Source organism: Chitinophaga sp. CC14, from assembly GCF_048957795.1.
Classification (GTDB): domain Bacteria; phylum Bacteroidota; class Bacteroidia; order Chitinophagales; family Chitinophagaceae; genus Chitinophaga; species Chitinophaga ginsengisegetis.
In genome coordinates, this window is record NZ_JARBFY010000001.1 from 1,211,101 (window position 1) to 1,326,443 (window position 115,343).

General features: G+C 46.1%; 104 protein-coding genes and 1 tRNA gene (1 of these 105 running past the window's edge). 49 read left to right on the top strand and 56 right to left on the bottom strand.

All coding sequences use genetic code 11. The annotated features are described in order from the left end of the window. Window positions 1–35: 35 nt before the first annotated feature. The 4 genes from PV783_RS05115 to prs form a co-directional block, all read right to left on the bottom strand. Complete coding sequence (locus tag PV783_RS05115) at window positions 36–1,526, bottom strand: SusD/RagB family nutrient-binding outer membrane lipoprotein (RefSeq protein WP_079469793.1); 1,491 nt, start codon at window positions 1,524–1,526, stop codon at window positions 36–38. Between the two features lie 11 nt (window positions 1,527–1,537). Then, the gene (locus tag PV783_RS05120) at window positions 1,538–5,059 is read right to left on the bottom strand and encodes a SusC/RagA family TonB-linked outer membrane protein (RefSeq protein ID WP_420987311.1); all 3,522 of its coding nucleotides are present in this window, start codon (window positions 5,057–5,059) and stop codon (window positions 1,538–1,540) included. Between the two features lie 133 nt (window positions 5,060–5,192). Then, window positions 5,193–5,591 (bottom strand): GNAT family N-acetyltransferase, encoded by a 399-nt coding sequence (locus PV783_RS05125; protein ID WP_235015920.1) that lies wholly within the window; start codon window positions 5,589–5,591, stop codon window positions 5,193–5,195. A gap of 157 nt (window positions 5,592–5,748) precedes the next feature. Beyond that, on the bottom strand, window positions 5,749–6,681 hold the full coding sequence (gene prs, locus PV783_RS05130) for a ribose-phosphate diphosphokinase (protein WP_079469790.1): 933 nt from the start codon (window positions 6,679–6,681) through the stop codon (window positions 5,749–5,751). A 252-nt stretch (window positions 6,682–6,933) separates the two neighbouring features. On the opposite strand from prs, the gene PV783_RS05135 reads away from it, so the two are divergent. After that, window positions 6,934–7,575, top strand: a complete 642-nt coding sequence (locus PV783_RS05135) for a carboxypeptidase-like regulatory domain-containing protein (protein ID WP_420987808.1) — start codon at window positions 6,934–6,936, stop codon at window positions 7,573–7,575. A gap of 104 nt (window positions 7,576–7,679) precedes the next feature. On the opposite strand, the gene PV783_RS05140 is transcribed toward PV783_RS05135, so the two are convergent. The 4 genes from PV783_RS05140 to PV783_RS05155 all read right to left on the bottom strand — a co-directional run bounded on the left by PV783_RS05140 (window position 7,680) and on the right by PV783_RS05155 (window position 14,544). Next, window positions 7,680–8,747 carry a hypothetical protein gene (locus PV783_RS05140; RefSeq protein WP_420987312.1) on the bottom strand — a complete coding sequence of 356 codons (1,068 nt, stop codon included), beginning with the start codon at window positions 8,745–8,747 and terminating at the stop codon, window positions 7,680–7,682. Window positions 8,748–8,818: 71 nt separating this feature from the next. Beyond that, entirely contained in the window at window positions 8,819–12,679 is a 3,861-nt protein-coding gene (locus tag PV783_RS05145; protein ID WP_420987313.1) for a PAAR-like protein, read from the bottom strand. 15 nt (window positions 12,680–12,694) lie between these two features. Next, window positions 12,695–12,880 carry a hypothetical protein gene (locus tag PV783_RS05150; RefSeq protein ID WP_420987314.1) on the bottom strand — a complete coding sequence of 62 codons (186 nt, stop codon included), beginning with the start codon at window positions 12,878–12,880 and terminating at the stop codon, window positions 12,695–12,697. A gap of 11 nt (window positions 12,881–12,891) precedes the next feature. Next, complete coding sequence (locus tag PV783_RS05155) at window positions 12,892–14,544, bottom strand: type VI secretion system Vgr family protein (protein WP_420987809.1); 1,653 nt, start codon at window positions 14,542–14,544, stop codon at window positions 12,892–12,894. Window positions 14,545–15,179: 635 nt separating this feature from the next. Here PV783_RS05155 and PV783_RS05160 point away from each other — a divergent pair. After that, entirely contained in the window at window positions 15,180–15,824 is a 645-nt protein-coding gene (locus tag PV783_RS05160) for a hypothetical protein (RefSeq protein WP_420987315.1), read from the top strand. 16 nt (window positions 15,825–15,840) lie between these two features. Next, on the top strand, window positions 15,841–16,065 hold the full coding sequence (locus tag PV783_RS05165; protein ID WP_079469784.1) for a hypothetical protein: 225 nt from the start codon (window positions 15,841–15,843) through the stop codon (window positions 16,063–16,065). A gap of 78 nt (window positions 16,066–16,143) precedes the next feature. Here PV783_RS05165 and PV783_RS05170 read toward each other — a convergent pair whose 3' ends face one another. From PV783_RS05170 to PV783_RS05185, 4 genes are all read right to left on the bottom strand, one after another. Next, window positions 16,144–16,734, bottom strand: a complete 591-nt coding sequence (locus tag PV783_RS05170; protein WP_420987316.1) for a family 16 glycoside hydrolase — start codon at window positions 16,732–16,734, stop codon at window positions 16,144–16,146. Between the two features lie 220 nt (window positions 16,735–16,954). Continuing rightward, window positions 16,955–18,307 carry a TolC family protein gene (locus PV783_RS05175; protein ID WP_420987317.1) on the bottom strand — a complete coding sequence of 451 codons (1,353 nt, stop codon included), beginning with the start codon at window positions 18,305–18,307 and terminating at the stop codon, window positions 16,955–16,957. Window positions 18,308–18,322: 15 nt separating this feature from the next. After that, window positions 18,323–21,454: an efflux RND transporter permease subunit gene (locus PV783_RS05180; protein ID WP_420987318.1), complete on the bottom strand. Its 3,132-nt coding sequence runs from the start codon at window positions 21,452–21,454 to the stop codon at window positions 18,323–18,325. 78 nt (window positions 21,455–21,532) lie between these two features. Further along, a complete protein-coding gene (locus PV783_RS05185; protein ID WP_111577008.1) occupies window positions 21,533–22,621 on the bottom strand; it encodes an efflux RND transporter periplasmic adaptor subunit in 1,089 nt (362 codons plus the stop codon). Window positions 22,622–23,072: 451 nt separating this feature from the next. Between PV783_RS05185 and PV783_RS05190 the strand changes: the two genes are divergently transcribed. The 3 genes from PV783_RS05190 to rnc are packed head-to-tail and all read left to right on the top strand — an operon-like array spanning window position 23,073 to window position 25,316. Then, window positions 23,073–23,309 carry an acyl carrier protein gene (locus PV783_RS05190; protein ID WP_012788038.1) on the top strand — a complete coding sequence of 79 codons (237 nt, stop codon included), beginning with the start codon at window positions 23,073–23,075 and terminating at the stop codon, window positions 23,307–23,309. 23 nt (window positions 23,310–23,332) lie between these two features. After that, complete coding sequence (fabF, locus tag PV783_RS05195) at window positions 23,333–24,586, top strand: beta-ketoacyl-ACP synthase II (protein ID WP_079469779.1); 1,254 nt, start codon at window positions 23,333–23,335, stop codon at window positions 24,584–24,586. Window positions 24,587–24,596: 10 nt separating this feature from the next. Beyond that, window positions 24,597–25,316 carry a ribonuclease III gene (gene rnc / locus PV783_RS05200; RefSeq protein ID WP_079469778.1) on the top strand — a complete coding sequence of 240 codons (720 nt, stop codon included), beginning with the start codon at window positions 24,597–24,599 and terminating at the stop codon, window positions 25,314–25,316. A 35-nt stretch (window positions 25,317–25,351) separates the two neighbouring features. Here the strand turns inward: rnc and PV783_RS05205 are convergent, their stop codons facing one another. The 6 genes from PV783_RS05205 to PV783_RS05230 form a co-directional block, all read right to left on the bottom strand. Then, window positions 25,352–26,032: a GyrI-like domain-containing protein gene (locus tag PV783_RS05205; protein WP_420987319.1), complete on the bottom strand. Its 681-nt coding sequence runs from the start codon at window positions 26,030–26,032 to the stop codon at window positions 25,352–25,354. 49 nt (window positions 26,033–26,081) lie between these two features. Continuing rightward, window positions 26,082–27,113 carry a DJ-1/PfpI family protein gene (locus tag PV783_RS05210; protein ID WP_420987320.1) on the bottom strand — a complete coding sequence of 344 codons (1,032 nt, stop codon included), beginning with the start codon at window positions 27,111–27,113 and terminating at the stop codon, window positions 26,082–26,084. Between the two features lie 75 nt (window positions 27,114–27,188). Beyond that, window positions 27,189–28,151, bottom strand: coding sequence for a helix-turn-helix transcriptional regulator (locus tag PV783_RS05215; RefSeq protein WP_420987321.1), 963 nt, complete (start codon window positions 28,149–28,151; stop codon window positions 27,189–27,191). Between the two features lie 268 nt (window positions 28,152–28,419). Further along, window positions 28,420–29,454 (bottom strand): cytochrome d ubiquinol oxidase subunit II, encoded by a 1,035-nt coding sequence (gene cydB / locus PV783_RS05220; RefSeq protein ID WP_420987322.1) that lies wholly within the window; start codon window positions 29,452–29,454, stop codon window positions 28,420–28,422. Window positions 29,455–29,457: 3 nt separating this feature from the next. Further along, entirely contained in the window at window positions 29,458–30,849 is a 1,392-nt protein-coding gene (locus tag PV783_RS05225; protein ID WP_079469774.1) for a cytochrome ubiquinol oxidase subunit I, read from the bottom strand. Between the two features lie 214 nt (window positions 30,850–31,063). Further along, complete coding sequence (locus PV783_RS05230; protein ID WP_420987323.1) at window positions 31,064–32,074, bottom strand: zinc-dependent alcohol dehydrogenase family protein; 1,011 nt, start codon at window positions 32,072–32,074, stop codon at window positions 31,064–31,066. 117 nt (window positions 32,075–32,191) lie between these two features. Between PV783_RS05230 and PV783_RS05235 the strand changes: the two genes are divergently transcribed. Next, window positions 32,192–32,572 carry a winged helix-turn-helix transcriptional regulator gene (locus PV783_RS05235; protein ID WP_420987324.1) on the top strand — a complete coding sequence of 127 codons (381 nt, stop codon included), beginning with the start codon at window positions 32,192–32,194 and terminating at the stop codon, window positions 32,570–32,572. Window positions 32,573–32,650: 78 nt separating this feature from the next. Here PV783_RS05235 and PV783_RS05240 read toward each other — a convergent pair whose 3' ends face one another. From PV783_RS05240 to PV783_RS05255, 4 genes are read right to left on the bottom strand one after another with little or no spacing between them, the layout of a single operon-like run. Then, window positions 32,651–36,040, bottom strand: a complete 3,390-nt coding sequence (locus tag PV783_RS05240) for an ATP-binding protein (protein WP_420987325.1) — start codon at window positions 36,038–36,040, stop codon at window positions 32,651–32,653. Next, window positions 36,021–36,611 (bottom strand): DUF4194 domain-containing protein, encoded by a 591-nt coding sequence (locus PV783_RS05245; RefSeq protein WP_079469770.1) that lies wholly within the window; start codon window positions 36,609–36,611, stop codon window positions 36,021–36,023. Before PV783_RS05245 ends, PV783_RS05240 begins: the two co-directional genes overlap by 20 nt. A 4-nt stretch (window positions 36,612–36,615) precedes the next feature. Continuing rightward, window positions 36,616–38,079: a DUF3375 domain-containing protein gene (locus PV783_RS05250; protein WP_111577003.1), complete on the bottom strand. Its 1,464-nt coding sequence runs from the start codon at window positions 38,077–38,079 to the stop codon at window positions 36,616–36,618. A gap of 54 nt (window positions 38,080–38,133) precedes the next feature. After that, window positions 38,134–39,042 carry a bestrophin family protein gene (locus tag PV783_RS05255; RefSeq protein WP_079469768.1) on the bottom strand — a complete coding sequence of 303 codons (909 nt, stop codon included), beginning with the start codon at window positions 39,040–39,042 and terminating at the stop codon, window positions 38,134–38,136. A gap of 363 nt (window positions 39,043–39,405) precedes the next feature. On the opposite strand from PV783_RS05255, the gene PV783_RS05260 reads away from it, so the two are divergent. Next, window positions 39,406–40,023, top strand: a complete 618-nt coding sequence (locus PV783_RS05260; RefSeq protein ID WP_079469767.1) for a redoxin domain-containing protein — start codon at window positions 39,406–39,408, stop codon at window positions 40,021–40,023. Here PV783_RS05260 and PV783_RS05265 read toward each other — a convergent pair whose 3' ends face one another. From PV783_RS05265 to PV783_RS05285, 5 genes are all read right to left on the bottom strand, one after another. Then, a complete protein-coding gene (locus PV783_RS05265; RefSeq protein ID WP_079469766.1) occupies window positions 40,024–40,272 on the bottom strand; it encodes a hypothetical protein in 249 nt (82 codons plus the stop codon). A 26-nt stretch (window positions 40,273–40,298) separates the two neighbouring features. Beyond that, the gene (locus PV783_RS05270) at window positions 40,299–40,928 is read right to left on the bottom strand and encodes a class I SAM-dependent methyltransferase (RefSeq protein WP_227024424.1); all 630 of its coding nucleotides are present in this window, start codon (window positions 40,926–40,928) and stop codon (window positions 40,299–40,301) included. Between the two features lie 113 nt (window positions 40,929–41,041). Then, a complete protein-coding gene (locus tag PV783_RS05275; protein WP_079469765.1) occupies window positions 41,042–41,926 on the bottom strand; it encodes an AraC family transcriptional regulator in 885 nt (294 codons plus the stop codon). Window positions 41,927–42,560: 634 nt separating this feature from the next. Next, on the bottom strand, window positions 42,561–42,971 hold the full coding sequence (locus PV783_RS05280) for an ester cyclase (protein ID WP_420987326.1): 411 nt from the start codon (window positions 42,969–42,971) through the stop codon (window positions 42,561–42,563). A gap of 71 nt (window positions 42,972–43,042) precedes the next feature. Further along, window positions 43,043–43,657 (bottom strand): Crp/Fnr family transcriptional regulator, encoded by a 615-nt coding sequence (locus PV783_RS05285; protein ID WP_420987327.1) that lies wholly within the window; start codon window positions 43,655–43,657, stop codon window positions 43,043–43,045. A 246-nt stretch (window positions 43,658–43,903) separates the two neighbouring features. Between PV783_RS05285 and PV783_RS05290 the strand changes: the two genes are divergently transcribed. The 6 genes from PV783_RS05290 to PV783_RS05315 all read left to right on the top strand — a co-directional run bounded on the left by PV783_RS05290 (window position 43,904) and on the right by PV783_RS05315 (window position 47,621). Then, the gene (locus tag PV783_RS05290; protein ID WP_420987328.1) at window positions 43,904–44,596 is read left to right on the top strand and encodes a response regulator transcription factor; all 693 of its coding nucleotides are present in this window, start codon (window positions 43,904–43,906) and stop codon (window positions 44,594–44,596) included. Window positions 44,597–44,776: 180 nt separating this feature from the next. Then, the gene (tssD, locus tag PV783_RS05295; protein ID WP_079469761.1) at window positions 44,777–45,166 is read left to right on the top strand and encodes a type VI secretion system tube protein TssD; all 390 of its coding nucleotides are present in this window, start codon (window positions 44,777–44,779) and stop codon (window positions 45,164–45,166) included. A gap of 206 nt (window positions 45,167–45,372) precedes the next feature. Then, window positions 45,373–45,924, top strand: a complete 552-nt coding sequence (locus tag PV783_RS05300; RefSeq protein WP_420987329.1) for a GNAT family N-acetyltransferase — start codon at window positions 45,373–45,375, stop codon at window positions 45,922–45,924. A gap of 105 nt (window positions 45,925–46,029) precedes the next feature. Further along, window positions 46,030–46,791 carry a helix-turn-helix domain-containing protein gene (locus PV783_RS05305; protein WP_420987330.1) on the top strand — a complete coding sequence of 254 codons (762 nt, stop codon included), beginning with the start codon at window positions 46,030–46,032 and terminating at the stop codon, window positions 46,789–46,791. A 54-nt stretch (window positions 46,792–46,845) separates the two neighbouring features. Further along, a complete protein-coding gene (locus PV783_RS05310) occupies window positions 46,846–47,310 on the top strand; it encodes a hypothetical protein (RefSeq protein WP_420987331.1) in 465 nt (154 codons plus the stop codon). Between the two features lie 2 nt (window positions 47,311–47,312). Next, window positions 47,313–47,621, top strand: a complete 309-nt coding sequence (locus PV783_RS05315; protein WP_420987332.1) for a DUF3817 domain-containing protein — start codon at window positions 47,313–47,315, stop codon at window positions 47,619–47,621. Between the two features lie 45 nt (window positions 47,622–47,666). Here the strand turns inward: PV783_RS05315 and PV783_RS05320 are convergent, their stop codons facing one another. The 5 genes from PV783_RS05320 to PV783_RS05340 form a co-directional block, all read right to left on the bottom strand. Then, the gene (locus PV783_RS05320; protein WP_420987333.1) at window positions 47,667–48,416 is read right to left on the bottom strand and encodes a hypothetical protein; all 750 of its coding nucleotides are present in this window, start codon (window positions 48,414–48,416) and stop codon (window positions 47,667–47,669) included. A gap of 244 nt (window positions 48,417–48,660) precedes the next feature. Beyond that, a tRNA-Ser gene (locus PV783_RS05325) sits at window positions 48,661–48,747 on the bottom strand. A gap of 90 nt (window positions 48,748–48,837) precedes the next feature. Beyond that, on the bottom strand, window positions 48,838–49,530 hold the full coding sequence (aqpZ, locus tag PV783_RS05330) for an aquaporin Z (protein WP_079469755.1): 693 nt from the start codon (window positions 49,528–49,530) through the stop codon (window positions 48,838–48,840). A gap of 143 nt (window positions 49,531–49,673) precedes the next feature. Next, a complete protein-coding gene (locus tag PV783_RS05335; RefSeq protein WP_079470075.1) occupies window positions 49,674–50,711 on the bottom strand; it encodes an asparaginase in 1,038 nt (345 codons plus the stop codon). 41 nt (window positions 50,712–50,752) lie between these two features. Further along, a complete protein-coding gene (locus tag PV783_RS05340) occupies window positions 50,753–51,523 on the bottom strand; it encodes a TatD family hydrolase (protein ID WP_420987334.1) in 771 nt (256 codons plus the stop codon). Between the two features lie 104 nt (window positions 51,524–51,627). On the opposite strand from PV783_RS05340, the gene PV783_RS05345 reads away from it, so the two are divergent. Beyond that, entirely contained in the window at window positions 51,628–52,542 is a 915-nt protein-coding gene (locus tag PV783_RS05345) for a hypothetical protein (RefSeq protein ID WP_420987335.1), read from the top strand. Window positions 52,543–52,595: 53 nt separating this feature from the next. Here PV783_RS05345 and PV783_RS05350 read toward each other — a convergent pair whose 3' ends face one another. Further along, a complete protein-coding gene (locus tag PV783_RS05350; RefSeq protein ID WP_079469752.1) occupies window positions 52,596–53,219 on the bottom strand; it encodes a polysaccharide deacetylase family protein in 624 nt (207 codons plus the stop codon). A gap of 147 nt (window positions 53,220–53,366) precedes the next feature. On the opposite strand from PV783_RS05350, the gene gltX reads away from it, so the two are divergent. Then, window positions 53,367–54,896, top strand: a complete 1,530-nt coding sequence (gene gltX / locus PV783_RS05355) for a glutamate--tRNA ligase (RefSeq protein ID WP_420987336.1) — start codon at window positions 53,367–53,369, stop codon at window positions 54,894–54,896. 62 nt (window positions 54,897–54,958) lie between these two features. On the opposite strand, the gene PV783_RS05360 is transcribed toward gltX, so the two are convergent. The 3 genes from PV783_RS05360 to PV783_RS05370 form a co-directional block, all read right to left on the bottom strand. Next, window positions 54,959–55,369 carry a type II toxin-antitoxin system VapC family toxin gene (locus PV783_RS05360; RefSeq protein ID WP_336387848.1) on the bottom strand — a complete coding sequence of 137 codons (411 nt, stop codon included), beginning with the start codon at window positions 55,367–55,369 and terminating at the stop codon, window positions 54,959–54,961. Further along, window positions 55,366–55,560, bottom strand: coding sequence for a type II toxin-antitoxin system VapB family antitoxin (locus PV783_RS05365; protein WP_111576993.1), 195 nt, complete (start codon window positions 55,558–55,560; stop codon window positions 55,366–55,368). The genes PV783_RS05360 and PV783_RS05365 overlap by 4 nt, the downstream gene beginning before the upstream one ends. Before the next feature lie 95 nt (window positions 55,561–55,655). After that, window positions 55,656–57,326, bottom strand: coding sequence for a glutamine--tRNA ligase/YqeY domain fusion protein (locus PV783_RS05370; RefSeq protein ID WP_111576992.1), 1,671 nt, complete (start codon window positions 57,324–57,326; stop codon window positions 55,656–55,658). A 93-nt stretch (window positions 57,327–57,419) separates the two neighbouring features. Between PV783_RS05370 and PV783_RS05375 the strand changes: the two genes are divergently transcribed. The 7 genes from PV783_RS05375 to PV783_RS05405 all read left to right on the top strand — a co-directional run bounded on the left by PV783_RS05375 (window position 57,420) and on the right by PV783_RS05405 (window position 64,158). Beyond that, a complete protein-coding gene (locus PV783_RS05375) occupies window positions 57,420–57,839 on the top strand; it encodes a cobalamin B12-binding domain-containing protein (RefSeq protein ID WP_079469748.1) in 420 nt (139 codons plus the stop codon). 93 nt (window positions 57,840–57,932) lie between these two features. Further along, window positions 57,933–58,763, top strand: a complete 831-nt coding sequence (locus tag PV783_RS05380) for a hypothetical protein (RefSeq protein ID WP_420987337.1) — start codon at window positions 57,933–57,935, stop codon at window positions 58,761–58,763. A gap of 96 nt (window positions 58,764–58,859) precedes the next feature. After that, window positions 58,860–59,606: a porin family protein gene (locus PV783_RS05385; RefSeq protein WP_420987338.1), complete on the top strand. Its 747-nt coding sequence runs from the start codon at window positions 58,860–58,862 to the stop codon at window positions 59,604–59,606. 26 nt (window positions 59,607–59,632) lie between these two features. Further along, window positions 59,633–60,808, top strand: coding sequence for a S41 family peptidase (locus tag PV783_RS05390; protein ID WP_420987339.1), 1,176 nt, complete (start codon window positions 59,633–59,635; stop codon window positions 60,806–60,808). Window positions 60,809–60,851: 43 nt separating this feature from the next. After that, window positions 60,852–61,628 carry an enoyl-CoA hydratase/isomerase family protein gene (locus PV783_RS05395; RefSeq protein ID WP_420987340.1) on the top strand — a complete coding sequence of 259 codons (777 nt, stop codon included), beginning with the start codon at window positions 60,852–60,854 and terminating at the stop codon, window positions 61,626–61,628. Between the two features lie 52 nt (window positions 61,629–61,680). Continuing rightward, entirely contained in the window at window positions 61,681–63,081 is a 1,401-nt protein-coding gene (gene fumC, locus PV783_RS05400; protein ID WP_111576988.1) for a class II fumarate hydratase, read from the top strand. An 87-nt stretch (window positions 63,082–63,168) separates the two neighbouring features. Then, window positions 63,169–64,158 (top strand): 2-hydroxyacid dehydrogenase, encoded by a 990-nt coding sequence (locus PV783_RS05405; RefSeq protein ID WP_420987341.1) that lies wholly within the window; start codon window positions 63,169–63,171, stop codon window positions 64,156–64,158. Here PV783_RS05405 and PV783_RS05410 read toward each other — a convergent pair. The 8 genes from PV783_RS05410 to PV783_RS05445 form a co-directional block, all read right to left on the bottom strand. Beyond that, complete coding sequence (locus PV783_RS05410) at window positions 64,141–65,070, bottom strand: sulfite exporter TauE/SafE family protein (RefSeq protein ID WP_336387851.1); 930 nt, start codon at window positions 65,068–65,070, stop codon at window positions 64,141–64,143. The genes PV783_RS05405 and PV783_RS05410 overlap by 18 nt on opposite strands. Window positions 65,071–65,143: 73 nt before the next feature. Then, window positions 65,144–68,002 carry a TonB-dependent receptor gene (locus PV783_RS05415; protein ID WP_079469740.1) on the bottom strand — a complete coding sequence of 953 codons (2,859 nt, stop codon included), beginning with the start codon at window positions 68,000–68,002 and terminating at the stop codon, window positions 65,144–65,146. Between the two features lie 674 nt (window positions 68,003–68,676). After that, window positions 68,677–69,330: a lipoprotein signal peptidase gene (locus tag PV783_RS05420; protein WP_079469739.1), complete on the bottom strand. Its 654-nt coding sequence runs from the start codon at window positions 69,328–69,330 to the stop codon at window positions 68,677–68,679. A gap of 60 nt (window positions 69,331–69,390) precedes the next feature. Beyond that, window positions 69,391–71,895 carry a bifunctional UDP-N-acetylmuramoyl-tripeptide:D-alanyl-D-alanine ligase/alanine racemase gene (locus tag PV783_RS05425; protein ID WP_079470073.1) on the bottom strand — a complete coding sequence of 835 codons (2,505 nt, stop codon included), beginning with the start codon at window positions 71,893–71,895 and terminating at the stop codon, window positions 69,391–69,393. A 57-nt stretch (window positions 71,896–71,952) separates the two neighbouring features. Continuing rightward, window positions 71,953–72,906 carry a TerC/Alx family metal homeostasis membrane protein gene (locus PV783_RS05430; RefSeq protein WP_079469738.1) on the bottom strand — a complete coding sequence of 318 codons (954 nt, stop codon included), beginning with the start codon at window positions 72,904–72,906 and terminating at the stop codon, window positions 71,953–71,955. Between the two features lie 125 nt (window positions 72,907–73,031). Further along, window positions 73,032–74,735, bottom strand: a complete 1,704-nt coding sequence (gene gldG / locus PV783_RS05435; protein ID WP_363431634.1) for a gliding motility-associated ABC transporter substrate-binding protein GldG — start codon at window positions 74,733–74,735, stop codon at window positions 73,032–73,034. 21 nt (window positions 74,736–74,756) lie between these two features. Beyond that, on the bottom strand, window positions 74,757–75,497 hold the full coding sequence (gldF, locus tag PV783_RS05440) for a gliding motility-associated ABC transporter permease subunit GldF (protein WP_079469736.1): 741 nt from the start codon (window positions 75,495–75,497) through the stop codon (window positions 74,757–74,759). Window positions 75,498–75,670: 173 nt separating this feature from the next. Next, window positions 75,671–76,861 (bottom strand): IscS subfamily cysteine desulfurase, encoded by a 1,191-nt coding sequence (locus PV783_RS05445; protein WP_420987810.1) that lies wholly within the window; start codon window positions 76,859–76,861, stop codon window positions 75,671–75,673. Window positions 76,862–76,996: 135 nt separating this feature from the next. Between PV783_RS05445 and mce the strand changes: the two genes are divergently transcribed. Further along, entirely contained in the window at window positions 76,997–77,398 is a 402-nt protein-coding gene (mce, locus tag PV783_RS05450; RefSeq protein ID WP_079469734.1) for a methylmalonyl-CoA epimerase, read from the top strand. A 693-nt stretch (window positions 77,399–78,091) separates the two neighbouring features. On the opposite strand, the gene PV783_RS05455 is transcribed toward mce, so the two are convergent. Next, window positions 78,092–81,436, bottom strand: a complete 3,345-nt coding sequence (locus PV783_RS05455; RefSeq protein ID WP_420987342.1) for a TonB-dependent receptor — start codon at window positions 81,434–81,436, stop codon at window positions 78,092–78,094. Between the two features lie 120 nt (window positions 81,437–81,556). Continuing rightward, window positions 81,557–82,837, bottom strand: a complete 1,281-nt coding sequence (locus PV783_RS05460; protein WP_420987343.1) for a UDP-N-acetylmuramoyl-tripeptide--D-alanyl-D-alanine ligase — start codon at window positions 82,835–82,837, stop codon at window positions 81,557–81,559. Window positions 82,838–82,966: 129 nt separating this feature from the next. Between PV783_RS05460 and PV783_RS05465 the strand changes: the two genes are divergently transcribed. The 5 genes from PV783_RS05465 to apaG all read left to right on the top strand — a co-directional run bounded on the left by PV783_RS05465 (window position 82,967) and on the right by apaG (window position 85,634). After that, window positions 82,967–83,338 carry a hypothetical protein gene (locus PV783_RS05465; protein WP_079469731.1) on the top strand — a complete coding sequence of 124 codons (372 nt, stop codon included), beginning with the start codon at window positions 82,967–82,969 and terminating at the stop codon, window positions 83,336–83,338. Between the two features lie 17 nt (window positions 83,339–83,355). Then, window positions 83,356–83,904: a YceI family protein gene (locus PV783_RS05470; RefSeq protein WP_111576979.1), complete on the top strand. Its 549-nt coding sequence runs from the start codon at window positions 83,356–83,358 to the stop codon at window positions 83,902–83,904. A 12-nt stretch (window positions 83,905–83,916) separates the two neighbouring features. Further along, a complete protein-coding gene (locus PV783_RS05475) occupies window positions 83,917–84,861 on the top strand; it encodes a DUF5777 family beta-barrel protein (protein WP_420987344.1) in 945 nt (314 codons plus the stop codon). Next, window positions 84,849–85,175, top strand: coding sequence for a DUF4157 domain-containing protein (locus PV783_RS05480; RefSeq protein ID WP_079469728.1), 327 nt, complete (start codon window positions 84,849–84,851; stop codon window positions 85,173–85,175). Before PV783_RS05475 ends, PV783_RS05480 begins: the two co-directional genes overlap by 13 nt. A gap of 72 nt (window positions 85,176–85,247) precedes the next feature. Further along, window positions 85,248–85,634, top strand: coding sequence for a Co2+/Mg2+ efflux protein ApaG (apaG, locus tag PV783_RS05485; protein ID WP_079469727.1), 387 nt, complete (start codon window positions 85,248–85,250; stop codon window positions 85,632–85,634). Between the two features lie 31 nt (window positions 85,635–85,665). Here apaG and PV783_RS05490 read toward each other — a convergent pair whose 3' ends face one another. Next, window positions 85,666–86,700, bottom strand: a complete 1,035-nt coding sequence (locus tag PV783_RS05490) for a hypothetical protein (protein ID WP_420987345.1) — start codon at window positions 86,698–86,700, stop codon at window positions 85,666–85,668. Window positions 86,701–86,773: 73 nt separating this feature from the next. On the opposite strand from PV783_RS05490, the gene PV783_RS05495 reads away from it, so the two are divergent. The 6 genes from PV783_RS05495 to PV783_RS05520 all read left to right on the top strand — a co-directional run bounded on the left by PV783_RS05495 (window position 86,774) and on the right by PV783_RS05520 (window position 93,099). Then, entirely contained in the window at window positions 86,774–87,460 is a 687-nt protein-coding gene (locus PV783_RS05495) for a porin family protein (RefSeq protein ID WP_420987346.1), read from the top strand. Window positions 87,461–87,494: 34 nt separating this feature from the next. After that, window positions 87,495–89,162 (top strand): NAD+ synthase, encoded by a 1,668-nt coding sequence (locus tag PV783_RS05500; protein ID WP_420987347.1) that lies wholly within the window; start codon window positions 87,495–87,497, stop codon window positions 89,160–89,162. Between the two features lie 38 nt (window positions 89,163–89,200). After that, window positions 89,201–90,469 carry a serine--tRNA ligase gene (serS, locus tag PV783_RS05505; protein WP_111576975.1) on the top strand — a complete coding sequence of 423 codons (1,269 nt, stop codon included), beginning with the start codon at window positions 89,201–89,203 and terminating at the stop codon, window positions 90,467–90,469. A 132-nt stretch (window positions 90,470–90,601) separates the two neighbouring features. Next, entirely contained in the window at window positions 90,602–91,144 is a 543-nt protein-coding gene (locus tag PV783_RS05510; protein ID WP_143313563.1) for a GNAT family N-acetyltransferase, read from the top strand. Between the two features lie 117 nt (window positions 91,145–91,261). Beyond that, window positions 91,262–92,347: a ThiF family adenylyltransferase gene (locus PV783_RS05515; protein WP_420987348.1), complete on the top strand. Its 1,086-nt coding sequence runs from the start codon at window positions 91,262–91,264 to the stop codon at window positions 92,345–92,347. Window positions 92,348–92,349: 2 nt separating this feature from the next. Continuing rightward, window positions 92,350–93,099 carry a sulfite exporter TauE/SafE family protein gene (locus PV783_RS05520; protein WP_420987349.1) on the top strand — a complete coding sequence of 250 codons (750 nt, stop codon included), beginning with the start codon at window positions 92,350–92,352 and terminating at the stop codon, window positions 93,097–93,099. Window positions 93,100–93,103: 4 nt separating this feature from the next. Here PV783_RS05520 and moaA read toward each other — a convergent pair whose 3' ends face one another. Then, window positions 93,104–94,081, bottom strand: a complete 978-nt coding sequence (gene moaA / locus PV783_RS05525) for a GTP 3',8-cyclase MoaA (RefSeq protein ID WP_079469720.1) — start codon at window positions 94,079–94,081, stop codon at window positions 93,104–93,106. A 4-nt stretch (window positions 94,082–94,085) separates the two neighbouring features. After that, window positions 94,086–94,457 carry a DUF7009 family protein gene (locus PV783_RS05530; protein WP_079469719.1) on the bottom strand — a complete coding sequence of 124 codons (372 nt, stop codon included), beginning with the start codon at window positions 94,455–94,457 and terminating at the stop codon, window positions 94,086–94,088. Between the two features lie 77 nt (window positions 94,458–94,534). Between PV783_RS05530 and moaD the strand changes: the two genes are divergently transcribed. Next, window positions 94,535–94,768 carry a molybdopterin converting factor subunit 1 gene (gene moaD, locus PV783_RS05535; RefSeq protein WP_420987350.1) on the top strand — a complete coding sequence of 78 codons (234 nt, stop codon included), beginning with the start codon at window positions 94,535–94,537 and terminating at the stop codon, window positions 94,766–94,768. A 29-nt stretch (window positions 94,769–94,797) separates the two neighbouring features. Next, window positions 94,798–95,199, top strand: coding sequence for a molybdenum cofactor biosynthesis protein MoaE (locus PV783_RS05540; RefSeq protein WP_336387863.1), 402 nt, complete (start codon window positions 94,798–94,800; stop codon window positions 95,197–95,199). 31 nt (window positions 95,200–95,230) lie between these two features. Here the strand turns inward: PV783_RS05540 and PV783_RS05545 are convergent, their stop codons facing one another. Together PV783_RS05545 and moaC are read right to left on the bottom strand one after the other, a co-directional pair. Continuing rightward, window positions 95,231–95,830, bottom strand: coding sequence for an NTP transferase domain-containing protein (locus PV783_RS05545; RefSeq protein WP_420987351.1), 600 nt, complete (start codon window positions 95,828–95,830; stop codon window positions 95,231–95,233). Beyond that, complete coding sequence (gene moaC / locus PV783_RS05550; RefSeq protein ID WP_420987352.1) at window positions 95,811–96,299, bottom strand: cyclic pyranopterin monophosphate synthase MoaC; 489 nt, start codon at window positions 96,297–96,299, stop codon at window positions 95,811–95,813. The genes PV783_RS05545 and moaC overlap by 20 nt, the downstream gene beginning before the upstream one ends. 47 nt (window positions 96,300–96,346) lie before the next feature. On the opposite strand from moaC, the gene PV783_RS05555 reads away from it, so the two are divergent. The 3 genes from PV783_RS05555 to PV783_RS05565 all read left to right on the top strand — a co-directional run bounded on the left by PV783_RS05555 (window position 96,347) and on the right by PV783_RS05565 (window position 100,322). Continuing rightward, on the top strand, window positions 96,347–97,555 hold the full coding sequence (locus PV783_RS05555) for a molybdopterin molybdotransferase MoeA (RefSeq protein ID WP_420987353.1): 1,209 nt from the start codon (window positions 96,347–96,349) through the stop codon (window positions 97,553–97,555). An 88-nt stretch (window positions 97,556–97,643) separates the two neighbouring features. Beyond that, window positions 97,644–99,092 carry a DUF1800 domain-containing protein gene (locus PV783_RS05560; RefSeq protein WP_420987354.1) on the top strand — a complete coding sequence of 483 codons (1,449 nt, stop codon included), beginning with the start codon at window positions 97,644–97,646 and terminating at the stop codon, window positions 99,090–99,092. A 24-nt stretch (window positions 99,093–99,116) separates the two neighbouring features. Next, on the top strand, window positions 99,117–100,322 hold the full coding sequence (locus PV783_RS05565) for a DUF1501 domain-containing protein (RefSeq protein ID WP_420987355.1): 1,206 nt from the start codon (window positions 99,117–99,119) through the stop codon (window positions 100,320–100,322). A gap of 36 nt (window positions 100,323–100,358) precedes the next feature. On the opposite strand, the gene PV783_RS05570 is transcribed toward PV783_RS05565, so the two are convergent. The 3 genes from PV783_RS05570 to PV783_RS05580 all read right to left on the bottom strand — a co-directional run bounded on the left by PV783_RS05570 (window position 100,359) and on the right by PV783_RS05580 (window position 104,866). Continuing rightward, complete coding sequence (locus tag PV783_RS05570; protein ID WP_079469712.1) at window positions 100,359–100,871, bottom strand: hypothetical protein; 513 nt, start codon at window positions 100,869–100,871, stop codon at window positions 100,359–100,361. 126 nt (window positions 100,872–100,997) lie between these two features. Then, entirely contained in the window at window positions 100,998–103,046 is a 2,049-nt protein-coding gene (locus PV783_RS05575; RefSeq protein ID WP_420987356.1) for an OPT family oligopeptide transporter, read from the bottom strand. A 113-nt stretch (window positions 103,047–103,159) separates the two neighbouring features. Further along, window positions 103,160–104,866 carry a peptide MFS transporter gene (locus PV783_RS05580; protein ID WP_420987357.1) on the bottom strand — a complete coding sequence of 569 codons (1,707 nt, stop codon included), beginning with the start codon at window positions 104,864–104,866 and terminating at the stop codon, window positions 103,160–103,162. Window positions 104,867–105,036: 170 nt separating this feature from the next. On the opposite strand from PV783_RS05580, the gene purD reads away from it, so the two are divergent. The 9 genes from purD (at window position 105,037) to PV783_RS05625 (ending at window position 114,421) form a co-directional block, all read left to right on the top strand. Next, a complete protein-coding gene (gene purD / locus PV783_RS05585) occupies window positions 105,037–106,314 on the top strand; it encodes a phosphoribosylamine--glycine ligase (RefSeq protein WP_420987358.1) in 1,278 nt (425 codons plus the stop codon). Window positions 106,315–106,588: 274 nt separating this feature from the next. Beyond that, complete coding sequence (locus tag PV783_RS05590) at window positions 106,589–107,611, top strand: rod shape-determining protein (protein WP_079469708.1); 1,023 nt, start codon at window positions 106,589–106,591, stop codon at window positions 107,609–107,611. Window positions 107,612–107,703: 92 nt separating this feature from the next. After that, window positions 107,704–108,591: a rod shape-determining protein MreC gene (gene mreC / locus PV783_RS05595; protein ID WP_079469707.1), complete on the top strand. Its 888-nt coding sequence runs from the start codon at window positions 107,704–107,706 to the stop codon at window positions 108,589–108,591. Further along, complete coding sequence (locus PV783_RS05600) at window positions 108,588–109,097, top strand: rod shape-determining protein MreD (protein WP_111576969.1); 510 nt, start codon at window positions 108,588–108,590, stop codon at window positions 109,095–109,097. Before mreC ends, PV783_RS05600 begins: the two co-directional genes overlap by 4 nt. Before the next feature lie 52 nt (window positions 109,098–109,149). Beyond that, window positions 109,150–111,087 carry a penicillin-binding protein 2 gene (gene mrdA, locus PV783_RS05605; RefSeq protein WP_079469705.1) on the top strand — a complete coding sequence of 646 codons (1,938 nt, stop codon included), beginning with the start codon at window positions 109,150–109,152 and terminating at the stop codon, window positions 111,085–111,087. Between the two features lie 30 nt (window positions 111,088–111,117). Continuing rightward, window positions 111,118–112,404, top strand: coding sequence for a rod shape-determining protein RodA (rodA, locus tag PV783_RS05610; protein ID WP_336387870.1), 1,287 nt, complete (start codon window positions 111,118–111,120; stop codon window positions 112,402–112,404). 12 nt (window positions 112,405–112,416) lie between these two features. Continuing rightward, on the top strand, window positions 112,417–113,163 hold the full coding sequence (locus PV783_RS05615) for an MBL fold metallo-hydrolase (protein WP_227024420.1): 747 nt from the start codon (window positions 112,417–112,419) through the stop codon (window positions 113,161–113,163). 13 nt (window positions 113,164–113,176) lie between these two features. Continuing rightward, window positions 113,177–114,034: a helix-turn-helix domain-containing protein gene (locus PV783_RS05620; RefSeq protein ID WP_420987359.1), complete on the top strand. Its 858-nt coding sequence runs from the start codon at window positions 113,177–113,179 to the stop codon at window positions 114,032–114,034. A gap of 39 nt (window positions 114,035–114,073) precedes the next feature. Then, entirely contained in the window at window positions 114,074–114,421 is a 348-nt protein-coding gene (locus tag PV783_RS05625; RefSeq protein WP_420987360.1) for a nuclear transport factor 2 family protein, read from the top strand. A gap of 31 nt (window positions 114,422–114,452) precedes the next feature. Here the strand turns inward: PV783_RS05625 and PV783_RS05630 are convergent, their stop codons facing one another. Both PV783_RS05630 and PV783_RS05635 read right to left on the bottom strand, forming a co-directional pair. Beyond that, entirely contained in the window at window positions 114,453–114,908 is a 456-nt protein-coding gene (locus PV783_RS05630; RefSeq protein ID WP_133256113.1) for a hypothetical protein, read from the bottom strand. Between the two features lie 29 nt (window positions 114,909–114,937). After that, window positions 114,938–115,343, bottom strand: the 3' portion of a protein-coding gene (locus tag PV783_RS05635) for a hypothetical protein (protein WP_420987361.1). It continues 290 nt past the right edge of the window; the window shows 406 of its 696 coding nt (coding positions 291–696); its start codon lies beyond the right edge, outside the window; its stop codon occupies window positions 114,938–114,940.

Consider the following 115,343-nt stretch of genomic DNA (forward strand, 5'->3'; position numbering starts at 1 on the left):
GGTAGATTGTTGTTTAGCTATAGTTGATTGTTGTATCAGAATTTGTTATACCACAGTTTGGTGCCTTTCTTATCGCCACCGATGTCGGAAGCTGCTTTTTCATAGCTGGCTTTATTCTGTGTTTGTTCGGATTGCAGATAAGTTAACCGGTAAGGCACCATTGTTACGCTTGGGTCCAGAGAACCTGATACCGGAGCAATGAATAATGGTTGTCCGCCGGGTTTGCTGAAATGCAACCTGGTTCTTTCAAACCATGCCTGGAAGCCTTGTGGATAAAGTGCCAGCCATTTTTGTGTACCAATCACATTTCTCCAGTCGGCTGCCACGTAAGGTACCTTTGCTATATATGCCTGAATGGTGGCGTCGGTAATATCTGAATTGTTGGTAAGCGTGCGCCAGTAGTTAATGGAAGCGGTGATGCCTTTTGCGTAATGTGTAGCAGCATCGTCGCCTACACTCATCCCCCTGGCCGCGGCTTCAGCGAGGATAAACTCCACTTCGGCGTAGCCCATCAGGATACCTGGCATTGTTGCGCTATAGATCTGTGTGCCCGGAAACGAGTAGTTGTCTATAGGAAGCCTGTCCGGATTTGAAGCGGATGAGCCATATGGCATACCTAAAATAGTATCGCTAATAGTGGATGGACGGGCATAGATGCTGAGACGTGGATCATTTACACTTTTCATGTAGTCTACCAGGGTAGCGCTTACGGAGAAATCGATGATAGCGCGCTCAGACTCGTTATATGGAAACTTATTGGGTGCCGTACTGAGATATTCGAACTCTGCATTTTCCCCGTTGTCGCTAATGGCATCCTTGTAATGCGCCTCAATGATTTGTTTGGCTTTTTGCGGGTTGGCATCTACCATACGAATGGCCAATCTGAGCATCAGTGAATTTGCCAGTTTTTTCCATTTTTCCACATCTCCGTTATAAATAATATCCCCGGTTTCAAAGCTTACCTGTGCTGTATCCAGCACATTTATTTGTGCCTGCAGTGTATCGAGCAGGGAGTTATAAATGGTTTGGGCATCATCATACTGGGGGGTAATATTACTACTACCCTGGAAGGTTTTTGTGTATGGAATATTTCCATAGGTATCTGCCAGAATCTGGTAGATCCATGCGCTGGTAATTTTGGCGATGGCACTCTGGTTAGTTGCACCAGGCAGTCCCGGGTTAGCAGTGTTTTGTTTAACCAGGTCGTCGAGATTATGCAATGAGATACGATATAATGTATTCCAGAAAGCGGCATTATTACCTTCATCAAGATTGAACTGGCTATCATTTGTTCTGGAGTTTCCAGTCCAGAACTGTGCATAGTTCATAGCGATGAAGCCGTTTTGTAATCCGCTGTAAAGCATGTCCATCGTGCTTTTCTGGGCGCCTGTAAGCAGGTTTGCCGGTGAAGCGGTAGTTGGTCTGGTTGGATCAGTGTTCATATCATCCAACTTTTTACAGCTGGTAACTGCCAGTGAAGCCAACAAGAACAGGATGCTGCTATATTTAAAAATCTTTTTAGTCATCTTCACAAAATTTAGAATGATACATTCAGGTTTAATCCATAAGACCGGAGTGATGGCAGCGCACCACCTTCAATTCCCTGCACATTGGAAGCGGAATTGAGGATATTGGATGGATCTACATTCGGCGCGTTGGATTTGATCAGCCACAGATTACGGCCATAGAGAGACAGGCGGGCCGCCTGGGCTCCTATCTTCTTATACCATGATTCCGGCAGGTTATAACCAATTTTGGCTTCTCTCAGGTAGACGTAGCTGGCATCATACAGGTTAGCTTTACTGATCACATTTCCACCGTTGTAGTTGAAGTGATCCTGTGCGCTGATTTTTGTGGTATTGGCATGACCATCTGCAGTAACACCAGGAACGATGATACCATTTTCACGAATGCCATTTTCTACGGTAGTTTCCAGCAGACCGGATTTGTTTCCGTACAGGTTAGTGTAGGAGAAGAAATCGCCGCCGTGTTGAAAGTCAACCAGTGCCGACAGATAAATACCTTTATAAGAGAAGGTGTTGGTAACACCGCCTACATAGTCGGGATAGGCGTTACCGATAGGTTTGATTTCGCTGGGTACATAACGTCCGAGCGCATCTACAACTTTCTGGCCGTTAAGATAAGTATAGTCAGTACCACGAATGGTTCCCAGTGGTTCTCCTACCTGACCTACTACGGATACCTTCTGCGTACGGCGGTCGGTGCCGATAGTCAGGAAGTCCAGCGAGGTGTTATACTGTGCAATATCCAGGTTCAGTACCTTGTTCCGGTTGCGGGCAATGTTGGCACTGATATCCCAGCGGAAGCCATTTTTCAGACGGATGGGGTTCAGGTTCAGACCTATTTCAATACCTTTATTTTCCACACTACCACCGTTTACGTAGGCACCGGTAAAGCCGGTTGCTGTGGGCAATGCCAGCGTAATGATCTGATCCTTGGTAACGCGTCTGTAGTAGGTGAAATCAACACCGATACGATTGTCCAGGAATTTTAATTCCACGCCTGTTTCCACTTCTGTAGTACGTTCCGGCTTCAGGTCTTCATTGTATAATGTTGGAGAGAACTGAATAACCGGGTTGCTGCCGAAAGGAGGAATGAAGTCGTATGTGTTATAGATCCGGTATGGATCTGCATCATTACCTACTGCGGCGAGGCTACCTCTTAATTTACCAAATGACAGCCATTTCCATTCTTTCAGCAGGTCTGAGAAAACAAAAGAAAGGGAAGCAGATGGATAGAAGTATTGGTTATTGCCTTTTACCAGTGTAGAGGACCAGTCGCTGCGACCAGTGAGGTCGAGGAACAGCAGGTTTTTGTAGCCCAGGTTGGCAGTAGCAAAAACGGAGTTGATCTGTTTTTCGTAGTACTGATCTATGGCCTGTGCCGGTTGTGCGGAGTTGAGCAGGTTGTATACATCTTTAGTAATCAATCCGCCTACGGTGCTTCCACCGGTAACGGTCCATTTACGATGCATCACGTTTCCACCCACTGTTGCATTCAGCTGGAAATCTGTACCGAAATCTTTTTTGATATCTGCTGTTAACTGGTAGTTCATTTCGCGGTTGCTTCTCACGCGTTTGATATATCCGCCTATCGCATAATCTTTTGCTGTTCTTTCTTCTTCAAGTGTGCTATAATCATCCATAAACACGCGGCCGGAGAAGGAGAGCCATTTGGTGGCGTCTATATCCAGTCCTGCAGATCCAAAGAGCCTGTTGCGGCTATCTGTTTCATAATCCATATAACGGTTCCAGTATGGTCCGTTGCTGGAGGAGATATTTGGATTGTCCCATGCCCGGCGGTTCCAGGTAATTTGGGAGCCATCATCGTATTTATACCTTTTCTCCTTTTCTATATCCAGCTGACGCTGACCATACATGGTAAACTGCAATGTAGGATTGGGGCCGGTAAAGCCGGTACCCGGACGGCCTTTTACCTTTAAGGAGGTGTAGTTCATGGAAGCTACAGCCCTTACTCCCTTTGTTAATTCATAGCTACCGTTGAAAGAGAGATTATTTCTTTTGTTGGTGGCATTGGGGAGCACAAAGGTTTGATCCATGTTTCCATATGACAAGCGGAAGCTTCCTTTATCGTCGCTGCCTGCCATTGAAATATTGTTGGTGAGTGTAAAACCTGTTTTATAAAAGTCTTTTACGTTATTTGGATGTGGTGACCAGGTATCGGTTTGACCGAAGTATGGATTGTTTTTTTCTTTATCCCATGACCAGTAAGGGCGAACGATCTGGCCGTTCAGTTTTGGGCCCCATGATTCATCCACTGCGTATTGCGGCATGAGGTCGTAGCGTCCTTTGCCATTGTTATCATCGTAAGTAGCTGCCTGTTCATTCAGGAAGCCTTCCGGATGCTCGTTGTAATACAGGGTATCAAATTTTCCTGCACTACCGCCGCCGTATGTGTTCTGGTAATTGGGTAGTACAGCTACCTGGTCTATCTGGGCATTAAGACTATAAGTAACGCCGATTCCTCTTTCTGTATCCGGGCGTTTTTTGGTAGTTATCTGAAGAACGCCGTTAGCACCGCGGCTTCCGTAGAGGGCAGTTGCGGCTGCACCTTTCAGGACGGAAATATTTTCGATGTCTTCCGGGTTGATATCCTGCATGGGGCTACCGTAGTCGTAACCACCACCGCCGTTTTGCTGACCGGGATCGTTTGTTACGTTGTTTATCATGGGTACACCATCCAGCACAAAGAAGGCATTGTTATCACCCAGGATTGATTTTACACCACGGATGGTGATTTTGCTGGCGCCGCCCATGGATCCTGTGTTTGAGCTGATTTGCACACCGGGAACTTTTCCTGTGAGGGCGTTTACAAAGTTTACTTCTTTTGCTTCCTGTACAGCATTGCCGCTTACTTCCTGTATGGCGTAGCCTACAGAGCGGGGATTCTTTTTAATGCCGAGCGCTGTAACAACTACTTCTCCCAATACTTTTTTAGTAGCACTGGAGGGAACCAGTGTAACATTGAGTTCACCTCTTTTTTCTACCGGGATAGACTGTTCACCGAAGGTAGGAGCTGTGACGAGTATGGTATCACGTATGGCTGCTTTGATGGTGTATTCACCAGTTGGGTCTGCCTGTGCATTTAGTTTAGATGTTTTGTTCCGGATGATGGCGCCGGGGATAGGAGTTCCTTTATCATCTTTCACTGATCCTGTAAGCTGGAATTTTCCTACTTCACTTTTTGCAGTAGCAGAATCCGGAGGAAGGATGAGTGCGGTATCCTCTTTAGGTTTAGCTACAGCGGTTTTGGTAGTATCAGTTACCGGTTTGGAAGTATCCTGTTTGGGTTTAACAGTGGAATCGGTGGCGGGCTTGATAACTACAGGAACCGTGGTATCCTGTTTAGGTTTAACACTGGTATCAGCAGCAGCGGGTTTAATCACTACCGGAACAGTGGTATCAGCTTGCAGCTGTTTTGCTGTGAGATACCCTTCGGGTTTTGCGTATGCGCTGCTGGAGGTATAGCAGAAAAAGGCATAGCACAGCCCCGACCAGGCTAGTACATGGCTTCTCATCGTATTATGAAAGATTTGGTTACAAAATTTTTTGACAGGATTCCTATGCTGTCTATTGTTATATTGGTTATCCATCAATATAACAATACAATCAAAACGCCTTCTACAATGGGTTGCAGAAGCAAAAAAATAATTAATTCAGGTTTTTCCTCATTTCGTAGTGCGGAATGCCCACCTCTGTAAATTCTTCTCCACAGATTTTATATCCCAGTTTCTGATAGAATCCAGTGGCTTCTTTCCGGGCGTGCATGGTTAATTCATCAAAGCCGTTGCTACGTGCGTATTGTTCTGCGAATATTACAATTTCTCTGCCGATACCTTTTCCCTGCAAATTGGGTGATACCGCCATTTGTCTTAACTGTACCGTGTTTTCACTGACAGGAGTAAGAATACAACAACCGGCGAGTATTTCGCGATCATCCTTTTGTGTAAAGCCAGCAATGAAGATATCATTGATTTCTTTCTGTAATTGTTCGGCTGAAAATGTGAGCCCCAGCGGCTTTCGAAGCACCTCGTTACGAAGGTCTGTCATAGTGTGGTAGTCACAACTACCGTATTCGATTATACGAAAATCAAGCATAATTATTTATCAGATTTGCAGATGGCCTGTTCTGCCATTTCGATTTGCAGGAATTACCGCTACATGGTTCACAAGTGTCTGGGTGACAAATAGCCTGCCAACAGGATGATCAGGAGTGTTGCGACTGGAAATAATTGACGATCAGCTGATCGACTGATTTTACGAGCAACATATCGTCGTTGATGGTGATGGCATTGGGATGGGTATCGGTGCAGACTACCTTTTTAATGAGCCCGGATTGTTTGATTTTTTCGAAACCATTTCCCGCAAAGATGCCGTGGGTGGTGATAACGAAGATATTTGCGGCACCTGCATCACGATAAGATTGTGCAGCGTGGATAAGAGATCCACCGGTGCGGATCATATCATCATAGATGATCACTGTTTTGTCTTTTACGTCAGCACTGATAGCGGTAATGGCGGTTTCATCGCCGGAGAGGCGGCGTTTGAAGGCGAAAGCCGCCGGTACATGCAGGTCGTTGGCGAGGGATTCTACCCACTTAGCCCTGCCGGCATCTGTGCTGGCCAGTACAAAAGGCTTTCCGGCCGCGAGTTCCATCGCGGTATTCATAACAAATTCCTTGGCATATAAGTGTACCGGGCGAACGTCGTTTTCAAAATACCAGGTAATGCCATCCACATGCAGGTCAATCATCACGATCCTGTTGCCACGGGAGGTATTGGGTAAAGATGAAAACAATACAGCCCGTGTTTTAGCCTTTACAATTTCGCCATATTTCACGGCGCGTTCCATCGTAGAATATCCGAAGAAAGGGATGATGATAGTCAGGGAGTAAGCTCCGAGCTGGATACAGCCACTGGCCAGATCATATAATTCCAGTGTTTCTTTATCGTCGATGGTGCCGCCGAGCAAAATCACTTCTTTGTTGCTGACATTACTCAAAATGCGGTGATAATGTTCCCCATCGGGAAAATCACGTATGTCTAATTCCCCATTTTCCCAGGTGGAGCCTGTAATTGCCAGGATCCGGTCTTTTAGATACTGATAATGTTGGGTAGCAAAGATGATTTTCTGTGGCATGACTTTTACAAGATAAATGACTGATAACCGTAAAAATAAGTAATTAGGGGGATATTTATAATGTTGATAATTAATAATTTTGCCGTTGAGCACTTACATTTCCCCTGTTTTTTAACTTTTCATTTGCGGGTGGAACATTAAATTTGAAGGATTAGTATATTCATGATTCGTATTACAGCATATATCGGAGCACTGTTTTTTTTCTTTTTCATTGGCATACAAGGAACCTTCGCACAGGTGCGTTTGTCCGGTATGGTGGCGGATCAGGATTCCAAAACGGGATTACCTTTTGTTTCTATTGTTAACAAGAGGACCATGACGGGCACATTAAGTAATGAAAGTGGCCGTTTTTATATTGAAGCCATGCCGGGGGATACCCTTGAATTTTCCATGTTGAGCTATACGCCGAAAATGATGCTTGTTCCGGGAATGTCATCTTCCCAGGACGTGTATATGCAGAAGCGGTTATTTGAACTGCAGGGTGTAAATATACGTGGTAAGAACTACCGCAACGACTCTATGGCGCTGCGGGATGAGTATGGGCGCTACTTTGACTACCGTAAGCCGGGTGCTATGGATGTACTTAAAACCTTACCGGCAAACCCTATTACGGCTTTAAGTTATCTAGTGCCGAGTAAAGTGCGTAAAAGAAAAGAACAGTTTCATGAACAGCTGCTTTACTGGGAGAAAGAAAAATTCATTGATTATCGCTACTCTCCTGAGCTTGTAGGAAGAATGACTAAGCTACAGAGTCCGGAACTGGATTCGTTTATGTATAAATACAGACCGGGATACCAGTTTTTAAATTCAGCTTCCGATTATGATCTGTTACTTTATATAAAACAATCGTTTGAAGAGTATCAGAAACAGAAGATAGAAAAGAAAGAACCTTAAATGATAGCTACGCCGGGGATAATTCCCCGGCGTAGTAGTTATATCCCCGGTTATTATCTCTCATAAACCATTATGTTATACCGGACGGAGTGGAAGTAATGTATTTAATCAGCCGGTTCCAGTTCCTGCTTTAACGCAGGCAATGAAAAATAGAGATGCTGTTTGAGAAAATCAGCCAGCCCCTTATCCTCGTTAAGTATATTTTCCAGCACCGTTGAAACCGGCCACATCCCGGGATTTTGAGGAGCAAGCCTGTGATGAAGCGGTTCATAGATATTGGCGATATAAGCCGCAATTTTTCTTTTTTCATCCAGCGAAAATATTTCGAAGGGATTATTGGCGAAGATGTTGTTGCTGCTATTGTCGTATAAAGAATAGGCGTATTGCGCCAGCGCCTGAAGCAATGTATTATCATTTGCGTGGGTATGATCCGAAACCCATTGTAGTAGTTCCTGCTTTATTTCTAATACGCCTTCTGCGTTTTTTACAAAGATGATCTCTCCCACTGTTGGCATATGATTGTTATCAAGATCGAGGTAGTCGTTCATTGCCAGCGTGTTTATTTTTTCTTCTTTGGTATAGCCAAATGATTTGACCAGCGTTTTGAGGAAGAGTGTATCTTCAGCGAGAAGGTAAGCGAGATCTGATTGGCTATTGTTGAAGAGGTATTTGTTGCGCGCGATTAGAGGAGGATTGATTTCTATTTTATAATGATTGCTATCCGTGAATTCAACAAAATCTCCAATTAAGGGTACATAGGTAATAAACTTATATTCTTTGGAAACGAAAACATTCTCTATTGTATAGTCAAACTCATTCTCATTTGTGGATGTTGAGTCAACGAAAATGGTATTGAACTTCGTTCTCAGTTTTACTTTATGATTATTTCCGTGAAATATATTTCCGAATATTGTTTTTATCTTCTCCTCAAATACAGGTTGTTCCAGTTGAATGAACCCTTTTTCTTTTAATCCCTCAGCGATAATAGGTAAAGCTACCTCTACATCGTGTATTGTGTAATTGTAGATAGGGTAGCTATTATCCTCTGATGCTTCTATACGGGATTGCAAATGCATCTGTTTTTTTATTTCCCCTATATTCATATCATATACTTTTCCTGTGGGAAGAATACTGTCTTTTATCGGCGGAGTTGATGCAGCTTTGTTTTGCATTTGACAGCTTGTTAAGTATGCCATAATAGTTATTGACAGTATGAATGTGTTTCTCATATAAATTGTGTTGATTATCGGAGACCTATGTGAAAATGATTTTTGTGAATATCTGTAGACATGCCTGTGGTATTTTTAATTCCTGTCTTATACGCGTAATTCTTTTTAAACCCCCATCTCCCGGCTATTTTAAGTATGTTCTCCAACACTTTCAAAAACTCTCTTTCACTACCATATGCCTGCTTTGCCTCCGTCCACAATACCGCTCCTTTCCTGTTTGAACTCCCGGGATACCTGATGTCAATATCATTACCATTTATATGCCCCATATGGCCTATATTCCTTTTATCCCCGGCTGAGATATCATTAAAATAAAGCTTGTCCTTATAGCCATTTCCCGGTAATGAATAGAAAAAACCAAATAAAGCTGCGGCGATATCAGGCGCTATATAATTATCATCACCCCCGTCCCTGGCGCCGTATCTTCCCCAGTTGGGGCCAGTTTCAGGGAATGGCAGCAGGCCACTTCGATTTTTGTGCAACAGGAATGTTTTAATAAGTGTACCGGCGTTGTACAGGTCGTACTTATATTGATGGGAACTGACATTTTGTTCTACCAGTGTGTAACTGAAAGTATCTATTTTAACAATGTACCTGTTCAACGCACCTCCGGATATTTTCCTATGCCGGCAGTTGTTTACCCCGAATAAAACAGATGAATTTGTGTCAAAGAAATGCTTCTTTTCTGCATGAGAGCTTTTACCACTTGAAACTGCATCCAGTCCTACCACCTTACTTATTTTGGTGGTTACTTCTGTATTACCGTTAGCAGCGAGATGGAGTCCTTTCCACTTCCAGAAAGCCATTGAAGAGAGTACGGCTATTTTTATATCCGTAGCCACCAGGTCCGGATGGAGAAGGATATCAGCCTTTTCTTTCTGCGTAAAATTGTTTGCATAAGCATAAGCTGCCCGGCCGGTAAGCTGGATAAGTCCCCGTCCGCGGAACTTCCATCCATCTCCTTTTTGTATATTGCCTAACGTCTTCCCCTTTACGGAATCGGGGCCGTATACATAATCAGCAATATGTTGTTGGTTTTCCTTCGTTACACCGGGATGAGCCGGTTTTCTTACTTCTCTGCCCCATGCTTTCGCCTTTATTTTACCTGCTGCTGTTCTAAATGGTGGAAAGTTTTTACTTAGGTCTTCCCAATACCAGTTGAAGCTTTCTCCTTCTTTGATGTTCAGAGATCCGCCGCTTTCAATGGCTACCTGTGCAAAAAAGTGTGCCTTATTCCAACAGGTGTTCATCCCGGTTTGTTCCATAAAACTGTTGTAGGTGGCAGCTGCCGTCTGTAATGCGGGCATGGTTGCGTGGGTGAATATTTTAGCCAGTTGTTCAGTAGTAACCGTCTCATTACATGCCGGGCATTGGATATCAGGCTCATTTGTTGCCAGTTGCTCGCCCAGCACTACCGGGGCATTTTTCCTGGAGTGCCTGTTGAGCAGTTTGTCAAACCAGTTTGATAGTTTTATATGCTGATAGTAACTGATATTGTCCGGGTTCAGGATATTTTTATCTGCTATTTCATGTGGATAGAAGTACTTATCTGAAGGAGACTTTATCACTACATAGAAGCAGCGGAGAAAGCTATCTTCCAAGATGCTTCCAGCTTTCAGCCGGTTTGAATCTATTTCTGCGTTTGCTGTTCCATATTCATTTATATAAAGTTTACCGCTGAGGCAGTATTTATCTTTTGCCTGATACTTATTTTCCCATATCTCAAAAATTAGTTCTTCTCCTGTAAGATTGGTAGTTTGTACGCGCATGCTGAACTGTTGGCCGTACTTATAAACTTTATAAGCAGGATGATGCTGCTGGTCGTAAAAGTGTACAGCTACTACACGCCGTTTTATATTGAGTTCCAGGTACGTTCCTTTTTCCTGCATACGCTTATTGCTTTGCATTTGCGGTACCCAATATTGAGTTCCGTCGCAGGTAATCGTTTTCATATCAGCAAACCGGATGCAGTTGGTTGATATAGGTATTGCAAACAACAGGCGAAATGTATCCCATTCAAAACTGGTGTTAGTTAACAGTGGCTTCAGGCTTTTTGTGCTGATATCGAGTTGTACCTGCCCTTCGGCATTGAAAGTTACTATTCCAAGATCCTTTACATGATGAATACAATTCGCCGGATTTATCTGTAACAGATGAAGGGGTATGTTTTCGTTTGCCGCTTCCCGACTGCTGATAACTGCCCGCACTACCTCCCGCCAACCTGCGTACGATTTATAAATTAATTGTTCATCCGTAAAACACCAGCGGATAATCTTTGCTTTTACTGCATTTACCGGGAGCGTTTTTTGAGAATTACCCAAGCGCGCACTGATAATGAATCCGCCCTCCTGTGAAGCAAAGGCATCTGATACTGTATTGGAATGAGCTCCATAAGGATTCCAGAGAACAGGCCCATCCAATGTTTCATCATACTCCATTAGTGTTTGCGCAGAAAGGGTATAATACTTTCCGATAATCCAGTTCGTACTCCCATCCTGGACGAGTATCTTTAATATTTCATTATTTTTCACTTCAAAGTGCCAGGCGGCATGTTGATTACTAATACCCTCTTTTTCCGCAGTGCTCACAGATACTTCTATCGTATACTTTCCGGGAACAATAAGATGAATGTCGCCATTGACTGTGATGGCTGGCCCTGTGCCTATGGGACTGCCGTTTAGCAGCCATCGGATAGCCGTTACAGGTACAGGCGGTGGTATGGTACGCATCATTTCTGATACCTGAAAATGCATGTTTGTACGGGGCCTCACTACATGTACTGAGGCCCGGTTGATCACCGATATGGCACCGCTGTTTTGGGTTTGGATTTCTTTGCTGACTACCTGTGAATGTATCTCACCGTACATGGTGGCGGAAACAATATAAGTGGCAGAGGAATTGGTGGGTGTGAACCAGATTTTGTCACTATCAGATATGGCAATTGTGTTTTTACTATTATCGGTTACCCGCATAGACACCTGCGCTCTTTCTGCTTCAGTTGGAGGAGTTATCTTGTATACTGCTTCTGCACAAACCGGAACCCCACTCTGCAGACGGCCGGACTTATGAGACGTTCCATTAATAATGAATTCCTCTTTAAGTGTATTGTTATCCACATGTATATCTATGTAAGCGCTGCTATCTGTTTGCTCCTTTCCACAGGCCAGTACCCGGTAATTGCCGCTGGCACTAAATGAGAATGGCAACCGGGAACCGGATGATTCGAATGATGAAATGCTGCTGCTATAATCGTGATGATTGAATATTTTCCATTGTACCGCTGATTCGTCCGGAGAGCTACAATTATAGTAGCTTTCAACCTCAAATAATAAAGGCTCATTGATCCTGACGGGAACGTTACTCTCCTGCTCACTATTAAAATCCGCCGGAGGGTTGCGCGTCTCAATATGTAAAGTAATTGCACGTACGGCAGGAAATTCCCTGCGCTTCGGCCGGGTGGCAGCTAACGGATTTAGTGCCGGTATAGCATTAGATTGACTTTCAGAAGTACTGTGATGAGTAACGAAAGCTGTTTGTCCGTGATGGATAATGCAAACAGAGGAACTTCCTGATACAGCACAGACAGCGGTACTGTTTTCCGTTAGTATTTTTCCACCATTGGAAAGTGTAATGCCGGGCAATACGTTCCGCCATTGGGTAATATTCGGAATGCAGGGCTTGCGCGTTAGTGTGCATGCACCAAATGTACCGGGTATAAACGGGTTTCCTGTTTCGTTGGAGCCGGCAACTGGTTTGGAATTCCCGCTTGCATCATTCATGTATTCAGCGCCTGTGGAAACCTGTATTTTAGCGGGAGTACTTCCAAAACTACATTTGCATAAAGCTCCTTGTACTACAAAGTGTTGGTCTGCCATCTTTTTAATACAGTTTTATTTTTCAGGATTATGAATGACGGCGGCTTTATGAAATTTTATACCTTTCTGTTTGCCATTGATGACTACAGATTTACCGGAATGAAGAAACAGATCTCCGGAACTATGCCAGCGGATACTTTTCCCGGTTTCTATGTATTTTTTGCAGGTGATCAGCATGCATCCTGCGGAGTTATTACGCATGTGTTGGTGTTTTAGAATAATTTTGACTTCTCTGTACTTTTTATATTGACAGATTTTCCTGAACTGATCTGCATATTTTCTTTTGAGCTGTCGATGTTTATTTCTTCTGCATGCTTATCTATTTCCCGTGCTTGCACATTTATATTTTCCAGGGCTATTTTGGTGATATTGGTTGCTGTCAGGTGATAATCGTTCACCGTATATTGATAGAAACAGTTGCCGGCTTGTTGAAGTATGTCCATGCCGGCAGAGTGGTTGATGTTATTTCCGGCATTGATACTGACATTTTCAATAGCATTAATGCGGATATTTTTGGCGGTTATATTTATTTTTTCCGGTGCTGAAAGCGAAATGTTCTGGCTCCTGGTATCCATCATGATGGTATTGCCGCCTTTATCGGTGATGATAATATTTTCACCGCCATCTGTATCGTCGAGGCGAATCATGTGACCACTACGGGTTTTAATCGCTTTGATATTATTCATCGGATCTCCGAATCCGGGAGCTGCTTTCCCATTATAGGCGCAACCGGTAACGTAAGGTGCTTCTGGATTGCCGCCTTCGAAATCCACCCATACCTCTTCATTTATTTCAGGAATAAAATAGAATCCTTTGTTGGCTCCACCATGCGGCTGATGAAGCCTGATCCAGGGTGAGCTTCCTTGCTGCCAGCCAAATTTTACCCGGACACGCCCAAGTCCTTTGGGATCATGGTTATCGGTTACAATGGCGCTTTGGGCTTCGCAACGGGGAATGTTCTCCAGGTTCATAACCGGTGCCGTTATATCAGCAGGAATGCCTTCGAACGTATTGTAATAGTCGCCGTTTCCGTTGCAGTGGTGTTCCAGCATCGTGAGCACAAATTCACCATAATCTTCCCGGTTAGATAGATCCTCCTGTATACTAACTATATCTCCTATACGCAAACCGGTATTCCGGCTACTGCCTTTTATGGAAACCAGACCGGCTATTCGTCCTTTGTAAAAATGGCGTGTAAGTGCAGAAAGTTCTGCAGCAGCATTGCTGCCAAATACATATGGAACTTTATAACTGTTTTTATACGGATACAGTTTTTCGCTTAATGATTGTACTTGATGCGAGTGGTGGTTGATGTTGCTGAAAGCTATCTCACGACTGTCTTCTTCCAGGATCCTATGTAACCTGTACTCATACGCTTGAAACGTTTGATGGATGGGTATAATTTTGTATTCCAGCTGAAAATCGATCAGATCTTTCTGATGCACCAGATTCTCTCTTTGTGGACTATACTGACCAAAGAAAATTTGCTGCCCGTTATAAAAGAAGTGTTCTCCATAGCGTTGGGAAAGCCGGTGGAGAAAATCAAATCCTGTTTCTTTGTATTGTACAATATATTTCAGCGGTTGTGTAAAAGCGGGGTTCACCTGTGGAGGCAGGGCAAAGGGGTAACAATTTTTTATAACGGTGTTTACAATGGATGATAAGGCCAGCTGCTCATAAGATTGTATATGTGGACTACCGGAAAGTAGTATTGTGGGACTGTTGCCATGAAGTATACAACTACCTGCATTACCATTATTTTCTTTTCCTGCATTGATGCCGGTAATGATCCCGTTAAATAACAACGGGCTAAACATTTCATCCACTTCAACGGGCCGGATGCATATGCTGATTTCCTTTCCCAGTAATGATCTGCCCGCTGCAACAGCATTTGATCAATACTGAGATAGCCACTCGTATCCTATGCCTATCTCAAATTCATGATGTTGCCTCATGTATTGTTTCAGGTGTAAAAACTGAAACTGACTGAATTGTTGTTCGCCTATTGATATGGTTGTTGTGGTATACAGTGCCATGACTAAGTGAATTGAAAGAGTTGAGGATATGTTTTGGTGAGGAGTTAACTTGAAGTTATTAGCTGATAACAAACGTGAAAACTAAATTATGTAATTAATTTTAATTGATGAAAAAATAATTAAGATTCCTACCTAAAAATTATTTTTAGCATATCGTTTTTAATAGTTAAAATTTTATGTCATTGTGATATAACGCTTATCAATATTGTGTTTCATTGTATTTTTATTTTTGAGAGAAAATGAAAATATTTTTTTGACAGCGTTTTTTTACCTGAAAAAGAAATAAATTGTGGACTGATGTTTTCTTTTATGTTGTTAGCTGGTTTGTTATCCGGCGATACTTTCACAACAACAGGTGTTCCATCCGTAGTAAATGTATGTTGCAGGGAGCAGGATTAAGCTGATCTAATCATTCAGTGTAATCTTGTTCTATGATTTATTGTTCATGTTAATCTATCATGGAAATGATTCACGCAACACGACCCGGATTGGTGCTTGGTTTTCACGGTTGTGAAGAAAAAGTAAGAGACGCATTGGTAACAGGAAGTATTAGAATGAGTCCCAGCAGTAAACCATACGATTGGCTGGGAAGTGGATGCTATTTCTGGGAGAATAATTATGAACGCGCATACGACTACGCATGCAATCCTCCGGGAAATAAAGTGATCCGGTCGCCGGCGGTATTGGGAGCCGTGATTGATTTGAAATTCTGTCTTGATCTGCTGGATACAACTTGTTTGAGACTTTTGTATGATTCTTATAAAACACTATCTGAAGCAGCAGCGCAGAGTGGCAGAATGCTGCCGGTAAATAAATATGCAACGGGATCAAGGGATTTATTGCTAAGAAACCTGGATTGTGCAGTAATTGAAAATTTGCACGCTGATAGAGAAATGAAAAGCTTGCTGCCGTATGATTCTGTCAGAAGTGTTTTTGTAGAAGGGGATGAATTGTATCCTAACGCCGGGTTTAGGGATAAGAATCATATTCAGATTTGTATTCGTAATCCAAATTGCATCAAGGGATATTTTAATCCTGTAAGAGAAGTACAATGGCCGCATGCGTTTTTATTAAAAGATAATAATGCTGATTATATACAACAAATTTGAATTTTAAATTTGCTATATGACTGAGAAAGATTATTTAGAAATGAAACAGATCTTAAAGGAGCAGCGGGAGTTGGTAAGCCGGGACGCTGAAGCTGCCCGTGAACTGCTGATAAGACTTAATATCTTTCATCTTTGTATCCCCCGGGATGCTTATACAGAGATGGAAGTAGTATATCCCGTAGACACTTTTTCAGAAGGAATTTATGTGGAAACCAAGCTGCGCACTTTTCTATGTAACTGAGATGTAAGCCCTCAAATAAAAAGGCTTTAAGAACCCGCGTTCTCAAAGCCCTGACTTCTAACTTATCAATCAACAGTCTTAGTTTATTGTTAGATTCTTCCAGTCGCCGCCGGAGTTATTGCCAACCCAGTACCCTATCATCCCGGTTTTTTGCTTGCTGAGTAATGTAACTGTTAAGCATCTGTCGCCATTCAGATAGGCAGTTGCCTCCGTATCCGTTACTACTATTTTTACATGAAACCATTTGTTGGGATCTGTAGAGGGGTTTACCTCATGCTCATATTTTCCGGGATATTGTTCTCTTAGAAACGGCCAGTCGTTTGCAGGAAGTGAAATGTATTGCACAGCATGACTTCTCCTGCCGGCTTCCGGAACCTGGAAGTTAAAGGGCCTGAAATAAATGGCGTCATAAGTAGAATCGTTTACGCCGTGGAAAGCAATGCCTACAAAACTTTGCTGTAAAACATTTTTTCCTTTCACATCAAACTCAATAGTGCCATTGGCAAATTGTTTATTTTTAATCCAGGCTATTCCTGCGCCCGGCGCTTCATTCAAATGAATAACAGCGTCACCGCTTGCAGTGCGGTTTACCGCCTGTAATTCCTGTGCTGCGCATATGTGGGCGAAGCCGATAATACCACTTAAAGTGAGCATAACATAACGTAACATGTGTATCCTGTTTTATAATCCGCAAGAGATCTTTGCAAAACCATGCCGGATAGATTGACTTTGAGTGGTAGTATTTTTTATATTTTCTATTATTAAATATGTTCGTTAATGATACAAATGGTTGTTCATGCCCGTACAGTTGGTGATAGGATTAAAAAAAGAAGCGGATAAGCGGGATACATCTCCCTGACTTATCCGCTTCAGATATAAAAAAAGTAGATTATTGCAACAATGCGCCATTCAAACGGCCCAGTTCCGTTTCAGCGAGTTTGGTATTATAACGCGCTTGTATAAGCCGGTAATAGGAATCTTCCAGGCTTTGTTGCGCTATTTTTACTTCAAGGATAGTGGATACGCCCTGTTTGAAACGTTCTAACGCTACCATCGCATTTTCCCTCGCAAGATCGTTTGTTTCTTCTTCCAGCGATACCTGTTTTTTATAGTATTCGTAATCTTTGAATGCGTTGTTCAATGAGAGGTCTACCTGGGATTTTACGTTATCCAGTGTGATATTCTGGAAATCAAAGTCTATCCGCGCATTTTGCACCTGTCTTTTTACATTAAATCCATTGAAGATAGGAATAGCAGCAGTAAAGCCGTAGTTAAAAACCGCATTCCGGCTGAACCGCGGACTGAAAGCATTGGACGCTGCATTGGAGGTATTCCGGTTATAATTATATCCTGAATTGAAGGATATTACCGGGAAATAATCTGCTTTACGTTCCTTCACCGTGAGTGCAGAAACATTTACGTTCTGTTGCTGTACTTTAATAGCGGTATTGTTGTTGGCAATATTTTGTTGCAGCACCGCAAAAGAAAGACCACTGTTTAACGGAATAGAATCTACCACGTCGTAACCGGTAGCGCCGGCGGGAACTGCCATTAACTGATTAAGTAACGACTTGCTTTGCTCTATCAGCGTTTGCTGGCGGATATATAATGCCTTCTGCGCATTCAGGTCAACTTTTGATTGCAGGAGATCTGTTTTAGGCGCAAGCCCTGTACTGAATTTGGCGTCAGATAATTTTACCCGTTCTTCGGAGATGGACATCTGCTCTGCGAGGGCTTTCAACTGTTGCTTTTGTTGTACAATGTTATAGTATCCGCCGATGATAGTGGAGATAGAATTCTGCACCTGGTCTTTTATAGCCAGCTCGCCGAGGTCGCGGATAGATGCTATTTTATTGCGGGTGGCGAACATTTTTAAACCGTCAAACAATGTCCAGCTGAGGGTTACGTTGCCAGTGAGATTGTTGCCCTTAATGCCGCTGGTATCGCGTTTGGTGCCGTTCACAAACTCCTGTTTTGTGGCAGTACTATTCCAGGTAGTTCCTGCTGTGGCATTCAGACGGGGTACAAATGCAAAATTCGCATAGGCGTAGTCGTTAGCAGATAACTCTGCTGTATTTCTGGCTAAACGGATATCGAAGTTGTTTTTCAGCGCCACGTCTATCGCCTGTTCAAGGGTAAGTACCTGTTGCTGCGCTTTTAACGCACCTGCGCTTACCATTAAAAGGAGTAAGAAAAAACACTTCTTTATATTTTTCATCATAAATAGCATAATCGTGATCATTCAAATCTATTATAATCAGGCGTGTGCTGCTGCTACCTGTGCTTCCTCATCATTTTCCATTTCATCTTCCTCGTCGGTACTATTGTTTTTGCCTCTGCGCGACAGGAAAGTATACATCGCCGGAATTACAAATAAAGTTAACACCAGGGAGAAGATGATTCCACCCACAATAACGATCCCCAGCGGAATACGGCTGGTGGCGGCTGCTCCGAGCGACATCGCAATAGGTAACGCGCCCAGCGCCATGGCAAGACTCGTCATCAGGATAGGACGCAAACGCATCGACGACGCATGGATTACAGCGTCAGCTTTTGCCATCCCGGTATCACGCTGATGGTTGGCAAATTCCACGATCAGGATGCCATTCTTTGTTACCAATCCTATCAGCATAATTACACCGATCTGCGAAAAGATATTCCAGGTTTGATTAAATAACCATAACGACAATAATGCTCCTGCAAATGCCAGCGGCACCGTTAACATGATGATCAGCGGATCTACCCAGCTTTCAAATTGTGCGGCCAGTACCAGGTAAATGAGTACCAGTGCCAGTCCCAGCGCAAACATAGTATTGGAGCCACTTTCTGCATAGTCGCGGGAAGAGCCGGACAAAGCAGTGTTAAACGATTCATTCAGCACGGTTTCCTTTTGCAGTTTATTATAGATCCGGTACATTTCGTTGATGCCATCGCCGATAGTCCTGCCCGGCGCCAGTCCGGCAGATACGGTGGCGGATTTGTAACGGTTAAAGTGATAAATGATCGGCGGACTGGTTTCTTCTTCAATACTTACCACGTTATCAAGCTGGATGGCTTCACCGCGTGAGTTGCGTACATAAAGGTTTTGCAGATCCATCGGGTCGTCACGGTCGGCGCGGAACACCTGTCCCATTACCTGGTATTGTTTACCATTCCTGATAAAGTAACCATAACGAAGGTTACTCAATGCCAGCTGTAAGGTGGAGGAGATATCCTGTACCGAAACGCCGAGTTGTGTTGCTTTATCACGGTTGATATGTATGCGCAGTTCCGGTTTATTGAATTTCAGATCCACATCTGTTCCCTGGAATACGGGGCTGTTGCCTACTTCTTCCATAAACTTAGGCAATACCTTAGTAAGACTGTCGAAGTTGATATGCTCCAGCACAAAAGATACGGGTAACCCGGCGCGGCGGCCCACCTGGATCGTTTGGGATTCAATGGCAAATACTTTACCCTCCGGAAATTTGTTCATACTCCGGTTTACCATATTCACAATATCCTTCTGCGAGCGGGTACGATCGTGCGGATCTGTGAGCATTACATTGGCAAAGGCGGTGTTTACCGCACCGGAGCCACTGAAGCCGGGGGAGGTTACACTGAGGATGATCTTCTTTTCAGGAATGGAATCCATCATGAACTTGGTAAGCTTATCCACGTAATTGTCCATGTAGTCGAACGCGGTTCCTTCCGGTGTGGTAATAGACAGGCGGAAAGTGCTGCGGTCTTCCAGTGGCGCCAGTTCGGACTGAAGCGTTTTAAAGAGGAAGTAAATCATTACCAGGCAGCCGGTAATGATTAGCCCGGCTACCCAACGGAAACGCATAAACGATTCCAGTGAGCGTTTATAACCATCTTCCATCCACCGGAAGAAAGGTTCTGTTTTGGTATAGAACCAGGAGTGGGTATGTGTTTTACGTCCGAGTTTAACGTTTAGTACAGGCGTTAACGTGAGTGATACAAAGGCAGAGATGATTACTGCGCCGGCCACCACAATACCAAACTCACGGAACAGTTGTCCCACGAATCCCTGGAGGAAGATGATCGGTAGGAATACAAAGGCCAGTGTGATCGACGTAGCGATTACAGCGAAGAATATTTCTTCAGATCCTTCGCGGGCCGCCCTCATACGGGGTATCCCCTGTTCTATCTTCTTATAAATATTTTCCGTTACCACAATACCATCATCCACCACGAGGCCGGTGGCCAGTACAATAGCCAGCAGGGTGAGGATATTAATGGTAAAGCCGCAGGCGTACATAATAAAGAAGGCGCCGATTAAAGATACCGGGATGTCTATCAGCGGACGGAGTGCCATGAGCCAGTCGCGGAAGAACAGGTATACAATAATAATTACGAGTACCAGTGCTACTATCAGGGTTTCCTCTACTTCATCGATGGATTGTGTGATGAAGCGGGTATTATCCATTGCAATATTCACGGAGTAATCTTCCGGGATATCTTTTTTCAGTTGTTCAAATCTTTTATAGAACTCTTCTGCAATGGCTACGTAGTTGGAGCCGGGCTGCGGGATGAGGGCGAGTGCAATCATCGGGCTGCCTGATTCTTTCAGTACGGTTTCTTCATTTTCGGGACCCAGCACTGCCTGGCCGATGTCGCGGATACGTATTTCGCTGCCGTTTACATTTTTGATGATCAGGCCGTTGAAATCGTCTTCAGATACCAGCCGTCCGAAGGTACGCACGGTAAAGTCGGTGGCGTTACCGGCAATTTTACCGGAAGGAAGTTCCACGTTTTCGCGTAACAGGGCGGCCTGTACATCGCCGGGGGTAAGACTGTAAGACGATAACCTGGCGGGGTCCATCCAGATACGCATGGCGTATTTTTTTTCTCCCCATATCTGTATGGCGCTAACGCCGGGAATGGTTTGCAGTTTTTCCAGGAGTACGTTGGAGGCGTATTCCGTTACTTCCAGCTGGTTGCGGGTGTTGCTCTGCACCGTCATGGAAATGATGGGGTCGGAGTTGGCGTCCTGCTTGGATACAACGGGAGGGGCATCAATATCGGGTGGCAGCTGGCGCAATGCCTGTGATACTTTATCACGCACGTCGTTGGTAGCGCCTTCCAGGTCTTGCCCCAGTTCAAATTCCACGGTGATGTTGCTGCTTCCCTGGCTGCTGCTGGAGGAAATATTTTTGATCCCTGCAATACCATTGATTTGTTTTTCCAATGGTTCGGTGATCTGTGTTTCGATGATATCGGAGTTGGCGCCTGCGTAGGAGGTGCGCACGTTCACGATAGGCGGATCGATCGCCGGGAAATCCCTTACCCCCAGAAAAGTAAAGCCCACCAGGCCGAATATCACGATAATGATATTCATCACGATAGCAAATACCGGGCGTTTGAGAGATAATGAAGGTAAACTCATGATAATTATTTTCAGATTTTCCTGCCGGGTTTCCTGTTGGCAGTGGTGCTGCCGGGAACGGTGCCGTTGGGAAAACTATTATTGTATCTTATTATACTTCAACTGCATGCCTGGTTTCAGCTGGAGAATACCAGTGATAATAACCGTATCACCAGGTTGAAGGCCACTGGTGATTTGTACGCTGCTTTCGGTTCTGATGCCTGTTTCTACTGTTACAAACTTGGCCTGGCCTTTATCGGCGATAATTACTTTTTTATCACGGGTACCGGGAATAACGGCCTGGGACGGTATCAGCATGGCATCCGGGAGGTCTTTCAGCAGAATTTTTACTTTGGCGAAAGAACCGGGGAAGAGGATACCGTTATTATTAGGAACGATAGCCCGGAGCTTTACAGTACGGGTGGTAAGATCTATTTTAGGGTCGATGGCATAAATGCTGCCTTTATATTCTTTATTATCACCGGATACCAAAAAGTTCACCTGGTCACCGTTTTTAATGGCATTGCGGTATTTCTCGGCCACGGAGAAGTCCATTTTCAGCGGATCTATCTGCTGGAGGGTAGTAATAATGGTAAGGGAAGACACGATGGCGCCTTCACTTACGTTACGTAAACCGAGTTTACCGCTGAAGGGGGCGCGTAGTTCTGTTTTCTGCAGCTGGGTTTGGGTATATTCCATATCAGCGCCGTAGGCACTCACCTGGTTGCGGGTTACATCCACATCCTGCTGGCTGATACCATTTATTTTAAGGAGGTTTTCCTGGCGTTCCAGGGTTGTTTTGGCCAGTTGTTGCTGTAATTTAAGCTTTTGAAGCTGTGCTCTGAGGTCTTCATCATATAGTTTAACCAGGAGGTCTCCTTTTCTTACGGTGGTTCCCTCTTTAAAATAAAGGTGTATGATGCGGCCATTAATTTCCGGTTTCACCTCTACTTCTTCATTGCTTTGCAAGGTGCCGCTTGCTTCAATAGATTGATCGAGCCGGGAGGTTTTAACGATCCAGGCGTCTGTAAGCAGTAGCCGGGAAGCGCCTCCCTTTGCACCGGATGCGGCAGCAGCCGGCTCTCCGGCTGATTTGTTGCCGGCTATTTTCTTATAAACGAGGAAAATGACGATACCGGCTGCGGCCAATATAACTATTGTGCGAACGGTCTTTTTGGTGATGGCCATATCTTTTTATATGTGTTTTTCTAACTTTTTGCTACTGATTCATAACAGAGAAACAGGCTCCTAAAGGGATACTATCTCACAAGCCGGACAAATTTACGCATTGAGGAGGCTGAATGCTCCGGGCAACTGTTAAATAGCGTTAATGCTTTAGATAAGTGGCTAAATAGCCGGTTGAATGGAGATATTTTAAGATTTATATGTTTTGGATTTCAGAGAATGGCGTAATTGTCCCGAAAAAGGCGACTTTTGTGGTAAAATATGCAAATCTGTAATCCAACCAGTATCAAAAATATATAAATTCTTTTATTAACAAAGCTATGAATATGTTTACTGTATTGGGTTTGGTAGGATTGACCCGGTTAGAGCGTCCTTAAAATTCGGGCTATCTGTTGGCAATTCAATAAAAATTATATTTTTGCAGTCAAGTTTTAAACCAAAAACACTTAAAATTATGTCAGACATTGCATCAAGAGTTAAAAAGATCATCATTGACAAATTGGGCGTTGACGAAGCCGAGGTAACTCCTGAAGCCAGCTTCACCAATGACTTAGGCGCTGACTCTTTGGATACGGTAGAACTGATTATGGAATTCGAAAAAGAATTCAACATCTCCATTCCTGACGAACAAGCTGAAACTATTACTACTGTTGGCCAGGCAGTTGCTTACCTGGAAGAACATGTAAAATAATCCTACTAATCAGAATTGTTTTAATGCAACCAAGACGAGTTGTCGTTACAGGTTTAGGCGCTCTTACACCGCTCGGCAATACTGTAGCCGATTTTTGGCACGGATTGACGAACGGTGTATCCGGCGCGGATTATATCAAGCAATTTGATGCTTCCAAGTTCAAAACCCGTTTTGCTTGCGAACTGAAAAATTTTGATCCTGCTAACTACCTGGACAAAAAAGAGGCCCGTAAAATGGACCCCTTTACACAGACGGCTGTAATTGCCGCAGATCAGGCGATACTGGACGCCAATATCAATAAAGACAAGATCAATGCTGATCGTGTTGGGGTGATATGGGGCACTGGTGTTGGAGGTATGATCAATTTCAGTCACGAGCTGAGAGATTTCCATACAGGGGATGGTACGCCCCGCTTCAGTCCTTTTCTAATTCCGAGGCTTATTCTTGATATCGCGGCCGGGTATATTTCTATCCGTCACGGTTTCAGGGGGCCTAATTTTTCCGTTGTATCAGCTTGCGCATCTGCTACCAATGCCATTATTGAGGCAATGTACAGTATCCGTTACGGCAAAACCGATATGGTGATTACCGGCGGATCGGAAAATGTGATCAATGAGCCTTGTGTTGGCGGCTTCAACGCCATGAAGGCCCTGTCAGAAAGGAATGAAGACCCAAAAACTGCTTCCAGACCCTTTGATCTTGACCGCGATGGTTTTGTAATGGGTGAAGGAGCTGGCGCACTGGTACTGGAGTCGTTAGAACACGCACAGGAAAGAGGCGCCAGGATATACGCAGAGTTAGCCGGCGGCGGCGCTACTGCAGACGCATATCACATCACCGCTCCACATCCGGAAGGACTGGGCGCTTTAAATGTAATGCGGAACGCTTTGGCAGATGCCGAAATGCAGGCCAACGAAATCGATTACATCAACGTTCACGGTACTTCCACTCCGTTGGGAGATATTGCCGAAGTAAAAGCCATTCAGCGCGTTTTTGAAGAGCATGCTTATAAAATGAACATCAGCTCTACAAAATCCATGACAGGGCACTTACTCGGGGCTGCCGGCGCCGTTGAATCCATAGCCGTAATTATGTCTATCCTCGATGGCATAGTTCCTCCTACGATCAACCACTTTACTGACGACCCGCAGTTAGACCCGAAACTGAATTTTACTTTTAATATCGCACAAAGGAGAGAAGTAAACGCTGCATTGTCCAACACCTTTGGGTTTGGCGGACATAATGCTTCCGTGATTTTCAAAAAATTTGTTCCTTGATCTTGATTGTGTGAGTTTACTGCCAGGTTTTTTATATCGACTAGTTTCCAAAAAAAGGCACTTATATAAAGAGCTGCACAACCTGCTGGGCTTCCCGCCTGGTAACTTTGCCCTTTATGAAGTGGCCCTGAGCCATCGTTCCAGTAAAGAAAAATTCCTGGAAAGCAACGAAAGGCTGGAATACCTCGGTGACGCTATTCTCGGCGCCATTGTGGGTGACTACCTCTTTAAAAAATATCCCTATAAAACAGAAGGATATTTAACAGAGATGCGCTCCAAGATCGTTAACCGGCAACAACTAAACGATATCGCTATCAAGATGGGCTTACGCAAGCTCACTATCTACGACAAATACAACAGCTTTCTCAAAATAAGCCAGATATTCGGCAATACCCTCGAAGCCCTCGTAGGCGCTGTATACCTCGACCGCGGCTATAATAAAACCCAACAGTTTGTACATAAACGCATTATCATGCCTTATATAGACATGGAACTGCTGGAAACCGTGGAAATGAACCACAAAAACAAGTTATACGGCTGGGCCAATAAAAACGGCAAAACACTGGAATTCGAACTCCTCGAAGAACAGATGGACAACGGCCGGCGCATCTTCACTGTAGGCGCTGTGGTAGACGGGGAACTCATCTGCAGCGGCAAAGCCTTCAATAAAAAAGATGCCAGCCAGATCGCCGCACAACAAGCCATTATACAGCTGGGGTTAACCGACTAACTGTTTTTGGTAAGATGCGCTCCGCCCCTCATCAACTACTTACTCACCGGGTGTCTTAATATCGTTTTCAGCTTTTCCGGCGCAGTTTTCCGGAAGTCAGACAAATAAATTTCATGATGCCGCCCATTCATGCGCAATCCCTGCTGCTGCATGAAGTCATCCATCTTTTTCAACGATGCCGGCTCCTCACTATAGGGACCAATATGCATTAGCTGTACGCTCAGGCCCTCTTCTATATGTTTTAAATCCACCTGCCTGATAAAAACAGACTTCTTCTTTTTCTCCGCAGCAAGCACGGCTTCCGAAAATTGCTGACGGGTAATGTAGTCCGGCATTCTGATGGCCAGTTCGTAATTCCATTGATCACGCGGCGCCTGCCGCGGATCTGCATAATCGCCATTTACCCACCAGAAGCCTTCCAGCTTGCTCACGGTAAAGTCGCGGCCCTTTTGCTTGCTGCTGAACTTAATGCCATATGCTACCGCATACAACGCAGCAGTTACTTCAGCGAACAGGGGACCATTGGGATCACCTTTACCCATAACAGTTACAAACAATCCCTTTTCTATGGTAACCACTTCAGGCACTAAAGCAGCGGTATAATACTGTTTAAATTCCTTTGTTAAATCCAGTTTACTCATATTTTTCAGTGTTAATTGTATATCAAAAGCAAAGGTGATGAGCAACAGCCATCCCATGATGATATAGGCTTTCATTGTTTAAGAGTTAAAATCCCCCGGGAGTACCGGGGGATGTTTATACCGGTTAAAGCACACCAATCTGTATGTTGGTGATATTTTGCGCCGGTTGTTCAAAATTATAGCGCAGGTATTGTTCCCGCGTGTAGCCGGTTACGGGTAGGCCCAGCATACCGATACCTGTAAACAGCTGTTCGTACGTAGTGATGAGCTGCTCCCACGGGCCTTTGTGCTGCATGCTTACACATTTGAAGGCCGGTAGTGTTTCGCAATGCCACGGCGCTGAAACAGGTTTCACCGCTGTTACGGGAAGGCCAATATCCAGGGTGAACACTGTATCCGGCTTTCCGTCGAAGTTGCGGTAATGCCATTCAGGCGCGCCGCATATTTCCAGCCCGGCATTAATAGCTTCCTGGTATACGTCTTTAATAGCGGTGCGTACGAGGGACAGCATACCGGCATAGTTCGTTTCGTAGCGCTGATAGAAGAAATGGAAAGGCACTGCGGATAACATCTCCGGAAGAACAGCTGTATGATCAAAGAAGCCAAACCAGAACTTCAGGGGTTCTATCTCCAGTAAATTAAAATGCTGATAGATGGCTTTGGCAAATGGGATCATTGCGGTGCCGCTGGCAGTGATAATCTGTTTATCAGCTACCGCCGGTTCATCCCTGTACTTATCAGCACCTTTATAAGTGGGCGCCTGTTGCTTCAATACTTCGGGGTGATTGCTGGTATGGGCAATATTGTCCAGGAAGCCGTGTTGCCCCAACAGCACAGTGGCGCCACAGATAGCTGCAATTGTTTTTTGCTGTGCCAGCAGTTGTTTAACAAGTGGAATGATCGCTGCATTGGAGCCATTTTCCATTGCCTCTCCACCGGGAAGAATCAGCAGGTCGATATCCGCTTTCAATGCCTCATCGAGACTTGTATGAGGCTGTATCTTCAGCTGTCCGCCGGAAGTAACGGTTTCGCCGGTAAAGGAAAAGGTAACGATATTGGTATCTGTAAAGCTTCCTATGCCATACATGGTCAGTGCGGGTTCCCAATCGGAGTAGCCGTCGAAGAGGAATACATAGCAATTGCTGAGCTTATTCATATTTGTATTGTTTTTGATCACAGTACAAAAGAACAGCCAGGGAGTGACAACCTTATGTCAGCAGCATTCCAAAATTTATAAATAATGTCCGTGGAGTTCTGTTACAAGCTCTCCGATAGCGGTTTTGAGCTCTTCAGGCTGATGTACTTCCACCCGGCTTCCAAACATAATGAGCCACCTGGCAAAATAGCCCAGGGAGGATTGCAGAAAGGTAAGCTCTGTTTTATCGCCCACTACCTTTTCTTCCATAAGGCCATAGTAGTACTTCTGTTCCCTTACATACCGCATCAGATCATTGTCCACCGCTATTTTTATGAGATAGGTATTTTCGCTGTGGCTGCTGCGCTGTTGCTCCAGGTAGTCCTGCAAAGAGAGGTGTTTGTTTTTCTTATAAGTGGCCGGCAGCACGGCTAATTTGCGGATACGGTCTACCCGGAAATCCCGGTAACCCTGCCGGAGCCGGCAGAAAGCGATCAGGTGCCAGTTGGCGCTGCTATGGAAAATGCCTATTGGCTCTACTTCCCTGCGGGTGGCCACTTCTTCCTGGAAAGAAAAGTATTCCATACTGATCACCTGGTTCATGCCCAGGGCTTGTTGAATATCAGTGAGGAAGCGGTTGGGGAACTCGGCCGCGTCCGTGACCATAGGGCGGTACCGCAGTACGGCGATGTTTTCATCCAGTGATTCGAGGTAGTCCTTTTCTGTTCCACGGAGTACGGAACGGATCTTTTCCATTGCCAGGCTGAACTGTTTCCGGTTACTGTGGTCACTGAACTGTTCCATCAGTTTTTCCCCGGTAAGGAGTGCCGCCGCCTCTTCTTTGGAAAACATTACAGGGGGCAGGTGATATCCTTCCACGATGTAATAGCCGGTACCCGCCTCCGCACCAATAGGCACGCCGGCTTCCTGCAGGGCTTTTACATCCCGGTATACCGTTCTTAAACTGATGTTAAAGCGGTCGGCAATTTCGGAGGCCCTTACTATTTTTTTACCCTGTAATTGTATGAGAATGGCGGTAAGCCGGTCGATACGGTTCATGGAATGAATCAATTCTGGGTACTAATTTCGGCTTCCCGGAATTATTTTCAGAAATTTTTTTAAACCGGTTAAACTTTTATCAAAGCAGGCGGTCTTAAATATACAAATCTCCTGATAAAAGATAGGATACCGGGAAAACGACAACTGGCGACTTTCGGGAGATCATCAACACAATGCTACAGTACAGAATATAGGTTAAATGGTAAGTCCCTGCAATTTCTTGCGGGGACCTGTTTTTTTAGCCAATGGCTGTTAACCTTTCTGATATCTAATAACTCATTTCGTTCAGCTTCACTTTACCCCGGAATGTCCAGAATAAGAAAGTAGTATATCCAATTACCATCGGGGTACCTATGGCTGCAATGAGCAGCATAATTTTCAACGACTTAACAGAAGACGCCGCTGCATAAATGCTGATGCTATAAGCCGGATCAGTGGTAGATATCACAATATTGGGATATAACCCTACGGCAAACAGGATGAGCAGGCAGGCCGTGATAATGGAAGAATAGAGGAAAGCAGTATAATACCTGCGGGCATCTACATTTCTTTTGATATTCAACAGGATCAGCACAGCCAGCATTGGCAACAGGAACAGCTGGGGATGTGACTTAAACTGCAAGGTCATGTGCGGCACATAAATAAGGGTAGCCATTGACGTTAGAATAAAGCAGAGAATGAAGAACTTGCTGCAGTTGTTCACAATCACTGTGAGCCTGGTGTACAGCCTGTTTTCCGTTTTCATTACCAGGTAAATAGAGCCATGCAGCATGAACAGCGACAAGGTGGTAAAAGCAATCAGTATCGCATAAGGATTAAAAAACGTGAGCAGTGTACCGGTAAATTCATGTTCCTTATTAATCGGAAGGCCGTGAATAAGGTTGCCCAGTACCAGTCCCAGCAACAGCGTGATGCCGGTGCTGGACACAGTATAACTGATGTCCCACATTTTGCGCCACCACAGCCAGGTTTCCTTACTCCTGAATTCTATTGAAATAGCCCTGAAGATGAGGGCTACGAGGAATAACATAAAGGGAACATAGAAGGTAGATAATACTACGCCGTATACCAGCGGGAACCCGGCAAACAATGCACCACCGGCAATTACCAGCCATACTTCGTTCCCATCCCATACCGGTCCTATCGCATTCAGCACCAGGCGCCGGCTTTCTTCTTTTTTAAAAAACAGGTGCAAAGCACCGGCACCCAGGTCGAAGCCATCCAGCACACCATAACCGGTGATCAATCCGCCAATCACTAAAAACCACCAGGTGGGAAGGTCCAGTCCGAGAATTGTTTCCATGAGTTATAATTTAGTAGGATGGTAAGTTATATTATCGTGATAATAGCCGTCGTATTCAATTTCCGCATTCTCTGAAACATCCGGCCCGTGCTGTATTTTCCGGGTTAGCAAATAGATGAACAACGTAAACAGCAGCATATACACCAGCGTAAATAATATCAGTGAAAACATTACCTGGTCGGCCGTTACCTTACGCGACAGCGCATCGGATGTACGCAACAGCTTGTACACCACCCAGGGCTGGCGGCCCACTTCGGCGGCATACCATCCAACCTGGTTGGCTATTTGCGGCAGCAGCACTGCCCATGCGAATATGATCATCAGCCAGCGCTGGTTAAACAGTTTCTTTCTCCATAAAAGGAAAACGGCCAGGAGGGTAAGCGCTATGAGTATCATGCCGATAGAGATCATAATGTGATACATCTGGAACACAAAGTTCACTGCGCCGGGCCTGTCTGCTTTGGGTGTGGCCCTGAGCCCTTCTACCGGGGCGGAAAAGCTGCCATGCGTAAGGAAAGAAAGTCCTCCCGGAATTTTTATACCGGTTGTCTTTTCATTTTTGTTGTCTACCCAACCCACAATGTACATCGGTGCTACCGCAGAACTATCGTAATGGCCTTCCATAGCGGCCAGTTTGGCGGGTTGATATTTGCTCACATAGTGAGCGGAACGGTGACCGGTGAAAAGCTGCATCAGCGCTGCTATTACGGCTACGCCCAAGCCTACTTTAAACATGGCTTGCGCATGTTTGGCAGAGCGGTTTTTCAGGATGTACCAGGCGGCAACGCTCATCACCAGGAAAGAGCCTGCGAGAAAGGAGCCGATGATCACATGTGAAAACCGGTCTACTGAAGAAGGGTTAAACACCATTTCCCAGAAATCCGTAACTACTGCGCGCGCCTGCAGATCATGTCCTTCTATACGGTAACCTGTTGGCGTTTGCTGCCAGGAATTGGCAATAACGATCCACAATGCAGAAAAGATAGAACCCAGCGCCACCATGCAGGTAGAAAAGAAGTGAACCCCTTTATGAACACGGTTCCAGCCAAATAATAATACCCCCAGGAAGGCAGATTCCATGGCAAAGGCGAAGATGCCTTCTGCCGCCAGGGCGCTTCCGAAAATGTCGCCTACGTAATGCGAATAGGTGGCCCAGTTGGTGCCAAATTCAAATTCCATTACAATGCCGGTGGCTACACCGATCCCGAAGATCAACGCAAATATCTTAATCCAAAATCGCGTAATGTCTTTATAAAGCGACAAACCTGTTTTAAGATACAGGCCCTCCATGATCACAAGACAGAGGCCCAGTCCTATGCTCAGCGGAGGATAGATGTAGTGAAAGGCAATGGTAAACGCAAACTGTATTCTGGATAGTATTTCTACTGAAGGCATAATGTTCGATTATTGATGCAAAGGTAGCAGGTGAAGATATCCATGAAACTGATGTTTGTCATGTATTGATAAAAATATAATGTTATCATCACCTTAACAAGTAAATAACCCTGTTTTCAACTTGTTTTTACTATCTTGAAACAATAATTTTAGTGTAATGGTTTACTTGGTATAACGTCCTGCCGATGCGCAGGACGTTTATATGTCAGCTACTTTACTTCATTTCTATTACTACTTTCCCGAAATAATTACCACTACCCATATATCTAAATGCCTCCTGCGCTTCGCTTACAGGGAATACGCTGTCTATTACCGGATGGATATTATTTACTTCCACCGCAGCAGCCAACTCCTGGAAACTTTTCAGGCTGCCTACAGAATAACCCTGCAACCTGATATAGCTGCCTACTACAGTAAACAAGTCTATTGGCAGCTGCGCGCCCTCAATAAAGCCTACCAGGCCCACAAAGCCATTGAAGCCTACCGACTTAACAGAATTAACAATGGTGGCGGCGCCGGCAATATCCAGTGTGGCATGCACACCTTCTCCACCAGTGATACGTTTTACTTCTTCGTACCAGTTTGGATATTTTTTATAATCGATCACTTCGTGGGCGCCCAGCTCCTGTAATTTCTTCAGCTTATCCGGATGGCTGCTGGTGGCAATTACCTTCGCACCTGCTGCCAATGCGATTTGCATGGCAAAAAGAGATACGCCGCCGGTGCCCTGCGTGAGCACTGTTTGTCCTGCTTTGATGCCGGCGTAGCCCATCAGGCCCGTCCACGCGGTAACGCCGGCAACGGGCAATGTAGCGGCTTCCACGCTGGTTAAATTGGCAGGAGTGCGCACCAGTGCATATTCAGGGATCACGGCATATTCTGCCAGCAGGCCGGGGGTGCTTACGCCTGTTCTGATATGATTGGTAGCGGCGGTGGCATGGCCATGCTGCCAGAGCTGGTTGTAATGAATGGCTACGCGGTCGCCCGGCTGCCATTTGGTTACCTGATCGCCGATAGCTTCTACCACACCGGCGCCATCGGAAGTGGGAATGCGTGGTAGCGGCAACTCCTTGCTATAGGTGCCGGTAGCGAGGGCTACGTCGAGGTAATTGAGTGCCGCGGCTTCTATTTTTACCAGTACTTCACCGGGGCCGGGTGTGGGTGTAGGTATTTCTTTGAGCTGTAAACTTTCCAGTCCGAATGCCACTTGTTGTATTGCTTTCATAAGAACTATTTTTTTTCTTTCACAAAATTGCCCCCTAACTTCATATAAGACAAGTATGCACCATTTGGGAATGTAGGTACCAGATAGATACTATTGCTGATAATCAATACCAGAAAAATGAAGAAATCCGGAAAAAATATTCATACTGATACGATTTGTGCGGTTGATTACGCTTTTCAACGGATTGGTGGAAAGCACAAAGGACGTGTTATTTATCACCTGAGAAATGGGGTAAGGAGATATGGAGAACTACGTAAAATCATGACCGGTATAACCCCTAAAATGCTCACACAGGTATTGCGTGAACTGGAAGACGATGAGCTGGTAACCCGGCACGTGTACCTGGAAGTGCCGCCACGCGTGGAATATCAACTAACAGATACGGGCCGGGAACTGCTGCCGTTTATTATATTGCTGAGTGAATGGGGCGCCAGGCAAATGGGACGGGAGCCGCAATGCCAGCCGGTGTTGGCAGGACAATCAGGCATGCCGGCGTAACGCCAATTTAAAATACATAAAAAAGGCTGATACACCTGTTGATGATGTATCAGCCTTTTTATTGCGCGGTGTTGCCGCTTACGACATCACTGCCATTGATTCAAACTCCTTCTTCCTGTCGCGGTACTCTTCCATCGTAAAGTTATACACCACCGAATCACGTTTGTTTTTATTCGCCACAAAGTGACAGGCATGTATATAAGGTTCTGCGATATTCAGTTTATCCAGCGGCGTTACTACCAGTAACTGCAGGTTCAGCTGTCCGCAGTATTCCATGAGGTAGTGACTCTTTTCAGGATCCAGTTTGCTGAAGGCTTCATCCACTGTGATGAAGCGTAAGCTGCGGTGCTGGCGGTTAGCTTCATTGATACCAAACTGGTAAGCAATGGCTGCTCCCAGGATGGTGTAAGTGAACTGTGCTTTTTCACCACCGGAAAGACTGGCCGTATCCTCATAATATTTGAACGCCTTATTATCGGCCACATAAAATTCTTTTGCACCGAAGTCGAGCCAGTTGCGTACATCCGTTACTTTACGGCGCCATGCTTCGTTTTGCTGCAACTCGGTGATGAGCAGTTTGATATTTTCAAACAGCTGGTCGCCGTAGGCTTCATCTTTTTCGAGCTGGTATTTATAAGAGTCCGGTACTGCGTTACTGAGTTTCTCTTTGAAGTTACGGATCTCCACATCACGTACATGGCGGCATTCCAGCTGGAGGTAGGTATCCGGGTTTTTATTGAAGGTGATGTTGCGTAATGGTTCGTTGAGATCTTCCATTACTTCGCGGATCACGTCTTCCTGTCCGTATATCCATGCCCGGTAGTTGGTGATGGCATTGAGCATGCTGGTGTCCATGTATTTGCGGAAGCGTTCTTTATGCTCAATGAGCCGCTGGAATTTAATCCGCTCATAGAGGGAAGTAAATTCGTCGAGGTATTTCACATGTGGCTGCAGATCCGTTACATCACCGAGCCAGTCAGGGAAAGTATCGTGGATGGATTTTGGCGGCATTACAAATGCAGCCAGCTGCCGGGTGATCTCTGCTTCTTTTTCCGCGGTGAGGCGCATGGCATCGTGCAGGGTTGCCTTCATGTTATCATCTGCCCGTTTGCGGTAGGATGCCAGCTCAAGGGTTGTTTCCGCCGGTTCGGTCAGCGACAGGTCAGTAAGGTATTCCAGTATGTATTGGAGAGAAACATCGTCCAGTTTATTAACCTTCAGTTGATTGAAGTGGCGTAGTTTCTCTGCGGCTTTATCGTCCAGCCGGCCTTTTTCCTGGAGCGTTCCTTCTTTCTCTTTTTCCTTGCTTTGTATCTGCAAGGTAATTTCGTCCAGCTGATCACAGATCGCCTGGTATTTGTCGCTGGTTTTTAGCAGCGTTGCTTTTTCACGCGCGAACGATTCAATGACGCCGGCATGAGTTTGCCAGTTGATTTCACTGTAGTTGCGCAACGACAGCAATGCGTTCAGCAGTGCATTGATATTGGCGATGGCTTTCCTGCTGTCTTCCAGCTGGGAAATGCTATGCTGTAGTGTTTCGATATTGTTATTGCATTCATCCTGTTCTTCTTTTAACAGGCGTAATTTGTTTTTATTGTTCCATCCCAGTACATAATTGTTTTTCTGGGAGCGGTTAGGACGGTCATCTTTTTCATGGCGTGTAGCCTGCCGCGTTAGTCCGTTGGAAGTAACTGCTTTCCGGCAACGGTTAAACACGGTCATGTCGTCGGTACAGGTATAATCAAACTGATCGAGCAGCTGGTTTTGCAGCCATTCTTTGAAGATGGTGCCGGGTTTGATATCTATCTTTTGTAACAGGCTTTCTTTTTCAGAAGGCATCCGCAACATGGTATAACTCTCCTCTTCTACTTTGTGGTATACAAGGCGGGTTTGCAGGTTGTTGGAATTGATGTACCGGTTGATGTCCAGGATATATTCTTCCGGCACGAGGAGGCGCAGGCCAAAGTTGTGCAATACTTTTTCAATAGCACTTTCCCAATGGATCTCTGCATCTTTTACTTTGATCAATTCACCGGCAAACGGCAGGTCATCTTCCTGGATATCCAGCATATTTGCCAGCTGTTGACGGATACGGATCAGCTCATAGGGAATATTATTTTTCCGGTGGAGGAAGGAATCTATTTCTTCTTCCAGTTTTGATACCTGTGATCTTTCAGCGGCAAGGCTGCTTTTGTGATGAAAAATTTCTTCCTGTAATGTTTCCAGCTGTTTATCGTGCGCTGTTTTCATCTGTTCAGCGCCGGTAATATTTTCGTGGAACTGTTGCTCATCCGGATTGGGAGCGAGTTCCAGCCGGTCTGTGAGCATGTTGTATTCTTCCATCTTATTACGCTTGGCCTCTAAGGCTTTTTGTTCGTAATGGATGGATTTTTCAATAGAGCGCAGTTGTTCATCCACGCTGTTATTGGCTTTCTGGGCTATCAGTTCATCTTTACGCAGGTGAAGCAACTGAAGTTGTTCATTGATAGCGGTGAGACTGCGGGTAGTTGTTTGTTGTTCTTTCTGTAAAGATTCCAGTTCTCTTTCCAGGATATCTTTTTCCTGTTTATTAAACCACGAGGGCAGGATGTCCTGGAGCATTTGCAATTCCCGGTTCCTGTCCTGTAGTTGTTGCCAGGAAGCGCGGTTTTCGATGATAGGTTCCAGTAGTTTCAGCTGGGTTTCATCTTTCTGAATAGCGCGGTGACTGGTGAGCAAACTATCATAGTTTTCGCGCAGTTTCAGGAATTCATTTTCGCTGTCTGTTTCTTCCAGCATCTGTCCGCGGATAAACGTGTTCAGATCGCCGAGTACTTTGATACCAACGGTTTGGTTAAAGAGAGACAGGGCTTTTTCACTTCGCAGTCCGAAGATGTTGCTGAACAGGGCTGCGTATTCTTTAAAGCTATCAGTGATTTCTGTTTTCGGAAATTCGAGGCGCAGTCTTTTTTTCCAGTCGCCTTTCACATCAAATTTTCCGTTACCGAAATGGTCGTTGATATTTAGTTTATGTGGAGAAACGATGTATTGCCGTTTCATTTCCCCGGAGTACCATCTTACCTGTGCCAGCGTGATCTGGTGCATGGTAGCGGCATTGTAGAAATAGGCCAGCAGTACGGAGTAAGGGTTGTTTTCCTTATGACGCAGCTGGTCTGTCTTTGACTGCTGGGATTCTTCGGAGAAAGTTTTACCGTAGTAGCCCCAGAAATAGGATTCTTCTCCTCTGTCGCGGCGTTGTTCTGTACCGGACGACTGGTTATAGAATCTTTTGCCGGCGGGTACCAGCAGTGTTAAGAGTGCATCGATGAGGGTGGTTTTACCGCTACCGTTTGCGCCGGTGAGCAGGGAAGTATTACCGTTGGTATTGACGCGATATATTTTATTGTGAAAGGTTCCCCAGTTGTATATTTCAAAATATTGCAACCGGAATCCACTTTCTTTTGAATCACTATTGAACAGGGTGGACATGCAGTTTTAATTTTGATTTTATTTCTTCCAGTTTCTCGTTATTCACCAGTGCTTTGATAATCCTTTTTACCTCGTATTGATGCAGTTCCTTATTGGCAGCGTCCTCCCGGGTAGTTTTCAGCACGCCTACATTTAAGAGGCTGTTGATGGGTTTGTTGAGATCTTTCAGTAGTTTGGATTTGTTGTGTCGTTCTTTGAAGAAGAGTGCGAGTCTTTCTTTGATTTCTTTTTGTGTCATAAAAAGACGGGTGCCATTGCCCTGGATATCAAATTCATCGAGGGCCTCGCGGAGTACTATGCACAGCAGCGTGGCTTCGTAGGTAAGCCGCGTTTTGCGCATGAGGCGTGGCAGTGGTTTCTCGTTGGTTTCATCTGCTTCCGGTTGTACGATACGTGCAAATCCGTCGGCTTCATTTACCACCAGTTGCAGACCTGTTTGCTGCAGGTATTTGCTGAGTTCTGTTTGCCATCCCAGCAGGTCTTTCCAGTAAGATTTATCTTCTTCGTATACAGGTCCCTGCATGAGTTTTAGAAACACGTGTGCAAAGGGAGATATATTTTTCTCGGCCATGATATTAGTTTTGTGAATTTGTGAACAGCACCATCGGCATATTGATGGTGCGGCTGCCCAGCATCACCGGGTCCGGGGTTTCCAGGATGATATGGTGTGCCGACTGGCTGGCGATAGAGAAATAGGTAATGAGTTCCGTGAGCCCCTTTTCGGCGCCGTAAATTTCTACCATTTCTTTCAGGCTTACCTGCTTTTTATTTTGTAGTTGTGTGGAAATGCGGTCTTCCAGCAGGGCGCGGTCTATATTAAAATGGTTAAATAATGCATTAAGGTCATTGTCGTCAAACTCAGTGCCACCCATCCCTTCGGGGAATTCCACCTCTACGTTGGGTTTTTTCTCGTCTGCCATATCCCAGCGGTCGAGGAGGTCTAATTCAGGATCGCTTTCTATCTCTATAAAAAATTCCTCACCGGGTGGCTGCTCCAGCGATTGAAAGGCCAGTTGCCGGATATCATTGATGAGTTCCACGGCTTTCCTGCGATCGGTGAGATTATTTTCACTGAGTACGCGGCTGAGTTTATCGCTCAGTTTTTTATTGGCATCAATTACTTTTTTACCGGAGGCATGAAGGAATTGTTTGAGTTTTTTTAAGAAGCGGTCATTTTTGTATTCGATGTTCCGGTCTTCCAGCAGGAGGTACAATTTTTCGATCAGCTCCCGCATCTCCTCCTGTTTGTTTTCATCCATGAGGAACTGCCAGAAGGAGTAGAAGCTTTTCCCCTGGTCTTTCTGGCGGAGTGCTTCGAAGGAATCGAGGGTATAAGCCAGCAGGGCGCCTTTGGCGATATTTTTTTCGCTTTGTTTGCGGTAAATTTCCTGTGTGATTTGTTCAAAGTTTTGTTCCACTTCTTTAAAATCGCTCAGGAGTTCGCGCGACATGCGGTTGACGTCGTAAAATCTTTCCTTTATCTGGGTATCATCAAACACCTGTACTTTACCGGTGATGGTGATGGCTTTTATTTCCTGTTCTATTTCATATTTCTTTTTCTCCAGTTCCTGGATCCTTTGTTCCGGGTCTTTATTGCTCTGGTCAATCAATTCTTTTAGTTTGGAGAAGATGTCTTTGAAGCGGCTTTCTGTGCCCACAAATTCTCTTTTCTGGAGGGTGGATACCCAGTGCATTACTTTTTCCATGTCGCTGCTCAGCTCATGGATATCCAGTCCGTCGTCGTCGGGATATTTGCGGAGGAAGCCTTTATTACTCCATTGATCGATATATTTCCTGGCTTTCACATCATCATGTTCCAGCAGGCTGGTAGCGTCTATTTCATCATCTGTGGCCTGGTAGCCGGTTACGCCGAGGTAATCGGACAAACGGGTTACCAGTTCCACATTGGAAATGGTAGTATGGTTCTTTTCCTTGAATGTGTAATGAAAAAATGACAGCATCATTGGCGCGCTACGTGCCCGTAGTATCTTGAGGGTAACTGACTGGGCATATAGATTACATAATTGGTCATACGTCATAGGTGTAAAAATAAGGAATTACGTATTACAAAGTAAATACGTTTCCCTGTGGGCTTACATTACGTAAAGACCTTCCTGCCGCGGCAGTACCGGTGCGGGTACCGGTTCATCTCCCAGCAGCTGGATCACGTTGATTTCGATAGTCCGCGCGATGCTGTCGAGCGGAATGGCGAGGGGCTGGAAATCAAAGGGATCCATGAGGGTGATGCCGTTCAGGTGGGTTACATGGAATACGAAGCCGAACATCCATCCGAAGGGAATGGCCCATGCACCAATGGATTCCGTCATCATCAATGTATTCATGATCACATAAAACCAGATAAACATCTGCGTAAAATATACATAGCTGGGAGGGAATACGGTATTCCTGATCCTTTCAGACTGGCCCATGGAATCGCAGTGTTTTACCAGGATCTGGTTCAGTTCTATAAAAGTGAAGCCATCAATACTGCCGGAGTTCCTGAGTTGCTGGAGGTCGCGGGTCTGGAGGTTGAGAATGGCATTGGGGATATTGCTTTGTTTTTGTACTTCTTCAATTTCTTCGGTAGTGAGGTAGCGGGTGTAGTAGTCGTCGGGCCGTTTGCGGAGAACGGTTTTGAGTGCATAGATAAAGGCGAGGTGCCGGTAAATCATGTGGCGGACGAGGGCTTTGGTTTCAGGGGTAGCATCCGGGGAGGGGTAATTGAGCATCGACCGGCTCCAGGTGCGGGAGTCGTTTACCAGTGCGCCCCATATTTTGCGGGCTTCCCACCAGCGGTCGTATGCCTGGTTGTTATTGAAGCCGATAAAGAAGGCAATGGCGGTACCCAGTACGGTAGATACGGCTATGGGGATGTTGATATGTGCTGCCAGCCAGCGCGAGTCGAGGAAATATACCAGGGTACAACATCCCAGCAGCATGAGGTCTACCTTCCAGGTAAAGGAGAAGATCTGGCCGAGTGATAGTCTGTGTTTCAGCAGCATATGTCGTTATTTATTCTTTTATGGCTTCCCTGTAAATTATGTCATCCGGGTTTATCCTGGCAAATTTTTATTCATTTTTTTAAAGACAGGTTGCCCCGGTTTTCCATGACTTTATAACAATAACGGGTACACGCTTTGAATGTTTAGCACTGGTCTAAATATCCCCTTATTTTCATCTCCCCGGAAAAATATTTTTCAATCAAAGTTATTAGGAACCAATTATTTAGATTTTATATCCCTAATAGTCTATAGGAATAGTAGGGTAATTAAAATATTCTCCCTATATTTGTTCTACGAAAGCAAAAGATATTCACCAAACCTATAACAGCGGCCATTTTATCAGCCATTATAAAAGCCTTTAATATGTCATCATTATACAGATACGCCGATTACTTACCGCAGCCTACACCGGAAAACTTCCCCAGCCCTGTGAGGAACAGGGAAAAGATTAACCCATTAAAAGCAGGTAGCTTTTTCCCCGAATTTTTTATTGAAGAAGCGCGTGTGATCAACGCGGGTCCGTTGCTGAATAATGCTCATTCCGGCGCGTCATTGCACAGTCTTACTTTGCAGCCGCTGGTAGTGGTTTTTTATTCCTGGCATTGGAACAATTACGCGGATCAGTTGATAGAGCGGCTGAAGGAAAGCCATGCGGCTATTACTGCGGCCGGAGCCCGTTTGCTGGTATTATCCAGTGAAGATAAGAAGCAGTTCACCTCAGTATATCCGGAGGCGTTGCCCTTTGATGTAGTGCACGACGCGCAATACCGCATAGCCAGGAAAGCAGGCATTTACAGGGAATCAGACCCGATCTGGGGTTTTGTTTCCGGTGTCAATGCAGATGTACCTGTGCCGGCAGCATATCTTATTACGCCTTCACTGGAAATCAGTTACGATTTTGTTGATCTGTATTTACAGGAAGAATTTTCGCCGGAAGCCGTAGTGGCTGCCATTGGCAAAAAGCTGGCCATCAGCGCCTGATCAGCAGGCTGGTTCCATTGTTGTGCATTTACGTACATGCATTAGTGCATAACGGTAAATGCTCCATTGTAAACTGTTACATTCCAATGGCGACAAGCTTTCTATTTTTTCCTGGAGGGAGGTGAAGATTTCTTTATATAAAGCGGCATGTTCCTTTTTTACGGTGGCCAGTAACTGGTCTGCCTGCTGGTAATCCGTTATGGTGCCTAATTGTGCTATGATCTCTAAAGCATGTCCGTCTGTAGTCATTGTATTAATTTTTGTATTACTTAGTCCTATCTTCTGATCCACATTTTTAGCATTAAATCCGTAGAAGCATCCACCATCTGGTAACAGGGAGGTACTTCATCTTCAAGACTGTGGTATGTTACGAGTCTTGTGCCGCTTGCACTGCTTTCCAGTTTTTTAAATAAAAAGCGGCTGTAATAATTATATAAACTAGTTGAATATTCTACCTTGTTATCTATCTGATCCTGATCTACCAGGTTTTCAAAGAAAGAATTATAGAAGTAAAAGCCATCGTACGCAGAAAGATCTTCCTGCGTAAAATTGCCGTGAATAAAGCTCACGTTCCTGGTTTGTGTGGCAGCCTTTGCTTCGAGGGCATATTGATAGAGTTCTTCCCGTTGTTCGATACCGTAAAAGTTGGTTTCCGGGTAAAAACGGGCGCCTACCAGGCAAAATTTCCCGACACCGCTGCCGATGTCCAAAATTTTCTTCCCGGGTTCATTTGCGAGAAAACGGGCTGCTGCTTTAGCAATACTGAGTGGCGTCCAGTGCCGTCTTGATAGTTGCTGTATTTTTTCAGGATACAACCAGTCAAACCCGGCATCATTTACGTAGCAATTCGGCTTTAATAAAGTAGAAGTCTGCATGAAGGCGCAAAGGTACGCATTTACCGGCATTTTTGGAGATTTTAACCCTTATATATATGCAAAACAGGGCATATAAATAGCTGCTGTAGCCGGTAACACCATATTCCTGATGTGTTAATGTTACATTTTACCTGCTAACAGCGCTACACGAAAGTTCTTGTTCCGGAGGAAGTATAGGCCAGCCTGAATTCCTTGGGTGTACAATCTTTTTTCTTTTTGAAGATGCGGTTAAAGTTGGAGATATTATTAAAACCACACTTATAAGCGATCTCATTCACGGTGTGCGTGGTTTCTATCAGCAGCCGGGAGGCGTGTCCCAGCCTGATTTCTATGAGGGTATCCACAAAGGTTTTGCCGATTTTGGCCTTAAAGAAGCGGCTGAAAGCCACTTCTGTCATGGCCGCGAGCCTGGCCGCTTCTCCCAGTGAAATACTTTTATCGAAGTTGGCATTCAGGTAGGTCATGATTTTTTCTACGCGGCGACTGTTGTAGGAGAAGGTTTCCGTGTTGCCAAAAGTAGAATCCGACAGGATGCGCATATTCCGGCTGATAGACAGGTCGTGCAAAATAGACATCAGTTCCAGCACGGAATCGAAGCCCTGTTGCTGTGGCAGCCGGATGAGGCGGGGCATGATCTGCTGGGTGGTTTCGGTAGAGAAGAGGATGCCCCGCAGGGAGCGTTCAAACATGTTTTTGATAAAGTTCATCTGGTTGCGCTGCAGGAACTTATCGTCAAACAGGTCCCGGTGAAACTGGATGGTTATTTCTTTAACGTTGCCGCCTTCATGGTTGTTGGCAAACCAGCCGTGTTGCAGGTTGGGGCCAACCAGTACCAGTTCAAGGTCGCCGATCTCTTCAATATGATCCCCGATGATCCGTTTAGCACCACTGGCGTATTGGATAAAGTTCAACTCAAATTCGTCGTGGTAATGCAACGGGAAATCGAATACTTTTTTCTCCCGGGCAAACAACGTAAAGCAGTCGCTTTGCGTAAGAGGAGTGATTTCCCTTAATAATTTACTCTTCATAATGAGCATAGTTTTTATAACATACCGGAAGCCCTGAAGTGGAATATAACGTATTAACTGTTGATTTATATGACCTGGTTGCTAAAAAAGCATTATAAAAGTAAGCTTATCAGTCGTAAAATACAATTTTTACTTTTTTACCAATAGTATTAACTACCGGGCGATCTGGTTATATAGGTGTTATTATTACACTTATTTTATCATAAATTTGACTATCAAAGTATAATTAAAAGATAAAAAAGTATTAAGTATATGTTTGAATAAGAGGCATATTTGTATAACACAAGCCTTTTTGTGATGAAAAGTATCTGTAAGGGATACTGTTTAAAATTATTTCCAGGGGTTATAGCCGGTGTGATATTGTAATGGGGAGATGAATATTACCGGAAGGCGTGACTGTTGGAATCAACGATCCGGATGCGCGGATAGTTGATTTTACAGTGGCTCCGGAAGGGAACATAGCCGGCTGTAACAACTGGATTTTTCATTGCATGTCTTTTCACAGACGGACCGCTTACATTTTTATTCCACTTCACGTTTTATTACCGGGTTACCAATGGTGATTTGTTGCCTGCCGCAGGGGAGCAACAAATCATCATTGGATGTTTATAACGGGTATGGGCCTACGGTGTATTTAAAGTTGGGAGGTAAGTTTTTTTTCGAGTGTATTTCCGTCTATTAAAGCCCAATGTTCAATGATCCGGTTATCCTGCAATCGAAAGCAACGATAGCCGGGAATACTGACTGTTAGGCCGGTAGCGCTTATTCCCCGCCATAGTCCGATGTGTTTCATGCGCATGGTTACTTTTATCATACACTTACCAGGTTCGGCTACCTGGTCTTCTATAATTGTTTCGGGTTGAAAGGATTCATGCGTTAATGCAATCCATTGTTTTAGCCCGGTGGCGTTGGCGGGTAGTGCCGGCGGCAATGAATGATCCACATAGTCCGGATGCAGGAATTGCTCCAAACGGCTGGTATCACCGAGGTTCCAGGTGATAGCAATGTAGTGTGCTATGAAATCTTTTTGTTCTTGTATAGTCATGACCGTTAGTTTTACCGGGTAAAGGTAGCCGCCATGCTATAAAGCGATTGTGTCAAACGTCACATAATAGTTCAGGGTAAGCGGCGGCGGATGCGGCTGAGGGTTTCGCGGGAGATGCCCAGGTAAGAGCTGAGTTGTGTAAGAGATACACGTTGCAGAAGTTCGGGTTGGGTGTTTAGTATTGACTGGTACCTTTCTTCCGGGCTGTTTCTTTTAAGCCAGTGATTGTGTTTTTCCTGTTCAATGAACAGGTGTTCCAGCCACTGGCGGCCAAAGGCGGTGATTTCGGGGGATTGTTGATAGAGTGAAAACAGATCGTCTTTATGCCATTGCCATAAGGTACCGGCTTCTATAGTTTGTATATTGTAATCGGCCGGAACGTTGTTTCGCAGGCTGTTCAGGTTAGTGAGGAATGTATTTTCAAAGTAGAAACCGGTGTTGATTTCCTTTTCGTTATGATGCTGAAAGGCTCTGCAGGAGCCGGTTTCAATGAACCATATGTATTGGCAGCGCTGTCCTTCGCGCAACAGGTAGTCACCCTTTTTTACTATTTGTAAAGTGGTATGTGCGGCAAATAATTCCATTGCTTCATGGCTAAGGGGAGCAATGTGCGAGAGGCTTTGAAGGAAATGTTCCGGGCTGGATTTCATGAAAGGAAGGTCATTTATTTTTTCAAAAATACTCACATGTAGGTATTTGTTTCCCTTTAGCTTTAACATATCTTTGTGAAAATAATCTGATTTCACCTTATTATATATAAAGTCATCCACCTGATTTAGTCAATCACCGTATTTTCTATCCCCAAAAAAGGGTCTCTTCTTTGTGACGGGACCCTTTCTTATTTTTACTACATTTGCTACCAGAAAGAGCACTAAAGTAAGTAGTCAACCAACATCACAGAGGATTCCTATACACGATTTTATATCACGTACATGATTGAGCACGCTGCATTTAATAATGACGGATCAGGGCTGGAAGAGAAGCTGAACGCTTTAAAGGCCATTGATCAGGAGCTTCCCGTAGTGGTAATAGTAATGAATGTGGTAAAGAGCTACGTGGAGTATATGTCGCCGCGGGGCTGCCGGGAACTGGATATTACGCTGGAGGCCTTGCAGGAAATGGGAGCAAGGTATTACGACACCTTCTTTAACCCACACGATGTAGCAGATTATCTTCCAAAGATCATCAATATGCTGGATGCGCCGGCAGCAGCCAACATAACGGTTACCTTTTTCCAGCAGGTACGCACTACTGCCTCGCGGGACTGGACCTGGCATCTGGGCTCTACACGGGTATTTATGCGGGATGCCGAAGGGGTTCCTACGCATGTAATTACCTGCGCTATTCCCATTGATCCGCTGCACCACGTTACCAGTAAGGTAAACCGCCTGCTGGAAGAGAATAACTTCCTGCGCCGTAACCAGCATATTTTTGCTTCCCTCACCAAAAGGGAAAAAGAAATCCTGCGGTTACTGGCCCTGGGCCTCAGTGCTATTGAAATTGCCGAGGAGGCAGGGATCTCGGAAAAGACTGCCGTTACGCACCGGCGGAATATCAAAGCAAAGATCGGGGCACAGTCCAGCTACGACCTGACCAGTTTTGCCCAGGCATTTGATCTTATATAGATATTAAACAGTATATCAAAGGTTGGCTGAAAGGCCCGTCCCTGGAAGATCCGGCGGCTTTCCTCAAAAATAACCCTCAATTTTTCGGCATGTAAACAGAAATGTGTATTTTCATTCTGTATACCATATTTTTGTGCCTGTCTGTTGTGCCTTGCAACGGACCTGTTAACCAGATTAATTATGTCTTTTAAAGCTGTTCTCAACATCGACGGGGAAGAAATGAACATCCTGGAATGCAGGTTTTCATTTACCCAAAATACAGATCATAACGGGAAACCTGCCGCCCGCCCCAAAGGAGGCACTATTAACCTGCTGATTGAGTCTGCCGGTGAAACCAGTTTGTTTGACTGGATGATTTCCAATACCCAGACGAAAAACGGCAGTATTACCTTTTTCCGGCGGGATTCCATGTCGAGGCTCAAAGAGCTGAAGTTTACAGACGCCTATTGTGTAGAATACGAAGAGACGTTTAATTCCGCCAATGAGCAACCCCTGCAAATACAGCTGACCTTGTCATCGAGGGAGGTGAAATTAAATAATTCCACTTACCAGAATCCGTGGCCTGCATAGCACTACCCCGTTATACATCTTTTAAAAAAAAAAAGTAACAACCTGCATGAACACCCGTTACATGCGGGTTGTACCTGTTCGCCGGATGGCCCTTTCATCACCTGTTTCTTTCACCGGTTTATTATTTTTATCCACGGAGCGCCACCGCTCCTTTGGTGTTTTTCCCGCATGAGATCTGACAACTGAATAATGATTAATTTACGCGTATGCCAGTACTTAATTTTAACCCTTTTCCGACGCTTGTTTCCGAGCGGTTTATCCTGAGGGCTCCTGCATTGTATGATGACGAAGCTCTTTCCATTCTGCGGTCGGATCCGCGCGTGAACCAGTTCCTGAACCGGTCTCCTACCACTACAGTTGCTGAGGCCCGGCAGTTTATTGAAAAGGTCCAGGCCAACATTGCCGCCAACCAATCGCTGTATTGGATAATTACTACCAAAGAAAGTGATCACCTCGTTGGCACTATCTGCTACTGGAATATGGAACCTGAGCTGGAGCAGGCTGAAATAGGTTATGAACTGCAGTCGGCCTTCTTTGGAAAAGGCATTATGCAGGAAGTGATTCCGGTAGTAATAAAGTTTGGATTTGAACAATTACATCTTCAGAAAATTACGGCCTTCCTCGCTGCCGGGAATGAAAAATCCATCAAACTCCTGGAACGCAATCACTTTAAAATAGATCAGGCATTGAGAGAAAAACTGGAAAAGGAAGAAGACCTGACGGGGCTTTTGTGTTACTCACTCACCCGGCCGGCATAATGTCTTCTGCTCAGGAAGCACTATCTTTCAAGGTAAAAGAAAATTGATCATGCCGGTGAAAAAAGGAATAAAGTATATGGTCCGGATTCATTTACTGCCAGGTTTATGCAACCCAGGAAGGAGCTTGACAGCATATTAAGACCTGATTTTGATAAATTTTTTATTGTGAAAGTGGAAGATATGTACCGGCTGGTAACGCAGTCTGTACCCGCTTCCCGGTCAACCAATCATAGTTGTTTGTTTATTACCAGTGGAGAAGCCAGTATGAAAATTGGCAGTGAATTATATACGATCCACAAAAATGAAATGTTGTTTGTGCCGGCGGGTCAGGTTTTTTCTTTTAAAAGCGGCGAAGTGAACAATGGATATCTGTGTAATTTTCATACCGATATCCTTACCGGGAAATACAATACACAAAAGCCACTGAAAGCATTTGAATTTTTAAGGGTATGGGGTAACCCGATGGTGAGTCTCGATAAGCAAACTGCCGGATTTGTGGTGCATCTTTTCAAGCGCCTGTTGTTTGATTACAGCCGGAACGCCATCAATATCACCAACCGTTTAAAGGAACTGGTATTTACCAATATCCGGACGCGGCACCTGGTAACGGACTATGCTGCCCTGCTGAATATTTCACCGAATCATTTAAATAAATCGGTGAAAGCCGTTACCGCTAAATCACCTGCGCGGTGGATCGATGAGGCTATCGTGCTGGAAGCAAAAGTCCTGCTGAGCCAAAGTGATCTCACCATCAGTGAAGTGGCGCAGGAGGTGGGTTTTGAGGATCAGTCGTACTTCACCCGGCTCTTTAAAAAGTATGAAGGCATTACACCTACCGACTTCCGCAGGAAGATTGAATTATCCTAAAACTCCCCTTATTTGTCCTAACAGCCCATTGCTTTTAATCAGAGCTTTGCGGGCATGTATTTCTTTTTGGTATTCGCACATTCACTATTCCGCTGGGCGGTGGTGATAAGTCTCTTATACGCTGTTTACCGTGGTATACGCGGATGGCGCCACAAGAATATATTTACACGGCGGGATGATTTGGTAAGGCATAGCACCGCCACTATTGCACATATTCAGCTGGCAATTGGTTATGTGCTATACTTTAAAAGCCCGGTGGTGGCTTATTTCAGATCTCATTTTCATGAAGCCATCCGGCAGTTTGATTTCCTGTTTTTCGGATTGATACATATTGTATTGATGACGATCGCCATTGTGTTTATAACTATCGGTTCATCCGTGGCCAAACGGCAGGATACTGCTACGGGAAAGTTCCGTACTATGACCATCTGGTTTTCCCCCGCGCTCATTATTATTTTCATTGCAATACCGTGGCCGTTCTCTCCACTGGCGAACCGGCCATACATAAGATCATTTTAACTATGCTGAAGTTCTTTAATACAAAAATCGGAAGATTGCGGCTGATCGCCTTTTTAGAAGGAATTTCCCTGCTGATACTAACAGGTGTCGCAGTACCGCTGAAGTATGTATATCATGATCCTTCCCTGGTGAAGGCAATAGACCCGGTACATGGGATATTGTTTCTGTTCTTTATATTGAATACACTGAGTGTGGGAATTGCTTATAAGTGGAAATTCAGCACTACTACCTGGAAGGTTTTACTGGCGTGCATTATTCCTTTCGGAACGTTTTATGTGGACAGGGTTATTTTGTCGCGGATGATGGCGTGAAGTTTAGATAAGATGTCCCGTTGTTGTTACGATGGATTGGTAAAATCAATAATTATAAGTAGCATACTGAAAAGACTGTGCCTGCCTCAGGTAAAATTTATCCGTAATTAGCCGGTCAATTTGAGTTACCAAAGCCAGCAGTTCCTTTTTACGGCCCATGGCACAATCTACAGCATCGTTGTCTACCTCCATCTCATCAGCAATCACTTGCCGCAACATGGCGATATAAAGTTTTTTCTGCGCTGCAATATTACCTTGTATTGTATTATTGCTTTCATGCAAAGTGTATAGGTATACGCTATATTCTACATAGCCCGATATTCGTTCTTCCCTATGGCCATAGTAAGTACCAAAGGGGCAGTGCAACCGCCCATAAAGCGTATTAAGGAATCGAAACAGGTTATCTAGTTTTTTTCTTGTAACGGCATATTTAGCGGCGCCATTTTGCCGCTTTAAAAAGAAGCCATACACCTGGTAATACCAATCCTTACCTGCTTCACTGTCAAAATAAATCGACTGTCTGCTATGAGCCGCATATAACAGACCAGGACTTTCCGGAAAATCCTGGTGTAGGAGTTCGGGATAGTATTTAGTAATGTTATCCCAATCTTCTTTACTCATTACCAGCGAATCGCCATCATTGGCTAGCAGCAAGGTATCTCCAGTTGGCTGGGAAGTATCGCCAATAAAAATTTTATCATGGTAACCCCTTGAAAAATCATCAACAGCACAAATGCTTTGGGCAAATATGCGCTGCGTTATCATAAGCAATAGTAAAATGAGCAGGTACTTCATATATCTGTCTTTTGAAAAGAGGGTTTTTAATTTAAGCTTCGTTAATTGATTCTCTCAATAGAATGGAAATATTGTATATAGACTTTAAAAATTCTTTATCTGTCATAATTGAAGGGCAATAAAGTATTATACAAAAGTAGTAGTAATCTAAAACGGGATTATCCCTGAAAGCAGGTATTTATTTACCGTAGGACATAAAACAAAAAAGCCCTGATAACTTGCGTTACCAGAGCTTTAAAGCTTGCGGAGAAGAAGGGATTCGAACCCTTGATAGGCTTTCACCTATACACACTTTCCAGGCGTGCCAGTTCAACCACTCCTGCACTTCTCCGTGATTATCTTTTCCTGAACAAACGGAAGGGTTGATTTTCCAATTCAGGGTTGCAAAGATAATCCTTTAGTTTATATTTCAAAAAAAAGTTTAATTCTTATCGTACAGCTTCCATATTCCTCCGCCCAGAAGCCCGCCTACAATGGGGCCTACAATAAACACCCACAAATGGGAAATGGCGCCGCCGCCAACAAACAGAGCCGGTCCGATGCTTCTTGCAGGGTTTACGGATACGCCTGTAACCGGGATGCCTACAATATGGATCATGGTCAGGCAGAGACCAATCGCCAATCCGGCAAATGCACTGTTGCCATTATTTTTACTGGTGCTGCCGTGAACTACCACGAGGAAAATGGCGGTAAGGACGATTTCTGCAATCAACCCACTAATTAGTGAATAATGGTCTGGTGAGCCATCTTCCACACCATTGGCGCCGAGGCCATTGGCAGCAAGACTGTAATCCGCTTTTCCCTGAGCGATGAAATACAGGAGCGCAGCAGCTACAATGCCTCCTATGATCTGTGCAACAATATACCCGCCTGCATCTTTACCGGATATTTTGCCTGTAGACCACAGGGAAATAGTAATAGCCGGATTTAAATGACATCCGGAAATGTGACCTACTGCGTAAGCCATCGTCACAACTGATAATCCAAATGCAAAAGCGATACCCAGAAACCCCACGTGCGTGCCGGCTAACACGGCGCTGCCGCAACCCATAAATACCAGGACAAAAGTGCCAAAGAATTCAGCAATGCATTTCTGTGATAAGGAAACTCCCATAGAATAATGAATTTTGTGGTGAATAGAAAATGGGGAAAGAGAATTTGGTGATATTTAAATTTACCTTAAATATTCAAGATAAAAAAAAGCGGAAGTACAACTGATTGTATCTCCCGCCTGTATAAGCTTCCGTAAAAAGATATTTAGTATACTTCGATTGGCGTTAATTCACCCCGCAGCGACGTTTCCAGCATCACCTTTGCATCGGCCACAGACAAGCCCTGACCCAATACAAACATCAATTTGGTGACTGCTGCTTCAAAGGTCATATCATGCCCGCTCACTACACCAATTTCCATTAAGTGCTGACTGGTTTCATATTTGCCCAATTCCACAGATCCGCCGTCACATTGGGTGATATCTACTACGATGGCGCCGTGATCGATCACCTTCTTAATGCTTTCAATAAACCAGGGCTGTGTATTGGTGTTACCACTACCAAAGGTTTCCATGATCACACCTTTCAAACCGGATACGCCAAGCGTGGCTTCTACCGCTCTCCTGGTAATGCCCGGAAATAATTTCAGTACGGTGATATTTGTTTCCAGTTCCTTATGCACCTTCAGTGGTAGTGTAGGTGGCGGTAAAATAAACTGGTGTTTGAATTTAATATCGATACCGGCTTCCGCGAGCTGAGGATAGTTCATGGTATAGAATGCCTCAAACTTTTCCGCATTATATTTTTTGGAACGGTTGCCTCTGAACAGGGAGAAATCAAAGTAAATACATACTTCCGGCACCATAGAGATAGTAGTGCCATTATGCCGGCTGCAGGCTATTTCCATCGCCGTAATAATATTCTCTTTGGCATCTGTGCGTATTTTGCCGATGGGAAGCTGGGAACCGGTTAAGATAACAGGCTTCGACAGGTTTTCCAGCATAAAGCTCAGGGCAGATGCCGTGAAGGCCATTGTATCCGAGCCGTGCAGGATTACAAAGCCATCGTACCGGTCGTACCGGTCTTCAATAATACTGGCCAGTTCCACCCATATCTCCGGCTGCATGTCTGATGAATCTATAGGCGGATTAAATGCGTACACATAAAAATCGATGCCCATCCGGTATAGTTCCGGTAAATTATTCCTTATTTCATTGAAGCCGATCGGGCGCAGAGCTTTGGTTTTATCATCGTAGATCATACCTACAGTACCGCCCGTGTAAATAATCAGAATTTTACTCATTGTGCTATTAGCCATTGCCTGCAAAGGTATTCACTAAACAGTTAGAGCATTTTGAATAATTTCCGGGCATTGCTGCTTGTTATATCTGCAACGTCTGCAATTTTTAGATTTTTTATATCTGCCACCTTTTCACCTGCCAGCGGGAGGTACGCACTTTCGTTGCGTTTACCACGATAAGGAACCGGCGCCAGATAGGGAGCGTCTGTTTCCATTACGATGTGCGCCAGGTCTATTTCCTCCAGCAATTTATCCAAACCGGATTTCTTGAAAGTAACTACCCCGCCTATGCCCAGGTAAAAGCCCAGGTCAATGATTTCCTTTGCTTCCTCCAGGGTACCCGAAAAACAGTGGAAAACCCCGCTTAAACGGCCATCTTGTAGAGCTTTTACTTCGTTGATACATTCCCGTGTAGCTTCCCGGCTATGGATGGATACCGGCAGCCCATACTCCCGCGCCAGCATCAGCTGCTCCTGGAAAGCCTTGTATTGCTGGATAAGCAGGGATTTATCCCAGTAAAAATCCAGTCCTATTTCCCCGATGGCCTTGAAAGAACGCTGCTGTAACCAGGCCTTTACCAGGTCCAGCTGCTCATCTACCTCCTCTTTTACATAACAGGGATGTATCCCCATCATCGCATAAATATGATCCGGGTGCTTCGCTTCCAGCGCCAGCATCCCTTCGATAGAACTCTCATCTATATTCGGCAAAAACAGTTTATCTACCCCCGCTGCTAAGGCACGCGCTACCATCTCTTCCCGGTCTGCCTCAAATTCTTCAGAATAAAGGTGCGTGTGGGTATCTATCCAAAGCATAATAATTATTTTATTAAATTTGTAATTTCTTTAATATTTAAGCAGTATCTTTATTACTACAAAGGTAAAGACCGAAAAACCTAATTGCTAATAAAACCTAAACTATGAAAAGCTATTTCAGTACAAATCGTGTGCTGGCGTGGACCTTCACCAGCGTGGCGGTAGTCACCATTTTCTTTGCCTGTAAGAAAGAAGTAACCACAGATACGGCGCCGAATAACCAATCAGATAATAATACTATTGCTGCTGCACAACACGAAGCGGCTGCCAGCGCCATGTACAGCGGACTTTTTGAAACCGTGGCAGAAGTAGCCATTACACAAGGGTTGTTTACTGCCCGCAAGGCGGATAATATAAACAATGCGCTGGCCGTTACCACCTCGCCCTCCTGCCCGGTAGCTGAGCTACTGGATGCCACCAATCCTGACCAATGGCCTAAAAAAGTAAAGATCGATTTTGGTGGGTCGTGCCTCGACAATTATGGTGTGAGCCGTAGCGGCGTGTTGAATGTTACTTTCAGCGGTCCGTTATTTAGCCCTGCTTCTGTCATCCGGGTGGAGCCCGATGGTTATAAAATCAACGGCAAATCCATAGAAGGACTGTTTACCATCAGTGGCGTTAGCTACAGCAAAACAACCGGTATCCAGTATACCACTGAATTAACCGGTGGGAAAGTAACGCTTAGCGATACTGTTGTGATCAACTACGCCAGTAAGAAAACCATTAAGCAAACGGCAGGATTTGACCCGGTAACACCCTTGTTAAATCCGTCTGATGACGTGTTTACTGTAGAAGGAAATGCCAGCATTTCTTATGAGAAAGGTCCTGTAACCGGTGTTACAGCCACTTTTACAACACAGGAAGCACTGGTAAAAATATTTGATTGCCAGCATTTCGTTAAAGGGAAACTGAAGGTTGAATTTGATAAAGTAACCGGGGTAATTGATTATGGGAATGGTAAATGTACCGATCCTGTTACGATTACAGTGGGAGATAAAACCAAAGAGATCAAGTTATAAAAACCTGCTCAACTGTTGCTGATAAACTCACTTATCAGCAACAGTTATTATAATTATAAGATTGCTGCTACTTCAAATTTTTGCTTCCTGCAATACTCCAGTACCCGCGGCAGCGCATACTCCAGCCGGTCCCAGGCTTTGGTGCTGTCGTGAAATACTACAATAGATCCCGGCTGCAATTTGAATACTACGTTCTGCACACAGGCTTCCCCGTTGATCTGCGTATCGAAATCACCACTGAGGATATCCCACATAATAATTTTAGCGCCCGGAATTTTATTCCTGATCTGACGGATCTGGAAGGGAGTAATCCTGCCATAGGGTGGTCTGAACAACGGGGAGGCAATATATTTTGCTGCTTCCAGCACGTTTTCAAGATATTTTTCGGTGTTGGTTTTCCACCCGTTCAGATGGTTATGGGTATGATTGCCGGTGGTATGCCCTGCTTCCAGGATCTGCTGATAGATAGCGGGATACTCCACCACATTTTTCCCGATACAGAAAAAAGTAGCTTTGGCGTTGAACTTTGCCAGTTGCTCCAGCACAAAGGGCGTTGCCTGTGGATGCGGGCCATCATCAAAAGTAAGATATACCTTATTACCTGCCGGAGACAGATTCCAGACACAGCTTTTATATAAGGCTTTCAGGATGCCGGGAGTTTTAGTAAGATAGAACATATAGCCTTTGGCTTTTTAGCGATGAGCTTTAGTACCGCAATATACTTAATGTCTGTTAGCAGGACTTCGTATTAAAAAATTTTAATCTCCCAATATCTCCGGTACAATAACTCCCACCTAAAAGCTAAATCCTTATCTTTGCGGCCTATGGATCACAAAAAAGTAAGAGTGCGTTTTGCGCCCAGTCCTACTGGTGGCCTACATCTTGGAGGTGTACGCACTGTATTGTTCAACTATTTATTTGCGAAGCAGCATAAAGGCGATTTTGTGCTGCGTATAGAAGATACAGACCAAACCCGTTACGTTCCCGGAGCGGAAGAGTATATCAATGAATGCTTGCGTTGGTGCGGCCTTACTCCTGACGAAAGTCCGGAAGCAGGCGGACCGTTTGCGCCTTACCGTCAGAGTGAGCGTAAGCATTTATACCGTCAATATGCAGAACAGCTGGTAAAAGCCGGTCATGCTTACTACGCTTTCGATACCCCGGAAGAACTGGAAAGTATGCGTGAGCGCCTGAAAACGCCGGAGAATCCTTCTCCCCAGTACAACCATATTGTACGGGCAAAAATGCGTAATTCCCTTACACTTTCCGATGCAGAAGTACAGGAACTGCTGGTGAAGAATACGCCGCATGTGATCCGCATAAATATGCCTGCCAATGAAGAAATTACTTTTACCGACCTGGTTCGTGGAGAAGTAACCTTTCATACCTCGCAGGTAGATGATAAAGTTTTGCTGAAAGCAGATGGTATGCCTACCTATCACCTTGCTGTGGTAGTAGACGACTATCTCATGAAAATCACCCATGCTTTCCGCGGAGAAGAGTGGCTGCCATCGGCGCCGGTACATCTCCTGCTGTGGAAATTCCTGGGCTGGGAAGCAGATATGCCGCAATGGGCGCATCTTCCACTGATCCTGAAACCGGATGGCAATGGTAAACTGAGCAAACGCGACGGCGATCGTTTAGGCTTCCCCGTATACGCCATGAACTGGACAGATCCTGTGAGCAAAGAAGTAACGAAAGGTTTCCGTGAACGTGGTTTCCTGCCGGAAGCATTTATTAATATGCTGGCTATGCTGGGCTGGAACGATGGTACCGAACAGGAAATTTTTTCCCTGGATGAACTGATCCGGAAGTTCTCCCTGGAACGTGTACATAAGGCCGGCGCTAAATTCGATTTTGAAAAAGCCAAATGGTTTAACCATCAGTATATTCATCACAAAGACAATGAAAGCCTGGCCGCCTTGTTCCAGCCCGTGCTGGACGAAAAGGGCGTTATTGCCGATCCGGCTTATGTAGCTACCGTAGCAGGGTTAGTAAAAGAACGCTGCTATTTTGTAAATGAAATATGGGATCATGGATTTTTCTTCTTCCAAAGCCCGGACAGCTATGATGAAGCGGCAGTGAAACCAAAATGGAATGCCGATAAAGAAGCATTTTTCCATGCATGGTCTGAACAGCTGGAGTCATTGTCTGCCGCTCCCGCAGCCGATCTGGAAGCTGCCTTCAAAGCGTTGGCTGCTGAAAAGAATCTTAAAATGGGAGATGTGCAACTGCCGTTCCGTATTATGCTGACCGGTGGTAAATTCGGCCCTCCTGTATTTGATATTGTGGCTACGCTCGGTATAGCGGAAACCCGTAACAGGATTGCAAAGGGACTGGAGGCGTTTAAGTAGAATTGTTATTAGTTTCAAATAGATTAAGGCTAAGCGATGAAGAGTCGCTTAGCCTTAATTATTTAGTTATTTTTCCAGGTTTTTAATTCCGAGTGCGTGCTGATCAGCTCAAAGTCGCTGTCGTTGTGCACCACTTCCAGATCAAAGCTCAATGCATAAAAAGCGATTACACAATCGTTGCTTTTGCGAATGGTAACACCTTTTTTGCGGAGTGAGCGGAATAATGCAGAGGCGCCCATAGCGACAGCCATAGGCGCTATTTCCAGTCTTGTAAAACGGCGGAATGTTTCTTTTACTTTATGGTGCTGGGCATCATCTCTTATTCCCTGTAAACACTCCTGCACAACAATGGGAATAAGCGGAATTTCATAATCATTATCGAGATAATGAGTTAACAGATTGGTTTGTGGCGTTTCTTTCCGCCGTAAAGCATCAATCCATACGGATGTGTCGAAGAGTAGTGGTTGCATCATTTACCTCGCATTTCGTTTAAATCTCCGTCCCATTCAATCTTTCCCTTCAGGTCTAAAAATTTGCGCTGGTTGATTCCCAGAATATATTTCCTCAGCGCTTCGTTTACCACTTCCTCTTTGGTTTTACCCTTGTTAAGCTTCATCGCTTCTTTGATCAGCTTATCATCTAAATCTATATTGGTTTTAGCCATATAAAGTGATTTACTATAAATAAAAATACATATAATAATACACATAAAAAGGCCGGACAGTAACTGCCCGGCCTTCACTATTTTTAAAAAAATATTTATTTTCCTTTGGCGCTTTCCTTAGCCCATGCGTCTTTCAGCGTTACAGTTCTGTTGAACACTACTTTTTCAGAAGTGCTGTCTTTATCCACTACAAAGTAACCTTTGCGCAGGAACTGGAAACGTTCACCGGGAGTAGCCTTCAGCAAACCTGGTTCTACATACGCCTGTTTGATGACGTGCAGCGAATCCGGGTTGATGAGCGTTTTAAAGTCGGCTTCTTCTGCCTGTGGATTTTCCACGGTAAAGAGGCGGTCGTAGATCCGGACTTCGGCGGTGGCAGCATGTGCGGCGCTTACCCAGTGAATGGTGCCTTTAACGGTTAAGCCGCTCTGGTCGCCGCCACTTTTGCTTTCGGGCAGGTAGGTGGCGTAAATGGTAGTGATGTTGCCGTCGGCATCTTTTTCAAAGCTTTCGCCTTTGATGATATAGGCATTTTTCAAACGTACCATCAGGCCGGGGCCGAGGCGGAAGAACTTTTTAGGAGGCGCCTCCATGAAGTCTTCCCGCTCAATGTACAGGGTATTGCTGAAAGGCAGGGTACGGGAGCCTGCGTTTTCATCTTCCGGGTTATTGTCGGCGGCCATTTCTTCTACCTGTCCTTCGGGGTAGTTGGTGATCACCAGTTTTACCGGGTCCAGTACTGCCATTACGCGGTTGGCGGTTCTGTTCAGCTCTTCGCGGATACAGAATTCCAGCAGGCCGAGTTCAATCATGTTATCACGTTTCTGTACGCCTACACGTTCGCAGAGCTGGCGGATGCTGGCGGGCGTGTAACCTCGGCGGCGCAGGCCACTGATGGTAGGCATGCGGGGATCGTCCCATCCGTTTACATGACCTTCTTCCACCAGTTGTTTCAGTTTTCGTTTACTCATCACCGTATAAGTGAGGTTTAAACGGGCAAACTCGTACTGGCGGCTGGGGAATATGTCCAGTTCTTTGATGAACCAGTCGTACAGCGGGCGATGCGGGATGAACTCCAGTGTACAAATGGAATGGGTAATATGTTCGATGCTATCGCTTTGTCCGTGCGCAAAATCATACATCGGGTAGATGCACCATTTGTCGCCGGTACGGTGGTGATGGGCATGTTTAATGCGATACATGAGCGGGTCGCGCATGTGCATGTTAGGCGAAGCCAGGTCTGCTTTGGCGCGGAGTGTTTTTTCCCCGTCTTTGAATTCGCCTTTGCGCATCCGCTCAAACAGGTCCAGGTTTTCCGCTACGGAGCGGCTTCTGGCCGGAGTGGGGGTGCCGGGTACGGTGGGGGTACCTTTGGCAGCGGCAATTTCATCGGCGCTGGCATCTTCTACATAGGCCAGTCCTTTTTCTATCATTTTTACGGCAAATGCGTAGAGTTGTTCAAAATAGTCGGAGGCATACAATTCCTTCTCCCACTCAAATCCCAGCCAGCGGATATCCTCTTTGATAGAATCCACGTATTCAGTATCCTCTGTTACCGGGTTGGTATCATCGAAGCGGAGATTGGTTTTTCCATTGTATTTCTGGGCCAGTCCAAAGTTCAGCACAATGGATTTGGCATGACCTATATGCAGGTAGCCATTGGGTTCCGGCGGAAAACGGGTCAGTACCCTTCCGTCATTAACGCCGTTCGCTATGTCTTCTTCAACAATTTGTTCTATAAAGTTGAGGGATCTTTCTTCGCTCATAATGATTTTATCTTGGACGGCAAATGTACAAAAAAGCCGAGAGCTTAAGCTTTCTGCTTTTTCGTACATTTACTTCCTTAATATGATAATGGTATGGTCAACCCGTTAAATCGTCCTGTTCGTGTATTGGTAGCTAAAGTGGGCCTGGATGGCCACGACAGGGGCGCAAAAGTAATTGCGGCAGCACTGCGGGATGCCGGAATGGAGGTAATATATACCGGCTTACGCCAAACCCCGGAAATGGTGGTGAATGCTGCCCTGCAGGAAGATGTGGACGCTATTGGCATCAGCATCCTCTCCGGCGCCCATATGACCGTATTCCCCAAGATCATTGCCCAAATGAAGGAAAAGGGTATGAACGACGTACTGCTTACCGGTGGCGGTATTATCCCCGATGCCGATATGGAAACGCTGCAGGAAATGGGGGTTGGAAAACTGTTCCCTCCCGGCACCAATACCAAAGATATTTCCGAGTATATCACCGGCTGGGTGGCCAGTCACAGGAATTTTTAAAAATATTTCCCTATTGCCGTAACATTTTCTGAACCGGGTCGTCTTTAGTGGAAATAGTCCACCAAATATCTAAAAAACCATAACACCCGTATTATGAAATGTAAGTTATGCCCGTTATTCCTGCTACTGTTGACGTTGTGTTGTAGTGCATTTGCCCAGGATAAAAAAGATTCAGCCAATGCTGCTGCCCCCGCCGATACCACCGGCGCAAAAACCGTTTTTTCCATCATTTTCGGAAAATATCCCAAACACCGGGAAGGGGTATACGTAACCCACGGCGGCGACGGTCCCCTGCTGTCCTTTGCTTCTATGAAAGAAAACGGGGAGCACATGCGCAATATCCCGCGGTTTACCCTCTTTTTTAATGTGGGCTCTAACTTTAATAAAGACTTCTCCAAAAACTTTGGTGTGTTTACAGGCATCAACATCAAGAATATTGGTTTGATCTCAAAACCTGCCGACTCCCTGAAACTGAAGCAGCGCGTATATACTATCGGTATTCCGGTGGGGATAAAGATCGGCGATGTTACTTCCGGCAGCTTCTTCTTTTTTGCCGGTGGAGAAATAGATATGGCTGTTAATTATAAAGAGAAACAATTTGTAGATGGCGATAAGGTCCATAAATTCAATGAATGGTTCAGCGACCGTACGCCGCTGCTGATGCCATCCCTGTTTGCCGGGTTCCGCATTAACCCCGGCTTCGGACTGAAAGTGCAATACTACCCGCAGAATTTCTTTAACCAGGACTTTAAAACAAAAGATAAAGCCGGTAACTCCGTTTATCCTTATAAGAACCTGGAGGCAAATATGATGTTCGTTACCCTCGGATATAACTTCAGCGGTATCGATTACTTTAAAGTAAAGAGAAAAAGACACTATATGAAGATGAAAAACGGCAAAGCAGAGTTTGAAGTAAATTATTAAGAAATATATCCGCTATTTTTGGCAAACCGGAACTAATTGTAAAATTAGTTCCGGTTTTTTTTTGTCGACAGCAGTTATCACCAAAATAAGAACCATATGAAACGGAAACTATGCTTATTCGTCGCGCTATTCCTGTGCGCGTATGGCGCCCATGCGCAATTTGAAGTCGGGATTTCAGGAGGCTACAACCGGAACTACCTGCATACCAGCACCGGGTACAGGGCCTTTACAAAGTATGAGGACCTGGGTGGGTTTGTAGTAGGGATTCCTATTCAATACCATTTCAACGGTTGGTTCGCTATTGAAGCCGATCCTTCTTACATTCAGAAAAATTATGAGCAAAGCAGGGATCATTTCTTTGAAGGTATTTATCAAAAAAATACCAACAGTTATATCCAGCTGCCATTGATGGCGCATTTCTCTTTCGGAGGCAGTAAACTGAGAGGTTTTTTTAATGCCGGTGGTTATGCCGCCTATTGGATGAGCGGCCGCATTAAAGGCGCAATGGCCAACGTTTTTGACGATGGGCCGGAGATCCCGGACAATGAACAGGTGTACGATTATTTGCAGTTTAACCAGGCTTACAAATATGATGAGAAGTATTCCTTCGACAGCCGCCGTGATCGTCGTATTGAACTCGGGCTGCTGGCAGGCGCCGGTATAGAATACCGGCTGCAGCAGAAATACCGTTTCTTTGTAGAAGCCCGCTATTATTACGGGTTATCGGATCAGCAGAAAAATTACATGATCAACCAGATCCCCCGCTACAACGATACTTACGTGCTCCAGGCCGGATGCATGTTTAACATCCGGAACATCTTCCACGGTTCTTCCGCAGAATAAATTTGTTAACAGTTAATCTTACTGAGATGAAACATCTTAATGTATATATTATTGCCCTGATCGCAGTATGCGTATCCGCTTCCTGCCGCAAAGACTTACCCGAAATAAACGATCCTGCCAACACCATCTCCGGAAATTTCAGCGAAGTATTTGATTCTTACTGGAACGGCATGAATAATAACTATGTGTTCTGGGACATAGATACCACCGATTGGGACCGGGTGTATAAACAGTATAAACCGCTGTTTGCAAAATTAAATCTCAATGATTCAACAGATGTCAGAAAAGGATATACTTATTTTAAGGAGATGACCGCCGGCCTGGTGGACTCCCACTACGATCTTACATTCAAAGATTCCTGGTTAGCGGATTCTTTCAGTATTAATCCGGCATACCAGCGTAAAGTGGCCAGCCCGGATTATCATGATCCTATCAGTATCTTCCATTTTTACAACGATGTGCCACGTGGGTATCTTGATGCCGGCGCTGTGAGAGGCTTTACCAATGTAGGTACAACCGCACAGTATGTAGCGGTTTCCGGTACTATCAACCAGGACATCCTGTATTTCTTTTTCAGCGGATTTAACCTGAAAACACTGTATAACACAGATACCGCCAATGGTGTGAAAACAGTAGAGCAATATTTCTTTGATAAGCTGAAAAATACTGCCAACATTAAAGGAGTGATCATCGATGTACGCGGTAATGGCGGCGGAGATCTGGCAGATCTTAATTTTTTATTGGGAAGAATGATCGACAAGCAGCTGGATTTTGGTTATACCCGCTCCAAGCAGGGCAATGGCCGGCTGGATTATTCGCCGTGGGCGCCGGCTTTTGTAACGCCACAGGCAGGTGCACGGAATATTACGGCGCCTATTGTGATGCTGGCTGATGCCTGGTCCGTAAGCATGGCGGAAATGACCACCATGGCCGTGAAATCGCTGCCCAACGGACATTTTGTAGGGGAACGTACCTGGGGCGCCAATGGCCCGCTGACCAGCAACATATATTACAATGGCGGGCAGTTCTCCACTGATTATATCAACCTGGTGTATACTTCGTCGCTGATGCTGAAATACCGCGATGGGAAGATTTATGAAGGGGTCGGATTTCCACCGGATGTAGAAGTGAAATATGATGCTGTCTCCCTGGAAACCGGGCGGGATAAGCAATTGGAGGCGGCTATCGGGCTGATTCGTTAGGTTATTGAATATTGCTTAATATTGATAAACTAAAATACGGCACATGTATCAGACGTTAAGCACACAATTGGAAAACAATATCCTCACCATCACCATCAACCGCCCGGAAAAGCTGAATGCCCTCAACCAGCAGGTGCTGGCTGATCTGGCGCTGGCTGTGGATGAAATATACAGCGACCGGCAAATCAAGGGCGCCATTATTACCGGCGCAGGTGATAAAGCTTTTGTGGCAGGTGCAGATATCAGCGAGTTCCTTACTTTATCAGATAAACAGGGAGAAGAGCTGGCCAAGAAAGGCCATGTAATTTTCCAGCGTATAGAAAACAGCCCTAAGCCCATCATAGCTGCCGTAAACGGCTTTGCACTGGGCGGGGGCTGCGAACTGGCGATGGCCTGCCACTTCCGGATTGCCAGCGACAATGCAAAATTTGGCCAGCCGGAAGTAAACCTCGGGCTCATTCCCGGCTATGGCGGCACCCAGCGCCTTACGCAGCTGATAGGAAAAGGGAAAGCCCTGGAACTGATGCTCACCGGGGATATGATCAATGCCACTGAGGCACAGGCATGGGGACTGGTAAACCATGTTTTAAAGCCCGAAGAATTGCTGCCCAAAGCCGCTTCCATCTTACAAAAAATACAAACAAAAGCGCCATTGGCAGTAGCCCGTGTAATTAAATGCGCTAATGCCGCACTGGATAAGGACCAGGATGGCTTTGAGATGGAGCTGAAAGAATTCGGGGCCTGCTTCGCTACAAAGGATCTGCAGGAAGGCGCCGCCGCCTTTATCCAGAAAAGACAGGCGAATTTTACCGGGGAATAGCTTGCTGCCCAACCCGTAAAGCCGTACTTTTGTAGCCTTAAAAGTTTAAGTCATGGAATTCAGAATAGAGAAAGACACAATGGGCGAGGTTAAAGTGCCTGTAAATGCCTATTATGGCGCTCAAACACAGCGCTCCATTGAAAATTTCAAGATCGCACAGGATATCAACAAAATGCCGAAAGAAATTATCAAGGCATTCGCTTACCTGAAGAAAGCGGCAGCTATCACCAATCTCGAAGCAGGTGTACTGCCTAAGGAAAAAAGTGATCTGATTGGTCAGGTTTGCGATGAAATCCTGGAAGGTAAACTGGACGACCAGTTTCCGCTGGTAGTATGGCAAACAGGCTCCGGTACACAGTCTAACATGAACGTAAACGAAGTGGTGGCTTACCGCGCTCACGTAATTCATGGCGGTCAGCTTACTGATAAGGACAAATTTGTTCACCCGAATGATGATGTGAACAAATCGCAGTCCTCCAACGATACCTTCCCTACCGCTATGCACATCGCTGCTTATAAAATGCTGCAGGAAGTAACCATTCCCGGTATTACAAAGCTCCGCGATACGCTGGCGAAAAAGGCAGAAGCGTTTAAAAACGTAGTAAAAATTGGCCGTACCCACTTCATGGATGCTACGCCGCTTACACTGGGACAGGAAATCAGCGGCTACGTAGCCCAGCTGAATCATGGCCTGAAAGCGATCAACAATTCACTGGCTCACCTGAGCGAGCTGGCATTGGGTGGTACTGCGGTAGGCACCGGCATCAATACGCCTAAAGGTTATTCTGAGAACGTGGCAAAGAATATTGCCCTGTTAACCGGGTTGCCTTTTATTACTGCTGAGAATAAATTTGAAGCCCTGGCAGCACACGATGCCATTGTGGAAGCACATGGCGCGCTGAAAACAGTTGCTGTAAGTTTAATGAAGATAGCCAACGACATACGCATGCTCAGCTCCGGCCCACGCGCAGGTATCGGCGAAATTCATATTCCCGACAATGAACCGGGATCGTCTATCATGCCGGGTAAAGTAAATCCAACCCAGTGTGAAGCCCTCACCATGATTGCGGCCCAGGTAATGGGTAATGATGTTACCATCAGTATCGGCGGTTCCAACGGTCACTTTGAACTGAACGTATTTAAGCCGGTAATGATCTTCAACTTCCTGCACTCTGCACGACTGATCGGCGATGGCTGCGTAAGCTTCAACGATAAATGCGCGGAAGGCATCGAACCTATTGAAGCCAATATCAAAAAACATGTGGAAAATTCCCTGATGCTGGTAACTGCACTGAATACCAAAATTGGCTACTACAAAGCAGCTGAAATTGCGCAGAAAGCCCACAAGGAAGGAACTACCCTCAAGGAAATGGCCGTGAAACTGGGTTATGTAACCCCGGCTGAATTTGATGAGTGGGTAGTGCCTGCACACATGGTAGGAGAAATCAAGTAATAACAGATCATATTTATGGAAGAAGAGAGTCCCGCTAATAACGGGGCTCTTTTTTTGTTACCTTCAATGCAAACAAGCCCAACGATCATGGATATACTCTTTTTCAGCGCGCAGCCATACGATATTCATTACTTCAACCAGGGCAACCAGCAGGGAGCGCACCGTTTCCGTTTCCTCGAGGCGCAGTTAAATGAAGATAATGCTGCCCTGATAAAAGATGAAGCGGTGATCTGTGTATTTGTGAATGATAAAGTGAATGCGACCGTCATCAACGAGCTTCAGCAAAAAGGGGTACGTCTTATTGCATTACGTTGCGCCGGCTTCAATAATGTAGATCTGAAAGCCGCCGCAGCAGCAGGTATTAAAGTAGTGCGGGTGCCTGCCTATTCGCCCCATGCGGTGGCAGAACATGCGGTAGCCTTACTCCTGGCACTGAACCGGAAAATATATAAATCGTATAATCGTGTACGTGATGGCAACTTTACATTGAGCGGACTGGAAGGTTTTGATCTCTTTGGTAAAACGATCGGCGTAGTGGGTACGGGTAACATAGGCGCAGTATTTTGCAGGATCATGCTGGGATTCGGCTGTAAGGTGTATGCACATGATATTTATGAAAACGAAGAGCTGGTAGAGTTAGGTGTAAAGTATGTATCGCTGGATACTATTTTTGCGCAGTCGGATGTGATATCGCTGCATTGCCCGCTGATGGAGAGTACACGGCATATGATTAACGCAAACTCCATTGCATCCATGAAAATGGGCGTAGTGCTGATCAATACCAGTCGTGGCGGATTAATAGATACTGCTTCAGTAGTAGCAGCGCTTAAAAACAGCCATATAGGCGCGCTTGGAATAGATGTGTATGAGCAGGAAGAACACCTGTTTTTTCAGAACTTCTCCGGAAGTATTATCCAGGACGATGTATTATCAAGATTAACCACTTTCCCTAATGTACTGGTAACCGCCCACCAGGGCTTTTTTACAAAAGAAGCGCTCAAGCAGATAGCAGAGGTAACGTTGAGCAATATACGTAGTTTTGAAAAAGAAGGCGTATTGCTAAACGAGGTGAAGTAGGGTAGCGATAATTGTACGCAGGCTCAGTATTATAATGAGGACGCCTACCATAATCATTAATGGTTTGCGCTTTATTCTCCGTACCAGGATGGCTGCAAACGGAGAGGCGATCACCCCGCCGATTACCAGGCCCACAATTACCTGCCAGCTGGAGATACCCGTGAAGATCAGGAAGGTGGCCGCGCTGGAAAGTGAAATAAAGAACTCTGCTGCATTTACAGAACCAATGGTATAATGTACGGTACGGCCTTTACTCAGCAAAGTGGAAGTAACAATGGGGCCCCATCCTCCACCGCCAATGGCGTCCATAAATCCGCCTGCAAAAGCCAGTGGTCCGAGTCTTTTTGTTTTGGTTTTTCTTTTATTTTTCTGGATGCCTTTCCGGATCACGATAATGCCGAGTACCAGCAGGTATGCGCTGATAAAGGGTTTTATTACATCTCCGTCTATTTTATCTGACAGCAGGTATGCGCCGGAGATGGCTCCGATCATTCCGGGGATCAGCAGGCACAAAAACAGTTTCTTATTAACGTTGCCCAGTTTAAAATGGGCGAACCCCGATGCGCCGGTGGTAAATACTTCTGCCACATGCACGCTGGCGCTGCTTACTGAAGGAGATACGCCCAGTCCCAGCAATAAAGAAGAGGAGGTAGCGCCGTAAGCCATACCCAACGCGCCATCTACCAGTTGCGCGCATAACCCCACCACAATATAAAACAGCAGCTCTGTTGTAAAAAGAGAGTGAAAGAACCGGCGTACATCTCCCTGTACGGCATCTGGTACTTCGTAGTAATAGAGGGCAATGAGTACGGTAGCCAGTAACAACGATACAACAGCGATCTGCCACCATTTGAAGGAGGACTGCGGCTTTTCGGTGACGGTGCCTGCAACGGCTGTTGTTCGTGTAGTCATACCAGTTATTTTATGTAGTTTTTAAAAACAGGGGATGCAGTTATATTACTGCACCCCTGTATCTCAGCAACTATTATTTCCTCTGAAAAACGTTGTCGTATGTTAACGCCAGGTAGTATAATCCACCGATGGTTGGACCGCCCACATACTGGAAGTATTTAGAGTTGAGGATATTGGAAGCACCCAGTTTAAAGGATGTTTTGATTTTTGGTACGCGATAGGTAATCTGCGCATCTACTGTGTTGTAGGAAGGCACGTCGCCGTTACCAAAGAGGTTCTGCCAGTAGAAAGTATTCTGCCAGTGCCAAACCACGTTGAAGCCGATGTTTTTGTACACATTGCGGTTACCCAAGCTTACGTTGGTGAACCAGTCTGGTGTATTAAAGCCGGGGATCAACGCATCATCTTTTGTTTTGTCCTGCGCCAGTTTGTTGTAGTTGGCGTTACCACTGATGGTGTAGTTTTTATACAGATCGTAGGTAACAGCCACCGCGAATCCGTAGTTGTTTACGGTAGATTTACTGTTGGTCCATACGCGGTAGCGATTCTGTAAAGACTTATCCAGCATCTGGTTCAGCACTGTTTGATCGGGATTGTTAACGTTACCTGTTTTAGGTACTACCGCTTCAATCTGACCGATGAAGTGTTTGTAGGAGCTATAGTAGCCATCTACATCGACAAAGAGTTTGTTATCGAGCAGTACTGCTTTATAGCCGGCTTCAAACGAAGTGATCTGTTCCGGAACGATAGGATCGAGGTTCGCTACTTTTAATATGCCTGCATTTTTTGCAGCGGCGGCATCTTTGGAGATGTGCTCGGCATTGATGGTTTTATTTACTGCTACGCCAAATGCATCTACTGAGCTGGTGAGGAAAGAGTTTTTAAAGTAACCGAGTCCTTCTTCAATGAAAGCGAGTCCGCCTACACGTCTTACCTGGCCGTTGTTTACGAAGGAGTAAGCTTCAAACAGTGATGGGAAGCGGAATCCGTTTTGCCAGGAGAGGCGGAAGTTATGTTTGTCTTTGATGCTGTAAACTGCCGCGATACGTGGGTTTACTTTACCATCAAACTGTTCGTTTTTATCGTAGCGCAGGGAGCCGGTGAGCTTTAATGCGTCGTTGAAAAACGTTTTGCTGATTTGTGCGAAGCCGCCGTATTTGCCGTACCAGATGTGTTTACCACCTGGCTCATTGCGTTTGTCGGCAGGGCGGGAGAAATCCACGAAGTTGTTGCCATCGGGGATAATTTCGTAGGTGCGGTAATCAGCGCCTACCAGTACATCCGCGAAGTGGATGTATTTACGCAGGTTCCAGGTACCTTCCGTGTGGTAGAAGCGGCTCTTCTGGAGGAGAGCGGCGCCGCCACTGGTGTTTTCAGGGTTTTTGGAAGTAGGGTAAATATCCCAGTCGTTGATACTTTTTATTTTGGCTACCTGTGCATCAAATGCGGGGGTGCCGGGTGTCCATCTGCCGGCGTCTGCAAAGGCGCGGGCAGCGGCGTGTGCGGCCACCAGGTCGGAACCTGCGGTGAGCGCGTTGTTCAGGCCGGAAGTATAATCAGACAGCCATTTTTTATCTGTTTTGAATGACTTCTCCAGGTTGTCGGCCAGGGGATTCATGTTATAGGAATCGCCGGTATTTTCAATGGAGATGTAGGACCTCACGGTAAAGTCGGGGTGTACGAGTTCCAGTTTACCGTTTTGTACGGTTACGCCTCTGAGGCCGATACGGTTACCACGTTGGAAGAAGCCGTCCATTTCGCCGTAGCGGTAGGAAGCAGACAGTTCCAGTTTGTGCGGTAAGCGGAAATTGAAAGAAACGTCGGCTTTTTTATTCTTAACGGTAAAGTCGCCCACGATATCTTTTTCCCAGTAGCCGGTGCGGTGCACGTTGTAAGCGCGTCCGTCTTTATCAATTACCTGGAGGTTGGAGTTATCGCCATATTTGTTCCAGGCGTCGTTGGCGATGTTGTTGGCGCCGCTGAGTTGTGGAAAGTCGGGGTTGGCTTTGGATTGCGGGGAAAAGTCGTTGTGGCTGTCAGCGTACCAGTCGGTACCCTGCATGTAGCTCAGGTTAATTTTCCATGCAAACCAGGAAGAGTATTGCTGTGCATAGCGTACAGCCGTTTCCGTGAGTAACTTGGCACCACCGTCGTCACCAACGTGGTTTACGGCTACTTTCTGGTATACGCTTACGCCCTGGTATTGGAAGGGGTTTTTAGTGATGAGGTTGGACATTCCGTTGATGGCGTTCATGCCATACAGGGCGGAAGATGCGCCGGGGGTAACTTCCACGCTGGAAATATCAAGCTCCGTGGGGCCGATGGCGTTACCCAGCGGTACGCCGAGGGTAGCGGCCTGGTTATCCACACCATCTACCAGCTGCATAAAGCGGAAGTTGTTGGGAACGTTGAAGCCACGGGTGTTGAATACTTTGAAGGTAAGACCCGCAGTGGTCATTTGTACGCCTTTCAGGTTACCGAGGGCGTCGTAGAAAGTAGACGAAGGGGTTTCTTTCAGCGCCCTGATGTCCAATTTTTCGATGGCTACCGGCGACCGGAGCAGTTTTTCCTGCTGACGGGAAGCGGATACTACTACTTCATTTACCAGCAGTGATTGTGTATATAACTGGATGGCCAGTTTGCTGCTGCTGCTTTTTACTTCAAACTCCTGGGGCTGATAGCCTATGAGCCTGATTACCAGCTTCAGCGGAAATTTGGAGTTGGTGGTAACTTCAAAGCGGCCGGTGGTATCTGTTTGAGCGCCGAATGAAGTGCCTTTGATTTGTACGGAGGCACCGGGAAGCGCTACCCCGTGATCGTCTGTAATTTTACCCTGAATTACATAAGACCCGTTAAGTTGAGCGTGTACCAGTACCGGACTGAATACCAAAATTAAAAACAGGTATTTTGCCAGCATTAAAAACTTTTGCATGTGCTGTAAACATTATTGATTCTGGAATGATAAAAAATGATAAGGGGACCTTTTACGATGCCGTGCCGCAACATCGTGCTGAAAATGAATGATTTGTAAAAACGATTATCATATAGTCTATAGAATTAGTAGACAAATATAATCCGGGTATTTTTCATTTCAAAGCAAATGGGGGGATTATTTGGAAAAAGCAGGGCCGGGAACTGCGGCCAGGAGCGCAGTTGAGCTTATAACCTCTTCAGGGTGAAGGGTTTGCGGGCTGTGTTTTTTTTTGAAGAAGAATTGTTGCAGCATTGAATGAATATGCCCCTGTTACTTATCGCATACTTCTCCGATACTTCTTGGATACTTAGGAGTCGTCTATGTGTCGTATTCCCTATACAGTCCCCATACAGTTCCTATACACTCACAATACACTTCCCATACACTCCCCATACACTCCCCATACACTCACAATACACTTCCCATACACTCCCCATACACTTAGGGGTATTTGCAGGTGCCTGGCAAATTCGCTTTTTGAGCATTTTACGGAAAAAATCGAATAATCGACAAAATGAAAGACGGATATTTTGTTTGTCATCTCCCTAAGCCCATAAAAATACCAGCAGGGCCCGGCATAAAAAAAGCGTTCACCACCGGCGAACGCTTTTACATATAAGTAAGATAGTAATTTAAACTACGTGATCTTTTGCCACGGGATGTTCAACGGCTTTAGGCTGCATATGTTTTCCGAAAAACCGTTTCTGGAACAGCAGGATAGTGATTACGCCGATAGAAATAGCTGCATCAGCTACGTTAAATACCGGGCGGAAAAACACGAAGTAGTCGCCGCCTTTAAACGGCACCCATTTAGGCAGGTAACCTTCATAAATGGGGAAGTACAACATATCCACCACGCGGCCGTGTAAAAAGCTACCGTAACCGCCGCCGGCAGGCATAAACTTCGATACTTCATACCCTATGCTATCGTTGAAAATAAGGCCATAGAACATACTATCTATCAGGTTGCCGGCTGCTCCTGCCAGGATCAGGGATCCACAAATCAGGAGGCCCGTGCTGTATTTTTCTTTGATAAGCTTTTTCATGTACACAAAACCTACCACTACAGCCACCAGGCGGAACAGGGTAAGAAGGATCTTCCCGAAGTCGCCTCCGAATTTAAGACCATAAGCCATTCCTTCATTTTCAATAAAATGGATCCGGAACCAATTGGGGAAAATCACAAACTCCTGTTGCATAAACATATGCGTTTTGATCCAGAATTTCAGTGTCTGGTCAATAACCAGGATCAGGATAACGATAAATACTACGTGACGATATTTCAACTGATATTAGAATTTTATCAAAAATAATAGTTTATTTCAAAGTCGAAGCCTGCAATATCATTATTCCTGGAAATATACCCTTTTTACGCGCTGTGAAATTCCTGTTAATATTTCATAGGGAATGGTTTCAGCCCAGGCGGATAGGTCCTGTACGGACAAGTCCTGGCCAAAAACAATGACTTCATCCCCTTCTTCTATATCCGGGATATGTGTTACATCGAGCATGAGCATATCCATAGCCACTACACCGGCCACGGGCGCCAGTTTGCCCCGTACCAGCATTTTGCCAACGCCCATACCCAGCCTGCGGGGATAGCCATCGGCATAGCCAATGCGTACGGTAGCGGTTACTGCGGGGCCTTTGGCTTCCCATTTGGCGCCATAACCCACGGTATCACCGGCTACCAGGTGTTTCAGCTGGGCCACGGTTGTTTTCAGGGTGCTTACATTGCGAAGCTGGTCCTGGATCCCGTTGCTGCTGTCGATTCCATACATGCCGATGCCGAGGCGTACCATATCCAGCTGCAGATCAGGATGGCGGCTGATAGCGGCGCTGTTGGCAATATGGCGGATCACGGTATAGCCCAGTGCCTTTTGCAGTTCATGGCTCATATCATAAAACAACCGGCCCTGCTGCTGCGTGAAGGCATCCTTGGCGGGATCTTCACTGGCGGCCAGGTGGCTGAAAATGGATTGTACTTTCATCAGCGGGGTGGCGGTGAGTATTTGTGCCAGCTCGGCAATTTCACTTTTCACAAAGCCCAGGCGGTGCATACCGGTGTCGAGCTTTATGTGAACAGGAAATTCCGTTTTACCTGCTGTGGTGATTTCTTCCATAAACTGCAGGAGGATCTGCATGGAATAGATTTCCGGCTCCAGGTTCCAGTGGAGGATGGCATCAAAGCTGGCGGGTTCAGGGTTCATGACCATAATAGGCATGGTAATACCGGCTCTTCTCAGCTCTACTCCTTCATCTGCATAGGCTACTGCGAGGTAGTCTACTCCGTGAAACTGGAGGAGGTTGGCTATTTCAAAACTGCCGCTGCCATAGGAAAACGCTTTTACCATTGCCATTAATTTGGTGTTGGGCTTTAGCAGCGACTGGTACAGCTTTACGTTATGGGAAATAGCGGTAAGATTGATTTCCAGGATGGTTTGATGCGCTTTTTGTTCCAGCAGTTTGCCGATGCGTTCAAACTGGAAGATGCGGGAGCCTTTTACCAGGATGGTTTCATTCTGGAAGTCATCCGCATTGAATTGTTGTATGTATTCGTCGGTAGTGGTGAGGAACTGTGTTTTCAGTCCTTCTATCTGCTGGAAGCTTTTTTTCTCCCTGCCTATATTTTTACCGATGGCGATTAATTTATTGATGCCTTTCTTTTGCAGGAGGTCTGCTACTTCTTCATACAGGGTGGCATCGCTTTTACCGCTTTGCAGGATATCGCTGAGGATAACGGTGCGGGTGGCGTGCTGCTGCTGTTGCTGGAGGAAGTCGAGCGCAATGGTTAAGGAGCCGAGATCCAGGCTGTAACTGTCGTTAATCACGGAGCAGTTATTGATCCCCTGTTTCAGTTCCAGGCGCATGGCAATATTGCTGAGCTGATCCATCCGTTGTTGGATAACGGATTGCTCCTTGCCCATGTACAGCATGAGTGCCAGGCAGTGAATGGCATTTTCGATAGAGCCTTCATCCACAAAAGGAATCTGGAAATGCAATGGTTCCTGTTTGTAGAGGGCATCTATGCGGGTATGGTTATCCAGTTTATCCACATTGGTAACCCGGAGGTCGGCATCTGTTTTCCGTGACCAGGAAAATAATTCCGGTCCGCCTTCCTGGTTTTCCTTTTTGCCTACCTGGTTGTGAAAGGCCAGCACACACTCATTGAGGGCAAGATAGTCTTTACAGTAAATGAGAATATCGCTTTTGGCGAACAGCACCAGCTTTTCATTTATTTTCTGGCGGATATTTAAGAACCCTTCGCTGTGGGCTTCCCCGATGTTGGTGAAGATGCCGATGGTGGGGCGGATAATCTTTTCGAGGTTCACCATTTCACCGGGTTGTGAAATGCCGGCTTCAAAGATAGCCAGCTGGTGTTCCGGTTTCATTTGCCATACAGAAAGCGGTACTCCTATCTGGGAGTTATAGCTTTTAGGACTGCGAACAATATTGTAATCCTTTTCCAGCAGCTGGTACAGCCATTCTTTTACAATGGTTTTGCCGTTGCTGCCGGTGATGCCAATAACGGGTATGTGGAACTGCTGCCGGTGAAAGGCTACCAGTGCATGCAGCGCCTGCAGGGTGTCTTTTACGAGAATGAAGGTGGCTTTAGGATACTTCTCCAGTGGCACTGGTTCACTCACTACAAAATTACTTACCCCTTTGCGGTACAATTCTTCAATGTATTGATGCGCGTTGCGCCGCGGGCTAACCAATGGAATAAACAGAGATGTTTCGGGGAAGCTGAGCTTCCTGCTGTCCAATAAAAGATGGTCAATTTCAGAAAATCCGGTCTCTTGCAACAATTCCCCTTTCAAAGTCTTGTTGATGCTTGCTGCGTTATACACGTTTATCAGGTTTGAATAATCACTTAGCTGCTGCAAAACTAATGTCTGCGCTGCTTTTTACTTCGCTTCTCCTTCCGGTACTTCTTTTTTCTGATGATAGAGAGAATAGAGGATGGAACCTCCCAGGCATAGCACTATCACTATTAATGATACATATACCGGTATTTGAATATCGTGCTTGTGCAAAAAATACTCAGCCAGCATTTTCAGTCCTATAAAAACCAGGACGATGGCAATACCCTGGGGCAGGTATTCAAATTTATCTACCGCTCCCCTCAGTAAAAAGAACAGGGACCTGAGTCCCAAAACCGCAAATATGTTAGAGGTATATACTACCATCGGATCACGTGATATGGCAAATACAGCCGGAATAGAATCTACCGCAAATAAGATATCTGTTACTGCCAGCATCACTACAACCAGTGATAACGTAGTAAGATATGCCTTATTATGTTTACGGATCACAAACCTGCCTTTCGGCTCTTCCGTGGTTACCCGCATGTATTTATTCATAAAACGGTAAATCGCATTCTCTTCCGGTTTAAATTCATCATCATCTTTTGTGACAAACATTTTAATACCGGTGTAAATGAGAAAAGCACCGAAAATGTATAATATCCATTCAAACTTTTGTATGAGCGCAATTCCCAGCCAGATAAATATGGCCCTGAAAATAATGGCCATCAGTATACCTATCAGTAATACCCGGGAATAGTACTCTTCTTTTATCTTAAAAAAACTAAAGATGAGTACAAACACAAAGATATTATCTATCGACAGGGATTTCTCCATCAGGTACGCGCTCAAAAAGCTGATGGCGGGTTCTGCGCCGTCTTCCAGCCACATGAACCCAAAAAAGAGCATAGATAAAACTACCCAGAAAATGCTTTGCCACAGCGCTGTTTTGAGACTTGTCTTTGTATTTTTCTTACTAAAAAAACCAAGGTCAAATACTAACGCCAGGATGATCACAATAAAAAATACCAGATATGTTATCTCTGTTTTTCCCACGTGATTGCATTTTATGAGCAGCAAAGATAGGAAAACGGCAGCTAGGTTTCCGGTTTAAGGTTGCCATTTCCATTAAGCATCCACTGCTATAAGCCCTGAAAGCCAGTGGCTTACAGCACTTCAGGCTATTCAGTAAATTTACGTTGACGTATAAACTGGAATACCATTGCAAATAATAAAACCAGTCCAACGGGCACCAGGAAACAGATCACCTGCCACTTGGTTTTTTCCTGCCGGATTTTTTCCCCATCCAGCAAACGCAGTGTCAGCTCCTTGTTCCGGGCTTCCATGATACCGCTGTTACCGCTGAGATATTCCAGGCAGTTGAGAAAAAATTCTTTATTGGCAAAGGCAAAGCCCGGGTTAAATTCATTGATGCCCATTTGCAGCGGGCCTTCCTTGCGGGATACGGCGTTGGCAATTACATCGCCATCGCTGACCACAATCATTTTGTTGATAGTGTCGCCGGATTCTTTGAAAGACTGCCCGGATGCGTGGAACAGCTGATTCACCGCATCAGGGTTTTCCCGGTTGCGGAACAGCGAGGTGAATTTCCCTTCCAGCAAAACGGCTGTGGGCAGGTATTTTTGGCGGTATTCCCGTGGATTGGGTTGCGTTTTCACGATGTCCCAACTCACCTGCGCCGGCAGCCGCGTAGTACGGCTGTTCCTGGACGTGGTGAGCAGTATGGTTTTGCGGATGGCGTCATTTTTTATGGTATCGATAGAACTTACGAAGCGGCTCAGTACCATATCCAGATTTTTTACAATGGGATGCGCTTTGGTAGGCATCAGCATCGGGAAATAAGGAAACGGCATGGGCTGTATCTGCGGCCGGTTGCCCACATTGCCCACTACCAACGGCACTACATCGCTTTGCAGATCCAGCACCAGGTCCTGGTTAATACGCACACCGTAGCGGAAGAGGAGATCTTCCAGGTTCAGTCCGCGATCCATCGCAAAAAATTCAGGATGTTCATGAAGACTGTCCATACTGGCGCTGGATTCATCGAGGAACCACAGCACCTTGCCCCCGTTCATTACGTATTGATCTATCTTGAACTTATCTGCATCCGAGAAGGCGCCTGCGGGTTTGGCAAAGAGGATGACATTAAAATCGCGGGGTATGTAAGACGCTGCCTGCAGGGTGAGGGTATCCAGCCCATAGCTGGTTTGAAGGGTGCTCAGTGCGTCGTATACTTCGGCGCCGAGCGATTCCCCGTGGCCCAGCATATACCCTACGAGTGGCTTTTCCTTTTCCTGCAATTTGTGGATCGCGTAGGCAAACTGGTATTCCAGCAAGGCTTCCGAGCTGTTCATGGTTTGCAGGGGATCTTGCCCGCCCTGGTTTTTCAGGAGATTCACTCCTATTGTTTTGCCTTTGTAATGGACCAGTGCGCCGGGAAAGATCAGCTTCTCGGCGAAGCCGTCGTTGGCTTCCTGCTGTACCTTCATATTAAAAGGCATGATGCCCTGTGCGGTGAGTTCACCGAGAAACTTCATGCGTGCGGAGTCTGTAAGGCCCTGTCCCGGATTGATAAATGTAAACCGGAGGTTTTGTTTACCATATTCACGGAACTCTTCCAGCAGTTCTGACGTAGACTGTGCCAGCTGGCGGAAGCTGGCGGGATAGTCGCCTTTGAGGAATACTTCAATTTCCACCGGGCTGTCCAGTTTGCGGAGCATTTGCCGGGTGCTGGCGGTGAGGGTATATCTTTTTTCTGCTGTCAGATCCCATCTGCCATGAAAGTAAGCTGCTGCTATATTGATGCCCGTGAGTACCAGTATTACTGCTATTGCACGTTGTATGTATTTTTTTCGTGTAGCCATGTTGTTTAGTAAGGACGGTTATTAACCGTTTTGCCAGAGTTTTCTTTGCAGGGATAATTTAGTAAGATAGAGCATCAGGCCTATGATGCTGATAAAATAAACAATATCACGGCTATCTATTACGCCGCGGCTGATGGAGGCATAATGAAATTTGATCCCCGCCATTTGCAGGTAGTAGTCGGCTCCACCGCTGAAGGCCGGTATTTTGCTAACGGCATCGAAGCCGTTGTAAAGAATAAAGCAGGTAAACAGTGCGATGAGAAAGGCAATCATGGCGTTATTGGTTAAGGAAGAAGACCAGATGCCGGTGGCTGTGAACGTTGCTCCCAGCAATAACAGGCCGATATAGGAACCGATAATACCGCCGGTATCAAGCAACTGGTTATCTACACTTAATTGTTTTATGGCAAAGTAATAAACGATAGTAGGAAGCAGGGAGATGGCTACAATGAGCAGGCTACCCCAGAATTTGCCCATTACAATCTGCCAGCCGGTGAGTGGTTTGGTGCTTAGTAATTCCATTGTACCGGTTTTGAATTCATCTGCGAAGCAGCGCATGGTAATGGCTGGAATGAGCAGCAGGTAAATGAGCGGCGCCAGGTTGAACAGCGGATCCAGGTTGGCATACCCGGTATCGAGTAAGCTGGTTTCCGGAAACACGAACAACATTAATCCATTCGCCAGCAAAAACAGTATGATGGCTACATAGCCCGTAACACTGCTGAAAAACTGGTTGATCTCTTTCTTAAAGATGGCTAGCATGAACAGTTTGTAAGGATTAGGATATTAGTAAAGATACAAATATAGGGTAAACGCTATTACCTTTCCGGCTATTGTATGGGAGGTTTTTAAGGGGCTTTATACCGAAGTATCCACGACGTATCTACGAGGCATCTACGAAGCATCCACGACGTTGACCCGGAGTAAAGGTGGACTTAAAGGTCTACGCCATCTTTATACATTTCCCATATGGGGCTGATGGTTCTCAGCTGGGTAACGGCGTCGGTAATGGTTTGGATGGTAAAATCTATTTGTTCATCTGTGGTAAACCGTCCCAGGCCAAAGCGGAGGGAGGCGTGCGCGAGGTCGTCGCTGAGGCCCATTGCTTTCAGCACATAGCTGGGCTCCAGGGAAGCCGAAGTACAGGCCGATCCGGAGGAAAGGGCGATCTTTTTATTAAAGCCCATCATGAGGGTTTCGCTTTCCACGTATTTAAACGAGAGGTTACAGGTATGTGGCAGGCGCTGGCCGGGGGCTCCGTTTAAATACGTTTGCTCTATTTCCAGCAAAGCCTTTTCCAGCCGGTTTCTCATGGGGAGGATGCGTTGCGTGTCGGCAGCCATTTCCTCCATGCACAGCTCGCATGCCTTTCCGAGTCCTACTATACCGGGCACATTCAGGGTGCCGGAGCGCATACCTCTTTCGTGGCCGCCTCCGTCGATCTGCGCGGTGAGCGTTACGCGGGGCGATCGTCTGCGGACATATAAAGCGCCTGTTCCTTTGGGTCCGTACATTTTATGGGCGCTGAGAGTAAGCAGATCTATGCCGTCGTTGTTTACATCTACCGGAATTTTTCCTGCTGCCTGGGTGGCGTCTGTCATAAACAATACTCCATGTTTCCGGGCAATATCGCTGATGGCGCGTACAGGGTTGATCACGCCGGTTTCATTGTTGGCGTACATCAGGCTGATCAGGATAGTTTGGGGAGTAATAGCCGCTTCCAGTTCGCTGAGGTCAATAAGTCCTTCGTGGTTTACCGGAAGCCAGGTTACCTGTGCGCCCTGTTTTTCGAGGTGTTTGCAGGTATCTATTACTGCTTTGTGTTCGGTGACGGCGGTAATAATATGATTGCCTTTGGTGGTATATGTTTCATATACTCCTTTGATGGCGAGGTTAACGGCTTCTGTGGCGCCGGAAGTAAAGATAATTTCTTTGGGTGTGGCGCCAATCAGTTTGGCTACCTGTTCACGGGCATTGTCTACCGCTTCCTCTGCGGCCCATCCCAGCGGGTGGCTGCGGCTTGCTGCGTTCCCAAATATTTCGGTGAAATAGGGTAACATAGCAGCTACTACCCTGGGGTCGCAGGGCGTGGTAGCATTGTTATCGAGGTAAACGGGCAGCTGCAGCATATTGTCTTTCTGTTTATATTAAAGTCCGGGCCTAACAAATTTACGACATAAGTTCTATTTTTACCGGGTTAAGCATATTCCGAAAAAGCTGTACGGATACCGATTCCGTGCAGCTGTTAAACAGCTGTAAACATGCTCAGGGTAGAACATATAGGCATTGCCGTTAATAAATTATCTGTGTCCATTCCGCTTTTTGAAAAGCTGCTGAACACTCCGTGTTATAAGCAGGAGGAGGTGGATAGTGAACAGGTACAGACGGCTTTTTTCCGGCAGGGCGAAACCAAAATAGAGTTGCTGGAGGCAACAGGACCAGACAGTGCTATTGCAAAGTTCCTGGATAAAAAAGGAGAAGGGATGCATCACATCGCTTTTGAGGTAACGGATATTTATGCGGAAATGAAACGGTTACAGGAAGAGGGGTTTGTTTTATTGCAGGAAACGCCTAAAAAGGGAGCCGATAACAAACTGATCTGTTTCCTGCATCCTAAGCATAGTAACGGGGTTCTGATAGAAATTTGTCAGGATATCAAGTAAGCATTTACTTATATATTTAAAATATAAATAATAATATTTTTTTTAATTTTTTTTCCATTTTAGCAATCCAAAGGAATTTATCATCCGTAAGTAATAGAGAAACACCCCGGAAAGAAGGGCCCAAAATGTTAAGACCAAAATATTTTCAGGATTTTTTGAACAAATACATTTTCCATTACGTTATCTCTTATATACAAAATAGAAAAAACATCAATACTCAAAATATTACAAGACTTAGGCTTTATAGATTATTAACAGTTTAAGTTTTAACGATTACTCTAAAGTTGGCATAGGTTATGAACACCTGCGGGTTTTTTAGCTTGCAGGTCTTTTTTTTTAAAGCCACTTCTACATAAATAGAGGGATCAATTTCAAAAATATCAGGGAAATTACTTCAGGCAGGATAGTACAGATGTTTCTTTCTGTATTTCATTAACGCTCAATTACTTCAATAAATTGTTTTTCTGTGCAAAAAATTTGCGGAGGATCGCCGATGGCGATGTTAAATTGTCTTGGAGCAGGATTAGACTGATTAACCGTGATTACACTGATTTGATTACGTTTTGATTTAAAAAGATTAAGGGAGATAAAAGCATAGATCCGCTTTTATCTCCCTTAATCTTTTTAAAATCCCAAAAATAAAATCCAGGAATCAGTATAATCAGTCTAATCCTGGGAAAGACAAAATTCGCGTTAGTTAAACATATACCTGATACCGAGCTGGCCCTGCCACCTGGAAATGGTGCCGGTATTGTCTCTCCATGAACTGGTGAGCGGAATCTGGTTCGCTGCATCCAGGTAAGGGAAAGAGTAAGCCGCTGCTGCAGTAGCATTGCCTGATGCATCTTTGTATTGTCCTTCGTATTTCAGGAAAGAAGGCAGGTTCGGGATCTTGGAAATACCCCAGCGTTTATTCAGGAAGTTACCAAAGTTGATGATATCAAAACTGATACGCAGGGTGTGTTTTGTTTTCTCCTTGCCGCTGAATACAAAGATGTCCTGCGTAATATTCAGGTCCATCCGTTTGGCGAATGGTAATACCACGGCGTTACGTTCTGCATATTGTCCGCGGTGACCACTCAGGTAGTTATCCTGTTTAATAAAATTATCGAGCTGATTCCAGATGATATCTGCGGTGCGTTTATCTGCATTGGTAGCGGGGTTATAGGTTTTATCGCCATAACCAACCGGCACCAGTTTAATATCGTTCCTGGTTTTTGGAATGTAGATCAGGTCGTTGTTACCACCGGATGCATCGTTGTTCACGTCGCCGTTGTAAGTATAGGAAGTGTTGCTGTAAAGTACGTTTATACTTGGAGCGGCTTCATATACCACGCCTACAGATGTAGCGAAATGTTTGGCCCAGGTAAAGCGGTAGGTAGCAGCTGCAATTACACGGTGCGGCATGTAGTAATTAGAGTAGCCCAGTGCATTGGCATTGGGATCGCCGGCAACGGGGCGGTCGCGCCAGTTGCTTTGTGCAATACTGCCACCATCATTTACGCTGCGCGACTTGCTGTAAGTATAGGCCGCACTCAGGTAAAGATTAGGCAGATTTTTTTGTAACTGGATAGTGGCAAAATACGAATAGCCTTTATTGGTATTCCGCATCAGGATGGCATCGCTGATATTCGGATTGCTCAGGCTGTTGCCTGCGTATATTTTGGAAGAATTATAGCGTGTGCGGTGATCGGGGGTGCTATCCAGCTGGAACCCTGCAGTGGGAAGGTTTACGTTCTGGAAATATACAGCGTTGATATCTTTGGAATAGTTGAATTCCAGGGTACCTATTACGCCCCATGGTAACTGACGGTCAACCGCCAGCGTTGCTTTTAACACCTGCGGATATTTAAAGTTCCTATCGGTAACGGCTATATTATATTGATAAGATAACCGTCCTTCTGTGCCTGCTTTGTAAGTATTGGGATCGGAGCTGAAAGGGTAAGGAATGGTAGGTGAAGTAGCACTTGTTTGCGCTACAAATGATCCGAACTGTACCCCATTGTTACCAGCCTGGTTGCTCAGCCAAACAGCGGGCGGCGGACCTGCAAATAAACCAGCACCACCACGGAGCTGCGTTTTGCCATCATGCGTAATATCCCAGTTAAATCCAATTCTCGGCGACAGGAGCGGCGTTGTTTTTGGCGCCTGGCCCACATCTATCTTCACACCATCTCTGAAAGTCAGCGCAGCGAGCGAATCATTTTTGGAGAAAGTACTGCCTATAACTGGTACGTCTATACGTAAACCATAGGTAAAGGTAAAGAAGTTGGTAACACTCCACTTATCCTGGATAAACGCGCCCAGTTCCAGCATGTTGATTTTTGCGTATGGAAAGGAGCCGTCTTTGGTGGTTGCATAAGACACTGCGTAGCGTGAAGCCGTTGCCAGGTTGCTGTTGGCGCTGGCATAAAAATCGGAGAGTGTATTAAAGCGGTAGTTACCGTTGTAGTTTGGCGCAAAGCCATTCACGAATGTTTTATAATAGTTCTGCGTTCCAATCGTGATTTCATGCTTCCCTTTGTACATGGTGAAGATATCAGACAGCTGGTATACGTCGGTATTGAGCTTGTTGTTGTAGGTAAACGGCTCATAACCGAAGGCGGTATAGCTGGCGCCCTGGCCGTTCATAATATCTACCAGCGGGAAATTGCTTTGCGACAAAGCATTTCTGAAATCGCGCATGGCGGAGTAGCCGATCTGCAATTTATTGGAGGCACGGTTACCGATGCGGGTATTCAGTTCAGCAATGAAGATGTTGAAATTGTTGTTGATGGTATAGCCGCTTCCGCTGAAAGGAAGACCTGTAGCGCTGGGCTGGCGGCCACTTCCAACAGCACCGCCACCGGGAGCGCCGCTGTTGCTGGCGGGAATATCTTTAAATGATTTCAGGTAACTGTATTTAAAGGTAAACGTGTTGTGCTCATTCACGTTCCAGTCGACCTTAAAAGTTACTTTATCACTTTGTGTGCGGTAGGTATAATTCTGGTAATCGCCGGGATCATATCCGTATTTGCTTATCAGGAATTGTTTCAGTGCATCCAGTGTATCTGCTACGGCCTGGGATACGTTACCACCGGCCACTCCACCGGGTTTGTTGGCTACGAGGCTGGTAGCGGGCGCTTTAATTCTTTCCTGTTCAGCGCTTACGAAGAAGAACAATTTGTTGGGGATGATGGCACCGCCTACATTGAAGCCACGCAGGTTATAATTGAAGTCGGGTTTTGGAACGGTAGCGTTGCCTACTTTCAGTCCCTGTAATCCGGGTGTTTGAATGTAGGTGTAAACGGCTCCTTTGAACGTGTTGGTACCGCTTTTGGTAACACTGTTGATACCGGCGCCGGAGAAGCCACCCTGTCTTACATCATATGGAGATACGTTTACCTGGATCTGCTCCAGCGCTTCGAGGCTGATGGGCTGGGATGATGTCTGGGAGCCGAGTGTGGCCTGCAAACCAAATGAGTTGTTGAAGTTGGCGCCATCAACGGTGATGTTGTTCAGCTGGTTGCTTCTGCCACCGATATTCAGTCCGTTGGCAGAAGGTGTGAGTTTCGTAAAGTCCTGCATGGACCTGCTGATAGTTGGCAGGCGGTCCATCTGGGAGCGGGTGATCACTTCCTGGCTACCAGTGCGGGCCCTGTTAATCACTTTGTTCTGACTAACAGAAGTAACCACTATTTCTGTGAGGGTGCTGGTACTGGATTGCAGGTTGATGTCTGATTTGAAATCCTGTCCCAGTGAAAGAAAAATGTTGTCGCGCTTTTCGTCTTTGAAGCCGATGTAGGAAACAGACAGGGTGTAGGGGCCACCAACGCGGAGGTTGGGTAAATTATAACGGCCGTCTTTACGTGAAACGGTGTTATATTTTGTGCCGGTAGGCACATGGATAGCAGTAATGCTGGCGCCGGGAACCGGACCTTCTTTACTTAGAATAGTACCGGCTATGTCGGCGGTTGTTTCCTGGGCAAACAGGGCAGCAGGGATTATTAGCACGCAGCAAAGCATACTAATAAGGGAATGCCAGATTTTTTTGTGCATTGCGATTCAGATTTTGGTAAAGTTCAAATGACAGATTGAAGTATTAAAAATAATACAATTATGAAATCGTTAACAAATATTTTGAACGGTTCCTGTCAACTCACTGAATCGCTTTATTTATCAGGCCAGCACTTTTTCCATACCGGTACTCCTGGAGCCTTTAATAAGTATATGTGCATCCTGGTATTGTTGCTGCTGCAGCCATTTCCCGGCTTCCGTGGAATTTTCCAGGAAGATATACGGGTGGGTTACTTTTTTGAAGTCGCCGCCAACTAATACCACTGCTTCCCAATGTGAACGTTCCAGTAAGTTCACGAGTTCCTGGTGCTCTTTAACGCTATCTGTTCCCAGTTCCATCATGGCGCCGAGCAGCAGTATTTTTTTATCGGCCTGGATGCCGGCAAAATTTTCAATAGCGGCTCTCATGCTGGAGGGGTTGGCATTATAGGCATCCATGATAATGGTATTGCTGCCCTGCTTTATTACCTGTGAGCGGTTGTTGGAAGGTGTATAATGTGCAATGGCCGGTGCAATAGCTGATTCCGGCACGTTAAAGTGGCTGGCTACTGCTACAGCCGCCATTACATTGGGGAAGTTATAAGCGCCTACCAGTTGGGTTTGTATAAACCCTACCTGGCTGCTGCCCCGTACTTCCACGGCCAGGAACGCGCTGTCGGCGATGGCTTCGCCTACGTAATCGGCCTCGCTGCTGCCATAGGTAATAATTTCCGGGATGCCGTGTGCCATTTCAAGAAGGTAATCATAATCATTGCATACGAAAACGGTTCCGTTGTTGGCGCGTAAAAAATCATACAGTTCCCCTTTGGCTTTTTTAACGCCTTCTTCGCTGCCAAAGCCTTCCAGGTGAGCTTTCCCTATGTTGGTAATGATACCGTGGGTAGGCAATGCAATTTCACAATAACCGGCTATTTCTTTCTGGTGGTTTGCGCCCATTTCCACCACGGCAATTTCCACACCGGGGAGGATACTTAAAATAGTAAGGGGTACGCCGATGTGGTTGTTGAGGTTGCCAACAGTAGCATATGTTTTTAACCCGGCAGACAATGCCGCGTTGATCAGTTCTTTCGTAGTGGTTTTACCGTTAGTACCGGTGATGGCCAGGAACGGGATGTTTAATTGTTTGCGGTGGTGTAAAGCCAATTGCTGTAAAGCGGTGAGGGCATCGTTTACCAGCATCATTTTGTCCGGCACGGTGAAATAAGCTGCTTCATCTACCACGGCAAAAGCGGCGCCCAATTCCAGCGCCCGGGCTGCAAATTCATTACCGTTGAAGTTGCCTCCTTTCAGCGCAAAGAAAATATCGTTGGCTTTCAGTTTACGGGTATCTGTTTGTACGGAGCGATGCTGCTCATAGATGCTGTATAGTTGTTCAATATTCACGGTCGGATCTTATTTGGTACAAAAATAAGTGGTTAATCATGTAATATAGCAGAATTTTATCTGCCTGTGAAAGCAACCAATTCTGTCATCATCCCGTACTCTCTATCTGCAATCAAATTTGAAAAACCAATGACAAGGAACAAGATTTTTTTATTGGCCTGCGTGCTGCTGGCCGCCTGTAAAAATGAACAGGCCCCTGCGCCGGTAAGCGGCGGCTTAGACTGCGATGCCGCCCATATCACAACAGCCACCGTTTTTGCTACCATACAGGCTAACTGTACCAGCCGTGGCTGCCATCCGGGCGGGTTTTCCCCCGCCGTGGCAGATTTTTCCACTGAAGCCAAGCTGAAAGCGTATATCAACACCAACCGCGCTGTTTTTGAAGCCCGTGTTACCGGCCCACAGGCAGATATGCCACAATCGATGTCTTTTCCTGCACTCAGCCAGGGCTTAAAGGACTCTATCGCCTGCTGGATTGCAAAAGGACTTCCGGATCAATAACCTGAAAAAAGATAAACATGAAATACTTATTGCTTTTTGCAGTTGCCGTAATATCGGCTGTTGCCGCATCTGCACAGGATGTTTACTCCTGTAAAAACACCCGTTTATCCTTTTTTTCGTCTTCTCCACTGGAAGATATAGAAGCAAAAACAGATAAGGGCGCTTCTGCACTCAATACAAAAACGAAGGAGGTTTTCTTTAAAGTGCCTATCAGCTCTTTCCAGTTTAAGAAGAAGCTGATGCAGGAGCACTTCAACGAAAATTACCTGGAAAGTGATAAATACCCGTTTGCGGAGTTCAAAGGAAAGATCAATGAATCACCGGAATTCAGTAAAGACGGCACTTACCCGGTAACGGTTACGGGCACACTGAATATTCACGGGATAGAAAAAAGCTACACTGCCAAAGGCACTATTACTACCCAGGGCACAACGCTTACCGTTGCATCCACCTTTAATGTACGTGTAGCCGATCACGGTATAAAAATACCGTCCCTGGTAGTACAGAATGTAGCCGAAGTGGTAGCCGTTACGGTTAATGCAGTTTATACACCTTACAGTAAATAATAACATCAATCCATGAAGTATATATCAACCATCTTATTATGCTGCGTGCTCTCTGTATTTGCACAAGCACAGGGCCTCGACAAACTTTTTGATTCTACGGCCACCGGTCATACCAAAGTGAGGGATACGTATAAAAGTACCCGCATTGTGCAGGGGCAGTCGACTGAAATGCTGCGCAAGCATGAACTGGACTTCCGCGTTACACACCGCTTTGGCGACGCTGGTGGCGAGTTTGGCGGTACCAAAACATTTTTCGGTACGGATAATTCTACAGATATCCGCATTGCTTTTGAATACGGCGTGAGCGACAACCTGATGGTGGGTATCAGCCGGACCAAAGGCAGCGGGGATTTGCAGCAGTTGTACGAAGGGCTGGTGAAGTACCGCTTTTTACAGCAAACCACCGACAATCATGTGCCACTATCACTGGCGGTATTTGGCAATGCGGTGATCAGCGGGATGCCTTCTGCCACGGATAAAACGTCGGCGGCTTATTTCGAAGATGGCGCCGACCGGCTCATGTATATAGCCCAGGCCATTGTATCAAGGAAATTTGGCGATAAGTTATCGCTTACCCTGTCGCCTACTTATGTACACCGTAACCATGTGGCATACATGGACATGAATAATATGTTTGCCCTGGGAGCCGCCGGCAGATTGAAGCTCAGCAAAAGAATGGGATTCCTGGCAGAATACTATTATCCGTTCCGTTCCCAGGAAAGCAAGGACTATTTTAAATCTGCCCGGGGCATCTCTTTTTACAACCCGCTGGCCGTTGGACTGGAAATAGAAACCGGTGGTCACGTATTCAGCATTACTTTTACCAATTCCACTGCCATACAGGAAAGTCAGTTTATTCCTGAAACCACTACTTCCTGGTTACAGGGGCAATTCCGGTGGGGTTTCAATATTTCCCGTAGATTTACGTTATTCGGGAAGAAAGATTGGAAAAAATAAAATGCCGCATACGTGAAAATTCATGGTTAGCCAAAATAGCCGCCCGCTTCATGCGGGTGCAGTCTGTAGCCATGGTCCTGGGACGCACTATCCATTTGCATGGAGCGTCCCGGGAGCGCTTTTTAGCGGATATAGCCTGGATGCGGCATGAAGCTTGTCATATCAAACAATACCAGCATCTGGGCTTTTTTGGCTTTTTATGGAGATATTTGTCTGAATACCTGCGGAGAGGCTACTATAACAACGCATTAGAGGTGGCTGCCAGGGCCTCAGAGGAAGATCCCGCTATACTGGATGATGTTGAAATAGTCTAAAGAATCGTTAAAGTCAGAAATTTTCCAGTCACTGGTTTTATTTTTCTTATTTTTACGTTAAAGGTTGATTTTATGGTTAAGAAGGTAACAGAGGGCATCACCATCAGCGTGGAAACATTCTACCAGCCGGATTATTCAAATCCTATTGGAAGCGAATTCATGTTTGCTTACCGTATTACCATTGAGAACAACAACATTTTCCCGATCAAACTGCTTCGCCGTCACTGGTACATTATTGATTCCAATGGCACACACCGTGAAGTAGAAGGAGAAGGTGTTGTGGGTGTTCAACCACTGCTGGCGCCGGGTGAAACTTATCAGTACGTCTCGGGATCCAATCTACGGACTGAGATCGGCAAGATGTACGGTACTTATCAAATGGAAAACCAGCTGGACAAGAAAATACTGGAAGTGAAAATTCCTGAGTTCCAGATGGTCGTTCCTTTTAAACTGAATTAATTCCGTTTTCGTTTAGCCTGTAATTCTCTTGTCAGGGCCTGTACTTCGAGGCTTTGAAGATCTCCGTCACTTCTTTTGACTCCATTAATTGCTGCAAGGTCATCTCCTTGTGCTCACTCATATACTTTTTTATGATCTGCCATCCTACAAAATTGGCAATTTTACCAGGCGCACCCTCGGGCATCCCCTGTGTAGACGGGCCATCGCCAATAAAATGATTGATCTGCTGCCAGTCGCTGGAATACACCAGGTTATTCTGTACAAAAAACTGCCAGATCATCCGCTCGTTTTCCCGGCACCAGTCCAGCTGGCTTTTCGTATATCCCAGCTTGATAGTATCCGGTGTTTCCGGCAATACTTTATCCAGGAAATACTGTTGCTTGCCGGCTTCCATCATCTGTTCCAGCAGGTTACCGTTTTTACGTGCAGGGGGATACAGCTGTTGCTGGATTACCTGCATACAATTGGTGGTAATGTATTGAGGAGCAAAGCGGTGAACCATATAGTCCGGGTAATCAGGGATCTGGGCATAGGGTGGAAAGTCTTCTCCCATATACATATCCAAACCAATCCCCAGGATGGAATCTATGGTGATAGCGCCATAGTTGGCGATACCGGAAATAAAAGTGACCACTTTAGGCGGATGGAAAGACGGGATATAGTATTTGACGTACCGGAAGCTTTGTTCCAGTTCTGATTGTAATGTTGAATTACTGCCGTATTTGGCGGATACTGCTTTTTCCAGCTGCCGGAAATCAGGCGTGGTTAAAAACAGGTGCAGTTGTTGCAGTACCGCTGCGTTGCTGTCGGAATAGGCGCCCAGGTTAAGGATATCCGTAATGTACAGGGGCAGGAATACCGGGTATGCTTCATGCAGCTTTGCCAGTCCGGGTTGTATATTGTTGGTATCAATAGTGAACAGGGCGGAGTCGAAACGCGACAAACTAACGTTCATGGCTATATGACTAACATCCGGCGCTTTATTACCGGAATTACAGGCTGCGTTGCCCAGCAGGGCTACTACGCAACTTATCAGCAGGGTATATTTATTAATGTAACTTTGCATCACTCTTAAAACTCATCTAAGGTAAAATTATTATTTACCTTGTATTATAAAAAATTAAGAATTAGCATCATCTATGAAGAAGATCATCTTTTTACTGGCGATAATAGGAGTAGCGAAAACAGGAATGGCTCAATATGGCGGTAATTCTTTCAGGGATAAAGTGAAGCTGGGATTTACGGTGAGCCCGATGGTTTCCATCCTGAAGCCACAGGAATCGGGGGTAAACAGGAACAGCGCCAAAGCCGGGCTGAACTTCGGTCTGATGGCAGATTTTAAACTGAACGAACAAGGCACTTACGCATTTTCGTCGGGGTTCCAGGTATTACTGGCCGGCAGTAAGCTGAAATATGATGCTGGTAAGGGTTTGAGCGATTATAAAGCCAATCCTGCTGAATATAATATGAAGCTTACCTATATAGAAATACCGTTGGCCCTGAAGCTGAAAACCTCGCCGGATGAAGGTGGCATCGGTTTCTGGGGGCAGTTTGGCACCTATCTCGATTTCCCGATAACCGGCCGCGCGGATGTAGTGTCTATGGGGCAAACCTATGATAAGGTGAATATCTTACCGGAAATGAACCGTATCAACATCGGGATGTTATTGGGAGCAGGGATAGAATGCCCGCTGGGCGCCAATCTTACCGGGATGGCCGGCATTACCTACCAGAACGGTTTTGTGGATGTAACCCGTAACGGCAAATGGGACGACGGAAGGGTAAATATGAATAGCTTTGCACTCCGGCTGGGTGTATTCTTTTAGTTTTCCCACTTTTTTTGAATCGAATATTTTTACCATGAATATTATACTGGCACAGCAGAATTATCATATTGGCAATTTTGAAAAGAATATAGCAAAGATCATCGACGGGATTAATGCGGCAAAGGCCCAGGGTGCTGACCTGGTGGTGTTTCCTGAATTATGCGTATGCGGTTATCCCCCGCGCGATTTCCTCGAATTTGAAGATTTTATTACACAATGCTATCACGCGATAGATGTTATAAAAACGCATACCAAAGATATTGCGGTGCTGGTAGGTGGCCCTGCCCGTAACCCGCAAAGGGAAGGGAAAGACCTGTTTAACGCCGCCTGGTTTTTATACGAAGGTGAAGTAAAGCAGGTGGTACATAAAACCCTGCTGCCTACCTACGATGTGTTTGATGAGTACCGTTACTTTGAGCCGTCTTACGAATGGAATATCATTCCTTTTAAAGGAAAGAAACTGGCAGTCACCATCTGTGAAGATATCTGGAACCTGGGAGATAATCCCCTGTACCGTATCTGCCCGATGGATCAGCTGATTGCACAGGAGCCGGATGTGATGATTAACCTCTCTGCCTCTCCGTTTGATTATGATCATGATGAGGACCGGAAAGAAATTATTCTCGCCAATGTATTGAAGTATAAGATCCCGATGTATTACTGCAATGCTGTGGGTTCTCAAACGGAGATTGTGTTTGATGGCGGTTCCCTCATTTATGATGCGCAGGGTAACATTGCCAAGGAGCTTCCTTACTTTGAAGAAGCAATGGGTGGTATGGAGCTGGAAAAGCTGGTTGGCAGCCACTTGCCGCCGGTGAAACCTGCTGATTTTACGCCACTCACCGAGCTGGTGTTTGACCATAACATTGATCGCATCTATGATGCCCTGGTGTTGGGTATCCGGGATTATTTTGGCAAGATGGGCTTTACAAAGGCGATTCTGGGATCTTCAGGCGGTATCGACAGCGCCGTTACACTGGCTATTGCCTGCGATGCGTTGGGCAAAGAAAATGTACGGGCCATCCTGATGCCTTCTCCCTACTCTACCAGCCACTCTGTAGATGATGCCGTGGCGCTGTCCAAAAACCTGGATAACCCTTATGATATTATCCGCATTAACGACATTTACGAAACGTTCTTAACCACGCTGGAGCCTTATTTCAAAGGATTGCCTTTTAATGTGGCGGAGGAAAATACGCAGTCCCGTATACGGGGTAACCTGCTGATGGGCTTATCCAACAAGTTTGGTTATATCCTGCTGAATACGTCTAACAAAAGTGAGCTGTCTACCGGCTATGGTACTTTATATGGAGATATGGCGGGCGGATTGAGTGTTTTGGGAGATGTGTATAAGATGCAGGTGTATTCACTGGCCAGATATATTAACCGGGAGAAAGAAATCATACCGGCCAATATTATTGATAAGGCGCCTTCTGCAGAGCTGCGGCCGGATCAGAAGGACAGCGACAGTTTACCGGATTATGCCATCCTCGACAGGATACTTTATCAGTATATAGAGCGCCGTCAGGGACCGCGCGAAATAGTTGCTCAGGGCTTTGATGCCGCGTTGGTTTCGCGGGCCTTAAAGATGGTAAATACCAATGAATACAAGAGAAATCAATTCTGCCCTATTATACGTGTATCCTCCAAAGCCTTTGGTGTAGGCCGCAGAGTGCCGATTGTAGGGAAGTACCTGAGTTAAGCTATTTTAATATATTTGCTAAAATTTGATCATACAACATGTTACAAGTACCGTTTATACGTCAAAATAAAGAGTTGGTATTGGAGCGCCTGGCATTTAAGAATTTCAAGGAGCTGGAAGTAGTGGAAGAAGTGCTGGCACTGGACGACAAGCGTAAGAAGTTAACCCTCGAATACGATGAAACACAGGCCCAGGTAAATAGTTTATCCAAAGAAATCGGGAAACTGATGGCCCAGGGGAAAAAGGAAGAAGGCGAAGCGCAACGGGCTGCTGTAGCGGCTTTAAAAGATCGCCTCGGTCCCGTGAATGAAGAGCTGAATGCCACCGAAAAAGCATTGCAGGATGCCCTGGTAAAACTCCCTAACCTGCCCGCTGCCATGGTTCCTGCCGGCAAAACACCGGAAGAAAACGTGGAAATCCGCAAGGGGGGTAAAATTCCTGACCTGTATGCAGGCGCCGTTCCACACTGGGACCTCGCCAAACAGTACGACCTGATTGACTTTGAGCTGGGTAACAAAATTACCGGCAGCGGTTTCCCTGTTTTCAAAAACAGGGGCGCCCGCTTACAACGCGCCCTGATCCAGTACTTCCTGGATTACAATACCACCAACGGCTACACGGAATATGCGCCGCCTTACCTGGTAAATGAAGCATCTGCCTACGGTACCGGCCAGCTGCCGGATAAAGAAGGCCAGATGTATCATGCTACCGCGGATAACTACTATCTCATCCCTACTGCAGAAGTACCGGTGACCAATATTTACCGTGATGAGATTATAAAAGATACAGACCTGCCGGTGAAAATGACTGCGTATACGCCTTGTTTCCGCCGTGAAGCGGGTTCTTATGGTAAAGATGTACGTGGTTTGAACCGTGTTCACCAGTTTGATAAAGTAGAAATTGTGCAGCTGGTGCATCCTGATAAATCTTACGAAGCGCTGGATGAAATGGTAGCACACGTAGAAGCGTTGCTGAACCAGCTGGAGCTGCCTTACCGCATTCTTCGTTTATGCGCCGGCGATATGGGCTTTACTTCTGCCATCACTTACGATTTTGAAGTGTACAGCGCTGCCCAGCAGAAATGGCTGGAAGTAAGCTCTGTGAGCAACTTTGAAGCTTACCAAACTAACCGTATGAAAATACGGTTTAAGGAAAACAATGGTAAGCCGCAGCTGCTGCACTCCCTGAATGGAAGCTCCCTGGCATTGCCGCGTATCCTGGCCTGCCTGCTGGAAAACAACCAGACCGTGGAAGGTATACAGATACCGACCGTGTTGCAGAGCTATTTTGGCAGCCACAAGATATAAGCACTATTACGGATAATCTTTAACGGATGACGGATTCGCAGGGAGATTGTAAACGGAATGATATCCGCTGACAGCTGCCTGAAATCCGTCATTCGTCGTTTGGAATTCGTAATTTCCACCCGGTATTCTATTATGAAACATTTCCTGCCCACCGGCGACGAACTCATCATTCGCCCTCCCGAACACAATGATGCAGCAGGCTTGCTGGCCAGTTTCCAGCGCCTGACCCGGGAAACGGATTACCTGCTCTTTACCCGCAGCGAATCGATGGAGCTGGATATTGCATCTGAAGAGGATTATATCCAATCGTATACCGACAATCCTAATCAGCTGTTGCTGGTAGCCATTGTGAGGGACCAGATCATTGGCTCTATCAACGTAAACCATACCGGTTTGCACAAAAAGGCGCATACCGCGGAAATAGGTATTGCCGTGGAAAAGCAATGGAATAATATGGGTATCGGCCGGCGCCTGCTCACCGCCATGTTGCGCTGGACAGAATCGCGCGCCGCATTACGCCTGATTTACCTGCATGTTTTTTCCACCAATGAAAAGGCTATGCAGCTATACCGCAATTTCGGCTTCATGGAATGTGGCCGCCTGCCCAATGGTATTATGCAGAAAAACGGCAACTATGTAGACCTGGTAACCATGTACCTGGATCTGAAACGCTGACGGGCACATGGCCTGATCACCTGTACCGCGGCTTCCGGCCGGATTCCCCTTCTCCCGGAAAAACACCCGTAAAATTTCTCCCGAATACAATTAATTTTAAGGTCTAAATGAAGCAGTATGGACAGATATGACAGGCAAACACGACTGGAAGGATTTGGCTCCGCAAAACAGGCATTACTGCAACAGGCGAAAGTGCTGGTGATTGGCGCCGGCGGCCTCGGCGTACCGGTGTTGCAATACCTCACTGCGATGGGGATCGGGAAAATAGGCATCGTGGAACATGATGTGGTTTCCATCACCAACCTGCAACGGCAGGTACTGTATACCACCGCCGACCAGGGGAAGTCTAAAGTAGAACAGGCCGTAAAACGGCTGCAGCAGCTGAACCCGGAGGTAACCCACATCATACACGATACCTGGCTCACCACAGATAATGCACTGGCGCTTTTTTCTGAATACGATGTAATTGTGGATGGTTCGGACAATTTCGGTACCCGCTACCTGGTGAATGACGCCTGCGTAATTACCGGCAAACCACTGATATACGGTGCTATCTATAAATACGAAGGGCAACTGAGCGTATTTAATTACCAGGAGGGCGCTACCTATCGTTGTATTTTCCCAGAGGCGCCGGAAAGCGGTGAAATGCTGAACTGCAACGACATTGGCGTGCTCGGTGTTTTACCCGGTATCATCGGCTGTTATATGGCCAATGAAACGGTAAAAGTAATTACCGGTATCGGCACGCCCTTGCGCAACCAACTGATGACCATCGATACGCTGAATAATACCCATCTTACCTTTAATATTACCCCGGTAGCGGCTAACCAGCAAATCACTTCTTTGCAAACAAACTACCAGCAAACAGTTTGCGAACTGGAAGGCGTGCAGTCTTTATCCGTACAGCAATTGAACGACTGGATGCAACGCGATACTCCTTTTATGCTGCTGGATGTGCGGGAAGATGATGAATGGGAGATCTGCCATATTCCGCAATCCGTGCATATCCCGATGGGACGTGTATTACAGCAGGTATCCGCTATCCCGGATGATGTACCGGTAGCGGTGCTTTGTCATCATGGAATGCGAAGCCGCGCCGTGGCGCAACGTTTAACGGAACTGGGCTTTAACCGGGTGTATAATGTGGAAGGCGGCATCCATGCCTGGGCCAGTGCTATTGATCACCAGATGCAAACTTACTAACTGTGATCCCTGAACTTTGTATCCTCTTTTTTATTGTGGCGCTGGCCTACTCTGCTGCGGGCTTTGGCGGCGGTTCCAGCTACCTGGCTATTTTATCATTGCCCTTTTGGGTAGTAGATTTTCAGTTGATGAAATCCACGGCTTTGCTGTGTAATGTAGCGGTGGTAACCGGTGGCGTTTATCATTTTTACAAGAGTGGCCACCTGCCATTGAAAAAGGCGTGGCAGTTGTCGCTGGTAAGTGTGCCGCTGGCTTTTGTGGGCAGTTACTTACCTATGAAGCAGGCTACTTTTTTTCTATTGCTGGGATTGGCGCTTACGCTGGCGGCGGTGCTGATGTGCTACCGTTTGTTTTTTGAGAAAGAAGAGCCTATTATCCCTGCCAATAAAGGGAATGGCATAGTGTACGGAGTTATTGGCGGCGGCATTGGGTTGCTTTCCGGTATGACGGGAATTGGCGGTGGCATCTATCTTTCGCCGGTGCTGCGTTTGGGCAAATATGATACGGCCAAGAACATTGCCGGGTTGAGCAGTTTTTTTATCCTCGTGAATTCTATTGCGGGTTTATGCGGTCAGGCGGCCAAGCATGCGATTGTGTTTGATGTAAAGTTTGCAGGACCTTTGCTGCTGGCGGTTATTGCCGGTGGGCAAATTGGTGCGCGGTTGAGTGCGAGAGTGCTGAATCCCAGGTGGGTGGCGGGCGCCACGGCTTTGCTGATCCTGTATGCAGGTGTGCAGATGTTGCTGAAGTAAGTTGTTAACCTCCTATCACCGACATACTTTCCATATTTTTTTCGGTATGATGCTGTTCTGCTTCGAAGCCATTGGCAAAACGCGCGTGGATGGCTGATTGTATGGCTGGTAGCAGCAGATGTTGCTGTAACTCATCTCTCATCATCTCTTTTACATTTAAAACATCATTTCCATACAAACATGTTTTCATACTACCGGTAGCGGATATACGAAGACGGTTACAGGTACCGCAAAAAGTACGGCTATAAGCGGGAATCACACCTATATTGCCTTTGTGGCCGGGGATGTGATAGTTGAGAGAGGTGGAATGCGGCGCATCCACTATTTTTTGCAGGGTATAATTTTCCCCGATCGTGGACAGGATTTTATGATAGTTCCATACGATACCTGAAAACGTATGTCCCTGCCCGTTAAAAGGCATTTCTTCTATAAACCGTACGGACAGTGCATTATCGCGTGTGAGTGCGGTGAACGCATTGAGTTCGTCGGTATTCACATTTTCCATTACAACCGCGTTGATCTTCACCTGCATGTTGTGTTGCAGCAGGCTTTGCAGGGTATCCATTACTGCGGTGAAACGGTTGCGCCGGGTGATTTGCAGGAAGCGGTCGGCCTGCAGGGTATCCAGGCTCAGGTTAATATGCGTGATGCCTAGTTGTTGCAATGCAGGAATATATGCCTGTGTTAGTACGCCGTTGGTAGTAATGGCTATTTCACGGATACCGGGAATGGCTTTTATTTTTTCCAGGAGGGCCATCAGGCCGGGCCGGAGAAAGGGTTCGCCACCGGTGATCCTTATTTTGGAAATGCCCGCGGCTGCGAGTGTTTGCAGCAGCCGTAAAATTTCGTCGTCGGTGAGTAATGCTTTGCGTTGCACAAAATGCATATTTTCCGGCATGCAGTAGGTGCAACGGAGATTGCACCGGTCTGTTACCGACAAGCGTACGTAGTCTATGATACGATGATGTGCATCTGTGAGCATTTTATCAGCAGTTTTTTCCCGCCATCGGATTATCGAATGCCTGGCTTTCGTCCTCATTTCTGTCTGTAAGACATTTAAAATCCTTTTCCACCAGGATAGTCACTTCTGAACCATCGGCGTTGGGCAGGATCAGTTCAAAACCTACCTGGTCGGGTGCGTACCAGGAGGCAAGACGGGGAAGCGGGAGCAGCAGGTGTACGCCATCGTGTTCCATCTTTATGATGGGATCGGAAATATCTTTTCCCCGGAGGCAGAAATGGAGGGTACCTGCGCCTATATGCGTAATTGATTCCACTTTCCCGGTATTTTCCAGGAGTTCCACATCTGCTTTGTCCAGGCGATATCTTATACTGTTGCCTCTTAACCGTATTTTCATAAAATTGATTTTCTGCCGTATTAAAATTACTACTTTATCGGGGCTATATTGTAGTTTTAACCAACAATTTACAACGTATGGGCATATTATTGTTCGGAGCAGCGAAAGATATTGCTGGTGTGCCGGTACTGGACAAGCCGGAACATATTACAGATGTGGCTACCCTGAAAGCCTGGCTGTACGAGGTATATCCGTCGTTGCAGCAGCTCCGGTCTTTGATGATAGCAGTAAACCGGACCTATGCGGCTGATACACAGGAGATAAGCAGCCAGGACGAGATCGCAGTGATCCCGCCGGTGAGTGGAGGTTGAGTATAGTTTTTAGTTTTAGTATTTAAGAGATGGAAATATTAATAGATATTAAAGATACCATTACCGTGGAAGAAGCGCTGGCCTTCATCCAGGCGCCGGAATGCGGTGGGGAGGTGATTTTTGCCGGTACCGTGCGTAATCATACCAAACAGCGGCCGGTATTAAAATTATTTTACGAATGTTATGAGGCGATGGCTATTTCTGAAATGCAGAAAATAGCAGCGCAGGTAGCGGAAAAATGGGATGTACAGCGCCTGGCCATGCTGCATGCCGTTGGGGATAAATATCCCGGCGACCTCGCGGTGGTGATAGCAGTGGCTTCCGCTCACAGGGGTGTGGCCTTTGATGCCTGTGAATTTGCGATAGATACCCTTAAAGAAACAGTGCCTATCTGGAAAAAGGAATTTTTTGCAGATGGTGAAATTGTGTAATCCTGCAATGATTGAATTTTAACCCCGGTGTTTATTTCTCCAGGTCTTTCAATGCTTCCGCCTTTTCTTCGGGCGTGTTGGCATTAAATTGTTCCGCTGCATATGGATTTTTGAAAAGAGCTATGTCGTTGTTCAGCATGGTTTTCCGTGGACAGTTCTTCCCTGCGGTCACATTTTCCAGTAGCGCCTGTAAGCCGGCAGGTTCCCAGATGGCGATGAGCGGTTCCGGCAAATTGTTCACCGGGCTTACGAAAGTAGTGGCCGCTTTGATAGTGTCGCGTTGAGTGATCAGCAGCTCCAGGCTTTGTTTGCTGAGCAGGGGCAGATCACAGGCGAGTACCAGCCAGGCCGTTTCCGGTTGCAGCGCATGGGCACTCAGCAGTCCGGCGGATGGCCCGCCAAAAGGCACCGAATCGGGTACCAGGTTAGGGTAGCCGGCAAAATGTTCCTGCTGATCTTCGCGGCAGGAAATATATACTTCCGGCAGCAGCGATTGCAGTAAAGTAACGAGGTATTGCCATTGAGGCATACCGTGATAGTTAATACTGCTTTTATCTTCCTGCATGCGGGTGCTGAATCCGCCGCAGAGCACCAGTCCTTTTAGTGGCGCCTTATTCCCGGTTATAGTCATGTTTGCCACCTGTTTTGCTGATGAGTTTTGTTTCCCGGATAATCATATCCTGGGTGAGCGCTTTACACATATCATAAATGGTAAGTGCCGCTACGCTGGCGCCGGTAAGGGCTTCCATTTCCACGCCTGTTTTACCGTTGGTTTTCACCGTGCAGCGGATGATGGCTTCCACTCCTTCCAGGTGGATTTGTACATCGCAACCGTCCAGCAGTAAGGTATGACAAAGCGGGATGAGTTCCGGCGTTTTTTTCGCGGCCATAATACCGGCGATGATAGCGGTTTGAAATACGCCACCTTTGCGGGTTTGGATATCCTGTCCGTGAAACTGGTCGCGTATCACCTGCGGGAGGTAAACACGGCTCTCGGCAACGGCTATACGATATGTATCCAGTTTGCCGCTGATATCCACCATTGCGGGCTGGCCACTTTCGTTCAGATGTGAAAAAGCATTACTTGATTCATTGGACATAAAAGCATAAATTTAAACAAGTTCACCTGATACAAAAGTAATTCAAAATGATGTTGACTGTTGCTGCTGCATTTAAGGCTGTGATGCATACTGTGCGGGATCTGGGTACCGAAACGGTACCGTTTGAATCCGCTGCCGGCCGTATTTTGCGGGAGCCTGTACTGGCCGACAGGCCCTTTCCGCCATTTGACCGCGTAACAATGGATGGTATCGCTGTTAATTACGACAGCTTCGCCCGGGGCCAGCATATTTTTGGCGTGGAAGACGTACAGGCTGCGGGCACACCGCAGCTGCAGCTTTCCAATACTGCCAACTGTATTGAAGTAATGACCGGCGCCATTTTGCCGGAAATGACGGATACAGTTATTCAATATGAACACCTCACGCCCTCCGAACATGAAGGTTTCCGCCGCTTTACCGTTCATGGCGCTGTAAAGAAGGGGCAAAATATTCATAGAAAAGGCTCGGATGTGGATAGCGGGTCCGTACTGATAAAGCCCGGCACCCGCATAGGTGCGGCTGAAGCCGGTGTGCTGGCCACCGTGGGCCAAACCACGGTGGAAGTAAGCAAATTGCCCCGTGTGGTGGTAATTGCTACGGGAGATGAACTGGTAGCGGTACATGAAACACCGGAACCCCACCAGGTACGCATTTCCAATGTATACAGCCTGCTGGCATCGCTGTCGGAAATGGGTATTCCTGCCCGTTATGTGCACCTGCCGGACGATGAAGCAGCCATGAAAGACCAGCTCCTGCCATTGCTGGCCGAAACCGATATATGGATCAGCTCCGGCGCGGTAAGTGCAGGTATGTTCGATTATCTGCCCACCGTACTGCAACAGCTGGGAATGCAACAGGTATTCCATAAAGTGCAGCAGCGACCCGGAAAGCCTTTCCTGTTCGGCACTTTCAAAGATGGTCCTGTTGTGTTTGCCTTACCCGGCAACCCCGTATCGGGCTTTATGTGTTTTTACAGGTACATACATGCCTGGATACAATCCGCTATGGGCGCGGCATTGCCGGAGCCCTGCTATGCGCAGCTATCGGAGAAAGTTATTTTTGACGCCGCATTGGAATATTATTTGCCGGTAAAATTGCAATCACAACCCAACGGCATACTGGTGGCCATACCGCAGCCTTACCAGGGCTCGGGCGATCTGGCCAGTTTGCTTAAAGCAGATGCATTTCTCACCCTGCCACTGGAAGAAAGTATTTTTGAAAAAGGAAGCAGTTACCAGGTATGGAAGTTCCGTTAACAACCGTTCCCGGTGATTATTTCTGTGATACGCCGCTGATTGGTTAAACCCGTTCTGCATTTGACAGTCTCACTATAAATCAATGCTTATGGCTGAAGTTGCCCGTAAAATTCAGATGCAACATCTCGCCTGGCGCGCTGGCTTTGGAGAAACCCTCCCTGTGATCTCTCACTGGGAAAGCAAAAGGCGGGAAAAAATTGTGAATAAGATACTTATCGGCCCTGCAAGAGCGTCAGTTACTTCTGTAGATGTAGTAGCAGCAGATGATCTTCCGGATTACCGGAAGCAGAAAACAATGACACCTGAGGAAAAGAAAAGTGTGCGGCAGATGAATGACCAGGGCATTAAAGACCTGAATGTATCATGGGTAAATGCGATGGTACAAAGTGAACATCCCCTCCGCGAAAAAATGAGTCTTTTCTGGCATGGTCATTTTGCCTGCCGCACGCAAAACGTATTATTTAATCAGCAGCTGCTATCGGTAGTGCGTGAAAATGCACTCGGCAATTTTGGAGATTTGCTCAGTGCAGTATCCAAAAGCCCGGCTATGCTGCAATTCCTCAATAATCAGCAGAACCGTAAACAACATCCCAATGAAAATTTTGCCCGCGAAGTGATGGAGCTATTCACGATGGGAAGAGGTAACTATTCCGAACATGATGTGAAGGAAGCAGCAAGAGCCTTTACCGGATGGGGTTTTGATGAAACAGGCACTTTTGTTTTCCGGCAAAAACAACATGACGATGGTGTGAAAAATTTCCTTGGCAAACAGGGAAATTTTAATGGAGATGATGTACTGAAAATACTATTGGAGCAACGGCACACCGCCAGGTTCATCACCGCAAAAATATACCAGTACTTTGTGTCTGAAACCCCTGATGAAGCGCGGATTACCGCGTTGTCGGAAAAGTTTTACCAGTCGGGTTACCACATCAAATCGTTGATGAAAGAGATATTTATGGCCGACTGGTTTTACAGTCCGGATATTATAGGCAACCGGATAAAATCGCCCGTGGAGTTGCTGGCAGGTATCCGCAGAACTATTCCCATGACTTTTGAAAAGGAAGAAGTGATGTTGTTGTTTCAGCGCGTATTGGGTCAGTTGCTTTTTTATCCGCCTAATGTAGCCGGCTGGCCCGGCGGGCGGAACTGGATCGACAGTTCCAGCCTGATGTTCCGGTTACGTGTGCCACAGGTGATATTGTATTCCCAGGCGTTTAATGTAAAGCCCAAAGAGCTGACGCCTGAAATGGGCGAAGGCGCTAACTATAAAATGACGCTGCAGATCAATGATTTCCTGAAGCGGCAATTCGCAAAAAAAGTAAATGCAAATGTGAACTGGGACCCTTATGTGGCCGGCTTCGAGAAGATACCGAGAGAGAGACTGGCAGATGAAATTGCCGGCGTTTTATTGCAGCAGCCTGGCAATATAAGCCGCCAGCTGTTGGAAAAATATGCTGATAGCAGCAGCCGGGAAAACTATATCAAAACGGTAACGATTGATGTGATGAGTACACCGGAATATCAATTGTGTTAACTACTAACCGCTAAAAGTTATGCTATGCTGATTCTCAACAGGCGTCGTTTTTTACAGGTAGGTTCACTGGCTTCAGCAGCGATGATGATGCCAAAGTTCCTGAAAGCACTGGAAAGAGGACATCTCGCACCTCCCGGCAACAAGGTGCTGGTGATCATCCAGTTATCCGGTGGTAATGATGGATTGAATACTATTATTCCTTATCGTAACGATATTTATTATAAGGCGCGCCCGGCGCTGGGTATAAAACGGGAAGCCGCCCTTTCCCTGAATGATGACCTGGGAATACATCCGGCGCTGAAAGGATTAAAGGCCCTGTATGATGACGGTGCGCTGGGCATTCTGAACAATGTAGGCTATCCTAACCCGGATCGCTCGCATTTCCGCTCTATGGATATCTGGCACTCTGCGAGCCAATCGAACGAGTACTGGTCCGATGGCTGGATAGGCCGCTACCTCGATGCGCAATGCAAGGGTTGTGATAAACCCACACAGGCGCTGGAAATAGATGATACCCTGAGCCTGGCCCTGAAAGGCGACAGCGATAAAGGGCTTGCAATGACAGACCCCGCAAGGCTTTACGGTACCAGTAATGATAAATATTTTGCGGAACTTTTAAAGCAGCATACCGGCGATAACGATCATCACAATAATGCGGATTACCTGTATAAAACGATGGGTGAAACCATTTCTTCTGCAGCCTATATCCAGCAACAGTTTAAAACATATAAATCTTCCGCTCCCTATCCCAATACAGAACTGGGAAGGAACCTGCGAACCATTGCCAACCTGGTAATGTCGGATATCAACACCAAAGTATATTATGTGTCGCATGGTAGTTTTGATACCCATGTAAACCAGCAGGATCAACAGGCCCGCCTGTTTGGTCAGCTAAGTGATGCGTTAACGGTATTTACGGATGATCTGAAGGCGAATCACCGTTTTGAGGATGTGGTAGTGATGACTTTCTCTGAATTTGGAAGAAGGGTAAGCCAGAATGCCAGTGGAGGTACCGATCATGGTACAGCGAATAATATGTTCCTGGTGGGTGGCGGGCTAAAGCAGCCGGGGCTTATCAACGATGGTCCGGACCTGCTTAACCTGAAAGATGGCGACCTGCAATACCAGGTTGACTTTAAAAGCGTGTATGCTACCCTGTTATCTAAGTGGCTGGGTGCTGATGATAAAGCAGTACTGAAAAATACCTATTCTCATCTATCGTTTGTTTAGTGCGGAGGGAAAATATTTCACCTCCGCCCCGCCCCATTATTGTCCCTGCTGACTGATGAGCGCTCTGAAAGCTCCGTCTTTAGTAACGCGCGTCCCGCCAGCGCCGGAGGCATCTTTCAATGTCCCGGAAAAAGTTCCTTCTACCGTAAGGTTATCTATACTGGTAATAGTAATTTTAAAATCAGTGCTTCCTGCTGAAGTAAGGTTAGTGTAATAAGTGCTGTTCAATGCGATCAGTAGGCCGTTTCCTTTCTGTGTAGCGGGATACACGCCTGGTTTGAAAGGCATGGATGCCGTAGCTAAGCTGAAGGTGATCACATCTCCGTTATAGCTCTGGCCGGTGATTTCCATAGTGGGATAATCATTATCCGGGTTTTCGTCCGTAAGATTTGGGAGAGTGATAGTGCCTTTGGGATTTTCTGAAAGATAAACCCTGTCGTCCAGCTTCAATGAAATAAATCTGCGTTGGCGGCTATCGTCTTTATCCTTGCCGCAGGATGTGCCCAGTAAAACAATGGCGCTGAGCATTGCGGTAACTAATATGCGCATAGGTTATATTATAATCAGTTCTAATTAATCAACGGCTAAATTAAACATTTAAAAATAAAAACGGATGCCGGTAATGGATTGTTACACCCCGTTACCGGCATCAGTAATGATCTTGAAAAGTTGGATCTAAGCTTTGCGGGCGGTGCGGTACAGGTACCAGCCCATAAACGCAAAAAAGCCGCATCCTATTATATAGTAGCCACCCTGCCCGAGGATATTTGTAAGCAGCTGTTGATTATTGAGTTTGGCAAGAATGACAGCGGACCAGTCGAAACCCGCGAGGATAGCGATAATCACGCCGGCTACTGCACCACCGGCCACAAGTCCTGTGGCAAACAGGTTGCCTTTACCCAATTCCTCTTCTTCCGGAGATATTTTTTTATTGGCTTTCTTTTGTTGGTGATCAACCACACCACGGATAGCGCCACCAACAAAGATGGGCAATGTAGTGGATAATGGAAGATAGGCGCCCACTGCGAAAGAGAGCGAGTTAACGCCGCACAGTTCCATTGTTACAGACAGGAACACTCCTACCAGTACAAATTGCCAGTCGAGGTTAAATGAAAGAATACCCTTTGCCAGTGTAGCCATGAGGGTACCCTGCGGGGCAGGATAATATGCGCTGCCGATTGCGTGTTCGGTAACACCGTGCGCAATCATATCTGCCGTAGGCTTATCCAGGAACTTCACTGTTAAGCCTATTACCACAGAGGAAACAATGGCGCCAATGAACAATGCAATTTGCTGGTACATAGGCGTGGCGCCTACGATGTAGCCTGATTTCAGGTCCTGGGAAGTGCCGCCGGCATTGGCTGCTGCGATACAGATCATACCGCCTACCACCAGTGCCATTGGTTCATATAGTTTGCCGGTCCAGCCTACAGCGATAAACACCAGGCAGGTACCCATCAGTGTGGCGATGGTCATACCGGAAATAGGATTGTTGGAAGAGCCGATTAGCCCTACAATACGGCTGGATACCGTAACGAAAAATGCACCGAAAACGACTACGAGCAAACCTACCAGTAATTTTTTACCGATAGAATCGCCTGGAAGCTGTGGTAAGAAAGCCATCAGCAGGATGAGGGCAATACTGCCAAACAGCACTACTTTCAGGCTAAGATCCCTTTCTGTTCTGGGTACATTTCCTTTTTCGTCTGTACTGCCGGAGCCATCTTTAATAGCGCCTATGCTTCCTTTGAAAGAGGAGATGATAGTGGGAATGGTTTTCAGCAGGGTGATGAAACCGCCCGCTGCTACAGCGCCTGCGCCGATTTGTCTTACGTACGCATAATAAACGGCGGATGAATAATCGGAGAACGTGTGCGTGAGCGGATTCCAGTCGCCCTGCCCGCCCGGTGTTTGCAGGTTAGCGAGGTAGCCTATTTTCACCAGCTGCGTGGCAATCACATCTGCCGGCAGCAATGATGCGAGCAGCGGGATGAGTGCCAGCCACGACAGCACACCGCCGGCCACCAGCACACCCGCAATGCGTGGACCGATGATATAACCCACACCCATATACTCCGGGGTAATGTCAGCGCTGATCTTGGCGGAAGGGAAAAATTTACTGGCCTGTTTGGTCATGTATTCCGGTGTTTCGGCAATAACGTGCAGGATCTTTTGGAGGATGGCATAAGCAAAAGCAAAGCCCAGTCCGTAGAAGGCGGTTTTGGCAAAGTCGCCGCCTTTCTCCCCTGCTATCAATACATCGCCGCAGGCAGTGCCTTCGGGATAAGGCAGGGTTTTATGTTCTTTTACAATCAGTGATTTTCTTAAAGGGATCATCATCAGGGTACCGAGAATACCGCCGAAGATGGCCAGGATGAGGATGGTGAAGTAGTTAAAGAACTGCGTACCGCCGCCATCACTGAGAAACAGGAATCCCGGCAGTGTGAATACCACACCGGCAGCAATGGATTCGCCGGCAGATCCGGTAGTTTGGATGATGTTGTTTTCCAGGATGGTGGTCTTGAAAAATTTTCTTCCTAAGGTAATAGCGATAACAGCAATAGGAATAGATGCAGAAACGGTAAGACCTGCTTTCAGCGCGAGGTACACGGTGGCCGCTCCGAAGATGACGCCAAAAACACAGCCCAGTAAAATGGATTTCAGCGTAAATTCTTTCATTTGTACGCCGGGTAAAACAAAGGGTTTGAAGTTGTTATCAGACATAAGATTGTTTATGGATTACAGGTAGAGATGTAATAAGGAATGAATTTACTTTTAAAAAAGGAAAGGAGGAAAGTTATCAGCTTTCCTCCTTTCCTTTTTATAATAAGGGTGACTTACCTAACACCGTGCATCCATTTTTTCAGGAAGCTGGTAGACAGGAACAGCAGTATGGCTGCGGCGCCTGGCAGGATTACAAACACCATGAAAAACTCATAGAGGTTGTGGATGGTGAAGCCTGCGAAGGTTGGGTAATGTGTAGCCAGTTTAAGTTCTTGTAATTTATCCATCTGCTGTGCGGTAGCCGTGATGGTGCCATCGAGGATGCCTTTCAGGTCGATACCGTTATCAGTAGCGAGTTTGTATTTATCCAGGGTTGGCGGCAGCAGGGCGCCGAGGGTACCCGCAAGTGCGTAACCGGCAGCATTGGCGAGGAACCATACGCCCATGAGCAGGGAAGAGAAACGGTGAGGGGCCAGTTTGGATACCAGCGACAAGCCTATCGGCGATAAGCACAATTCGCCGAGGGTATGGAAAAGGTACATCAGGATCAACCAGCTTACGCCCAGTTTCTCGTTAGGTCCGAGATTTTTCATCTGTATAGCGATGATAAAGAATCCGAGTGCCAGCAATGCCAGTCCGAGTGATTGTTTCATCGGGGAGATGGGCTCCAGGTTGCGTTGTTGTAATTTGAGCCATAACCAGCTGAAAGGCAATGCAAATACGATGATGAAGATAGAGTTGGCGTTTTGAACGAAGGAAGGAGGCATATCCCAGCCGAAGAGGCGGCGATCTGTCTGGTAATCAGCTACAAAGGTAAGGGAGGAACCGGCTTGTTCGAAGCAGGCCCAGAAGAAGATAACGAAGAAGGCCACGAAATAGATAACGGTGATCTGTTGTCTTTCTACTTTGGTAATAGATTTATCGGTAAGGATCAGTACTGCAAGGCTGATACCGGCGGCATATATAAAAGGATATACCCATGATTTGATCGGGTTGGGATCGAGCGACAGGTAGTGGATACTAAAAAAGAGGGCTACCATTAAAACCAGTACGCCAACGATAGCGCCGGTAGTAAATTTGGCTTTGTCGGCTTCGCCGGTTATGGAAGAAGGTTTGGAGAAATCCGGTTTACCGCCGATGGCTTCACCGTTTGGCTTTACCACGTATTTGTCTTTCAGGAAGAAGAAGAGGATCGTTCCTGTGAACATGGCTATACTGGCAGCGAGGAAACCCCATTTGAAAGCGCTCACCATTCTTACACCGTCCACTTTTACATCACCGAGGATCGGGCAGATGAGCATACCGAGGAAGGCGCCCATGTTGATACCCATGTAAAAGATGGTGAAGGCAGAATCGAGGCGGCCGTCGTTTTTCGGATACAGCTGGCCCACCATAGAAGAGATGTTGGGTTTAAAGAAGCCGTTACCGAAGATGATGATGAAGAGGGCGAGCCAAACGATGGTTTTGGCTGTTTCCACGTTGGTGGCGTAGAGGGTGGCGCTGAGTACCATGAGGAGCTGGCCTACGCCCATTATAAAACCACCTAATATAATACAGTTCCTGTTACCGAGGTATCTGTCGGAGATGTATCCTCCCAGCATGGGGGTGAGATAACATAAGCCGAGAAAGCCGCCGTAAATGATAGAGGAGTCTGCTTCGGAAAAAGCCAGTGCATTTACCAGGAAGAGCGTGAGTAACGCCCGCATGCCATAAAAGTTAAACCGTTCCCACATTTCCGTGGCAAATAATACTGAGAGCCCTTTAGGGTGGCCCTTCTCAGAGGCAATAGGGGACTCTTGTGCAACAGTAGTTTGCATCATAAATTGGTTAGTTTTAGCAATAGTTGTTTTAGATTTCGTGAACCTTTAAATGTGGCAAGTTAAATAAAATCGTTAATCTGCGTAAAAAAATGGTATAAATGCTCATTTTTTGCGGTTTTTTGATCTTTCTTTGCACTTTCTTTCGCATCTGCATTTATTAGGCAATTCATATGAACATACTATTACTTGGAAGTGGTGGCCGGGAACACGCACTGGCCCTTAAAATGTCACAAAGCACCCTTTGCGGTCAACTGTTTATAGCACCGGGTAATGCCGGTACCGCTCAATGCGGCACGAACGTTAACATGGGAGTGAGTGAATTTGATAAGATAAAGACCTTTTGCCTGGATAATGCGATCGACCTGGTAGTGCCCGGATCTGAAGAGGCCCTGGTAAACGGGATCTATGACTTTTTTCAGAAAGATGCATTGTTACAGCATATCCCGGTACTGGGCCCATCAAAGGAGGGCGCCCAGCTGGAGGGCAGTAAGGCTTATGCCAAGCTGTTTATGCAGCGGAACAATATTCCTACGGCTGCTTACCGGGAATTTAGTGAAGAGAATTATGAAGAAGGGCTGGCTTATCTTCAGCAGCACTCCTTACCAATTGTGTTAAAGGCCGACGGACTGGCGGCAGGTAAAGGCGTGGTGATAGCGGCTTCTTATGAAGAGGCGGCAGAGGAGTTTGAGCAGATGATCAAATCGGCCAAGTTTGGCGATGCCAGCAAAACCGTGGTAGTGGAGCAGTTCCTGACAGGTATTGAGTTGTCTGTATTTGCGATCACCGATGGTCATACCTATAAAATATTACCGGAAGCAAAGGATTATAAAAGGATTGGAGAAGGTGACCTGGGGCTGAATACCGGTGGTATGGGAGCCGTTTCGCCGGTGCCGTTTGCCGATGCTGCTTTTATGAAAAAAGTAGAAGATGATGTGATCCGGCCCACGATAGCAGGGCTTTCCAAAGAAGGTATTGTGTATCATGGCTTTGTGTTTTTTGGCCTGATTAATGTAGAGGGTTCGCCTTTTGTAATTGAATATAACTGCCGTATGGGCGATCCGGAAACGGAAGTTGTGATGCCACGTTTGAAGAATGATGCGTTGGAACTGTTTACTGCAGTAATGACCGGCAAACTGAGCGGGCAAACCATTTACGCTGATGAGCGTGCAGCTGCTACGGTGATGCTGGTATCAAAAGGATATCCTGAAGCATACGAAAAGAATAAGGTGATCAACGGAATTCCGGCGCCTACCCGCGACCAGGTTGTGTTTCATGCCGGTACCCGGCAGGAAGGCAACGAGGTGCTGACCAACGGCGGCCGGGTATTGAGCATTACTTCACTGGCGTCTGACCTGTCTTTGGCATTGGCTCATTCTGTACAAACAGCGGAGCAGATTGCGTTTGATGGTAAGGTATACCGCAGGGACATCGGATACGAATTTGTTTAGACGTTAGCCGGGGTTAATCTACAGTAGGGAGGACTGGTACAGGACAATTGAAAAGCGGGACTTGTAAAGGCACAATTTTAGGCAGTAGGAACAATTAAAACGGGGTTATCCCGTTCATCTGGTCGGAGCATAAAGAGAGCAGTTACTATGCCGTTTATACAACAAATAACTTTTTTTAATATTTAGCTGTATTATTGCAAGAATATCCATTTTTTGCATCGTATATTCGTTGGAATTATTCATTTTTGCATTCTAATTTTTGACCGTATCAACAATGGGATTTTTTAATTTTTTAACGCAGGAAATCGCGATTGATCTTGGTACAGCGAACACGCTGATAATTCATAATGACCAGGTGGTAGTGGACGAGCCTTCCATTGTAGCGATAGAACGGGCTAGTGGCAAAATTGTGGCAGTTGGAAAAAAGGCCATGATGATGCACGAAAAAACACACGAATATCTTCGTACTATACGTCCCCTGAAAGATGGCGTGATAGCGGATTTTAATGCCGCTGAAGGAATGCTCAGGGAACTCATAAAAATGGTTTACCCCAAAAAGCCCTTGTTTGCACCAAGCTGGCGGATGGTGATCTGTATCCCTTCCAGCATTACGGAAGTGGAAAAGAGAGCTGTACGCGACTCTGCAGAACAGGCCGGTGCGAAGGAAGTATACCTGTTGCACGAGCCAATGGCAGCTGCCCTGGGTATCGGTATTGATGTAGAGGAGCCGGTAGGTAATATGATCATTGACATAGGCGGTGGTACTACCGGTATTTCGGTAATTGCCCTGGCTGGTATTGTTTGCGACCAGAGTATCCGTATTGCCGGTGACGAGTTCACTGCTGATATCATGGAAGCCCTGCGCCGTTACCATAGCCTCCTGATAGGTGAAAGAACTGCTGAACAGATTAAGATCCATATCGGGTCAGCCCTGAAGGAACTGGATAACCCACCGGATGATATTCCTGTTAACGGAAGGGATCTGGTAACCGGTATCCCCAAGCAAATCATGGTATCTTACCAGGAAATTGCGGAAGCCCTTGATAAATCTATCTTTAAAATCGAAGAAGCCATCCTGAAAGCGCTGGAAACAACGCCTCCGGAACTGGCCTCAGATATTTACCGCAGGGGTTTATACCTGACCGGTGGCGGTGCATTGCTGCGCGGACTGGATAAACGTCTTACCCAAAAAATCAAACTGCCGGTGCATGTAGCAGACGATCCGTTACGCGCAGTGGTAAGAGGTACAGGTATTGCCTTAAAGCATGTAGGTAAGTATCCGTTCCTGATGCAATAAAACTATTTGTGATCCGGATATTTTGTTATTCATCCTATTGGGAAGGAACGGCAGGGTATCCGGATAACCAAATCCTAAAATAGTGCGCGCTTGTGCGAAATCTAATCATTTTCTTTAGGCGATATTTTAACTTCTTCTTATTTCTGCTGCTGGAAGTGATTTGTATGGTATTGGTATTCCAGCATAACAACTTTCAGCGAGCCGCCTACCTCAGTTCCGCAAATGACATCAGCGGGAAATTATATGACAAGTATAATAATGTACAGTATTACTTTCACCTGAAGTCGACCAACGACAGCCTGGTGAATGAAAACATGCGCCTGCACAACATGCTCCGTACCAGCTACGACAGCATGGTAACCACCAACGGGATCAAAATTGACACCGTTCGCCAGTACAGCGATGATACAGCCCACCGGATCATTGGCACACAGATCCGCCGGTACGAGTACTTCTCCGCCAAAGTGATCAACAACTCCATCAATAAACCCGTTAACTATATTACTATTCACCGCGGCAGCCTGCAGGGTATCCGTCCTAATATGGGCGTTATCAGCAGCAGCGGCGTGGTAGGCGTGGTGAGAAGCGTGAGCGACAACTACTCCGTGGTGTTGTCCATGCTCTCAAAATCCAATTCCGTATCCATCAGCGCCCGCCTGGGCCAGGGAAAAGAAATGGGTTCCGTACACTGGGACGGTGAAGATGCCGGTTATGCCCTGTTGAAAGATGTACCGAAAAGTGCCAAGATACATAAAGGTGATACGGTGGTGACCAGCGGCTTCTCTGCCCTGTTCCCCGAAAATATTCCGATCGGCTATGTGGAAAGCATTGCTGTAGGAGACAAAGCCAGCACCTCATTTACTATCCGGTTGAAATTGGCTACCAATTTCTTTAACCTGCAGTATGTGTATGTGATAGAAAACCTGTTGAAAGAAGAACAACAAAGATTGGAAGATTCAACGTATAAGTTGATTAAATGAGTATACTGTTAAGAAATATAATCCGCTTCGTGCTCCTGCTGTTGATTCAGGTGTTTGTGCTCAATGAAATATTGTTGCACCAGCTGGTGAGCCCCTATCTTTATATGCTGTTTATCCTGGCGCTGCCTTTTAATCTGCCACGCCCGGGGCTTATGCTCCTGGGATTGCTGATGGGGCTTTCACTGGATATGTTTATGAATACGCCTGGTATGCATGCTGCTGCCTGTGTGTTCATTGCTTATCTGCGTCCGTTTATTATCAATATCCTATCGCCCCAGGGAGGTTTTGAAACTACCCAGAAAACGCCTTCGATGACCAGTATGGGCGTGTCCCAGTTTCTCATCTATGCCGCTATCCTGGTATTCCTGCACCATGCGCTTTTCTTTACACTGGAAGTATTTGGTATGGGCAACCCGTTATACCTGGTGATGAAGATCGTTTTTTCAACACTGGCCAGTCTTTTCCTGATTGTGCTGTATGAATTGCTGTTCTTCTCGAAAAAATAATTTCTGCTTTTTAACGTAGGTTTGTAACTTAAATAATTCCGTCCTTAATAGCATGTCAGTATTCAATCAGCCCAGGAAGAGAGTAATACAGATGATTATACTTGGGATGGTAATACTGATCATCACCAGGTTATTCTTTCTGCAGGTAGTGGAAAAGAAGTACGCCAAGCTGGCGGATGCCAATGCCGTGCTTCGTAAAGTCATTTATCCAAGCCGGGGTATCATCTACGACCGGCAGAACCGCAGCATCCTCGGCAACGACGTATTATATGACCTCGTGGTAACGCCTGCCAGCGTAAAAAGCATCGATACAGGCTATCTCTGTAATATTTTAAAAATAGATAAGGAAGAATTCAGGAAACGGATTGTTACCGCCATTATCAAAAACGGCCGGGTAAGACAATCAGTTTTTGCTCCCCTGCTGGCGCCGGAAGTATTCGGCCAGCTACAGGAAAGCATGTATCTTTTCCAGCCGGGCTTTGAACTGGTTCCCCGGCAAATCCGCTCTTACCCTTATTCGGCTGCAGCTAATATCCTCGGGTATATTGCGGAAATATCCCCCGCCATGTTAAAGGACACAGGGAATTATGCCTCCTATAACTCCGGCGATTATCTGGGATTCACTGGTCTGGAGAAGACCTATGAAACCGTATTAATGGGACAACGTGGTATACAATACCTGATTAAAGATAACCTGAACAGGCCACAGGGCGCATATGAAAACGGGGAGTTTGACAGTGCGGCAGTAGCAGGCCGGAACCTGCGGCTTTCCCTGGATATTGAATTACAGGTACTCGGCGAAAAATTAATGAAAGGTAAATCGGGCAGCATTGTGGCCATTGATCCGCAAACCGGCGGCATCCTGGCAATGGTAAGCGGCCCGAGCTTCGATCCCAACCTGCTCACAGGTCCGTACCGGAGCGCCAATTTCAGTAAACTTTATACAGATACTACCAAACCACTGTTTAACCGTGCCATCCAGGCTACTTATCCGCCGGGCTCCACGTTTAAACCGATGATTGCACTGGTAGGACTGGATGAAGGCGTAATTACGCCGAGCTTCGGATACCCTTGTGGCGGCGCTTACTACGGCTGTTCAAGACCTATCAAATGCGAACACCACGACGCCGGTCACGCGGCTAACCTCCGCCTGGCTTTATCGCATTCCTGTAACTCCTATTTTTCGCATGTATACCGTTTGAGTGTGGATGCGGCCAAATTTGGCGGTATCAAGGTAGGCGGCATGCAGAAGTGGGCCGACTATATGAACAACTTCGGCTTTGGCCATAAGATAGGGGTAGACATTCCCAGTGAAGGACGTGGACTGGTGCCCGATAAAAAATACTATGATGCCCGGTACAAAGGCAGCTGGAACTCCTGTACTTCGGTGTTCCTGGGAATTGGTCAGGGTGAGTTGCTGTTAACACCGCTGCAAATGGCCAATGCCATGTGTATTGTGGCTAACCGTGGCTCCTACTATATTCCGCACTTTGTAGCCAGTATTGATAACGATAATACGCATCTCCTGGATAAATACAAACAGAAACACGAGGTAGCGCATATCTCTGATACAGCCTACAGCGCTGTTATTCACGGTATGACAGATGTGGTGGAAAGTGGTACCGGGCGTATTGCGCAGATTGAAGGTATCAGCGTTGGTGGTAAAACCGGTACAGCAGAAAACTACGGTATTGTAAACGGAGTAAGAACAAAACTGAAGAACCATGCGGTGTTTGTGGCCTTTGCCCCTGCTGAAAAAGCACGTATAGCCATTGCCGTGATTGTGGAAAACTCCGGTTTTGGTGCGAAGTATGCAGCGCCTATTGCCAGTTTGATGATGGAGAAATACCTGAAAGACAGTATCTCCACCAAACGTCAGCCGCTGTTGAAAACAGTGATGGAAACAGTAACAATAGATCAGGCCATGCTGGCTAAATCGCATTTGGATTCATTGAATCAGAATGCTGTTATTAAGAAGAACAAGCCTTAACCAATCATCGAATAAACCGATTAATCGATAATGAACCGCTCGCAAGCCAAACTGACACAAGGGATTGACTGGCCAATAGTTGGCCTGTACCTGGCATTGGTGATCATAGGCATCATGTCCATTTTTGCTGCGGAATACCGGGGTGATGATAACGTGTGGCAGGATATCCTTCATCCAAATAAAAATTATTCCAGACAGCTGATCTGGTTTGGTGTATCCATTGTACTGGCAGCAGTGATATGGCTTACAGACAGTAAATTTTTTACGGCCACGGCCAACCTGATGTATGCAGGCGGGCTACTGCTTTTGTTGCTGGTACTGGGCATCGGTAAAGATGTGAAGGGATCGCACTCCTGGCTGGTGATCGGGGGATTCCAGTTTCAGCCGGCGGAGCTGACAAAGCTCTGTACCAACCTGGCCCTCGCCAAATACCTGTCGTCGCAGGAAACTGATTTCACGAAACTACGATCGAGACTGATTGCCGCTGCATTGGCCCTGATACCTGCCGGTATCATCATTTTGCAGGACGAAACAGGATTGGCGCTGGTATATTTTTCTTTTTTCCTGGTGATGTTCCGCGAAGGATTACCTGGCGTATTGCTGGTAATAGCGTTTTCGGGCATTGTGCTGGTATTATCGGCCCTGCTGGTTGACCGAACGATACTGTTTATCATTTTTACGGTCATCACCGCGCTGGTCATATACTTTATGCGGCGCGAAATAAAACGAAAGCGATCGAAGCTTGCACTGATACTGGGGGTATATGCCTTCTGCGGACTGTTTGTAATGTTCATCGTTCCCTTTGTATTTACCAAAGTGCTGAAGGACTACCAGGTACGCCGTATTGAAGTAATGCTGGGTAAGGAAAATGATCCCAAGGCGACCTACAATACCAGGCAGAGTATGATTGCCATCGGTTCCGGCGGCTTCTGGGGAAAGGGGTACCTGAAAGGCACCCAAACCCGTTATGATTTTGTACCTGAACAAAGTACCGACTTTATCTTTTGTACTGTGGGAGAAGATTTTGGCTTCTTCGGGAGCGTGATTTTCCTGGGTATTTATGTAGCCCTGCTTTTCCGGATTATTTTTGTGGCGGAGCGACAGCGATCGACCTTTACGCGGGTGTATGCCTATGGGGTAGCCAGTATCATCTTTTTCCACCTGGCTATTAATATTGCTATGACGATCGGTCTTGCGCCGGTGATCGGGATTCCGTTGCCACTGGTGAGCTATGGGGGGTCTTCCCTGATGACCTTTACCATGCTGATATTTATACTGCTGCGGCTGGATGCCGACCGGCAGATGGTGTTAAGATAGTATCTTTGCAAAATGGCACGTATCATTCCATTATCAGAAGGGTCATTTACCGTAGACGGGACCAAGAAATTTTTTCCTTTTAAGCTGGGAACAGATAGCATGCAGGACCGCCCGCATGGTTCGTTGCTGGTAGAAATACAGCCGTTCCTTGTTATCACGGACCGCGACTATATTTTATTTGATACCGGGTTGGGTTTCCGTAACCCCGATGGCGTATTGCAAATCCACCAGCACCTGATAGACAATGGCATCAATCCTATGGAAATCACCAAGGTATTGATGAGCCATTTACATAAAGATCATTCCGGTGGCGTTTCTTCAGAAGATCCTATCACGAAAGAGCGTACGCTCAATTTTCCGGGGGCTACCTATTATGTGAACAACGAGGAAATGCTTTACGCGATAGAACACTCCGGCAAATCCTATCTCTCCGAAGATATAATATTATTACAACAGCGGGATAACGTGGTGTTTACTACCGGCAATGGCACTATCGACGGATATATTCATTACGAAGTGACCGGTGGTCACTGTCCTTATCACCAGGTGTTTTTGGTAGATGATGGAACGGATAAAATATTTTTCGGGGGAGATGTGGCGCCACAGATATCCCAGATGAGGAGCCGGTTTGCAGCTAAATATGATTACGACGGCAAGCGCAGTATGGAACTTCGCCAGGAGTTCCTGGAGCGCGGCAAACAGGAAGGCTGGACATTCCTTTTTTATCATGATACCAAAGAACCTTTTGCTAAGTTTTAAAAGCTAAAGGAGCATGTATACGCTGTTTAACAGCTTGTCACTTACCGGACAGGATACCATTAAAACATGGGAGCAACAGGGCCGCAGCTGGGCATCGTATAGTGTTTACCGTGATCAGGCCACACACGAACTGTATATTCCGCAAACGATACTCAACCTGGTAGTACAGGGTGAGAAAAGAATGTACGACGGCAGGCAGGTACATTACCTGCATGCCGGAGATGCGATGATAATTCCGCCCGGAAGCCTGCTTTGCTCTGAAATATTACAGCCACAGCGGCAATACGGGAGCATTAACCTGGTGATCCCGGATGAGATGATCCTGGCCTTCCTCAAAAAGCCAGGGAAAACCAATACGGCCGGGCGGGCATTAACCACGCTGCCGGTAAACAGCCGGTGGCACAGCTTCACCCAATCGCTGCTGCGTTACTTTGCAGACGATAACCTCACCACACCTGGTTACTACGACATTATTTCACACGCGCTTCATCTTATTTCCGGAGAAGAAGCTATAAGTGCCATGCTCACCAAAGCCGCTATGTATCCGCTTCCGGAGGTGATGGAAAAGCTGAGTACAGGGATGGCAGAAGTAAAGCAGCTGGAAGAGGTAGCTGCTATGGGGCACATGAGCACTGCCACATTGAAACGCCGTTTCCGGGATATTTATCATAGTTCTCCCATGCACTGGGTGCTGGAGAAGCGGTTGCAGATGGCCGGTTTCCTGCTGCGTACCACGGAGCAACCGATCGCGGAAATAGCTTACAGTACCGGGTTTGAAGACGTAACCCATTTTTACCGGCAGTTCCGCCGTTGTTTTAAGGTAACGCCATTGCAATGGCGTAAAATGGAAACTGATCTTTTCAGCAAATAGTTGTGCCGGCAGATGGCTTACATTGTGAAAAAAACAGCAATGGAAAATCTGATCCACATCGGTGAAGCCTGGGTACAGGCGTGGAATTCACACAACCTCGACGAAATAATGTCGCACTACGACGATAATGTTACCTTCTATTCCCCGTTAATTAAAAGAATCAACAATGACCCTACGGGTTGTATCCGGGGAAAAGAAAACTTAAAGGCTTACTTCACCAGGGGGCTGGAAGCCTATCCTGATTTGCATTTTGAGCTGTATCACATCCTGGAAGGCGTGAATTCTATTGTGCTTTATTATAAGAGTATCAATGATAAATTAAGTACGGAGATGATGGTGATTAATGAGAAAGGGCTGGTGAGTGAAGTAAGGGCACATTATAAATAAAAAGAATTGCGGGGGCTTCCCCGTAATTCTTTCAGGGTCTTCTTCTCGGGCCTCCACCCATTCTGTTCATGCGTTGGGTATTGAGGTGGTTAACCATGATGGTCCGGAATTCTCTTTCGCTTTTAAACACCATGCCTGCTTTTCTGCCGGGGAGTACACGCTGGAATTCTGTACTGTAGCGTGATTTAATGTCCAGCATTCGTTTTTCGTACTTCAGTTCCTTATCCATATTTCTCCGGGCGGCATCGTCGGCGTTGTCGGTGGCTATTTTTTCCTGGTCTCTTTTCTGGTGGCGTTCTGCGATCAGTTGTTCCACTTCATGGGTATAATTATTATAAACCGGCCAGAACTTCTGGGCTTCTTCCGGTGTGAGGTTTAATTTCTGGGAGAGGTATTGGATCTGTATGGCTTTTATTTTTTCTGCGGCGCTTTCGGACGGGGTTTGCTGGGCGTTACTCACGCCGGCATGGGTGAGGAGCACAAACATTGTAATCCATATAAAGTAAAAATGTTTCATCATTTATTTTCAGGTAACACTTCCTTTGATAAATCGGTCCTTTGCAGGTATTTTTCGATGGCTTCCAGTGGAACTGCTTCATTCAGCTGACTTTGCACCGGGCTTATTTCCGCGGAACTGGCAAAGAAAGCTTCATTATCAAAGGGATCTGTGTGGGTTTGCAGGTAATTAACGATATCCTGGTCATTCAGGTCTTCCAGTTGTCTTTCTATAGTATTATGATGGTTGTTATTGTTGATAACGAACAGGATGGCGCTGCTACCGATGAAAGCGGTAAGACAGGCGGCCACGGTCCATTTCAACCACGTGGCGGTCCGGTTCCGGTGCGCTACCCGCAGTGGAATTACGGGGCTGGAGTTGGCCCGGAGGGACTCAAAATAGCCGGCGGGTACTGTAAATGGTGTC

Excerpts from the sequence above, each read along its gene's own strand:
- PV783_RS05125 (WP_235015920.1), bottom strand. The coding sequence starts at position 5,591 with ATGACAGACCTTCGTAACGAGGTGCTTCGAAAGCCGCTGGGGCTCACA.
- PV783_RS05160 (WP_420987315.1), top strand. The coding sequence starts at position 15,180 with ATGATTCACGCAACACGACCCGGATTGGTGCTTGGTTTTCACGGTTGT.
- PV783_RS05310 (WP_420987331.1), top strand. The coding sequence starts at position 46,846 with ATGTATTTCTTTTTGGTATTCGCACATTCACTATTCCGCTGGGCGGTG.
- moaC (WP_420987352.1), bottom strand. The coding sequence starts at position 96,299 with ATGTCCAATGAATCAAGTAATGCTTTTTCACATCTGAACGAAAGTGGC.
- PV783_RS05615 (WP_227024420.1), top strand. The coding sequence starts at position 112,417 with ATGGCACGTATCATTCCATTATCAGAAGGGTCATTTACCGTAGACGGG.
- PV783_RS05515 (WP_420987348.1), top strand. The coding sequence starts at position 91,262 with ATGGACAGATATGACAGGCAAACACGACTGGAAGGATTTGGCTCCGCA.
- PV783_RS05410 (WP_336387851.1), bottom strand. The coding sequence starts at position 65,070 with ATGACTACACGAACAACAGCCGTTGCAGGCACCGTCACCGAAAAGCCG.
- PV783_RS05140 (WP_420987312.1), bottom strand. The coding sequence starts at position 8,747 with ATGCAAAACAAAGCTGCATCAACTCCGCCGATAAAAGACAGTATTCTT.
- PV783_RS05315 (WP_420987332.1), top strand. The coding sequence starts at position 47,313 with ATGCTGAAGTTCTTTAATACAAAAATCGGAAGATTGCGGCTGATCGCC.
- PV783_RS05560 (WP_420987354.1), top strand. The coding sequence starts at position 97,644 with ATGGCTGAAGTTGCCCGTAAAATTCAGATGCAACATCTCGCCTGGCGC.
- PV783_RS05390 (WP_420987339.1), top strand. The coding sequence starts at position 59,633 with ATGAAACATCTTAATGTATATATTATTGCCCTGATCGCAGTATGCGTA.
- PV783_RS05175 (WP_420987317.1), bottom strand. The coding sequence starts at position 18,307 with ATGATCACGATTATGCTATTTATGATGAAAAATATAAAGAAGTGTTTT.
- PV783_RS05165 (WP_079469784.1), top strand. The coding sequence starts at position 15,841 with ATGACTGAGAAAGATTATTTAGAAATGAAACAGATCTTAAAGGAGCAG.
- PV783_RS05405 (WP_420987341.1), top strand. The coding sequence starts at position 63,169 with ATGGATATACTCTTTTTCAGCGCGCAGCCATACGATATTCATTACTTC.
- PV783_RS05210 (WP_420987320.1), bottom strand. The coding sequence starts at position 27,113 with ATGAATAAGCTCAGCAATTGCTATGTATTCCTCTTCGACGGCTACTCC.
- rodA (WP_336387870.1), top strand. The coding sequence starts at position 111,118 with ATGAACCGCTCGCAAGCCAAACTGACACAAGGGATTGACTGGCCAATA.
- PV783_RS05250 (WP_111577003.1), bottom strand. The coding sequence starts at position 38,079 with ATGACGTATGACCAATTATGTAATCTATATGCCCAGTCAGTTACCCTC.
- PV783_RS05320 (WP_420987333.1), bottom strand. The coding sequence starts at position 48,416 with ATGAAGTACCTGCTCATTTTACTATTGCTTATGATAACGCAGCGCATA.
- PV783_RS05290 (WP_420987328.1), top strand. The coding sequence starts at position 43,904 with ATGATTGAGCACGCTGCATTTAATAATGACGGATCAGGGCTGGAAGAG.
- PV783_RS05625 (WP_420987360.1), top strand. The coding sequence starts at position 114,074 with ATGGAAAATCTGATCCACATCGGTGAAGCCTGGGTACAGGCGTGGAAT.
- PV783_RS05260 (WP_079469767.1), top strand. The coding sequence starts at position 39,406 with ATGTCATCATTATACAGATACGCCGATTACTTACCGCAGCCTACACCG.
- PV783_RS05490 (WP_420987345.1), bottom strand. The coding sequence starts at position 86,700 with ATGCAAAGTTACATTAATAAATATACCCTGCTGATAAGTTGCGTAGTA.
- PV783_RS05570 (WP_079469712.1), bottom strand. The coding sequence starts at position 100,871 with ATGCGCATATTAGTTACCGCAATGCTCAGCGCCATTGTTTTACTGGGC.
- aqpZ (WP_079469755.1), bottom strand. The coding sequence starts at position 49,530 with ATGGGAGTTTCCTTATCACAGAAATGCATTGCTGAATTCTTTGGCACT.
- serS (WP_111576975.1), top strand. The coding sequence starts at position 89,201 with ATGTTACAAGTACCGTTTATACGTCAAAATAAAGAGTTGGTATTGGAG.
- PV783_RS05225 (WP_079469774.1), bottom strand. The coding sequence starts at position 30,849 with ATGCCTTCAGTAGAAATACTATCCAGAATACAGTTTGCGTTTACCATT.
- PV783_RS05270 (WP_227024424.1), bottom strand. The coding sequence starts at position 40,928 with ATGCCGGTAAATGCGTACCTTTGCGCCTTCATGCAGACTTCTACTTTA.
- PV783_RS05455 (WP_420987342.1), bottom strand. The coding sequence starts at position 81,436 with ATGCACAAAAAAATCTGGCATTCCCTTATTAGTATGCTTTGCTGCGTG.
- PV783_RS05545 (WP_420987351.1), bottom strand. The coding sequence starts at position 95,830 with ATGACTATAACCGGGAATAAGGCGCCACTAAAAGGACTGGTGCTCTGC.
- PV783_RS05630 (WP_133256113.1), bottom strand. The coding sequence starts at position 114,908 with ATGTTTGTGCTCCTCACCCATGCCGGCGTGAGTAACGCCCAGCAAACC.
- cydB (WP_420987322.1), bottom strand. The coding sequence starts at position 29,454 with ATGGAAACAATTCTCGGACTGGACCTTCCCACCTGGTGGTTTTTAGTG.
- PV783_RS05580 (WP_420987357.1), bottom strand. The coding sequence starts at position 104,866 with ATGATGCAAACTACTGTTGCACAAGAGTCCCCTATTGCCTCTGAGAAG.
- apaG (WP_079469727.1), top strand. The coding sequence starts at position 85,248 with ATGGTTAAGAAGGTAACAGAGGGCATCACCATCAGCGTGGAAACATTC.
- PV783_RS05575 (WP_420987356.1), bottom strand. The coding sequence starts at position 103,046 with ATGTCTGATAACAACTTCAAACCCTTTGTTTTACCCGGCGTACAAATG.
- PV783_RS05340 (WP_420987334.1), bottom strand. The coding sequence starts at position 51,523 with ATGCTTTGGATAGATACCCACACGCACCTTTATTCTGAAGAATTTGAG.
- PV783_RS05415 (WP_079469740.1), bottom strand. The coding sequence starts at position 68,002 with ATGCAAAAGTTTTTAATGCTGGCAAAATACCTGTTTTTAATTTTGGTA.
- PV783_RS05495 (WP_420987346.1), top strand. The coding sequence starts at position 86,774 with ATGAAGAAGATCATCTTTTTACTGGCGATAATAGGAGTAGCGAAAACA.
- PV783_RS05555 (WP_420987353.1), top strand. The coding sequence starts at position 96,347 with ATGATGTTGACTGTTGCTGCTGCATTTAAGGCTGTGATGCATACTGTG.
- PV783_RS05170 (WP_420987316.1), bottom strand. The coding sequence starts at position 16,734 with ATGTTACGTTATGTTATGCTCACTTTAAGTGGTATTATCGGCTTCGCC.
- PV783_RS05185 (WP_111577008.1), bottom strand. The coding sequence starts at position 22,621 with ATGGCCATCACCAAAAAGACCGTTCGCACAATAGTTATATTGGCCGCA.
- PV783_RS05365 (WP_111576993.1), bottom strand. The coding sequence starts at position 55,560 with ATGGCTAAAACCAATATAGATTTAGATGATAAGCTGATCAAAGAAGCG.
- PV783_RS05235 (WP_420987324.1), top strand. The coding sequence starts at position 32,192 with ATGAAGAAATCCGGAAAAAATATTCATACTGATACGATTTGTGCGGTT.
- PV783_RS05540 (WP_336387863.1), top strand. The coding sequence starts at position 94,798 with ATGGAAATATTAATAGATATTAAAGATACCATTACCGTGGAAGAAGCG.
- PV783_RS05510 (WP_143313563.1), top strand. The coding sequence starts at position 90,602 with ATGAAACATTTCCTGCCCACCGGCGACGAACTCATCATTCGCCCTCCC.
- PV783_RS05375 (WP_079469748.1), top strand. The coding sequence starts at position 57,420 with ATGGTCAACCCGTTAAATCGTCCTGTTCGTGTATTGGTAGCTAAAGTG.
- PV783_RS05345 (WP_420987335.1), top strand. The coding sequence starts at position 51,628 with ATGAAAAGCTATTTCAGTACAAATCGTGTGCTGGCGTGGACCTTCACC.
- PV783_RS05120 (WP_420987311.1), bottom strand. The coding sequence starts at position 5,059 with ATGAGAAGCCATGTACTAGCCTGGTCGGGGCTGTGCTATGCCTTTTTC.
- PV783_RS05385 (WP_420987338.1), top strand. The coding sequence starts at position 58,860 with ATGAAACGGAAACTATGCTTATTCGTCGCGCTATTCCTGTGCGCGTAT.
- gltX (WP_420987336.1), top strand. The coding sequence starts at position 53,367 with ATGGATCACAAAAAAGTAAGAGTGCGTTTTGCGCCCAGTCCTACTGGT.
- PV783_RS05215 (WP_420987321.1), bottom strand. The coding sequence starts at position 28,151 with ATGAACCGTATCGACCGGCTTACCGCCATTCTCATACAATTACAGGGT.
- PV783_RS05265 (WP_079469766.1), bottom strand. The coding sequence starts at position 40,272 with ATGACTACAGACGGACATGCTTTAGAGATCATAGCACAATTAGGCACC.
- PV783_RS05275 (WP_079469765.1), bottom strand. The coding sequence starts at position 41,926 with ATGAAGAGTAAATTATTAAGGGAAATCACTCCTCTTACGCAAAGCGAC.
- PV783_RS05145 (WP_420987313.1), bottom strand. The coding sequence starts at position 12,679 with ATGGCAGACCAACACTTTGTAGTACAAGGAGCTTTATGCAAATGTAGT.
- mrdA (WP_079469705.1), top strand. The coding sequence starts at position 109,150 with ATGTCAGTATTCAATCAGCCCAGGAAGAGAGTAATACAGATGATTATA.
- gldG (WP_363431634.1), bottom strand. The coding sequence starts at position 74,735 with ATGGCTACACGAAAAAAATACATACAACGTGCAATAGCAGTAATACTG.
- PV783_RS05360 (WP_336387848.1), bottom strand. The coding sequence starts at position 55,369 with ATGATGCAACCACTACTCTTCGACACATCCGTATGGATTGATGCTTTA.
- PV783_RS05470 (WP_111576979.1), top strand. The coding sequence starts at position 83,356 with ATGAAATACTTATTGCTTTTTGCAGTTGCCGTAATATCGGCTGTTGCC.
- purD (WP_420987358.1), top strand. The coding sequence starts at position 105,037 with ATGAACATACTATTACTTGGAAGTGGTGGCCGGGAACACGCACTGGCC.
- PV783_RS05240 (WP_420987325.1), bottom strand. The coding sequence starts at position 36,040 with ATGTCCACCCTGTTCAATAGTGATTCAAAAGAAAGTGGATTCCGGTTG.
- PV783_RS05620 (WP_420987359.1), top strand. The coding sequence starts at position 113,177 with ATGTATACGCTGTTTAACAGCTTGTCACTTACCGGACAGGATACCATT.
- PV783_RS05255 (WP_079469768.1), bottom strand. The coding sequence starts at position 39,042 with ATGCTGCTGAAACACAGACTATCACTCGGCCAGATCTTCTCCTTTACC.
- moaD (WP_420987350.1), top strand. The coding sequence starts at position 94,535 with ATGGGCATATTATTGTTCGGAGCAGCGAAAGATATTGCTGGTGTGCCG.
- PV783_RS05500 (WP_420987347.1), top strand. The coding sequence starts at position 87,495 with ATGAATATTATACTGGCACAGCAGAATTATCATATTGGCAATTTTGAA.
- PV783_RS05565 (WP_420987355.1), top strand. The coding sequence starts at position 99,117 with ATGCTGATTCTCAACAGGCGTCGTTTTTTACAGGTAGGTTCACTGGCT.
- PV783_RS05350 (WP_079469752.1), bottom strand. The coding sequence starts at position 53,219 with ATGTTCTATCTTACTAAAACTCCCGGCATCCTGAAAGCCTTATATAAA.
- mce (WP_079469734.1), top strand. The coding sequence starts at position 76,997 with ATGCTCAGGGTAGAACATATAGGCATTGCCGTTAATAAATTATCTGTG.
- PV783_RS05600 (WP_111576969.1), top strand. The coding sequence starts at position 108,588 with ATGAGTATACTGTTAAGAAATATAATCCGCTTCGTGCTCCTGCTGTTG.
- PV783_RS05335 (WP_079470075.1), bottom strand. The coding sequence starts at position 50,711 with ATGAGTAAAATTCTGATTATTTACACGGGCGGTACTGTAGGTATGATC.
- PV783_RS05370 (WP_111576992.1), bottom strand. The coding sequence starts at position 57,326 with ATGAGCGAAGAAAGATCCCTCAACTTTATAGAACAAATTGTTGAAGAA.
- PV783_RS05590 (WP_079469708.1), top strand. The coding sequence starts at position 106,589 with ATGGGATTTTTTAATTTTTTAACGCAGGAAATCGCGATTGATCTTGGT.
- PV783_RS05230 (WP_420987323.1), bottom strand. The coding sequence starts at position 32,074 with ATGAAAGCAATACAACAAGTGGCATTCGGACTGGAAAGTTTACAGCTC.
- gldF (WP_079469736.1), bottom strand. The coding sequence starts at position 75,497 with ATGCTAGCCATCTTTAAGAAAGAGATCAACCAGTTTTTCAGCAGTGTT.
- PV783_RS05205 (WP_420987319.1), bottom strand. The coding sequence starts at position 26,032 with ATGAAAGCCTATATCATCATGGGATGGCTGTTGCTCATCACCTTTGCT.
- tssD (WP_079469761.1), top strand. The coding sequence starts at position 44,777 with ATGTCTTTTAAAGCTGTTCTCAACATCGACGGGGAAGAAATGAACATC.
- PV783_RS05395 (WP_420987340.1), top strand. The coding sequence starts at position 60,852 with ATGTATCAGACGTTAAGCACACAATTGGAAAACAATATCCTCACCATC.
- PV783_RS05475 (WP_420987344.1), top strand. The coding sequence starts at position 83,917 with ATGAAGTATATATCAACCATCTTATTATGCTGCGTGCTCTCTGTATTT.
- fabF (WP_079469779.1), top strand. The coding sequence starts at position 23,333 with ATGCAACCAAGACGAGTTGTCGTTACAGGTTTAGGCGCTCTTACACCG.
- PV783_RS05135 (WP_420987808.1), top strand. The coding sequence starts at position 6,934 with ATGGTGGCGGATCAGGATTCCAAAACGGGATTACCTTTTGTTTCTATT.
- PV783_RS05530 (WP_079469719.1), bottom strand. The coding sequence starts at position 94,457 with ATGAAAATACGGTTAAGAGGCAACAGTATAAGATATCGCCTGGACAAA.
- PV783_RS05245 (WP_079469770.1), bottom strand. The coding sequence starts at position 36,611 with ATGGCCGAGAAAAATATATCTCCCTTTGCACACGTGTTTCTAAAACTC.
- PV783_RS05115 (WP_079469793.1), bottom strand. The coding sequence starts at position 1,526 with ATGACTAAAAAGATTTTTAAATATAGCAGCATCCTGTTCTTGTTGGCT.
- PV783_RS05300 (WP_420987329.1), top strand. The coding sequence starts at position 45,373 with ATGCCAGTACTTAATTTTAACCCTTTTCCGACGCTTGTTTCCGAGCGG.
- prs (WP_079469790.1), bottom strand. The coding sequence starts at position 6,681 with ATGCCACAGAAAATCATCTTTGCTACCCAACATTATCAGTATCTAAAA.
- fumC (WP_111576988.1), top strand. The coding sequence starts at position 61,681 with ATGGAATTCAGAATAGAGAAAGACACAATGGGCGAGGTTAAAGTGCCT.
- PV783_RS05465 (WP_079469731.1), top strand. The coding sequence starts at position 82,967 with ATGACAAGGAACAAGATTTTTTTATTGGCCTGCGTGCTGCTGGCCGCC.
- PV783_RS05150 (WP_420987314.1), bottom strand. The coding sequence starts at position 12,880 with ATGCGTAATAACTCCGCAGGATGCATGCTGATCACCTGCAAAAAATAC.
- PV783_RS05380 (WP_420987337.1), top strand. The coding sequence starts at position 57,933 with ATGAAATGTAAGTTATGCCCGTTATTCCTGCTACTGTTGACGTTGTGT.
- PV783_RS05305 (WP_420987330.1), top strand. The coding sequence starts at position 46,030 with ATGCAACCCAGGAAGGAGCTTGACAGCATATTAAGACCTGATTTTGAT.
- PV783_RS05180 (WP_420987318.1), bottom strand. The coding sequence starts at position 21,454 with ATGAGTTTACCTTCATTATCTCTCAAACGCCCGGTATTTGCTATCGTG.
- PV783_RS05280 (WP_420987326.1), bottom strand. The coding sequence starts at position 42,971 with ATGACTATACAAGAACAAAAAGATTTCATAGCACACTACATTGCTATC.
- moaA (WP_079469720.1), bottom strand. The coding sequence starts at position 94,081 with ATGCTCACAGATGCACATCATCGTATCATAGACTACGTACGCTTGTCG.
- PV783_RS05190 (WP_012788038.1), top strand. The coding sequence starts at position 23,073 with ATGTCAGACATTGCATCAAGAGTTAAAAAGATCATCATTGACAAATTG.